General features: G+C 72.7%; 106 protein-coding genes, 1 tRNA gene and 2 riboswitches (2 of these 109 cut by a window edge). Of the genes, 61 read left to right on the plus strand and 46 right to left on the minus strand.

Translation table 11 applies throughout. The features are described from left to right. Window positions 1–1,413 carry the 3' portion of a S8 family serine peptidase gene (locus tag OG990_RS31705; RefSeq protein ID WP_406078091.1) on the plus strand. The gene continues 297 nt to the left of window position 1, outside the view, so 1,413 of the gene's 1,710 nt are visible here — the last part of the coding sequence; its start codon lies beyond the left edge, outside the window; the stop codon is at window positions 1,411–1,413. Between the two features lie 236 nt (window positions 1,414–1,649). On the opposite strand, the gene OG990_RS31710 is transcribed toward OG990_RS31705, so the two are convergent. Continuing rightward, the gene (locus OG990_RS31710) at window positions 1,650–2,612 is read right to left on the minus strand and encodes a DUF559 domain-containing protein (RefSeq protein WP_406078092.1); all 963 of its coding nucleotides are present in this window, start codon (window positions 2,610–2,612) and stop codon (window positions 1,650–1,652) included. 210 nt (window positions 2,613–2,822) lie between these two features. Further along, a complete protein-coding gene (locus tag OG990_RS31715; protein ID WP_406081958.1) occupies window positions 2,823–3,464 on the minus strand; it encodes an IclR family transcriptional regulator in 642 nt (213 codons plus the stop codon). 183 nt (window positions 3,465–3,647) lie between these two features. Between OG990_RS31715 and cysS the strand changes: the two genes are divergently transcribed. Further along, window positions 3,648–5,063, plus strand: coding sequence for a cysteine--tRNA ligase (cysS, locus tag OG990_RS31720; protein WP_328421105.1), 1,416 nt, complete (start codon window positions 3,648–3,650; stop codon window positions 5,061–5,063). Beyond that, window positions 5,063–6,196: a 23S rRNA (guanosine(2251)-2'-O)-methyltransferase RlmB gene (gene rlmB, locus OG990_RS31725; protein WP_328421103.1), complete on the plus strand. Its 1,134-nt coding sequence runs from the start codon at window positions 5,063–5,065 to the stop codon at window positions 6,194–6,196. Before cysS ends, rlmB begins: the two co-directional genes overlap by 1 nt. A 133-nt stretch (window positions 6,197–6,329) precedes the next feature. Here rlmB and OG990_RS31730 read toward each other — a convergent pair whose 3' ends face one another. Next, window positions 6,330–7,421: a sn-glycerol-3-phosphate ABC transporter ATP-binding protein UgpC gene (locus OG990_RS31730; protein WP_355601813.1), complete on the minus strand. Its 1,092-nt coding sequence runs from the start codon at window positions 7,419–7,421 to the stop codon at window positions 6,330–6,332. A 353-nt stretch (window positions 7,422–7,774) separates the two neighbouring features. Here OG990_RS31730 and OG990_RS31735 point away from each other — a divergent pair. The 5 genes from OG990_RS31735 to OG990_RS31755 all read left to right on the plus strand — a co-directional run bounded on the left by OG990_RS31735 (window position 7,775) and on the right by OG990_RS31755 (window position 10,935). Continuing rightward, a tRNA-Thr gene (locus OG990_RS31735) sits at window positions 7,775–7,851 on the plus strand. A gap of 847 nt (window positions 7,852–8,698) precedes the next feature. Then, window positions 8,699–9,097 carry an AraC family transcriptional regulator gene (locus OG990_RS31740; protein WP_328421053.1) on the plus strand — a complete coding sequence of 133 codons (399 nt, stop codon included), beginning with the start codon at window positions 8,699–8,701 and terminating at the stop codon, window positions 9,095–9,097. A gap of 35 nt (window positions 9,098–9,132) precedes the next feature. Then, window positions 9,133–9,552 (plus strand): VOC family protein, encoded by a 420-nt coding sequence (locus tag OG990_RS31745; protein WP_328421051.1) that lies wholly within the window; start codon window positions 9,133–9,135, stop codon window positions 9,550–9,552. 11 nt (window positions 9,553–9,563) lie between these two features. After that, window positions 9,564–10,229: a DUF998 domain-containing protein gene (locus OG990_RS31750; protein WP_406078093.1), complete on the plus strand. Its 666-nt coding sequence runs from the start codon at window positions 9,564–9,566 to the stop codon at window positions 10,227–10,229. Window positions 10,230–10,296: 67 nt separating this feature from the next. Continuing rightward, on the plus strand, window positions 10,297–10,935 hold the full coding sequence (locus OG990_RS31755) for a histidine phosphatase family protein (protein ID WP_406078094.1): 639 nt from the start codon (window positions 10,297–10,299) through the stop codon (window positions 10,933–10,935). An 11-nt stretch (window positions 10,936–10,946) separates the two neighbouring features. Here the strand turns inward: OG990_RS31755 and OG990_RS31760 are convergent, their stop codons facing one another. Further along, window positions 10,947–11,462, minus strand: a complete 516-nt coding sequence (locus OG990_RS31760; protein WP_406078095.1) for a hypothetical protein — start codon at window positions 11,460–11,462, stop codon at window positions 10,947–10,949. Here OG990_RS31760 and OG990_RS31765 point away from each other — a divergent pair. The 4 genes from OG990_RS31765 to OG990_RS31780 all read left to right on the plus strand — a co-directional run bounded on the left by OG990_RS31765 (window position 11,461) and on the right by OG990_RS31780 (window position 16,626). Beyond that, window positions 11,461–11,619, plus strand: a complete 159-nt coding sequence (locus tag OG990_RS31765; protein ID WP_406078096.1) for a hypothetical protein — start codon at window positions 11,461–11,463, stop codon at window positions 11,617–11,619. The genes OG990_RS31760 and OG990_RS31765 overlap by 2 nt on opposite strands. Before the next feature lie 38 nt (window positions 11,620–11,657). After that, entirely contained in the window at window positions 11,658–14,048 is a 2,391-nt protein-coding gene (locus tag OG990_RS31770; protein WP_406078097.1) for a M4 family metallopeptidase, read from the plus strand. Window positions 14,049–14,219: 171 nt separating this feature from the next. Beyond that, on the plus strand, window positions 14,220–14,993 hold the full coding sequence (locus OG990_RS31775) for an enoyl-CoA hydratase/isomerase family protein (RefSeq protein WP_406078098.1): 774 nt from the start codon (window positions 14,220–14,222) through the stop codon (window positions 14,991–14,993). 82 nt (window positions 14,994–15,075) lie between these two features. Beyond that, complete coding sequence (locus OG990_RS31780; RefSeq protein WP_406078099.1) at window positions 15,076–16,626, plus strand: serine/threonine-protein kinase; 1,551 nt, start codon at window positions 15,076–15,078, stop codon at window positions 16,624–16,626. 70 nt (window positions 16,627–16,696) lie between these two features. Here OG990_RS31780 and OG990_RS31785 read toward each other — a convergent pair whose 3' ends face one another. The 3 genes from OG990_RS31785 to OG990_RS31795 form a co-directional block, all read right to left on the minus strand. Then, window positions 16,697–17,140 (minus strand): HNH endonuclease, encoded by a 444-nt coding sequence (locus OG990_RS31785; protein ID WP_328421035.1) that lies wholly within the window; start codon window positions 17,138–17,140, stop codon window positions 16,697–16,699. 316 nt (window positions 17,141–17,456) lie between these two features. Continuing rightward, entirely contained in the window at window positions 17,457–18,995 is a 1,539-nt protein-coding gene (locus OG990_RS31790; RefSeq protein WP_406078100.1) for an FAD-dependent oxidoreductase, read from the minus strand. A gap of 48 nt (window positions 18,996–19,043) precedes the next feature. Then, window positions 19,044–19,532 carry an MSMEG_6728 family protein gene (locus OG990_RS31795; RefSeq protein ID WP_328421031.1) on the minus strand — a complete coding sequence of 163 codons (489 nt, stop codon included), beginning with the start codon at window positions 19,530–19,532 and terminating at the stop codon, window positions 19,044–19,046. A gap of 93 nt (window positions 19,533–19,625) precedes the next feature. Here OG990_RS31795 and OG990_RS31800 point away from each other — a divergent pair, with 93 nt between their 5' ends. The 4 genes from OG990_RS31800 (at window position 19,626) to OG990_RS31815 (ending at window position 26,463) form a co-directional block, all read left to right on the plus strand. Continuing rightward, window positions 19,626–21,638, plus strand: coding sequence for an NAD-binding protein (locus tag OG990_RS31800; protein WP_406078101.1), 2,013 nt, complete (start codon window positions 19,626–19,628; stop codon window positions 21,636–21,638). A gap of 65 nt (window positions 21,639–21,703) precedes the next feature. Continuing rightward, window positions 21,704–24,583 carry a BTAD domain-containing putative transcriptional regulator gene (locus OG990_RS31805; RefSeq protein ID WP_406078102.1) on the plus strand — a complete coding sequence of 960 codons (2,880 nt, stop codon included), beginning with the start codon at window positions 21,704–21,706 and terminating at the stop codon, window positions 24,581–24,583. A gap of 30 nt (window positions 24,584–24,613) precedes the next feature. Next, window positions 24,614–25,603 carry an ATP-binding cassette domain-containing protein gene (locus OG990_RS31810; RefSeq protein ID WP_406078103.1) on the plus strand — a complete coding sequence of 330 codons (990 nt, stop codon included), beginning with the start codon at window positions 24,614–24,616 and terminating at the stop codon, window positions 25,601–25,603. Window positions 25,604–25,707: 104 nt separating this feature from the next. After that, window positions 25,708–26,463, plus strand: coding sequence for an ABC transporter permease (locus OG990_RS31815; RefSeq protein ID WP_355602021.1), 756 nt, complete (start codon window positions 25,708–25,710; stop codon window positions 26,461–26,463). 27 nt (window positions 26,464–26,490) lie between these two features. Here OG990_RS31815 and OG990_RS31820 read toward each other — a convergent pair whose 3' ends face one another. Together OG990_RS31820 and OG990_RS31825 are read right to left on the minus strand one after the other, a co-directional pair. Then, window positions 26,491–27,729 carry an APC family permease gene (locus OG990_RS31820; protein WP_406078104.1) on the minus strand — a complete coding sequence of 413 codons (1,239 nt, stop codon included), beginning with the start codon at window positions 27,727–27,729 and terminating at the stop codon, window positions 26,491–26,493. A 10-nt stretch (window positions 27,730–27,739) separates the two neighbouring features. Beyond that, window positions 27,740–28,477 (minus strand): phosphatase PAP2 family protein, encoded by a 738-nt coding sequence (locus OG990_RS31825; protein ID WP_406081959.1) that lies wholly within the window; start codon window positions 28,475–28,477, stop codon window positions 27,740–27,742. Window positions 28,478–28,595: 118 nt separating this feature from the next. On the opposite strand from OG990_RS31825, the gene OG990_RS31830 reads away from it, so the two are divergent. Beyond that, window positions 28,596–29,819 carry a DUF4032 domain-containing protein gene (locus tag OG990_RS31830; protein WP_328421019.1) on the plus strand — a complete coding sequence of 408 codons (1,224 nt, stop codon included), beginning with the start codon at window positions 28,596–28,598 and terminating at the stop codon, window positions 29,817–29,819. Window positions 29,820–29,873: 54 nt separating this feature from the next. Here OG990_RS31830 and nagA read toward each other — a convergent pair whose 3' ends face one another. From nagA to OG990_RS31845, 3 genes are all read right to left on the minus strand, one after another. Then, window positions 29,874–30,983, minus strand: a complete 1,110-nt coding sequence (gene nagA, locus OG990_RS31835) for an N-acetylglucosamine-6-phosphate deacetylase (RefSeq protein ID WP_328421017.1) — start codon at window positions 30,981–30,983, stop codon at window positions 29,874–29,876. Further along, the gene (locus tag OG990_RS31840) at window positions 30,980–31,951 is read right to left on the minus strand and encodes an ROK family protein (RefSeq protein ID WP_406078105.1); all 972 of its coding nucleotides are present in this window, start codon (window positions 31,949–31,951) and stop codon (window positions 30,980–30,982) included. The genes nagA and OG990_RS31840 overlap by 4 nt, the downstream gene beginning before the upstream one ends. Before the next feature lie 76 nt (window positions 31,952–32,027). After that, window positions 32,028–32,957, minus strand: a complete 930-nt coding sequence (locus OG990_RS31845; protein WP_328421013.1) for a sugar isomerase — start codon at window positions 32,955–32,957, stop codon at window positions 32,028–32,030. Window positions 32,958–33,157: 200 nt separating this feature from the next. On the opposite strand from OG990_RS31845, the gene OG990_RS31850 reads away from it, so the two are divergent. The 6 genes from OG990_RS31850 to OG990_RS31875 all read left to right on the plus strand — a co-directional run bounded on the left by OG990_RS31850 (window position 33,158) and on the right by OG990_RS31875 (window position 38,363). Beyond that, window positions 33,158–33,943, plus strand: coding sequence for a DeoR/GlpR family DNA-binding transcription regulator (locus OG990_RS31850; protein WP_053654382.1), 786 nt, complete (start codon window positions 33,158–33,160; stop codon window positions 33,941–33,943). 120 nt (window positions 33,944–34,063) lie between these two features. Next, window positions 34,064–35,071, plus strand: a complete 1,008-nt coding sequence (locus OG990_RS31855; protein WP_328421009.1) for an ATP-binding cassette domain-containing protein — start codon at window positions 34,064–34,066, stop codon at window positions 35,069–35,071. Continuing rightward, complete coding sequence (locus tag OG990_RS31860; protein ID WP_406078106.1) at window positions 35,068–36,084, plus strand: ABC transporter permease subunit; 1,017 nt, start codon at window positions 35,068–35,070, stop codon at window positions 36,082–36,084. The genes OG990_RS31855 and OG990_RS31860 overlap by 4 nt, the downstream gene beginning before the upstream one ends. A 106-nt stretch (window positions 36,085–36,190) precedes the next feature. Further along, a complete protein-coding gene (locus OG990_RS31865) occupies window positions 36,191–36,595 on the plus strand; it encodes a DUF3263 domain-containing protein (protein ID WP_328421004.1) in 405 nt (134 codons plus the stop codon). A gap of 220 nt (window positions 36,596–36,815) precedes the next feature. Further along, window positions 36,816–37,712, plus strand: a complete 897-nt coding sequence (locus OG990_RS31870) for a hypothetical protein (protein ID WP_406078107.1) — start codon at window positions 36,816–36,818, stop codon at window positions 37,710–37,712. A gap of 141 nt (window positions 37,713–37,853) precedes the next feature. Beyond that, entirely contained in the window at window positions 37,854–38,363 is a 510-nt protein-coding gene (locus tag OG990_RS31875) for a GNAT family N-acetyltransferase (RefSeq protein WP_328420994.1), read from the plus strand. Between the two features lie 90 nt (window positions 38,364–38,453). Here OG990_RS31875 and OG990_RS31880 read toward each other — a convergent pair whose 3' ends face one another. From OG990_RS31880 to OG990_RS31915, 8 genes are all read right to left on the minus strand, one after another. After that, window positions 38,454–39,386 (minus strand): SMP-30/gluconolactonase/LRE family protein, encoded by a 933-nt coding sequence (locus tag OG990_RS31880; RefSeq protein WP_406078108.1) that lies wholly within the window; start codon window positions 39,384–39,386, stop codon window positions 38,454–38,456. Window positions 39,387–39,492: 106 nt separating this feature from the next. Continuing rightward, entirely contained in the window at window positions 39,493–41,742 is a 2,250-nt protein-coding gene (locus tag OG990_RS31885) for an AAA family ATPase (RefSeq protein WP_406078109.1), read from the minus strand. Between the two features lie 36 nt (window positions 41,743–41,778). Beyond that, window positions 41,779–42,312, minus strand: coding sequence for a hypothetical protein (locus tag OG990_RS31890; protein ID WP_406078110.1), 534 nt, complete (start codon window positions 42,310–42,312; stop codon window positions 41,779–41,781). 39 nt (window positions 42,313–42,351) lie between these two features. After that, complete coding sequence (locus tag OG990_RS31895) at window positions 42,352–43,116, minus strand: GTP-binding protein (RefSeq protein WP_406078111.1); 765 nt, start codon at window positions 43,114–43,116, stop codon at window positions 42,352–42,354. After that, window positions 43,094–43,582, minus strand: a complete 489-nt coding sequence (locus OG990_RS31900; protein WP_406078112.1) for a DUF742 domain-containing protein — start codon at window positions 43,580–43,582, stop codon at window positions 43,094–43,096. The genes OG990_RS31895 and OG990_RS31900 overlap by 23 nt, the downstream gene beginning before the upstream one ends. Further along, window positions 43,579–44,055: a roadblock/LC7 domain-containing protein gene (locus tag OG990_RS31905; protein ID WP_355601707.1), complete on the minus strand. Its 477-nt coding sequence runs from the start codon at window positions 44,053–44,055 to the stop codon at window positions 43,579–43,581. The genes OG990_RS31900 and OG990_RS31905 overlap by 4 nt, the downstream gene beginning before the upstream one ends. Then, on the minus strand, window positions 44,052–46,739 hold the full coding sequence (locus tag OG990_RS31910; RefSeq protein WP_406078113.1) for a nitrate- and nitrite sensing domain-containing protein: 2,688 nt from the start codon (window positions 46,737–46,739) through the stop codon (window positions 44,052–44,054). Before OG990_RS31910 ends, OG990_RS31905 begins: the two co-directional genes overlap by 4 nt. Continuing rightward, on the minus strand, window positions 46,726–47,919 hold the full coding sequence (locus OG990_RS31915; RefSeq protein WP_406078114.1) for a hypothetical protein: 1,194 nt from the start codon (window positions 47,917–47,919) through the stop codon (window positions 46,726–46,728). Before OG990_RS31915 ends, OG990_RS31910 begins: the two co-directional genes overlap by 14 nt. Window positions 47,920–48,283: 364 nt before the next feature. Between OG990_RS31915 and OG990_RS31920 the strand changes: the two genes are divergently transcribed. Both OG990_RS31920 and OG990_RS31925 read left to right on the plus strand, forming a co-directional pair. Further along, window positions 48,284–51,148, plus strand: a complete 2,865-nt coding sequence (locus OG990_RS31920) for an alpha/beta fold hydrolase (protein ID WP_406078115.1) — start codon at window positions 48,284–48,286, stop codon at window positions 51,146–51,148. Continuing rightward, entirely contained in the window at window positions 51,148–52,044 is an 897-nt protein-coding gene (locus tag OG990_RS31925; RefSeq protein ID WP_328420973.1) for an ABC transporter permease subunit, read from the plus strand. Before OG990_RS31920 ends, OG990_RS31925 begins: the two co-directional genes overlap by 1 nt. 10 nt (window positions 52,045–52,054) lie before the next feature. Here the strand turns inward: OG990_RS31925 and OG990_RS31930 are convergent, their stop codons facing one another. After that, window positions 52,055–52,750, minus strand: a complete 696-nt coding sequence (locus OG990_RS31930) for a DUF4232 domain-containing protein (protein WP_406078117.1) — start codon at window positions 52,748–52,750, stop codon at window positions 52,055–52,057. 826 nt (window positions 52,751–53,576) lie between these two features. Further along, complete coding sequence (locus OG990_RS31935; RefSeq protein ID WP_406078118.1) at window positions 53,577–53,981, minus strand: ArsR/SmtB family transcription factor; 405 nt, start codon at window positions 53,979–53,981, stop codon at window positions 53,577–53,579. A gap of 91 nt (window positions 53,982–54,072) precedes the next feature. Between OG990_RS31935 and OG990_RS31940 the strand changes: the two genes are divergently transcribed. The 4 genes from OG990_RS31940 (at window position 54,073) to paaN (ending at window position 59,618) form a co-directional block, all read left to right on the plus strand. Beyond that, window positions 54,073–55,041 (plus strand): DMT family transporter, encoded by a 969-nt coding sequence (locus OG990_RS31940; protein ID WP_406078119.1) that lies wholly within the window; start codon window positions 54,073–54,075, stop codon window positions 55,039–55,041. Window positions 55,042–55,108: 67 nt separating this feature from the next. Next, a riboswitch (SAM riboswitch) is annotated at window positions 55,109–55,244 on the plus strand. An 11-nt stretch (window positions 55,245–55,255) separates the two neighbouring features. Then, window positions 55,256–56,542 carry a threonine synthase gene (thrC, locus tag OG990_RS31945; protein ID WP_406078120.1) on the plus strand — a complete coding sequence of 429 codons (1,287 nt, stop codon included), beginning with the start codon at window positions 55,256–55,258 and terminating at the stop codon, window positions 56,540–56,542. Between the two features lie 332 nt (window positions 56,543–56,874). After that, on the plus strand, window positions 56,875–57,894 hold the full coding sequence (locus OG990_RS31950; RefSeq protein WP_406078121.1) for a GNAT family N-acetyltransferase: 1,020 nt from the start codon (window positions 56,875–56,877) through the stop codon (window positions 57,892–57,894). Between the two features lie 50 nt (window positions 57,895–57,944). After that, window positions 57,945–59,618, plus strand: coding sequence for a phenylacetic acid degradation protein PaaN (gene paaN / locus OG990_RS31955; RefSeq protein ID WP_328420961.1), 1,674 nt, complete (start codon window positions 57,945–57,947; stop codon window positions 59,616–59,618). A gap of 173 nt (window positions 59,619–59,791) precedes the next feature. Here paaN and OG990_RS31960 read toward each other — a convergent pair whose 3' ends face one another. Continuing rightward, entirely contained in the window at window positions 59,792–60,322 is a 531-nt protein-coding gene (locus OG990_RS31960) for a GNAT family N-acetyltransferase (protein ID WP_328420959.1), read from the minus strand. Between the two features lie 315 nt (window positions 60,323–60,637). Here OG990_RS31960 and OG990_RS31965 point away from each other — a divergent pair, with 315 nt between their 5' ends. From OG990_RS31965 to groL, 3 genes are all read left to right on the plus strand, one after another. Beyond that, window positions 60,638–60,841 (plus strand): cold-shock protein, encoded by a 204-nt coding sequence (locus tag OG990_RS31965; protein WP_007073263.1) that lies wholly within the window; start codon window positions 60,638–60,640, stop codon window positions 60,839–60,841. 348 nt (window positions 60,842–61,189) lie between these two features. Then, window positions 61,190–62,179: a hypothetical protein gene (locus OG990_RS31970; RefSeq protein WP_406078122.1), complete on the plus strand. Its 990-nt coding sequence runs from the start codon at window positions 61,190–61,192 to the stop codon at window positions 62,177–62,179. A gap of 272 nt (window positions 62,180–62,451) precedes the next feature. Then, a complete protein-coding gene (gene groL / locus OG990_RS31975; protein WP_328420948.1) occupies window positions 62,452–64,074 on the plus strand; it encodes a chaperonin GroEL in 1,623 nt (540 codons plus the stop codon). Between the two features lie 56 nt (window positions 64,075–64,130). On the opposite strand, the gene OG990_RS31980 is transcribed toward groL, so the two are convergent. From OG990_RS31980 to OG990_RS31990, 3 genes are all read right to left on the minus strand, one after another. Then, window positions 64,131–64,367, minus strand: coding sequence for a hypothetical protein (locus OG990_RS31980; protein WP_328420946.1), 237 nt, complete (start codon window positions 64,365–64,367; stop codon window positions 64,131–64,133). A gap of 86 nt (window positions 64,368–64,453) precedes the next feature. After that, window positions 64,454–65,389: a GNAT family N-acetyltransferase gene (locus OG990_RS31985; protein WP_406078123.1), complete on the minus strand. Its 936-nt coding sequence runs from the start codon at window positions 65,387–65,389 to the stop codon at window positions 64,454–64,456. A 70-nt stretch (window positions 65,390–65,459) separates the two neighbouring features. After that, window positions 65,460–68,078, minus strand: coding sequence for a S8 family serine peptidase (locus OG990_RS31990; RefSeq protein WP_406078124.1), 2,619 nt, complete (start codon window positions 68,076–68,078; stop codon window positions 65,460–65,462). A 79-nt stretch (window positions 68,079–68,157) separates the two neighbouring features. Here OG990_RS31990 and OG990_RS31995 point away from each other — a divergent pair, with 79 nt between their 5' ends. Beyond that, on the plus strand, window positions 68,158–69,975 hold the full coding sequence (locus tag OG990_RS31995) for a glycerol-3-phosphate dehydrogenase/oxidase (protein WP_328426131.1): 1,818 nt from the start codon (window positions 68,158–68,160) through the stop codon (window positions 69,973–69,975). A gap of 87 nt (window positions 69,976–70,062) precedes the next feature. Beyond that, entirely contained in the window at window positions 70,063–70,596 is a 534-nt protein-coding gene (locus OG990_RS32000; RefSeq protein WP_386988195.1) for a hypothetical protein, read from the plus strand. Window positions 70,597–70,642: 46 nt separating this feature from the next. Here OG990_RS32000 and OG990_RS32005 read toward each other — a convergent pair whose 3' ends face one another. Continuing rightward, window positions 70,643–72,043, minus strand: coding sequence for an FAD-linked oxidase C-terminal domain-containing protein (locus OG990_RS32005; protein WP_328420939.1), 1,401 nt, complete (start codon window positions 72,041–72,043; stop codon window positions 70,643–70,645). Window positions 72,044–72,111: 68 nt separating this feature from the next. On the opposite strand from OG990_RS32005, the gene OG990_RS32010 reads away from it, so the two are divergent. Beyond that, window positions 72,112–72,396 carry a DUF4031 domain-containing protein gene (locus OG990_RS32010; RefSeq protein WP_406078125.1) on the plus strand — a complete coding sequence of 95 codons (285 nt, stop codon included), beginning with the start codon at window positions 72,112–72,114 and terminating at the stop codon, window positions 72,394–72,396. Here the strand turns inward: OG990_RS32010 and OG990_RS32015 are convergent. Beyond that, a complete protein-coding gene (locus OG990_RS32015; protein ID WP_406078126.1) occupies window positions 72,368–73,024 on the minus strand; it encodes a metal-dependent phosphohydrolase in 657 nt (218 codons plus the stop codon). The genes OG990_RS32010 and OG990_RS32015 overlap by 29 nt on opposite strands. Window positions 73,025–73,130: 106 nt before the next feature. On the opposite strand from OG990_RS32015, the gene OG990_RS32020 reads away from it, so the two are divergent. After that, entirely contained in the window at window positions 73,131–74,366 is a 1,236-nt protein-coding gene (locus OG990_RS32020; protein WP_386988529.1) for an aromatic acid exporter family protein, read from the plus strand. Between the two features lie 26 nt (window positions 74,367–74,392). On the opposite strand, the gene OG990_RS32025 is transcribed toward OG990_RS32020, so the two are convergent. Further along, complete coding sequence (locus OG990_RS32025; RefSeq protein WP_406078127.1) at window positions 74,393–75,667, minus strand: aminotransferase class V-fold PLP-dependent enzyme; 1,275 nt, start codon at window positions 75,665–75,667, stop codon at window positions 74,393–74,395. 46 nt (window positions 75,668–75,713) lie between these two features. Then, a riboswitch (SAM riboswitch) is annotated at window positions 75,714–75,834 on the minus strand. A gap of 23 nt (window positions 75,835–75,857) precedes the next feature. On the opposite strand from OG990_RS32025, the gene OG990_RS32030 reads away from it, so the two are divergent. Continuing rightward, window positions 75,858–77,336, plus strand: a complete 1,479-nt coding sequence (locus OG990_RS32030; protein WP_406078128.1) for a PrsW family intramembrane metalloprotease — start codon at window positions 75,858–75,860, stop codon at window positions 77,334–77,336. Window positions 77,337–77,369: 33 nt separating this feature from the next. Here the strand turns inward: OG990_RS32030 and OG990_RS32035 are convergent, their stop codons facing one another. Both OG990_RS32035 and OG990_RS32040 read right to left on the minus strand, forming a co-directional pair. After that, the gene (locus OG990_RS32035) at window positions 77,370–77,537 is read right to left on the minus strand and encodes a hypothetical protein (protein WP_328420929.1); all 168 of its coding nucleotides are present in this window, start codon (window positions 77,535–77,537) and stop codon (window positions 77,370–77,372) included. Between the two features lie 123 nt (window positions 77,538–77,660). Beyond that, entirely contained in the window at window positions 77,661–77,999 is a 339-nt protein-coding gene (locus tag OG990_RS32040) for a co-chaperone GroES (protein ID WP_328420927.1), read from the minus strand. 105 nt (window positions 78,000–78,104) lie between these two features. Here OG990_RS32040 and OG990_RS32045 point away from each other — a divergent pair, with 105 nt between their 5' ends. Further along, the gene (locus tag OG990_RS32045) at window positions 78,105–79,457 is read left to right on the plus strand and encodes an AI-2E family transporter (protein WP_328420925.1); all 1,353 of its coding nucleotides are present in this window, start codon (window positions 78,105–78,107) and stop codon (window positions 79,455–79,457) included. Between the two features lie 132 nt (window positions 79,458–79,589). Here the strand turns inward: OG990_RS32045 and OG990_RS32050 are convergent, their stop codons facing one another. Next, window positions 79,590–81,791, minus strand: a complete 2,202-nt coding sequence (locus OG990_RS32050) for an ATP-dependent DNA helicase (protein ID WP_386988182.1) — start codon at window positions 81,789–81,791, stop codon at window positions 79,590–79,592. Window positions 81,792–81,893: 102 nt separating this feature from the next. On the opposite strand from OG990_RS32050, the gene OG990_RS32055 reads away from it, so the two are divergent. After that, window positions 81,894–82,400 carry a DUF402 domain-containing protein gene (locus OG990_RS32055; protein ID WP_328420921.1) on the plus strand — a complete coding sequence of 169 codons (507 nt, stop codon included), beginning with the start codon at window positions 81,894–81,896 and terminating at the stop codon, window positions 82,398–82,400. 6 nt (window positions 82,401–82,406) lie between these two features. Here the strand turns inward: OG990_RS32055 and sigJ are convergent, their stop codons facing one another. Further along, window positions 82,407–83,372 (minus strand): RNA polymerase sigma factor SigJ, encoded by a 966-nt coding sequence (gene sigJ / locus OG990_RS32060; RefSeq protein ID WP_406078129.1) that lies wholly within the window; start codon window positions 83,370–83,372, stop codon window positions 82,407–82,409. 143 nt (window positions 83,373–83,515) lie between these two features. Here sigJ and OG990_RS32065 point away from each other — a divergent pair, with 143 nt between their 5' ends. From OG990_RS32065 to OG990_RS32075, 3 genes are all read left to right on the plus strand, one after another. Beyond that, window positions 83,516–84,457, plus strand: coding sequence for a PPK2 family polyphosphate kinase (locus tag OG990_RS32065; protein WP_406078130.1), 942 nt, complete (start codon window positions 83,516–83,518; stop codon window positions 84,455–84,457). Window positions 84,458–84,585: 128 nt separating this feature from the next. Beyond that, window positions 84,586–85,212, plus strand: a complete 627-nt coding sequence (locus OG990_RS32070) for a DUF47 domain-containing protein (RefSeq protein ID WP_053655020.1) — start codon at window positions 84,586–84,588, stop codon at window positions 85,210–85,212. Between the two features lie 4 nt (window positions 85,213–85,216). After that, entirely contained in the window at window positions 85,217–86,224 is a 1,008-nt protein-coding gene (locus OG990_RS32075) for an anion permease (protein ID WP_328420916.1), read from the plus strand. A 60-nt stretch (window positions 86,225–86,284) separates the two neighbouring features. Here OG990_RS32075 and OG990_RS32080 read toward each other — a convergent pair whose 3' ends face one another. Next, on the minus strand, window positions 86,285–87,253 hold the full coding sequence (locus OG990_RS32080) for a Gfo/Idh/MocA family protein (RefSeq protein ID WP_386988171.1): 969 nt from the start codon (window positions 87,251–87,253) through the stop codon (window positions 86,285–86,287). A 207-nt stretch (window positions 87,254–87,460) separates the two neighbouring features. Between OG990_RS32080 and OG990_RS32085 the strand changes: the two genes are divergently transcribed. The 3 genes from OG990_RS32085 to OG990_RS32095 all read left to right on the plus strand — a co-directional run bounded on the left by OG990_RS32085 (window position 87,461) and on the right by OG990_RS32095 (window position 89,360). Further along, entirely contained in the window at window positions 87,461–88,294 is an 834-nt protein-coding gene (locus OG990_RS32085) for an NUDIX hydrolase (RefSeq protein ID WP_406078131.1), read from the plus strand. Between the two features lie 230 nt (window positions 88,295–88,524). Continuing rightward, window positions 88,525–89,202 carry a hypothetical protein gene (locus tag OG990_RS32090; protein WP_406076957.1) on the plus strand — a complete coding sequence of 226 codons (678 nt, stop codon included), beginning with the start codon at window positions 88,525–88,527 and terminating at the stop codon, window positions 89,200–89,202. After that, complete coding sequence (locus OG990_RS32095) at window positions 89,199–89,360, plus strand: hypothetical protein (RefSeq protein WP_406076958.1); 162 nt, start codon at window positions 89,199–89,201, stop codon at window positions 89,358–89,360. Before OG990_RS32090 ends, OG990_RS32095 begins: the two co-directional genes overlap by 4 nt. A gap of 253 nt (window positions 89,361–89,613) precedes the next feature. Here OG990_RS32095 and pstB read toward each other — a convergent pair whose 3' ends face one another. From pstB to OG990_RS32130, 7 genes are all read right to left on the minus strand, one after another. Beyond that, window positions 89,614–90,390: a phosphate ABC transporter ATP-binding protein PstB gene (gene pstB, locus OG990_RS32100; RefSeq protein WP_328420910.1), complete on the minus strand. Its 777-nt coding sequence runs from the start codon at window positions 90,388–90,390 to the stop codon at window positions 89,614–89,616. 17 nt (window positions 90,391–90,407) lie between these two features. After that, the gene (pstA, locus tag OG990_RS32105; RefSeq protein WP_406078132.1) at window positions 90,408–91,496 is read right to left on the minus strand and encodes a phosphate ABC transporter permease PstA; all 1,089 of its coding nucleotides are present in this window, start codon (window positions 91,494–91,496) and stop codon (window positions 90,408–90,410) included. Then, window positions 91,493–92,584 (minus strand): phosphate ABC transporter permease subunit PstC, encoded by a 1,092-nt coding sequence (pstC, locus tag OG990_RS32110; protein ID WP_406078133.1) that lies wholly within the window; start codon window positions 92,582–92,584, stop codon window positions 91,493–91,495. The genes pstA and pstC overlap by 4 nt, the downstream gene beginning before the upstream one ends. A gap of 34 nt (window positions 92,585–92,618) precedes the next feature. Beyond that, window positions 92,619–93,725, minus strand: a complete 1,107-nt coding sequence (pstS, locus tag OG990_RS32115) for a phosphate ABC transporter substrate-binding protein PstS (RefSeq protein WP_406078134.1) — start codon at window positions 93,723–93,725, stop codon at window positions 92,619–92,621. Between the two features lie 305 nt (window positions 93,726–94,030). Beyond that, window positions 94,031–94,957, minus strand: a complete 927-nt coding sequence (mshD, locus tag OG990_RS32120) for a mycothiol synthase (RefSeq protein ID WP_406078135.1) — start codon at window positions 94,955–94,957, stop codon at window positions 94,031–94,033. 51 nt (window positions 94,958–95,008) lie between these two features. Beyond that, on the minus strand, window positions 95,009–95,872 hold the full coding sequence (locus OG990_RS32125) for a polysaccharide deacetylase family protein (protein WP_386988159.1): 864 nt from the start codon (window positions 95,870–95,872) through the stop codon (window positions 95,009–95,011). A gap of 156 nt (window positions 95,873–96,028) precedes the next feature. Next, a complete protein-coding gene (locus OG990_RS32130) occupies window positions 96,029–96,748 on the minus strand; it encodes a response regulator transcription factor (RefSeq protein ID WP_328426127.1) in 720 nt (239 codons plus the stop codon). 241 nt (window positions 96,749–96,989) lie between these two features. Here OG990_RS32130 and OG990_RS32135 point away from each other — a divergent pair, with 241 nt between their 5' ends. From OG990_RS32135 to OG990_RS32165, 7 genes are all read left to right on the plus strand, one after another. Next, window positions 96,990–98,045 (plus strand): hypothetical protein, encoded by a 1,056-nt coding sequence (locus OG990_RS32135; protein ID WP_328420898.1) that lies wholly within the window; start codon window positions 96,990–96,992, stop codon window positions 98,043–98,045. Window positions 98,046–98,152: 107 nt separating this feature from the next. Further along, a complete protein-coding gene (locus OG990_RS32140; RefSeq protein WP_406078136.1) occupies window positions 98,153–98,941 on the plus strand; it encodes a DUF2993 domain-containing protein in 789 nt (262 codons plus the stop codon). Between the two features lie 107 nt (window positions 98,942–99,048). Beyond that, window positions 99,049–99,126 carry an Ms5788A family Cys-rich leader peptide gene (locus OG990_RS32145; protein ID WP_310503780.1) on the plus strand — a complete coding sequence of 26 codons (78 nt, stop codon included), beginning with the start codon at window positions 99,049–99,051 and terminating at the stop codon, window positions 99,124–99,126. Window positions 99,127–99,334: 208 nt separating this feature from the next. Further along, window positions 99,335–100,183 carry a sulfurtransferase gene (locus OG990_RS32150; RefSeq protein WP_355601643.1) on the plus strand — a complete coding sequence of 283 codons (849 nt, stop codon included), beginning with the start codon at window positions 99,335–99,337 and terminating at the stop codon, window positions 100,181–100,183. A 2-nt stretch (window positions 100,184–100,185) separates the two neighbouring features. Continuing rightward, window positions 100,186–100,506 carry a DUF1416 domain-containing protein gene (locus OG990_RS32155; protein ID WP_328420892.1) on the plus strand — a complete coding sequence of 107 codons (321 nt, stop codon included), beginning with the start codon at window positions 100,186–100,188 and terminating at the stop codon, window positions 100,504–100,506. Between the two features lie 151 nt (window positions 100,507–100,657). After that, window positions 100,658–101,203: a winged helix-turn-helix domain-containing protein gene (locus OG990_RS32160; protein WP_386988149.1), complete on the plus strand. Its 546-nt coding sequence runs from the start codon at window positions 100,658–100,660 to the stop codon at window positions 101,201–101,203. An 88-nt stretch (window positions 101,204–101,291) separates the two neighbouring features. After that, entirely contained in the window at window positions 101,292–102,152 is an 861-nt protein-coding gene (locus tag OG990_RS32165) for a hypothetical protein (RefSeq protein ID WP_406078137.1), read from the plus strand. 18 nt (window positions 102,153–102,170) lie between these two features. Here OG990_RS32165 and OG990_RS32170 read toward each other — a convergent pair whose 3' ends face one another. The 3 genes from OG990_RS32170 to OG990_RS32180 all read right to left on the minus strand — a co-directional run bounded on the left by OG990_RS32170 (window position 102,171) and on the right by OG990_RS32180 (window position 105,061). Beyond that, window positions 102,171–104,225 carry a glycogen debranching N-terminal domain-containing protein gene (locus OG990_RS32170; protein WP_406078138.1) on the minus strand — a complete coding sequence of 685 codons (2,055 nt, stop codon included), beginning with the start codon at window positions 104,223–104,225 and terminating at the stop codon, window positions 102,171–102,173. Next, complete coding sequence (locus OG990_RS32175) at window positions 104,222–104,605, minus strand: SCP2 sterol-binding domain-containing protein (protein WP_328420886.1); 384 nt, start codon at window positions 104,603–104,605, stop codon at window positions 104,222–104,224. Before OG990_RS32175 ends, OG990_RS32170 begins: the two co-directional genes overlap by 4 nt. Window positions 104,606–104,686: 81 nt before the next feature. Beyond that, window positions 104,687–105,061, minus strand: coding sequence for a DsrE family protein (locus OG990_RS32180; protein WP_328420884.1), 375 nt, complete (start codon window positions 105,059–105,061; stop codon window positions 104,687–104,689). A gap of 12 nt (window positions 105,062–105,073) precedes the next feature. Here OG990_RS32180 and mtfM point away from each other — a divergent pair, with 12 nt between their 5' ends. Then, window positions 105,074–105,178 carry a small membrane protein MtfM gene (mtfM, locus tag OG990_RS32185; RefSeq protein ID WP_030327764.1) on the plus strand — a complete coding sequence of 35 codons (105 nt, stop codon included), beginning with the start codon at window positions 105,074–105,076 and terminating at the stop codon, window positions 105,176–105,178. Window positions 105,179–105,183: 5 nt separating this feature from the next. Next, entirely contained in the window at window positions 105,184–105,774 is a 591-nt protein-coding gene (locus OG990_RS32190; protein WP_328420882.1) for an FABP family protein, read from the plus strand. Window positions 105,775–105,777: 3 nt separating this feature from the next. On the opposite strand, the gene OG990_RS32195 is transcribed toward OG990_RS32190, so the two are convergent. Beyond that, entirely contained in the window at window positions 105,778–106,653 is an 876-nt protein-coding gene (locus tag OG990_RS32195; RefSeq protein WP_406078139.1) for an aminotransferase class IV, read from the minus strand. Window positions 106,654–106,728: 75 nt separating this feature from the next. On the opposite strand from OG990_RS32195, the gene OG990_RS32200 reads away from it, so the two are divergent. The 4 genes from OG990_RS32200 (at window position 106,729) to OG990_RS32215 (ending at window position 110,171) form a co-directional block, all read left to right on the plus strand. Beyond that, on the plus strand, window positions 106,729–107,157 hold the full coding sequence (locus OG990_RS32200; RefSeq protein ID WP_328420878.1) for a Fur family transcriptional regulator: 429 nt from the start codon (window positions 106,729–106,731) through the stop codon (window positions 107,155–107,157). After that, window positions 107,154–108,266: a YgfZ/GcvT domain-containing protein gene (locus OG990_RS32205; protein WP_406078140.1), complete on the plus strand. Its 1,113-nt coding sequence runs from the start codon at window positions 107,154–107,156 to the stop codon at window positions 108,264–108,266. The genes OG990_RS32200 and OG990_RS32205 overlap by 4 nt, the downstream gene beginning before the upstream one ends. Window positions 108,267–108,289: 23 nt before the next feature. Next, window positions 108,290–109,117, plus strand: a complete 828-nt coding sequence (locus tag OG990_RS32210) for a 3-keto-5-aminohexanoate cleavage protein (RefSeq protein ID WP_406078141.1) — start codon at window positions 108,290–108,292, stop codon at window positions 109,115–109,117. 94 nt (window positions 109,118–109,211) lie between these two features. After that, window positions 109,212–110,171 (plus strand): asparaginase, encoded by a 960-nt coding sequence (locus OG990_RS32215; RefSeq protein ID WP_406078142.1) that lies wholly within the window; start codon window positions 109,212–109,214, stop codon window positions 110,169–110,171. A 135-nt stretch (window positions 110,172–110,306) separates the two neighbouring features. Here OG990_RS32215 and OG990_RS32220 read toward each other — a convergent pair whose 3' ends face one another. Further along, the gene (locus OG990_RS32220) at window positions 110,307–111,104 is read right to left on the minus strand and encodes an alpha/beta fold hydrolase (protein ID WP_386988124.1); all 798 of its coding nucleotides are present in this window, start codon (window positions 111,102–111,104) and stop codon (window positions 110,307–110,309) included. Between the two features lie 112 nt (window positions 111,105–111,216). Between OG990_RS32220 and OG990_RS32225 the strand changes: the two genes are divergently transcribed. The 3 genes from OG990_RS32225 to OG990_RS32235 all read left to right on the plus strand — a co-directional run. After that, window positions 111,217–111,846: a helix-turn-helix domain-containing protein gene (locus OG990_RS32225; protein ID WP_328420868.1), complete on the plus strand. Its 630-nt coding sequence runs from the start codon at window positions 111,217–111,219 to the stop codon at window positions 111,844–111,846. Beyond that, window positions 111,843–112,565, plus strand: coding sequence for a hypothetical protein (locus tag OG990_RS32230; protein ID WP_406078143.1), 723 nt, complete (start codon window positions 111,843–111,845; stop codon window positions 112,563–112,565). Before OG990_RS32225 ends, OG990_RS32230 begins: the two co-directional genes overlap by 4 nt. Before the next feature lie 71 nt (window positions 112,566–112,636). Continuing rightward, window positions 112,637–112,699, plus strand: partial view of a DUF2516 family protein gene (locus tag OG990_RS32235; protein ID WP_328420864.1) — the 5' end (the start) only. It continues 252 nt past the right edge of the window; the window shows 63 of its 315 coding nt (coding positions 1–63); the start codon lies at window positions 112,637–112,639; its stop codon lies beyond the right edge, outside the window.

The raw sequence follows: 112,699 nt of genomic DNA on the forward strand, positions 1-112,699 counted from the left end.
GGCCGCAAGCCGAAGCTGGACCGGGTCGAGCAGGAGCAGGTGCTGGCCAACACGGCCGCCGCCGGTGCCGCCGCCAAGAAGGGCGCCAAGCTGGACCCGCTTGACGAGAAGCTCTGGGGCCTGGAGATGATCCGGGCCGACCAGGCCCGCAAGATCGAGCCGGGTGACCGCCGGGTGACCGTCGGCGTGCTGGACACCGGCGTCGACGCCAGCCACCCCGACATCGCGCCGAACTTCAACTGGTCGCTGTCGCGCAACTTCGCGCCGGACCTGACCGACGTGGACGGCCCGTGTGAGGTGCCGAGCTGCCTCGACGCGGTGGGCACCGACGACGGTGGGCACGGCACCCACGTGGCGGGCACCATCGGCGCGGCCGCCAACGGCCTCGGCCTCTCCGGCGTCGCCCCGAACATCTCCCTGGTCGAGCTGAAGGGTGGCCAGGACTCCGGCTACTTCTTCCTCAACCCGGTGGTCAACGCTCTGGTCTACGCCGGCCGGTCCGGGATCGACGTGGTCAACATGTCGTTCTACGTCGACCCGTGGCTCTACAACTGCAACGCCAACCCGGCCGACTCCCCGGCGAGCCAGGCCGAGCAGCGGGCCATCATCAAGGCGATGAAGCGGGCACTGACCTTCGCCCACAACAAGGGCGTCACCCTGGTCGGCGCGCTCGGCAACAACAACGAGGACCTGGGCGCACCGCGCACGGACATCAGCAGCCCGGACTACGGCGCCGCTCCGTACCCCCGGCCGATCGACAACAACAGCTGCTGGGACCTGCCTGCCGAGGGCCCGCACGTGATCGGTGTGTCGGCGGTCGGCCCGTCCGGCAAGAAGGCGGACTTCTCCAACTACGGCACCGAGCAGATCTCGGTCGCCGCGCCGGGCGGCTTCGCCCGGGACGGCTTCGGGACCCCGACGTACAACAGCCCGGGCAACCGGATCCTCTCCACGTACCCGCTGAAGGTGCTCCAGGAGGAGCCGATCTCCCCGACCATCCCGGATCCCCGGGTGGACGCCAACGGCAACATCGACCCGCGGGTGGCCACGCTCGTCTTCAAGCAGTGCAAGGCCAACGGTGACTGCGGCTACTACACCTACCTGCAGGGCACCTCGATGGCGTCCCCGCACGCCGCAGGCGTGGCCGCGCTGATCGTCAGCCGGTTCGGCAAGGCGGAGCGCCGGGGTGGCTTCGGCATGTCGCCGGACCTGGTCGAGCAGCACCTCTACCGGACGGCGGCCGAGCACGCCTGCCCGGAGCCGCGGCTGCAGCAGTACCGCAATGAGGGCCGGGACGAGACCTACGACGCCTACTGCGCCGGTGGGGTCAACTTCAACGGCTTCTACGGGTACGGAATCGTCGACGCCTACGCGGCGGTGAAGACCCCGCTCAAGCCGAACGCCCGTCCGTAAGGCAACACATCGGGGCCCGGTCGACCACGGTCGACCGGGCCCCGACGCATTCCCGCGCCTCGACCGTGCGCGCCTCGGCCGTGCGGGCCTCTCCCGTGCGCGCCTCGGCCGTGCGGGCCTCTCCCGTGCGCGCCTCGGCCGTGCGCGGCGCGATCTCGCGGGTTGATCGACTCAAGGTCGCCGGCGTGGCGGTATCAGGCTCATCCGATGCCCCCAGGTCGGCGACCTGAAGTCGATCAGCTCCCAGTTGATCGGCGGCGCCAGCCGCGAGAGATCAGAGCCGACCGGACTTCGGCCAACACGGCCGGGAAGTCGTTCTGCAACCGGCGGCTGGTCACGTGCAGCACCAGCCAGCCGGCACCGACGAGCAGGTTGAGTCGTTGGCGGTCGCGATGCAGTTGCTCGGGGTCCGCGTGCCATCGGCCGTCGTACTCCACCGCCACCCGGAACTCGGGCCAGGCCAGATCGGGGTGGAGAACAAGCCCCCCGGACAGTCGGATCGGGTGCTGAGCAACCGGCCGGGGCAACCCGCCCAGCACCAGACGTACCCGTAGCTGTGACTCGGGCGGCGACTGCGCACCCGGATCGGCCAGGTCGAACACCCAGTTCGCCCGCCGGCCACCCGGTCGCTCCGCGTTGGCGGTGGCGACGGCGGCCAGCGCGGACCGGCTGGTCAGGCCAACGCCGAGCAGCGAGTCGACGATGGTGACGGCCCGCAGCGGCTCCAACCAGGCCGCCGCCTCCCAGGCCGCGGAGGCGGGGTCGGTCCGGCGGAGTGTGGGAGGGGCCCTCCTCGCAGGAGGGGCGGTGGGCGGCAACGCTGCCTCACCCAGGACCGGGAACGTAGGTGCGCTGTCGCTGAGCAGGTGCACGCGAAGGCCGCGTTGGGAGTCGACCCGGGCCGTCCTCGGCACCAGGACGTGCACGTCGTCGTCGAAGCCGGCGGCGTGCTCGATGCCGTGCAGGTAGGCCGAGGACGGACCGGCGATCAGCGCCTCCGCTGGCAGCCGCAACGCCGCGGCACGGCAGGCCAACTCGTGGTCGCGATCGAGCCGCGCGTCCGCGTACACGTCGTGCCGAAGGCGGACCCAGGACGCGCCGCGTAACTGATGTCTGGTCACCAGGCCCTGCCGGATCACGTCGGAGCCGCGGAAGACCTGCCAGGCGAGGGCGAGAGGTCGGTGGGGGCGAGGAGGCATGTGCTCAGGCTCCGACCCCAGGCTGGGCACCCGACACCCCTGTGGACAGCGCCCGGTGGTCTCGTGCCGTACGCCTGTGGACGACGGTCGGGTGCCAGTTTGGCGTGGTATACGACGAGATCATCACCGCAGCGGCGATGTGGCGGTGTAGAGCGATGGGGATACCGCAATATCGCCGATCCCGAGTCGATCAAGGTGGGGGCTAGTCAGTCAGCGGAGGGCGGCGGCGATGGCCGTGGCAGCGGCCAGCACCTGAGGGCCGACTGTGTCGACGTCCAACGGGGCGAGCGCGACCACGCCGACGCTGGCCTCCAACCCGGGTACGCCGAGCACCGGCGCGGCCACCCCGTACGCCCCGGACTGCAACTCGCCACTGCTGCTCACCGGCTCCGCCGCCCCGGACCGGCCGGCCAGGATGGCCCGACCCGCCGCGCCCCGGTCCAGCGGATGCCGCGCCCCGGTCCGGTACGCGACGTGGAACGACGTCCAACTCGGCTCGACCACGGCCAGGGCGACACCCTCGCCGCCCTCCACCACGGTCAGGTGTGCGGTCGCGCCGGCCTGCTCGGCGAGCCGGCGCAGTGCGGGCAGTGCCCCGTCGGCGAGCAGCGGCTGGGCGCGTCGGGCCAGGTGCAGCACCCCGGCGCCGAGGCGGAGCCGCCCGTCGCCGTCGCGGCGCAGCATGCCGTGCCCGGTCAGCGGGCCGACCAGCCGGTAGACGGCGGCCCGGCCGATGCCGAGCCGGTTCGCCACCTCGGTGACGGTGAGTCCGCCTGGCGTGTCGGCGACCAGGTGCAGCAGCCGCAACCCCCGGTCCAGGGTCTGCGCCGTCTCGCCGGCCCGTCCGCCCACCGGGACGGTGCGATCCGAACCGACGTCGGACGCTCCCGTAGGCGCGGCGGTGGCCGCGTCGAGCCGGGCGCCGGCACCGCGGAGGGTTGGCGGCTCACCGGGGCGTGCGGTCGCATCCACGCCTGGCAGCGTACGACCCGGCACCGGCGGACTCGAACATGCGCGGACGGCTACCCTTGTACGGTGACGCTACGCCTGTATGACACCGCCACCCGATCGGTGCGGGACTTCGTCCCGCGGGAAGCCGGCAAGGTGGGGGTCTACCTGTGTGGTCTCACCCTCCAGGCCCCGCCGCACATCGGTCACCTTCGCTCCGGTGTCAACTATGACGTGCTGCGCCGCTGGCTGCTGACCGCCGGCTACGAGGTCACCTTCATCCGCAACCTGACCGATATCGACGACAAGATTCTGGTCAAGGCGGGGGAGCGGGGCCGGCCGTTCTGGTCGATCGCCTACGCCAACGAGCTGATCCTCGCCGAGTCGTACCGGGCGCTGAACGTGCTGGCGCCCACCTACGAGCCGCGCGCCACCGGGCACATCCCCGAGATGCACGAGCTGATCACGAAGTTGATCGCCGACGGGCACGCCTACCCGGCCACCGACGGCTCCGGCGACGTCTACTTCGACGTGGCGTCCTGGCCGGCGTACGGGTCGCTGTCGGGCCAGTCGCCGGACGCGATGCAGTCGGCCGGGGACGCCCCCGACCGGGGCAAGCGGGACCCGCGCGACTTCGCGCTCTGGAAGGGCGCCAAGCCGGACGAGCCGGCGGACGCCTACTGGCCGTCGCCGTGGGGGCTGGGTCGACCGGGCTGGCACATCGAGTGCTCGGCGATGTGCTGGCGCTACCTGGGCCCGGAGTTCGACATCCACGGCGGCGGGCTGGACCTGACGTTCCCGCACCACGAGAACGAGATCGCCCAGTCCCAGGCGGCCGGGCTGCCGTTCGCCCGCTACTGGGTGCACCACGGGCTGCTCAGCATCGGTGGGGCCAAGATGGGCAAGTCCGCCGGCAACGCGCTGGACCTGAGGTACGTGGACTCGCTCGGAGTGCGGCCGGTGGAGCTGCGCTACTACTACGCCGCCGCGCACTACCGCTCGGTGATCGACTACTCGGAGGACTCGCTGCGCGACGCGGCCACCGCGTACCGCCGGATCGAGGGTTTCGTGCTGCGGGCGGCCGAGCGGGTCGGTGCCGGGCACCTCGGCGACCTGCCGACCGGCTTCGTCGCGGCGATGGACGACGACCTCAACACCTCCGCCGCGCTGGCCGTGCTGCAACAGCAGCTCCGGGACGGCAACACCGCGCTGAGCACCGGCGACGATGTGACCGTCCGCACCACGCTGGCCGCAGTACGGGCGATGCTGGATATCCTCGGGATCGACCCCCTCGACCCGGCCTGGACCGGTGGCGGCCGCTCCGATGATCTGCGTGCCGTGGTGGACTCCCTGATCGCGCTGGCCCTGGAGCAGCGCGCGCAGGCCCGGGGCCGCAAGGACTGGGCCGCCGCCGACGCGGTACGGGACCAGCTCAAGCTGGCCGGCGTGGTGGTCGAGGACACCCCCCAGGGACCCCGTTGGACTATTGGAGAGCAGGACTGATGGCCGGCAACTCGCAGCGCCGTGGCCGGCGACTGACGCCGAAGGCGGGCGCCCCCAAGGGCACCGGCGGCAAAAACAAGGACTCCCTGACCGGGCGGGGCCGCACCCTGCCCGCCGACGAGCGGCCGTGGCACAAGGGGTACTCGGGCACCGAGAAGCTGCCCCAGCGCACCGCCTGGAAGCAGGACAAGGAGCGCCGCGCGGCGGCCGAGGAGGGGCGTGCCCCCAAGATCGGTCTGCCTGGCACCAAGGACACCACCTGGGGCAAGGGTGGCGGCCGTGGCGTTCCGGCGAACCGGGGTGGCAGCACTGGCGGCCGGGGCGGCAAGCCCGGCGGCCGGTCCGGCCCCCGGGTCGCCCCGGGGCGCAAGTCCAACCCGGCCAGGGACTCGCCGGAGCTGCTGGTCGGGCGCAACCCGGTGCTGGAGGCGCTGCGCGCCCAGGTGCCGGCGACGGCGCTGTACACCGCCCAGGGCATCGACATGGACGACCGGATCAACGAGATCATCCGGACCGCCGCCGACCGGGGCATCGCCAACCTGGAGATCAGCCGGGCTGAGCTGGACCGGATGACCGGCGGGGTGCTGCACCAGGGTGTTGGGCTGCAGGTGCCGCCGTTCGCGTACCAGCCGTTCGAGGACATGGTCGCCGCAGCCCTGGAGCAGCAGGCCCCGCTGCTGGTCGCGCTGGATGGCGTCACCGACCCGCGCAACCTGGGTGCGGTGATCCGGTCGGCCGCCGCGTTCGGCGCGCAGGGTGTCTTCGTACCCGAGCGGCGGGCCGCCGGGATTACCGCGACAGCCTGGCGGACCAGTGCCGGCGCGGCCGCGCGGGTGCCGGTGGCGCAGGTCACCAACCTGACCCGATCGCTGAAGGCGTGCCGCGACGCCGGCTTCACGGTCGTCGGCCTGGACGCCGACGGTGACACCGACCTCTACAACCTGGAGGCCGCGGTCGGCCCCCTGGTGGTCGTGGTCGGGTCGGAGGGGCGCGGGCTGTCCCGGCTGGTCGGGGAGACGTGCGACCTGACCGTCAGCATCCCGATGATCTCCGAGGTCGAGTCGCTCAATGCCAGCGTGGCCGCAGCGGTCGCCCTGGCCGAGGTCTCCCGCCGCCGCGCGGCGGAACTGTAACGACGCGTCTTTGAGGCCCCGCCCCTGACAGCCGGGGGCGGGGCTTCGTCGCGTCCGAGCCGAGGGACCTGACGGGAGTACGCGACAGGGGCGGCCCGCCGAAGCGGACCGCCCCTGTTGGTACGGCGTTACGTCAGATCCGGGCGCCCGTGGTGGCGTGGAAGACGTGGTTCCGACCGGTGCGCGGCTTGACGAACACGGTGTCACCCATGTTCGGCATGGTGCGCCGGTCGGTGCGGACGACGAAGCGCTCCGAGTTGCCACCCAGCGCGGCGTGGCCGTAGACGTTGGCGTCCGAGCCAAGGTCCTCGACCAGCTCGACCACGACCGGCATGCCGCCCTCGGTCGGGCTGACCAGCTCGCAGTCCTCCGGGCGGAAGCCCACGGTGACCTTGCCGTCGCCGCCCTCGGCGCGGGCCGCCTCGACCTGCTCGCGGGTCAGCGGGATGTGCAGCTCGGCGAACTCGGCGCCCTGCTCGTTCAGCGGGACGGTCTTGATGTTCATGGCGGGGGAGCCCATGAAACCGGCGACGAAGACGTTGGCCGGGGTGTCGTAGAGCGCTCGCGGGGTGTCCACCTGCTGGAGGACACCGTCGAGCAGCACCGCGACCCGGTGACCCATGGTCATGGCCTCGACCTGGTCGTGCGTGACGTAGACCGTGGTGACGCCCAGCTTGGCCTGCAGCGACGCGATCTGGGTACGGGTCTGCACGCGCAGCTTGGCGTCGAGGTTCGACAGCGGCTCGTCCATGAGGAAGACCTGCGGCTCGCGGACGATCGCCCGGCCCATCGCCACACGCTGACGCTGACCACCGGAGAGCGCCTTCGGCTTGCGGCCGAGGTACTCCTCCAGCTGGAGCAGCCCGGCTGCCTCCTTGACCCGCCGGTCGATCTCCGACTTGGAGGTCTTGCGCAGCTTGAGGGCGAACGCCATGTTCTCGTACACCGTCATGTGCGGGTAGAGGGCGTAGTTCTGGAAGACCATGGCGATGTCGCGGGCCTTCGGGGGCAGGTGGGTGACGTCACGCTGGTCGATGTAGATCGAGCCGGCGTCGACGTCCTCCAGGCCGGCGAGCATCCGCAGGCTGGTGGACTTGCCACAACCGGAGGGGCCGACCAGGACGAGGAACTCGCCGTCGCCGATCTCGAGGTCCAGCTCGTTGACGGCGGGACGCTCGGTGCCCGGGTAGATCCGGGACGCCTTGGAATAAGTGACCGTAGCCATGGTGAAGCGCTTCCTTTCACCGGCAGGAACGTGCCGGACGATCCGAGTGAAGGAGCGACCGACACGTATCCGTGTCGGTCAACGGACGGCGGGTCGGTCGCGAGGGCGGCCGGACCTGTCGTCCGTGTCACTGCACGGTAAACGGCTTTCCTCGCGCTGCCAAGGCGCGGGAGCGCCGGACGCGGCCCATTGCCTACACAATCCGGTCAGTCGGGCACGGTCGGACATCAATCGACATACGGCTTGACCGCACGACGATGGATCAGCGTCGGGTTGTTGACGTTTCCCATGCTCGGGAGGCCTCGCGAGCGGGATATCCGGACGTCAGTCGCTATGCTGGCTTCGACGCGCGCGCCCCTGTAGCTCAGCTGGCCAGAGCACTCGCCTTGTAAGCGAGATGTCGCCGGTTCGATCCCGGCCGGGGGCTCCAATTCCACCAGGCTTTCCCGACGGGTGCTGCCGTGAGTCGACCGGTTGACCGGAACGGGACTCACGAGAGCTTGACGTGAGCTTGCCAGGCGCCTGACGCATCGCGTCGAGGTTGGCGTGAGCGTAGACCTTGAGGGTGATCTTCACGTCGGCGTGTCGGGCGCTGCCCCAGCACTAGCGGTGCGGGTCGACGGCCCGCAGAAGATCAGTGATGGCAAATCCCGGTAGTTCAAGTTCAGCCGCCGACGTGACTGGGAACGTCCCACCCAGCGCATGCGGTGTCCATCCAGCGATCAGCCCGTAACGGACAAGAGCGCGGACGTCCGCAGCTGTCGGGAATGGATACGTCTCCCCACTGTCGTGCACGTCCGTCTCGACGTGTCGATGGCCGAAGGCGACGGTGGGTGCCAAGTCGGACCGCTCGGTCAGGTCGACCTGTAGGGCGCGGCCATTTCTCCCTGCACCCCATACGCGGACTCTTATGCAGCGGTGCAGACGACCGTCAGGGCCAGAGGCGGGCCGGATGTCGGCCTTCCAGGTGAACTCGCGGCCGTCGATGTGTAGCTTGCGCAGCCTCGACCTCATCCGCCCATGCTTTCAGCTCGGCGGTCACCGCAGCGCTTTGAACCAATGATGGCCCGCACGTCGCGGCCTCAGCGGCATTCCACCGCTGGTGGCGGGCCGACTCACGGTTAGCCCAAGGGTTCGTACGCCCGGTGCATCCCGAACGATCACGTCACCTCAACCGGCAGCGACGCCGGCCGCGTCGGCGTGCGGGCGACACCGAGGGCCAGCGGTAACCTGAGCTGGGCAGCCCGGCCGGGGGAGAAAGAGCGAAACGAGGACGGATGAGTCGCGCCGTGGAGGAGTCGAACCGGGCGATGCTGCGTGCTCGGGACGCGATGGACCGCGCGTACGCCGAGCCGTTGGACATCCCGGCGCTGGCCCGGATCGCGCACGTCTCCGAGGCGCATTTCATCCGGACCTTCCGAGCCACCTTCGGCGAGACCCCGCACCGCTACCTGCAACGTCGGCGGGTGGAGCGGGCGATGTCGTTGCTGGTGGAGACCGGGCGGGACGTCACTGACATCTGCTTCGCGGTCGGCTTCAGCAGCCTGGGCACGTTCAGCCGGACGTTTCGGCAGATCGTCGGGGAGTCACCGACGGACTTCCGCCGCCGCGCCGCGCCGACCAACGTGCCGTCCTGCTTCACCAAGGCCTGGACCAGACCCAGCAGTTTTGGATAAGCAGCAGGTCACGGTCTCCGTCTAGCGTGATTGACATGACGATGAACGCGATCAGCCGCTCCCAGATCTACGTCCTCGACCAGGACGAGGCACTCGACTTCTACGTGAACAAGCTCGGCATGGAGCTCAACACCGACCAGGACCTCGGCTTCATGCGCTGGCTGACGGTCAACCTGCCCGGCGACCCGGAGCGCGAGATCCTGTTGGAGAAGCCGGGTCCGCCGGCGATGGACCCGGCCACCGCGGCGCAGGTCCGGGAACTGCTCACCAAGGGGGCGCTGGGCGGCGCCCTGTTCATGACCACCGACGACGCCCACAAGACGCACGAGGACCTGGTGGCCAAGGGGGTCGACATCACCGACGAGCCGACCGAGCGTCCGTACGGGATCGACTTCGGCATCCGGGACCCGTTCGGTAACCGGATCCGCATCGGCCAGATGTTCCCTCGGGCCTGAGGGGCGGACCGATGAGCCAGGCCGTTCCGCTTCCCGGGGTCCGACCGGTGGTCGCTGGCCTGGACCGCGCGCTGCTGGCCGGCGGTGTGCTCGCCGGCCCGATCTTCGCCGGCTCGGCGCTGCTCCAGGGGCTCATCCGGGATGGCTTCGACTTCCGGCGGCACCCGGTGAGTGTGTTGAGCACCGGTGAGCTGGGCTGGATCCAGATCGCCACGTTCCTGGTCACCGGAGCGCTCTGCGTGCTGGCCGCCGGGGCGCTCCGGCGCTCCACCGGCACCGGTTCGGTCTGGGTGCCCCGGTTGCTCGCCCTGTACGGGCTGGGCCTGGTGGGGGCGGCGATCTTCAGCGCCGACCCGGCCGACGGGTTCCCCGTCGGCACGCCCCGGGGTGCCGGCCAGATCAGCTGGCACGGTGGCCTGCACTTCCTGGTGGCGGCGGTCGCCTTCGTCTCGCTGATCGTGGCGACGGTGGTCGCCGGCCGACGGGCCGCGCGTCGTGGGCTGGTGGGTCGGGCCGGGTTCAGCCTGGCGACCGGGGCCTTCTTCGCGGTGGCCTGGGTGGCGCTGATGGTCCGGCCGGCGCCGGCCGTCATGGTGGCGTTCGGCCTGGCGGTGACGGTCGGTTGGCTGTGGGTGTCGGTCACCTTCGCGCGAGCGGCGTCCGGCCGGGTGGACTGAGCCGGTTGCCGTCACACCGGGAGGCACGGGGAGTTCCCGTGCCTCCCGGTGTGCTGAGGTGTGAGACATGATCACCCGGCTGCTGTATCTGGCCCGACACGGCGAGCAGGACCTGACCGAACCCGGCGAGCCGGATGCCGGCCTCTCGGAGCGGGGCCGGCGGCAGGCCAGGCTGCTCGGCGAGCGGCTGCGGGGCCGGCGGTTCGCCGCCGTGCACCACGGGCCACTGCGCCGGGCCGCGGAGACCGCCGAGCTGGTCGCCGCGTCGCTGCCCGGGGTTCCGGTGTACGCGACGGAGCTGGCCGGCGACCACCTCCCGCACGACACGGAGCCTGCCGGCCTCCCTCCGGCGTACGCCGAATTCCTGGCCCAGTTCCCGGCAGCCGAACGGGTCGACGGGCCGCGGGTGACGGCGGCGGCGGTATTGCGGTTCGCCGGCCCGGTCGCGGATGGCACCGACGGCGCGGATGGCGCCGGGCCGGTCCGTGAGCTGGTCGTGACGCACAACTTCCTGATCGCCTGGCTGATCCGGCACGCCCTCGACGCGCCGGAACGGCGGTGGCTGGGGCTGAATCTGCACAACGCGGGGCTGACCGTCATCCGGTACGGCCCGGCCGGGCCGCCGAACCTGGTCGCCGTCAACGACGTGGCGCACCTGCCGCCGGAGCTACGCGGCACCGGCCTGCCCCCGGACTACCTGATCTGAGCGTCGGGCGGTCAGCCGGTGACGCGTAGCAGCAGCTCTACCAGCGCCTGGGTGGCCGGCGGCGGGGCGGTGTCGGCCGGGCAGTCGACGTACCCGGTCTCGACCGTGCCGACGGTCAGCCGGTAGCTGAACGCGTCCGCGCAGAGGGTCGTGGTGGTCGGGCGGCGGGCCTCGCCGGCCAGTCGGGGATCGGCGGCCAGCCCGTGCAGCCGGCCGAGGTTGGCGGGGTCGAGTCGGCCCGTACGTTGGCTGCCGGCCCGGTCCACCATCGTCCACCGGCCGTCGGGTTCGACGGTCACGGCGTCGCCGCGGCCGGCGAAGCCGCCGGAGCGGAACAGCATCACCCGGGCAGCCGCGCTGGTGGCCCCGGTACCCGGGCTCACCGTGGGGGCGGTGGTCGCCGGTGGGGTGTCGGTGGCCGGGGCGGTCGAGGTCGGGCCGGCGGTGGCCGGGGGCCGGTCCGGGGTGCTGCCGGCCGGGTCGGCGCTGGTGCAGCCGGCCAGGGCGGCGACCAGGAGCGCGATCATGACGCCGTTCGTCGAGGCGGGTCTCATGCCGCTCGGACGCGCGGCCCCGGTCGCCGGTTCCCTTGTCAAGACCCTCATCCGAACGGCCATTGTCGATGTCTGGGAGCGGTCCAGGGCTTCTCTTTTCGTCAACACATCGTTATATCTACATGTGTGACTACCCCCGTCACAATCCTTCTCCTTTCCGGAGGGCACGTGAAACGACCCCTCGCCGCCGTCAGCGCAGCGCTGCTCACCAGCGGCCTGCTGACCTGCGTCGCCATCTCGGCGCACGCGGCACCGCCCACCGCCCCCGCGCCGGATGCCTCCGCCGCTCAGGCAGCGACCGTCCTGCGAACGAACCCCGGCGCCGTCCAGGGTTCGAGCGCCGAGTCCTACCAGGTGCACAGCACCAAGGTGGACGCCACCGGCGCCACGCACACCCGCTACACCCGGACCTATCAGGGACTGCGGGTGTACGGCGGTGACTTCGTCATCCACGCCACGCCGAGCGGCACCTACGCCGGAAGTTCGGTCGGTCTGGCCGCACCGCTGACCCTCGGTACCTCGGCCAAGGTCGCCTCCGCGGCGGCGAAGAAGACCGCCCGCGCCGGGTTCACCGGCACGGTCGAGGCCGTCGGCACCCCGGAGCTGTTCGTCGACGCCAGCTCCGGCCAGGGCCGGCTGGCCTGGGAGACCGTGGTCAGCGGCTGGCAGCCCGACGGGCAGACCCCGTCCCGGTTGCACGTGATCACCGACGCCTCCACCGGCGCGGCCGTCGGGGCGTACGACGAGATCGAGGCGGTGAACGGCACCGGCAACAGCATCTACTCGGGCACGGTCACCGTCGACACGACGCTCTCCGGCAGCACGTACCAGATGATCGACCCGTCGCACGGCAACGGCTCGACCTGCGACATGAACAACGGCACGTCGACCTGCACCACCTTCACCGACGCGGACAACACCTGGGGCACCGGGGCCAGTTCCAACCGGCAGTCCGCCGGCGTGGACGCGCACTTCGGCGCCGCGAAGACGTTCGACTACTTCAAGAACGTGCACGCCCGTAACGGCATCTTCGGCAACGGCACCGGCGTGCCGAGCCGGGTGCACTACGGCAGCAACTACGTCAACGCCTTCTGGGACGGCTCCCGGATGACCTACGGCGACGGCTCGGGCAACTCCCGTCCGCTGGTCTCGATCGACGTGGCCGCACACGAGATGAGCCACGGCGTGACCGAGAACGTGGTCCCCGGTGGCCTGACCTACTCCGGTGAGTCCGGTGGCCTCAACGAGGCCACCAGCGACATCTTCGGCAACATGGTCGAGTTCTACGCCAACACCTCGGCCGACCCGGGTGACTACCAGGTCGGCGAGAAGATCAACATCAACGGCAACGGCACGCCGCTGCGCTACATGTACAACCCGTCGCTGGACGGCTCGTCCGACAGCTGCTGGTCCACCAGCACGAAGAACAAGGACGTGCACTACTCCTCCGGCGTCGCCAACCACTTCTACTTCAACCTCGCCGAGGGCACCGGGGCCACCGCGTACGGCACCTCGCCGGTCTGCGGCTCCGCCCCCGCGGTGACCGGCATCGGCCGGGCCAAGGCGGAGAAGATCTGGTTCCGGGCGCTGGACGTCTACTTCACCTCCAACACGTCGTACGTCAACACCAGCAACCCGGCGAACACCGCACGGGCCTACAGCCTGCGGGCCGCCACCGACCTGTACGGCAGCTGCTCCACCGAGTACAAGGCCGTGCAGGCCGCCTGGACCGCGGTGAACGTGGCCGGCAACGACGCGCCCTGCTCGACCGGCAACGACTTCTCCGTGGCGCTCTCGCCGACCGCCGGCTCGGTGAACCCGGGTAGCTCGGCGTCCACCACCGTGGCCACCGCGACCACCAGTGGCACGGCACAGACCGTGACGTTCTCCGCGTCCGGCCTGCCCAGCGGTGCGAGCGCCGCGTTCAGCCCCGCCTCGGTGACCTCGGGCGGCTCGTCCACCCTCACCATCAGCACCTCGGCGGGCACCCCGCCCGGCACCTACTCGGTCACCGTCAACGGCGTGGGAGCGGTCACCCGGAGCGCGACCTACACGCTGACCGTGAACGGCACCGGCGGTGGCTGCACGGCGCCGGGCCAGAAGCTGGCCAACCCGGGCTTCGAGTCCGGTGCGACCGGCTGGACGGCCAGCTCCGGCGTGATCACCAACTCCAGCAGTCAGCCCGCCCGCACCGGGTCGTACAAGGCGTGGCTGAACGGGTACGGCAGCACCCGCACCGAGACGCTCGCCCAGTCGGTGAGCCTGCCGTCGGGCTGCTCGTCGTACACGGTCAGCTTCTGGCTGCACATCGACACCGCCGAGACCACCAGCAGCATCGCGTACGACACGCTGCGCGTGCAGGTGCTCAACAGCGGTGGGACGGTGCTGGCCACGCTGGCGACCTACTCGAACCTGAACAAGGCCGCCGGCTACAGCCAGAAGTCCTTCTCGCTGGCCGCGTACGCCGGCCAGACCGTCTCCCTGAAGTTCACCGGCACCGAGGACTCCTCGCTGCAGACGTCCTTCGTGGTCGACGACACCGCGCTCACCGTCTCCTGACCTGACGCGCTGCTCAAGCGGGCCCGACGGCCACCCCTCGCGGGTGGGCGTCGGGCCCGCGCCGCTATGGTCGCGGCACCGGAGCGGGCAGGCCGCCGCCGGTCGGCGGAATCCAGCCGGCGCGGAGTCGACGGACGTGGTGGCGACCCCAGGGGGCGCCCGTGGAGAGGGGTGGACGTGTCGGACGCGGAGCTGACCGTCGAAGTGACCGGGCCGGTGGCGACCGTGGTGATCCACAACCCGGCCCGCCGCAACGCGATGACCGCGGCCATGTGGCGCCAGCTCCCCGAGCTGCTCGACCGGCTGGAGCCCGACCCCGACGTACGGGCGCTGGTGCTCACCGGCGCGGGCGACGCCTTCTGCGCCGGCGCCGATCTCGGCGACCTGGCCGAGCTGCTGGACGCCGGTGACGCCAGCATCGCGGTGGCCGCCGAGGAGCGCCTGGCCCGCTTCGCCAAGCCGACGGTGGCGGCCATCCGGGGCGCCTGCGTCGGCGGTGGGTGTCAGCTCGCGGTCGCCTGCGACCTGCGGATCGCCGCCGACGACGCCCGGTTCGGCGTACCGCCGGCCCGGCTCGGGCTGGTCTACCCGGCGCCGACCACCCGCCGGCTGGCCCGGCTGATCGGGCCGTCCGCCGCCAAGCATCTGCTGTTCACCGCCGAGCTGATCGACGCCGCGCGGGCGCTGCGGGTCGGCCTGGTCGACGAGGTGCTGCCGGGCGACCAGCTCGCCGCGCGGGTGGACGACCTCACCGCGACGATCGCCCAGCGGTCGCCGCTGACCGTCGCCGCCGCCAAGGAGATCGTCGACGACCGGGCCGGGCCGGCCCGGGTCGCGTGGTGGCACCGGAAGGTGGCGACCAGCGGCGAGGCGCGGGAGGGGGTGGCGGCGGTCGCCGAGCGCCGTACGCCCCGCTTCGCCTGGCGGTCTCCCGCCAACGACTGACCACGTTCAGGGTCCACTCTAGCCATCAAATGATCTCGATCCAGGCTGGCGTACGGCAGGGCCGTACGGCAGGCTGTCCGTCGTGCAGCGTGATCAGTTGCTTGCGGGCCGCTACCGGCTCCTGGAACGCCTCGGCAGTGGCGGCATGTCCGAGGTGCACCGGGCGTACGACGAGGTGCTCGAACGGGACGTGGCGGTGAAGGTGCTCGTCGTCTCGGACACCAATGCCCGGCAACGGATCCGGGCCGAGGCCAAGGCGGCGGCCCGGCTGTCGCATCCGCACGTCACCAGCGTCTTCGACTACGGCCAGTCGCCGCTCGATGGTGCCGAGGTTCCGTTCGTGGTGATGGAGCTGCTCGGCGGCCACACCCTCGAACAGCAGCTGGCCACCGGGCCGTTGCCGCCCCGCGCCGGCCTGCGGATCTGCGCCGAGGTGGCGGCCGCGCTCGCGGCCGCGCACGCACGGGGGCTGGTGCACCGGGACGTCAAACCGGGCAACGTGATGCTCACCCCCACCGGCGCCAAGGTGCTCGACTTCGGCATCGCGGCGGTCGTCGGGGATCCGGAGATCGACTTCGAGGGGCGGCTGCTCGGCACGCCGGCCTACCTCGCCCCGGAGCGGTTGGAAGCCGGCGAGGTGCTGCCGGCCTGCGACGTCTACGCGCTCGGCCTGCTCCTGCACCGGGTGCTGACCGGCCGGCTGCCCTGGCGTACCGAGGCGCGGGCCGGGATGCTGCGCGCACACGCGTACGTCGAGCCGGACCCGCTGCCCGCGATCGACGGGGTGCCGCCACAGATCCACCGGCTCTACCGCTGGTGTCTGGCCCGCGACCCCGATGACCGGCCGCCGGCCGCCGAGGTGGCCCGCATCCTGCTCACCGTCGGCGAACCGGTCGCCGCCGTGGGCAGATCGACGGCGACTGGTGGTGAAGAGGTCGCCGCCGTGGGCGCATCGAGTTCCGGGCTGCCGTCCGGCGGGATGGCGGACGCCCGCGCTGAGCCAGCCGAGACGGTGGGCGGTGCGGTCGCCGGAACGACCGTTGCCGCCCGGAGGGTGTCCTGGCGTCGGCGGCGGGCGGTGTTGGCGGTCGGTGGTGCGGTGGTGGCCGTGGTGGCGATGGGCGGGTCGCTCGGCGACCCGGTCACACGACGACCGGAAGCGGGCGAGCCGCGCACCGGCATCGGATCGGGCGGCACCACGACGGTCGGGCTGCCGCGTATCGCCGACCCGGCTGACGCGGCCGTCCCCCGACCGCCCGCCGCCCCGCCGGCCAGCGCCGGACCTGACCCGTCGACCGGTCCAGGCAGTACACGGGCGGTCGCCAGCACCTCCGTACCGAGACCGCCCACCAGCACCTCCGGGCCGATCCCGACTGGAGCCGCGTCCACACCCAGCCCCGGGCCGGGCGTGCCGGTGGAGGCCCTCGGTGGGACGGTCACGGTTCGCTGCCTCGGGGCGGCGGCCGAGGTCCTGGCGGTGACGTCCGCACCCGGCTACCGGGCGGCGGCGTACGACCCGGGCCCGGCGAAGCGGATCCAGGTCGAGCTGACCTCCGCCGAGCACCGCAGCGAGATCCGGGTGCACTGCGCCAACGGCCGCCCGAAGCCGCAGGTCAAGGAGCGCGCCGGCTGACCGGGGGCCGGCGGGTGCCGCGCCGGGGGCGTACCCCCGACACGGCCCCCCGTTCCCGCCGGCCGGTCCGTCACCGCCCCGCCAGGGCTGCCCAGCCCGGGTTCACCGGCTCCCGGCGCAGCGGCATGCCCGCCTCCGCCGGCGTCCGGTCGCCCTTGCGCTGGTTGCAGCCGTAGCAGGCGGCGGTGGTGTTTCGCCAGGTGTTCCGGCCGCCGCGCGAGCGGGGCAGGATGTGGTCGATGGTCGACGCCGCGCCACCGCAGTACGCGCAGCAGCGGTCGTCGCGGCGCAGCACACCGGCCCGGGACCAGGCCGGCCCGGAGCTGAACCGCCACCGGGTGACCACGTAGCGGACGAGTCGCACCACCCGGGGCATCGGGAAGACCCCGATCACCTGGTCCGGCTCGGCCTCGTGGATCTCGGCCACCCGACGGCAGAGCATCCGGACGGCGTGCTGAACGGTGACCCGGTGCAGCGGGCCGAGGTCGGCGTTGATGACGAGGACGGCGTCCACCGGGATCTCCCTCCAGGGCAGTGACGGACGATGGCTCCGGACAGCGAAAAGCCGCCCGGTCCGGCTGTGGGACGGGCGGCTCGGCGCGTACGGGTACGCGTCAGCCGGGCCGGCCCGCCCGGGGACCTTCCGCTCGGCAACCGTCGCCGGGCAGCACGGATGGCACGCTGGTGACGTGCGACATCGTCATGATCTGCTCCCGCGGCGGTGTTGACCTTGCGCGATCACGGTAGGTCGGCACGGGTCAGACGGGCAACGTATTTCGATCGGCCGTCCGGCTCTGCCCCGGCGGGCAGTGCGGCATATGACCGCCTTGTCAGGTTGCCGTGCCTCTCCTGGTCAGCAGCCCCCGTGGCCGGATCGAGTGCACCGGCTCGGCGACGCCACCCTCGGCACGCAGGATGTGGTTCGCGGCGATGATGCCGGTGGCCGCGGAGCGTTCCATAAGGGCGCTCGGGAAGTCCGTGGCGACTCCGTCCCCGGCGAGATAGAGGCCGTTCGCATCGGTGCGTACCCCCGGTCGCCAGGCGTGGCTGCCCAGGCTGAACGCCGGCGCCTGCGCCTCCACCCGGGCTCGCAGCTCGCGGATCCGCAGGCCGGCGGCCTCCGGCCAGAGCGCCACCAGCTCGCGGCGCATCCGCTCGGCCAGCTCCTCGGCCGGCACCCCCGGCTCGCAGGCGTACGCGTGCAACTCGATGACCGACCCGCCGGTCTGCCGCGCCCAGCGTCGCGACTCGTTCTCCAGCCGGTGGTAGAGCGTCACCGAGTCCAATGTGGGCTGCCGGGACACCCCGCTGAACACCGCGCGCTCGGCGGCCACGTCCCCGTCGCACCAGTACCGCGCCACCGCGTACGGCGGGCCGGGCGTGCCGAACGCGGGCATCCGCGCCACCAGCTCCGGTGCCTGCTCGACCAGGTCGGGGGAGGCCCCGACCAGCGCGGCGAGCGCCGGCGGGTCGACGGCCAGCACGATGTGCCCCGCCGGGTGGCTGCCGCCGTCGGCGGTCGACACCCGCCAGCCGTCGGCTTCACGGTGCACCCCGGTCGCGGCGGCCCGGGTGAGCACCCGGCCGCCGTGCTTCTCCACGTGCCGGGTCAGCGGCCCCCAGATCGCCGTGCCGTAGTCCTCGTCCGGGCAGTCGAAGGCCAGCCCCTCCGGGTTGCCCAGCAGGTAGAAGTGGAACTGGGCGACCATCTCGGCGGCCGACATCTCCGACTCGTGGTTGAAGAACGAGTGCGAGAAGACCTCGAACAGCATGGCCCGGGCGCGGTCCGGCAGTCGCAGCGACGCCAGCAGCTCGTCGGCGGTGGTGTCGTCCAGCTCGGCGTAGGTGCGTACCGGGTCGTAGCTGAGCAGCGGCAGCGCGGCGTCCCGGTCCATCAGTCGCAGGTCGGCCAGGCGCAGGCTGGGGCTGCGTAGCAGCAGCGCGAGCAGGTTCGCCGGCGGTGCGGGCGGCAGCTTGCCGAACTCCTCGGTCGGCCACTGCTCACTGAGGATCGGGTAGCCCGGGATCGGCTTGAGGAAGCCCAGGTCGGGGTCGACCCTGCGGAGGATGGACCGCCAGTTGTAGTACTGCCGGAAGAACGCGTGGAAACCGTGCTCGTTCTGCTGGCTGCCGTCGGCGAGCGCCTCCGGCCAGGCGCCCAACCGGCCGCCCAGGGTGGGTGCCGCCTCCAGCACCGTCACCGTCACACCGCGCTCCGCCAGCACCACCGCCGCCGACATGCCGGCGATGCCGCCACCCACCACCACCGCCGTGACCGGTCCCGGCACGCGGTCGGCGCCACCGCCGCCCGGGTCCACCTGGTGCTGGCGTACGCCGATGAGCCGTCCCACCATTTGCGACAGCGCCATGAGCACCTTCCCGACCTGACGGAGCCTCCAGTCTGCCGCACAAAACGGTCAGTCGCGCGGTAGGCAGCGGCGGCTCCGGTCGGAGGCGGGCCAGACGTACTCCAGGTCCGCCGGCACGCCGTCGCCGAAGATCGGGCGGTAGTGCGCGGGGTCCTTGCGCAGCAGTGACGAGCGGTGACTCAGGTGGAATTCGTCGCGGCCCAGCCAGGGAGGAAGTTCAGCGGCCTCGGCCAGCTCGGTCTGGGTACGCACGACGCCGGCTCCGCAGGCGGCGGCGAGGTCGACGGTCATCGTGGTGGCGCAGGTGTCGGCCCGCCCCGGCTCGGTCCAGACCGCGCACATGTCCAGCCCGTAGCGGGTGAGTGCCTCCTCGTACCCGGCCCACATCTTCACCGCCGGGTGGTTGCGCCAGCCGTACCCGGGCCGGGTGAGCCCACGCAGCACCTGGATGGCCTCCACCCGCTGCTTGCCCAGCCGCCTCTGGTCCAGCGTGCGGGCGCTGGCCAGAAAGTCCGGGTACGGGAGGAACGTCTGCATGCCGCTGCTCTACCCGCCGCCCCGGCCGACATGCCTGGGCGGGATGATCCGGACGGGGTCGCCCACCGTGGTGGTGCTGACTACGATCCGGGCATGGCGGAGCCGTGGCGGGACCGGGCGCGACGGGCGGTCGAGTGGAACTGGCGACTGCGGTCCGCCGGGGACCCCCGACCGCACTACGTGATCTGCGGGCGCGACGCGCTCGCCTACTACGTGGCCCGGGCGATGCTCGAATCCGAGTTGCCGGCCGGCGGGGCCCGGGTGACCGTGGTGGTGCCGGAGCGTTACCGCACCAACGGGCCGGACGTGGCCGGGCTGCGCGGGGTCCGGGTGGTCCGTTCAGACCGACTGGACGTGGCGACCTTCGAGGCCGCCGGGCTGGCCGGGGCTACCGGGCTGGCCCTGCTGCACCAGGACGACGTCGGCAACCTGCACGCCGCGCTCTGCGCCCAGGCCGTCGACCAGCGGGTCCGTCAGGTGCTGCGGATGTTCAACGGCACCCTCGCCGGTGGTGTGCGCAAGCTGCTCAAGGCGCCGGTCGAGGTGCTCTCCGACGCCGAGATGGCCGCACCGGCGTTCGTGGCCGCCGCGCTCGGCGAGGTCGACCCGAGCTCGTTCCAGCACCGGGACAAGACGCTGCGGGTGGCTCGCCGTGCCGACGTCCGGCCGCAGGATGTGGTCTGCGCGTTGGCCGACATCAGCGAGGAGCAGGGGGTGGAGCTGCTGCCGGCCGAGCAGGCCGACGCCGACCTGGTGCTCGCCGAGGCGACCGGGCAGCCGCCGGGCACCGAGGTCGCCGCCCGCCGGCTGGTCCGGGCGCGCAGGCGGCGCCGTCCGATGGCGGTGCTGCTGCGCGCGGTACGCGGCTTCGCCACCCGCAAGATCGGCATCGCGGTGATGCTGGTGCTCGCGGTGATCGCGCTGCTCGGCACGTTGATCTCCCGGGCCGAGGGCGTCTCCCCGGCCGAGGCGCTCTACCTGACGCTGGTCACCACCCTCAGCGGCGCCGACCCGGACACCGAAAAGGCGGCCGACGCGCAGATCATGCAGGTGGTGCTCAACCTGGCCGGGCTCGCGCTGATTCCGTTGATCACCGCGGTCGTGGTGGACGGCATCGTCAACGCGCGGCTGGCCCTGCACACCGGCCGGCTGCAGCCCGCCCGGGTCGGTCACTTCGTGGTGGTCGGCCTCGGCAACGTCGGCACCCGGGTGATGGCCCAGCTCCGCGAGTACGACGTCGAGGTGGTGGCGATCGACAAGGACCCGGAGCCGCGTGGCGCCGCCCTGGCCCGCCAGTTGGAGGTGCCGCTGATCGTCGGGGACGCCGCACTGCCGGAGACCCTGGCCGCCGCGTCGGTGGCGGACTGTCAGGCGCTGGTGGTGGCGTCCACCGACGACGTGGCCAACCTGGAGGCAGCGTTGGCGGCCCGGGATCTCCGCGACGACCTGCGGGTGGTGCTGCGGCTCTTCGACGGTGACTTCGCCGAACGGGTGGAGGAGACCTTCGCCCTCGGGGTGTCCCGCTCGGTCTCCTACCTGGCCGCTCCGGCCTTCATCGGGGCACTCACCGAACGCGCGGTGATCACCACCATTCCGGTCGACCGGCATGCGCTGCCGGTCGCCGAGGTGCCGGTCGCCCCCGGCTCCGAGTTGGACGGCCGGCCGCTCGACGTGGTCAACCGGGACGGGCAGGTCCGGTTGATCGCCCGGACCCCAGCCGGCGGCGCCAAGACCATCTGGTGGAGGGACCTCGACCCCCGACAGGTGATCTTCGCGGGCGACCGGCTCACCGTGGTCGCCCGCCGACGCGGGCTGGACTGGCTGACCAGGCAGTGCGCCCCGCCCGCCCGCACCGGCCCGGTTCCCCGACCGGCCGGGCCCGTCCTCGGCGGGGTGCCGACCCCACTGGCGGCACCCAGGTCGGCGCCGGGGCCGGCGGATTGGGAGGTCGCCGCCTCCGCCCCCGGCGCGGCCCATCCCATGCCTACTCCGGTGTCACCCCCGGTCGGGGCGGCGCCGTCGGTCAACGGTGGACCGCCGGACGCGTCCGCCCCGGACGACGGCGGGCTGACCCGCCAACCCGATGGGGCCGGCGAGCCGAGCTGACCGGGTTCGCACGATGGCCTTGCCGGATAGCAGGGACGGGCTGGTCGTGAGTGACAATCGGGGTCATGCAATTCCGCATCCTGGGTCCGACCCAGGTGCTGTTGGCCGACGGGCGCGAGATCCCCGTGGGCGGTCCGCGGTTGCGCGCTCTGCTGGCGCTGCTTCTGCTCGACGCGGGCCGGATGGTGTCCGCCGAGCGGCTGATCGACGGCCTGTACGGCGAGCACCCGCCCCGTGGCGCGGCCAACGCACTCCAGTCCCAGGTCTCGCGGCTGCGCCAGGCCCTGCCCGCCGAGCACAACCCGGTCGAGTTCCACCCGGCTGGTTATCGCCTCGCCATTGATCCCGGCGATGTCGACGCGTACCGGTTCGAGCGGCTCGCCGAGGCGGGAAGCCGCGCGCTCGCCAGCGGCGACTGGTCCCGCGCGGTGGCCGTGTTACGCGAGGCGCTGGAGCTGTGGCGTGGTCCCGCCCTGGCCGACGTCATCGACCTGGCGGGCGCACCCGCGCAAGCGGCCCGGCTGGACGAGCTGCGGCTGGCCGCCATCGAAGATCGTATCGAGGCGGAGCTGGCGCTGGGCGCGCATGCCGCGCTGGTCGCGGAGCTGCGGGAGCTGGTCGTCGCGCATCCGTTGCGGGAGCGGTCGCGGGGCCAGCTCATGCGCGCCCTGTCCGCACTGGGCCGGCCGGCCGAGGCGCTGGCCGAGTTCGAGGACGCCCGGCGAACTCTGGCCGAGCAGCTCGGCGTCGACCCGTCGGCGGCGCTGGCCGCGATTCACCTGGCTGTGCTGCGCGGTGAGGCGCACCCGGCCGTGCGCGGGACGAGCGAACCGGCACTGCCGAGCCAGCTCACCACGTTCGTCGGGCGGGAGGATGAGCTCAAGCGCGTTGGGGAGTTGCTCGGCGAGCGAAGGCTGGTCACCGTCACCGGCCCCGGGGGAGCGGGCAAGACGCGGTTGGCGATCGAGGCGGCAGGCCGCCTCGACAGTGAGGTCCGCTTCGTTGAGCTGGCTGGGCTGGCACATGGTTCGGACGTACCGCAGGCGGTGCTGAGCGCGCTCGGCCTGCGCGACGCGGGCCTGCGCGCCCCGGTCGAACCGAACCGGCAGGCAACCGACCGGCTGGTCGAGGCGCTCGCCGAGCGGCGGCTGCTCCTCGTGCTCGACAACTGCGAGCACGTCATCGCCGACGCGGCCCGGTTGGCCGCGCGGTTGCTGAGCGCGTGCCCGACGCTGTCTGTCCTGGCCACGAGTCGCGAACCGCTCGGGCTGGCCGGTGAGGCGTTGTGCCCGTTGTCCGGGCTGACCCTGCCGCCGCCCGACGTGTCGGTGCTGGACGCCGACGACTACGCTGCGGTCATCCTGTTCGCCCAGCGGGCCGCTGACGTCGCGCCCGACTTCGCCGTCACGTCGGCCAACGTCGAGATGGTGCTGCGGATCTGCCGTACCCTCGACGGCCTGCCGCTGGCGATCGAGCTGGCCGCCGCGCGGCTGCGGGCGCTGCCCGTCGCGGAGGTGGCCGCTCGTCTCGACGATCGGTTCCGGCTGCTGTCGATGGGCAACCGGGCCGCGTCGCCGCGACACCGCACGCTCCGGGCCGTGGTCGAATGGAGTTGGGACCTGCTCGACGACGCCGAACGGAGGCTGGCCCGACGGCTGACTGTCTTCGCAGGCGGTGCCACATTGGAGGCGGCCGGGAGGGTTTCCGGCCTGCCCACCGCCGAGTTCGTCGACGCGTTGACCGGTCTGGCCGACAAGTCCTTCGTCGAGTTGACCGGTGGTCGCTACCGGATGCTCGAGACGGTGCGCGCCTTCTGCGCCGAGCGTCTCGCCGAAGCCGGCGAGGCCGACCAGCTACGCCGCGCGCACGCCACGTATTTCGTGGAGTTCGCCTGGACCGCCAGTGACCACCTGAGGCGAGCTGAACAGTTGCAGTGGCTGCGACGGCTCGACGCCGAGCGGGACAACCTGCATGCGGCGTTGCGTCGTGCCACCGCGGCCGGTGACGCGTCCGAGGCGGCCGGGCTGGTCGCGGCCCTGTCGTTCTACTGGTGGCTGCGCGGCATGCGCGGGGAAGGTGCCCGGCTGGCCGCCGGCGTCCTCGACCTGCTCGGCGCCGAGGCGCCGCCCGGGCTGGGCGAGGAGTTCGCCCTCTGCGTCTTCAACGCCTCGCTCGGTGGTTCCGGCCATCTGCCGTCCGGATCGCAGCAGTCCATGATCCGAAGCCTCGGCCGGCCGCCTCGACAACCTTTTCTGCTGTATTTGTCGGGGATCTCCACCGGGCCACCGTCCGGCGGTGCCGAGGACGTCGAAGACCTCATGCGGGAGCTGCGGCGGCTGGTCGGCCCGGACGTGTGGATCAACGCGCTCGGCGCGATGGGAACCGGCTCCGCGCAGATGTGGCGTGGTCAGTGGGACCAGGCCAGGACCGCACTGGTCACCGCGCTTGACGGCTTCCGGAGCACCGGGGACCGGTGGGGGGCCATGATCACGCTCGGCGCGCTCGGTGAACTCGCCGCCTGGCGGGATGATCCGGAGACGGCCAGCGCACACATGGACGAGGCCCTGGGGTTGGCCGAGAGCCTCGGATCGGCCGTCGATCAGGCCGACATGCTGCGTACCCGGGGCGAGCTGAGGCTGCGCGCCGGTGACCTCGCCGCGGCGTGGGACGACTTCGCCGCTGCGCTGCTCCTCGCGCAGCGCAGCGGCGCGCCGGAGTTCGTATCCAGCGCTCGGCTCGGCCTCGCCCAGGTCGCACGGCTGCGCGGAGATCTCGGCGAGGCGAGGCGGCTCTGCGAAGAGGCGTTGGTCGGCGGGCTCACCGGCTGGTACGTCGGCGAAGCCACCCGCTCCGAGATCATCCTCGTCCTCGACCAGATCGCCGAGGCGGAGAAAGCCGGGGCACCGGAGGCGCCTGGTGCGCCGCCGTCAGCCGACGGTGCGTGAGCCGTCAGCGCCCGACCGCACCGTGGGGGCATGACGACATTCGACGTGGTCGCCGAAGGGCTGGGCAAGCGGTACGGCCCGACCCACGCGCTCGACACGTTTGACCTGACCGTACCGACCGGCGCGGTGCACGGACTGCTGGGACCGAACGGCGCCGGGAAGACGACGGCCGTACGGATCCTTGCCACGCTGCTGCACTTCGACGCCGGCAGGGCCACTGTGGCCGGATTCGACGTGCGGCGTCAGCCGGACGAGGTGCGTGCCCGGATCGGGCTGACCGGGCAGTACGCCGCCGTCGACGAGACCCTCAGCGGCCGGCAGAACCTGGAGCTGTTCGGCCGGCTGTTCCGGCTCGGCCGACGGGCGGCCCGCCAACGAGCCGACGAACTGCTGGAACGGTTCGGGCTCGACGAGGCGGCGAGTCGGTCCGCCGGTGAGTATTCGGGTGGGATGCGCCGCCGGCTGGACCTCGCCGCCAGCCTGATCCGCACGCCGCGCGTTCTCTTCCTCGACGAGCCGACGACCGGCCTGGACCCGCGCAGCCGCAACCAGGTGTGGGAACTCGTCCGGACCCTGGTCGCGGACGGGACCACGGTGCTGCTCACCACGCAGTACCTGGAGGAGGCCGACCAACTCGCCAACCGGATCTCGGTGATCGACGCCGGTCGGGTGGTGGCCGAGGGCTCACCGGACGAGCTGAAGTCGATGACCGGCGGTGACCGGGTCGAGGTGGTGGTGCGCGACGTGGCCGACCTGACCCAGGCTGCCCGCATCGTGACCCGGATCTGCGGCGCGGAGCCCGAGCGCGATCCGGAGATCCGGCGACTCAGCGCGCCGGTGACCGACCGGGTCACCGGGCTGGTCGACGTGGTGCGGGCGTTGGACGACGCGGGGATCGCGGTCGAGGACATCGGCCTGCGCCGCGCGACGCTGGACGAGGCGTTCCTGCACCTGACCGGGCACCGCCCCGACGAAGCCCGCGTGCCCGTCGGCGCCGGAGGAAAGGTGGACGCGGCATGACCACTGCGATCCGATCGGTCGAAACGGCGGCCACCACGGTCCCGCCGGTGCCCGCGCGTACGCCGCTGGCGCGGTTGGGTGCCGCGATCGCCGACGGCTGGACAATGACCAGGCGCAACATGATCCACGTGATCCGTGCGCCGGAGGAGCTGATCCTCTACTTCTCGCTGCCGATCATGTTTGTGCTTGTCTTCGGCTACGTGTTCGGCAGCGGCATGCAGGTGCCGGGCGGCGGCAACTATCGCGAGTTCCTGCTGCCCGGGGTCTTCGTGATGACGATGCTGTACGGGCTTGGCGCCACCGCGACCGGCGTGGCGCTCGACCTCAGTCGGGGTGTCGTGGACCGGTTCCGGTCGATGCCGATGGCGCGTTCCGCCCTCATGACCGGCCGCAGTGCCGCCGATCTGCTCCGCGCCCTGCTGGAGATGGCCACCCTGCTGGTCTGTGGCCTGCTCGTCGGGTGGCAGTGGCGAGAGGGCGTGGGCCGGGCGTTGCTCGCCGTCGGGCTCCTCCTACTGCTGCGGGTCTCGATCACCTGGATCGGCATCTACCTGGCGTTGCTGGTCCGCAATCCGGACACGGTCGGCGTGATCGTCTTCCCGGCGGCGTTCCCGCTCACCGCGATCTCCAACGTGTTCGTGTCGCCCGAGCTCATGCCGCCGTGGATCGGCGCGATCTCGGAGTGGAACCCGCTGTCGGCCACCGTCGCGGCGATCCGCCAACTGTTCGGCAATCCGGGCCTGGGTGGCGACTCCTGGCCGGCAGAGAACGCGATGCTGTTGGCGGTGGTGTGGCCGGTGCTGCTGATCGCGACGTTCGCTCCGCTGGCAGTGCGCCGCTACCAGAGGCTGAGTCGCTGACCCCTGGTCGCCGGTGGCCTCCTCGGGTCAGCGGCGACCAGGCCGTAGCGCGTACCAGGCGGCGCCGACGGCGAGCACTCCGAAGCCGGCGAGGACGTTGCTCAGCGGCAGGTTGACCGCGAGCACCAGGCAGCCGACCAGGCCCAGGCCGGCGAGCACCTGAACCGGCAGCTTCCGCCCCGGCTCCCGGCCCAGCGTCAGCGCTGCCGCGTTGGTGATCGCGTAGTAGACGAGCACGGTGCAGCTGGAGAAGCCGATCGCGTCCCGCACGTCGCCGAGCAGCACCACCAGGATCACCACGGCGGCCACGGCCAGCTCGGCCCGGTGCGGCACCTGGCGTACGGGGTGTACGGCGGCCAGCGCGCCGGGCAGGTCGCGGCGGCGGGCCATCGCCAGTGTGGTCCGGCCGACCCCGGCGACCAGGGACAGCAGCACCCCGATGACGGCGATGGTGGCCCCGGCGCGGACCACCCAGGCCAGGCCGGGTAGCCCGGCGGCGGTCACCACGTCGACCAGGGGCGCGGCGGAGTCGGCCAGCCGGTCGGGGCCGAGCACGCCGATCGTGACCACGGCCAGCACCAGGTAGATCGCGAGCACCACGCCGAGCGCCAGCGGCACCGCCCGGGGGATGGTCCGCTGCGGATCACGGACCTCCTCGCCGAGCGTGGCGATCCGGGCGTACCCGGCGAAGGCGAAGAACAGCAGCCCGGCGGCGGTGAGCACGCCCCGGCCGGAGCCACCGGGATCGCCGAGCCGGTCCAGCGCCAGGTCGCCACCGGCGACGCCGACGACCGCGACCAGGGCCAGCACCGCGAGTACCACCGCGACCAGGGCCTTGGTCGCGGTTGCCGTCTTGCCGATGCCGCGCAGGTTCACCGTGGTGACCGCGAGGACCGCGCTGACCGCGACCAGCCGGGCCTGACCCGGCCACAGGTAGGCCCCGATGGTCAGCGCCATCGCCGCGCAGCTCGCCGTCTTGCCGACGACGAATCCCCAACCGGCCACGAAGCCGGCCAGCGGCCCGAGGCGCTCCCGTCCGTAGACGTAGGTCCCGCCGGACTCCGGATAGCGGGCCGCCAGTCGGGCCGAACTGGTCGCGTTGCAGAAGGCGATGAAGCCGGCAAGCACCAGGGCGGGCAGCAGGCCGGCGCCGCCGGCCGCCGCCGCGGCCGGGCCGAAGACCACGAAGACGCCCGCGCCGAGCATCGAGCCCAACCCGATGACCACCGCATCGGGTACGTCGAGCCGTCGCGCCAGGTGATTCACCCGCCGCACCCTAGGGGTACGAGGTGAACGGCCGGTCCCACTGGCGTAGCCGGCTGGGCAGCGGCAGGTTGTCCCACGGTGCCCGGTGCAGCAGCCGGTCCAGGATCAGCCCGAGCAGCAGCCCGGCCACTGAGTCGGTCAGCCAGTGCCAGCCCAGGTAGGTGGTGGTGGTGAGCACCACCAGGGGCGGCACCACGCGGATCACGATGACCAGCCGGGCCGGCAGTTGCCGGCCGAAGCTGCGCGCCAGCGGGACGAGCAGCAGCGCGATGACGCCGTACCAGACGATCGCGTTGGCGACGTGCCCCGACGGGTAGGACTGGGCGAACCGGACCGGCAGGTCGTCGTGGAACAGCGGCAGGGTCTGCTCGGGTGGCAGGTAGGGCTCCTTGACGCTCGCGCTCGGCGCCGCCCGGGCGGTCCACACCTTGAGCGGGCCGATGGTCAGATAGGTCAGCACGAACGCGACCACCGGCGGCAGGACCGGTCGCAGCGACCGGAGCCGGACGGCCAGCAGCACACCCAGCCCGGCGGCGATCAAGGTCAGCGGGGTGCCCTGGCCGAGCAGGTTCAGCACCCGGGCCGCCCAGTACGCGACCGCCGGCCGATGCCCGTCGGCCCAGTCGGCGACCGCCCGGTCCAGCCCGAAGAACTGGTCCGCGGCGAGCGCCACGGTCAGCCCGACCAGCCCCAGCAGCAGCAGGGCATCGAACCACCAGCCGGCCGGCCGGACCGGCCGTAGCCCCAGGTGACGTCGTACCGCTGTGGTCTCCCGCACGCGACCACGCTACCGGCACCGGGCGAGGCCGCCGTCCCGCGCTGTGTGCCCAGCCACGATGAGAGGCGGATGTGGGGGGAGACCAGTCATGCTTGTGCCCGTGCGGATCACGTCTGCCCTCGTGGACCCGGCGCTGCTCGACCTGCCCTGGTCGACACCGCTGGAGGAGTGGCCTGCCCAGCACCTGGTGGCCCTGCCGCAGGGCATCTCCCGACACATCGTCCGGTTCGTCCGGCTGGGTGAGTACGTCTACGCGTTCAAGGAGACTCGCGAGCGGATCGCCGAACGGGAGTACGACCTGCTCCGGGCCCTGGAGCGGATCGACTTCCCGTCGGTCGAGGCCGTGGCGGTGGTCGCCGACCGGCAGACCGAGGACGGGGAACCCCTCGAATCGGTGCTGATCACCCGGCACCTGCAGTTCTCACTGCCCTACCGGGCGCTCTTCTCACACACCCTGCGGCCGGAGACGATGAGCCGGCTGCTCGACGCGCTCGCCGCGTTGATCGTGCGGATGCACCTGACCGGTTTCTTCTGGGGCGACTGCTCGCTGTCCAACACGCTGTTCCGGCGGGATGCCGGCGCCTTCGCGGCGTACCTGGTGGACGCGGAGACGGGCGCGCTGCACAACTCACTCTCCAACGGCCAGCGCGGCGAGGATCTGGAGATCGCCCGGGTCAACATCTTTGGCGAGGCACTGGACCTGCAGGCCGCTGGTCTGCTGCACGAGTCCATCGACCCGGAGCTGGTCTGCGAGGAGGTCGTGCAGCGCTACGAGCGGCTCTGGCACGAGATCACCTACGAGCAGGCGGTCGAGCGGGAGGCCCGGCACGACATCGAGGGCCGGATCCGCCGCCTCAACGACCTGGGCTTCGACGTGGCCGAGGTGGCCATGTCGACCATTGACAACGGGCGTTACCTGGTCCGGCCGAAGGTGGTCGACGCCGGCTACCACACCCGGCGGCTGCTGCGACTCACCGGGTTGGACGCCGAGGAGAACCAGGCGCGCAAGCTGCTCAACGATCTGGACGCCTACCGGGCGGAGAGCGATCTGAACGACGAGCAGCAGGCGGCGCACCGCTGGCTCACCGAGGTCTTCGAGCCGGTGGTCCGGGCGGTGCCCGCGCACCTGCGCCGCAAGCTGGAGCCGCAGGAGCTGTTCGCGCAGATCATCGAGCACAAGTGGCTGCTCTCCGAGCGGGCCGGCCGGGACGTCGGGATGCGTCACGCGGTCCAGTCGTACCTGGCCGACGTGCTGGTGCATCGCCCCGACGAGCAGGCCGTGCTCGGCGTCGAGGTCTCCACCCTCGGCTGACCCGAGCCTGGGGCTTCGGATTCGCCGGTGCCGCCAGGCCGGGCAGAGCGCCCGTCACTCCACCCAGGAGCCGCCGCGCAGCACCCGGACCACGTTCAGGTCCTCGTCGAGCACCACCAGGTCGGCGCGGAGGCCGACCTGAAGGGAGCCCACCCGGTCGCCCAGGCCGATGGCGCGGGCCGGGGTGGTGGCCACCATCCGGGTCGCGTCGGCGATCGGGATCCCGGCCTCCACGGCGTGCCGCAGCGCCGCGTCCATGGTCAGGGTGCTGCCGGCGATCGCTCCGTCGCGGGCCAGCCGGGCCACCCCGTCGGCCACGGTGACGACCTGACCGCCCAGCTCGTACTCGCCGTCGGGCATACCGGCGGCGGCCATCGCGTCGGTGATCAGCGCGGCCCGGTCCGGGCCGGCGGTCGTGGTGGCGAAGGTCAGCATGCCGTCGTGCAGGTGCACCCCGTCGGCGACCAGCTCGCAGACCACGGTGGGTGCGTCGAGCAGGGCCACCACCGGGCCGGGCTCGCGGTGGTGCACCGGCCGCATGCCGTTGAACAGGTGGGTGCCGACGCTGGCGCCGGCGGCGATCGCGGCGCGGGTCTGCTCGTAGGTGGCGTCGGTGTGGCCCACCGCGGCCACCACCCGGTGGGCGGTGAGCAGCTTGATCGCCTCCAGCGCGCCGTCCCGCTCAGGGGCGAGGGTGACCATCCGGATCCCGCCCCCACCCAGCTCGATCAACTCGGCCAGCTCGTCGGTGGAGGGGTCGCGGAGGTACTCCGGGTTCTGCGCCCCACAGCGGACGGCGGAGAGGTAGGGCCCCTCGAAGTGGATGCCCGCCAGCACGCCCGCGTCGACCAGCGGTGCGAACGCCTCGGTGGCCGCGCGCATCAGCGGGAAGGGTGCGCTGACCAGGCTGGCCAGCAGAGTGGTGGTGCCGTGGCCCAGATGGAACGCCGCCGCGGACCGGGCCTGGTCGGCGTCCCCGGTGGTGAAGGTGTGCCCGCCACCGCCGTGGGTGTGCATGTCGACGAAGCCGGGCAGGATCCAGTGCCCGTCGCGGACCGACGGGTATTCGGCCACCGCGGTGATCCGGTCGCCGTCCCACTCGACGCAGCCCTGCCGGATGACACCGGTCGGGGTCACCACTCGGCCGTTCACCCGCACGGTCATCGCTTCTCCTGATGGTCACGGACGCCGGCGGCGTCCAGGGCGAGCAGAGCGGCGCCGAGGCAGCCGGCCTCGTCGCCGAGGGCTGCCGCGACCAGCCGCGGCTCCCGGTGGAAGGTCATTCGTTCGTGCAGCGCCGTCCGCAGCGGGTCGAGCAGCCGGTGCCCGGCCTGCGCCAGGCCACCGCCGAGCACGATCGTCGACACGTCGAACAGCGCCTGCCCGGAGGCCAGGCCGTCGGCCAGCGCCTCGACCGCCTCCTGCCAGACCCGGCCCGCGAGCGGCTCGCCGGCTGCGGCCCGCTCGGCCACCTCGGCCGCCGTGACCGGCTCGGCGGGCGTCCCGCCGGCCAGTTCCGCGTAGCGGCGGCCGATCGCGGAGGCGGAGGCGACCGCCTCCAGACAGCCGGGCCGACCGCAGCCGCAGCGCGGGCCGTCGGGACGTACCAGGATGTGGCCGATCTCCCCGGCAGCGCCGTGAGCGCCGACGGCGGCCGTGCCGTCGACCACGTGCGCGGCGGCGATGCCGGTGCCGATCGCCACGAAGAGCACGTGGCCGGTGCCGCGGCCGGCGCCGAGCCGGGCCTCGGCGAGGCCACCGGCCCGCACGTCGTGGCCGAGCGCCGTGGGCAGGCCGAGCCGCGCCACCGCCAGGTCCCGCAGCGGTACGTCCCGGAAGCCCACGTTCGCCGACCAGACCGCGACCCCGCGCGCCTCGTCCACCACCCCGGGCACGGCGATGCCGAGCGCGACCGGGGTGAGCCCGTCGGCGCGGGCCTTGCCGGCCAGCCCCTCGGCAACGTCCAGGATGGTGCCGACCACGGCGGCCGGGCCGCGCGCGGCGTCGGTGGAGTGCCGTTCGGTGTGTACCGCGACGCCGTCCGGTCGGACCAGGGCGCACTTCATGCCGGTGCCGCCGACGTCCAGCGCGACGACCACCCGGTCGGTGCCCACGGCGTGGCCGTCGCTCACGTCGGCACTCCGCTGCGCCCCGTGCCGACGCTCCGCGCCACGCTGCTGTGCCTGATGGTTCGCTCGCTGCGCTCGCTCACGCCAGCACCACCGATCGGGTCAGGTGACGGGGCGCGTCCGGGTCGAGACCCCGGCTGGTCGCCAGGGCCACCGCGAAGCGCTGGGCGAGGATCAGGTCGGCCATCGGGTCGACCGGGGTCCGGCCGGCGGCCCAACTGCCCAGCACCGTGCGGCACCCGTGCGTGCGACTGTGTACGAAGGCCGCGCCGGTGGCGGCCACGTCCTCGGGCAGCCCGTCGGGCAGTTCGCCGAACGCCCAGACCAGCCGGCCGGGCGCGGCGATCGAGATGGGTCCGTGCCGGTAGTCCATCGCCGGGTACGCCTCGGCCCAGAAGGTGGCCGCCTCGCGGCACTTCAGCGCGGCCTCCTGGGCCAGCCCGACCGTCCACCCCCGACCGAGGAAGGTGACCTGCCCGATGGTGGCCGGATCGATCGGCAGCGGGGCGCGCACGGCCACCTCGGCGTCGGCGGCGAGGGCGGTCACCGGGTCGCCGAGGTTGGCCCGGAGCAGGGCCAGCGCGGTGGTCGCGAAGCGGGTCTGCACCACCGATCGCTCGTCGGCGAAGGGCATGGTCACCGCGGCGTTGGCCAGGTCGACCGCCGGGGACGCCGGGTCGCCGACGATGACGGTGCTGGGCACCAGCCCGCGCAGCGCGGCCAGCAGCTCCAGCACCTCGGTGGTGGTGCCGGAACGGGTGATCGCGATCAGCCGGTCGTAGCGGCGGCCGACGGGGAACTCGGATGCCTGGAACGCGTCGGTCTCGCCCTGGCCGGCCTGCTCGCGGCGGGCCGCGTACGCCATCGCCATGAACCACGACGTGCCGCAGCCGACGACGGCGACCCGCTCGCCGGGGCGCGGCAAATCACCACGCACGACGCCGGCCAGGTCGGCCGCCTCCCGCCAGCAGTCGGGTTGGCTCGCGATCTCCGCGTCCACGTATGCCATGGGAAACTCCTCGCAGGGCCGGCCGGTGCGCAATACAGCTCGTTACACCCGTATTTCGCGCGTCATTCTGCGCGAAACTGGGTGGCCGTGGCAACCGACCAGCCGATCGCGCAGGCCGGTCTTTTGCGCAAGCCTAGTTTCGCGCACTAGTGTGCACGCAATCAATCACCGTTCGTGCAGTCAGTGGGAGGACCCCCGCGGTGGACCGGTACGCCAGATGGAACGCCCTGCTCGAGATGCTGACCGACAACGGCCGGGTCAGCGTCGAGGCGGCCGCTGAGCGGCTGGACGTCTCCCAGGCCACCATTCGCCGTGACTTCGACCAGCTTGCCCAGCAGCAGATGATCACCAGGACCCGGGGTGGTGCGGTGGCCAACGGGGTCTCATACGACCTGCCGCTGCGCTACAAGACCGCCAAGCACTCGGCGGAGAAGCAGCGGATCGGTGCCGCCGCCGCGGCGCTCGTCACGCCCGGCACCGTGGTCGGCCTGAACGGCGGCACCACCAGCACCGAGGTGGCCCGGGCACTGGCCGTCCGGCCGGATCTGAACACCAGCGCCGAGGGTGCCCAGCTCACCGTGGTGACCAACGCGCTGAACATCGCCAACGAACTGCTGGTCCGGTCGCGGATGAAGGTCGTGGTGGCCGGCGGGGTGGTGCGTCCCAAGTCGTTCGAGCTGGTCGGCCCGCTGGGCGGGGCGCTGCTGCGTGAGGTCACCCTGGACGTCGCGCTGCTCGGTGTGGACGCGATCGATCCGCAGCTCGGCGCCGCCGCCCACCACGAGGGGGAGGCGGCGATGAACAACCTGATGGTGGCCCGCGCCAAGCGGGTGGTGATCATCGCGGACTCGTCCAAGTTGGGGGGTCACGCCTTCGCCCGGATCTGCCCGGTCGAGCGGGTGGAGACGCTGGTGACCGACTCCGGTGCCGCCCCAGAGGTGGTGGACGCGTTCCGCGCCGCCGGCGTGCAGGTCGTCTGCGCCTGACCGGTCACTCTCCGTCTATCAATTACCTCCTTCGGCGCGCCGATGCATACCGCGTATTGCGCACCGCTGCATACCGCGTATGGTGTCGGCTGTCACGCCCATCATCGGGGGAGGTGCAGCTTGCCAGCTGTCCTGGAGATCGAAGGTCTACGTAAGACGTACAAGAGTCGTCGACGCGGCACCCGCAACGCGCTCGACGGTTTCGACATGCGGGTCGACGCGGGGCAGGTGCACGGCTTCCTGGGTCCCAACGGGTCCGGCAAGACCACCACGCTGCGTACGCTGCTCGGCCTGATCCGACCCGACGGCGGCCGGATGGCGCTGCTCGGGCACGAGGTGCCCGACGCGCTGCCCACCGTCGCCGGTCGTGTCGGCGCCATCGTGGAAAGCCCGCAGTTCTTCCCGCACTTCTCGGCGCGGGACACGCTGTCTCTGCTGGCCGGGGCCGGCGAGGTGCCGGTCACCCGGGTCGACGAGGTGCTGGAGCTCGTCGGGCTGCGCGACCGGGCCGGCGAGCGGGTCAAGACGTACTCGCTGGGCATGAAGCAGCGGCTCGCCGTCGCCTCCGCCCTACTGAAGAACCCGAATCTGCTCATCCTCGACGAGCCGGCCAACGGCCTCGACCCGGGCGGCATCCGGGAGATGCGCACGTTGATGCGGACGCTCGCCGAATCCGGGATGACCGTGGTGCTGTCCAGCCACATCCTCGGCGAGATCCAGCTGATCTGCGACTCGGTCACCATCATCTCGCTGGGCCGGCGGGTCGCCTTCGGCCCGGTCGACGAGGTGCTCGCCCAGCACTCGTCCGGTGCCGTCCTGGTCCGGCTGGAGGCGGTCAGCGACCTGCCGGCGGCCACCGACGCGCTCACCCGGGCCGGGATCCGGGTCACCGGCCACCCGGACCACCTGATGCTGGCCGGCGTCGACAAGCCGGCCACGGTGACCCGGCTGCTCGCCGAGCACAACCTCTACGTCAGCGAGCTGGCCCCGGTCGCCGTGGACCTGGAGAGCGTCTTCCTCGAACTGACCGCCACCGCGCCGGTACCCGGACAGAACCGGCAGGTCGACGAGTCCACGAAGGTCGGTGGGACGGGTCAGCCCGCCACCGGAGGAGGGTGGGGCGCGTGAGCCTCTATCGTACGGAGCTGCGCCGGCTGGCCAAGCGGCGTTTCACCCGCTACATGTCGCTGCTCGGCCTGCTGGTGCTGGCCGCAGTGGTGATCGGGGTGTTCTTCACGAACCAGAAGATCGGCACCGATCAGCTGGCCCAGGCCGAGCGCCAGGCCGAGCAGAGCTACCAGGAGCAGGTGCGCTGGAGCGAGCAGGAGCGCGTCAACTGCGAGCAGGCCAAGACCGCCGGCACGCCGAACGACGGCCGCTACCCCGACGACTGCTCGGTGATCACGCCGCCGCCCCGCGACCAGATCCAGGCGGACTGGTTCCTGCCCTCCACGTTCAACTTCCGTGAGACGTTCCCCGAGACGCTGATCCCGTTCGCGGCGATCCTCGCCCTGGTCGGGTTCGTGGTCGGCGCGTCCTTCGTCGGCGCCGAGTGGAGCACCGGCGGCATGATGAACCTGCTGCTCTGGCGGCCGAAGCGACTCACCGTGCTGCTCACCAAACTGGCCGCGCTGCTCACCGGCATTCTGGCGGTGACGCTGCCCGCCGCAGTGCTCTGGTTCGCCGGGTTCTGGGCGGTCGCCGCGTTCCGGGGTAGCACCGAGAAGATGACCTCCGGGGCCTGGCAGTCGTTCGCCCTCACCGGGCTGCGCGGCGTCGTGCTGGTACTGGTGCTCACCACCATCGGCTTCGCGCTGGCCTCGCTGGGCCGGCACACCGCGATGGCTCTCGGCGGCGTGGTGGCGGTGATGGTGGTCGGCCAGTTCGGCCTGGGCATCCTGCTGGAGATGGCCAATGTGCGGTGGACCGAGGCATGGCTGCTGCCCACGTACGTGCTGGCCTGGATGACGAAGACGGTCACCCTGCAGGACTGGGACTCCTGTAACGCCACCTACTACGGCGAGTGCAAGCCGGAGACCCTGGACATCACCTGGCAGCAGTCCTCGGTGCTGCTCTCCGTCGGGGTGGTGGTGATCCTCGGCGCGGCCCTCTGGGCGATCCGTCGGCGCGACATCTCCTGACCGGTGCGGCGCGGCGCGGCCGGCCCGGCCGTCGGGGTTCCCGGCGGTGCGGGGCCGGCCGCGCCGGCTGCTGCGACCCGGGTCGACCCTGGTTAGGCTGAGTGCCATGCCCGCCGACGCCACCCCCGCCGCCCCCGAGCCGTCCACCGACGCTCGTCCGGGCCACGTGGCGGCTGGTGGCGGGCCGATCGTCCCGACACCCCGGCCGGCGCCGGCCGACGAGAACACCGACGACCTCGCGCCGGATGCCAGGGACGATGCCGAACCCACCGCGTCGGCGGCGGGGTTGACCGAGCGGGAACGGGCCATCCTCGCCTTCGAGCAGCAGTGGTGGCGGCACGCTGGCGCCAAGGAGCAGTCCGTCCGGGACACCTTCGGGGTCTCCTCGACCCGGTACTACCAACTCCTCAACGCGCTGCTCGACAACCCGGCGGCACTCGTCGCCGACCCCGTGCTGATCGGCCGGCTCCGTCGACTCCGCTCGTCGCGCGCCCGCAACCGCCGCCGCTGACCGCCGACGGCGCCCGATCTCGGCGGATGGCGAAGAACCTTGCGCCAGTGGTGAATGATGCCCACTTGAGAACCGCGTCCCCGCTGCCCGGTCCGCCACGGCCGGCGAAAGCATGGCGCCAGGTGCGACGGGTAGGCGGGACGGGTACTGGGTCGCTGGCAGGGGCTCCGGGCCGACAGGGGGAGGGGCTATGGCGGGTACCAACCCCAGGGGCAGTCGCATGCGGCCGCCGACGATCTCCGGCAGCGGTGACCCGGGCGGCGGGGCGGGATCGGCGCCGGTGATGCGGGTTCGTTCCGCGTCCGCGCCGGCCCCCGGCCGTCCGGTGAACGAGGACCTGGTCTTCCGGTTCGGCCCGCTGGTCGGCGTCCTGGACGGCGCCACCGTGCCGGAGGGCTTCGACACCGGCTGTGTGCACGGGCCGGAGTGGTACGTCCGGCACCTGGCCGCCCGGCTCGGCGTGGCCGAGGCGGCGCGCCCGTCGGCCAGGCTGACCAGCAACCTGGCCGCGGCCATTCTCGCCGTTCGCGCCGACCACGGCGGGCAGTGCGATCTCGACCATCCCGGCACACCGTCCAGCACCGTCTGCCTGCTGCGTGACTGTGGCGACCAGGTGGACTACCTGGTGCTCTGCGACAGCCCGCTGGTGCTCGACGCCGGCGGCCAGGTCAGCGTGGTGACCGACGATCGGCTGGAGGCGGCGATGGCCGAGCTGCGCCGAACCGTTGCCACCGTGCCGGCCGGCGCCGCCGACCCGGTCACCCGGTTTCGCCAGGCCGTGGGCGTCCAGCGGGAGCGGATGAACCGCACACACGGCTACTGGGTGGCGGCGGCCGACCCGGACGCGGCCTTCCACGCGGTGACCGGGACGTTGCCCCGGCGAGGCCCGGCGGCGGTGCGCCGGGCGGCGCTGCTCAGCGACGGCGCGTCCAGCGCGGTCGAGCAGTTCGGGCTGACCGACTGGGCCGGGCTGCTGGACATGTTGAGCGCCGACGGCCCGGGCGCGTTGCTCGATCGGGTTCGGGACGCCGAGCGCGACCACCCCGACCGGCTGCGCCGGCACAAGCCGACCGACGACGCCTCGGTGGTGTTCTGCGAGTTCGGGCCGGCGGCCTGACCGATCTGCCGCACGACCGGGTGGCGACAGAGCGTGAGGTGGAACACCCCGGCCGCCCGACCGGCTGGTACCGGTAGCCGGACCGCCAGTGGATGCCCAATGGGGTGGACTTCGGCCGGTGAGGGCGGCAGACTGCGGCACGTGGCGGGTGCGGTCCGGTTGGAGCCGGTGGACGAGCGGAACCTGGAGCCGTTGCTCTCCGTAGCGGCTGCCGAGGCCGAGCCGGGTGACGTGATGCCTCCGGTCGAGGCTCCCGCGGGCTGGTCGCTCGCCCGCCGGGAGGCGTTCCGGGATTTCCACCGGGCGAGCTTCGGCGGCCTGGACGGCCCGACCCGCTCGCAGATGTACGCGATCCTCGTCGGTGGCGAGGTGATGGGCATGGTGCGGATGACGCGCTGTGACGAGCCCGGCACGGTGGAGACCGGGATGTGGCTGGGTCGCTCCGCACGCGGGCAGGGGATCGGTGCCACCGCCCTGCGCGAGTTGCTGAACGCCGCCGCCCGAGCGGGCATGCGCGCCGTGGTGGCCGAGACGACCCCGGACAATGTCGGCGCCGTCGCCGTGCTGAAGAAGTGCGGTGCGAAACTGCACGAGGATGGCGGCAAGGTACGCGCCGAAATCTGCCTCGATTCGACGCCGCCGGCGCTCTGAGACACCTCGCCCCGTCCGACCGGGTCGGCGGATTCCGCTGGTGCGCGCGTCGGTCGGCGGCGACCACGGGGTCGCCGCCGACCGCACGGATCAGGCCGGCACCCGGACGATGTCGTAGTCGGTGTCCGGCGTGGATTCCACGTCGAAGCGGCCGTTCACCACGTACAGCGCCGAACCGAGCAGGTCACCGGTGGCCGGCGACCGCAGCTCCGGACCGGTGATCTCCCGCTGCACCACTCCGGCCGTGTACTTGGCGTTCATCCGGACCACCGCGATGACGTTGGTCAGGTTCCGGATCACGTAGAGGGTGTGCCCGCGCAGCACCAGGCCGTCGGCCCGCTCCACCGAGTAGCCACCGAGGTCGACGAGGCGGCTGCCACCGGTGCGGGGGTCGATGCGTACCAGCCGGCCGGGCAGCATCTGCGCGACCAGCAGATCGCCGTCCGGCAGCGCCACGATCCCGTTGTGGTACGCGTCCGGCGTCGCGGCCGGACCGGTGAGCGGGAGCACCCGGAAGTTGCTGGCGGCCGGCAGGCGACCGCCCGGGCCCAGCGGCACCACGTACAGCACCTGTCGGGCCGAGTCGGTGAAGTAGACGGCTCGCTTGGTGATCACCAGGTCGTTGACGAAGCTGCCCGGCTCGTCGGTGAACTGGTAGTGGGCCAGTTGGGCGCCGGTGCCCGCGTCGTACACGGTGGCGCCGCCGCCGGAGAAGTCGGCGGTCCACAGCCGGCCCTGCTGGTCGAGCTTGAGGCCGGCCTTGTCCTTGCCCGGCACCCCCGGGATCAGCACCGAGCCGCGCCCTGTGCGTAAGTCACCCCGCCAGATCGCACCGTCCAAAATGGACCCTACATACACGGTGGTGCCCCGACCGATCGTCAGGCCCTCCGGGGTGAACCCGTCGGGTAGGGCGATCCGGGCCGGAAACGGCTTCGCCGGATGAGCGGTCGCCGGTGAGCCGACCGTGACCAGGGTCGCGGCCGCCACCAGGGGAACGACCAGAAGAGAGAACAGCTTGCGCAAGGAACACCGCCTGACGTCGTCGTGGAATTTTCCACTGAGGAATGTGACGTCCTAGGAACACCCTGGGCGGCTCGAAAGGTTGACTCGCTGATCAGTTTTGTTGGCGTCACGACCGGTCGGCGGCGTACCGGGCCAACGAGGCGACCTGGGCCGGGTTCAGCGACGGACGGACCCGGCGACGTGCCGTGGCCACGTGCGCGGCGGTGACGGTGGCGGCGGTCAACGACTCACGCATCGCGGCGAGCGCCGCCTCCCGGACCAGCGCCGCGCAGTCGGCCGCGGAAAAGTCGTCCAGTTCCCCTCCGAGCGCGGCCAGATCGACGTCCGGGGCCAGCGGCACGTTTCGGGACGAAGCTCGCAGGATCTCCGCGCGGGCCGCCCCGTCCGGCGGCGGCACGTAGACCAGCCGCTCCAACCGGCCCGGCCGCAGCAGCGCCGGGTCGACCAGGTCCGGACGGTTCGTCGCGCCGACCACCACCACGTTGCGCAGCGTCTCCACCCCGTCCAGCTCGGTGAGCAGCGCGGCGACCACCCGGTCCGTGGTGCCCCCGTCGCTGGCCTGACCGCGGATCGGCGCCAGCGCGTCCACCTCGTCCAGGAAGATCAGCGCGGGAGCCGCTTCCCGGGCCCGACGGAACAGCTCGCGAACGGCGCGTTCGCTCTCGCCCACCCACTTGGAGAGCAACTCCGCGCCCTTCACCGAGAGCACGTTCGCCCGCCCCGACCCGGCCAGAGCCGTGACCAGGTACGTCTTGCCGCAGCCGGGCGGCCCGTAGAGCAGCACGCCGCGCGGCGGCTGTACGCCGAGGCGAGCGAAGGTGTCCGGGTAGGTCAGCGGCCAGAGCACCGACTCGGTCAGCGTCTGCTTGACCTCGACCAGGTCCCCCACGTCGTCGAGGGTCACCGAGGCCAACTCCAGGGTGGAGGCGGCCATCGTGGTCGGCCGGACCACCTCCAGGGCGGCGGTGAAGTCGGCCATCGACACGGTCGGCGTCTCGGCCGCCTTCTGCCGCAGCGCCGCCCGTACCCCGGCCTCCCGGACCAGCGCCGCCAGGTCCGCCGCCACGAACCCGGGGGTACGGCCGGCCACCTCGTCCAGTCGGACGTCGTCGGCCAGCGGCACCTGCCGGGTCAGCACGGTGAGCTGCTCGCGGCGCAGCGCCGGGTCGGGTAGCGGGATGCTGATCCGCAGCGACAGCAGGTCCGGCGCGCGCAGGGCCGGGTCGACCGCCTCCGGCCGGCCGGTGGTGCAGACCACGGCGACGCCGGCCCGGACGGCCTCCGCGAGCACCTGCCGGAACACCGTGGCCACCGGGCCGGGCTCGTCCGCCGGGGCGAGCGCCTCGACGTCGGTGACCAGCAACACCGCCGGCCCGCCGGCCCGGACCGCCGTCGCCACGGCACGCAGCCGGTCGGCGGCGGCCTGGTTGGCCAGCGCGGCCACCTCGGGCGCCCAGAGCGGGTGTACGCGGGCACCGACCCGGGCCGCAACTGCCCGGACCAGCGCCGACTTCCCGGAGCCGGCGGGCCCGCTGAGCAGCACTCCCAGCGAGATGGTGGTGCCCAGCCGGCCCAGCACCTCCCGGTGGTGGAAGCCGAGGTCGAGCAGTTCGGTCAGCTCCTCGGCCTGGGCCCGCAGGCCGGGCAGCTCATCCACGTCGGGCGCGTCGTCGTTCGTCCAGTCCGCCGCCGCAGCCGCCGCAGCGGCCGGCGGGTGCCCGCCGGCATTCGCGAGGGGCCGCTCCGCCGGGGTGAGCCGGCCGGGCGCGGAGCCGTGGGTGGTCGGGCCGTGCTCCCAGCCGACCAGCGTGTCCATGGTGACCAGCGCGCCAGCGGCCGGCTCGACCGCGACAACGGTGAGCAGGGTGCTGGTCCAGGCGAACCCGACCGTGTTGGCGAGGCTGCGCCGGGCCGCCTCGATCAGGCCGCGTACCGAGGCGTCCGGCAGCACGTCCTGCGGCAACAGCGACACGTCGTCGCCGGCGGTGACCACCTTGCCCAGCAGGGCGAGCCGGAGCATCTCCGGGCTGACCGCCGCGACCACCTCCACCGGCCCGGCCAGGGTGACCCGGCTCGCCGGGGTCAGGGGTACCGGCGTCACCCGCACCTGACCGCCGTCGCGGAGGCCGAGGTTGCCCAGCGTCAGGTCGTCGGCGTACAGGAGGGCGGTGCTCGCTCCCGGCTCCGCCGCCGCCACGATCCCGGCCGTCTCCCGGCGGCCGGCCAGCCGGACCGGGTCGCCGGGGCGCAGCCCCAGCGCGGTCAGCGCCTCCGGGTGCAGCCGCACGATGCCCCGGCGGGCATCCAGTGCCGCCGGCCGCAGGCTCGCGGTCAGGGTCAGGTCGGGTTGCGCCACCGCCCGACCGTACGCGCCGGCCGCCAGCCCCGCTGGTCAGCGCCGGGGATCAAGCTCGTTCAACAGCGACGGGTCCCGCCGGATCAGCTCGGCCAGCCGGGCCGCCGGGTCGGCGGTCAGCCCGTCCGGGCCGGGTGCCCAGGCCGGCACCGTCCGGCCGGACAGTGGCCAGGCCGGCGGTGGTTCCGGCGGGGGCGCCGACAGCTCCGGGCCGACCGTGACGTCCGGCCCGTCCCAGGAGACCCGCAGCGGGTACGTCCGCCCGGCGTGCTCGACGCGGACGGTCACCGCCAGCCCCGGGTGGGCGCCGACGACCTGCCGTACCGCCTCGGCCACCTCCTCGACCGGACCCCACCCGGCCACCTCACCGGGGGTGTCCCGCCCCGCGTGTCGGGCGTCGTGCCGGCCCGGTCCGGCGTTGCGGGTGTCGGTGCGGCCGCTTCCGGGCTGAGCCGGCCCATCGACCTGATCCGGTGGTGGTGTGCTGTCGTCACGGTCGGCGGCCAGCCGGCGCAGCGCCTCCTCGCGCCGGGCCAGCCGGGCCAGCGTTTCGTCCAGGTCGCCCCTCACCAGATCACCCCTTCCCGCCCACGGCCGGAGCCGGTCGGCTCAGGCCCTCCTGTCCCGGGTGGCCCGTTCCAGCGCACAGTCCAGGACGACCAGCAGGGCGTCCCGTACCGAAAGCCGGTCCCGGGCATCGAACTGGACCAGGGGAACATGCTCCCCGATGGCCAGCGCCCACCGGATCTCGCCGAGCTCCAGGGCCAACCGCCCGTCGAAGGCGTTGACCCCGACCACGAACGGCAGCCCGGCCCGCTCGAAGAAGTCGATCGCCGGGAAGCAGTCGTCCAGCCGGGCGCTGTCAACCACCACCAGGGCGCCGAGCGCACCCCGGGCCAGGTCGTCCCACATGAAGCCGAACCGGGTCTGCCCCGGCGTACCGAACAGGTAAAGCTTGAGGCTGCGGTCGATGGTTACGCAACCGAAGTCCATCGCCACCGTGGTCGTCGTCTTGTGCGACCGGACGCCCGGGTCGTCCACGCCGATCCCGGCGATGGTCATCTCGGCCTCGGTGGTCAGCGGCGCGATCTCGGAGATCGCGCCGACCGTGGTGGTCTTACCCACCCCGAACCCGCCGGCAATCAGAATCTTGACCGGGATCGGTGGCGCGGCAGGAGGCCGGTTGGCCGGTGCCGGCGTCGACCCCGAACCGGCCAGTGGCTGGTACGGCGGCGGTGGCGCGGGCAGCGGCTGGCCGGTGCGTCCGAGCGCGGGACCGGTGGTCGGCGAGGTGCCGTAGCGGGCGGCGGCGCTGTTGCCGGCGGGCCCACCGAGCGGGGCGACCGGCCATTCAGGAGATCGCACGGAGTCCATCAATCACTCGCAGGATGAGGTTGGGGTCGAAGGCACCGTCGGCGTCCGTGACGTGCACGTCCAGGTGCCCGGCTGCCCGCAGGTCGCCGACCAGGACCCGGGTCACGCCGAAGTGCAGCCGGGTCCGGGCCGAGAGTTCGGCCACCGAGATCGGCTCGGTGCAGAGCGCGATGATCGCCTGGAGCTCCGGCGCCAGCAGGACGCCCGGCGGGCCGGTCCACCAGCCGCTGTCCGCGCGGACGGTCACCTGCGTCTCCAGGCCGATCGCCGGGTCCGCCCCGGCAACCCGTCCGGAGGTGAGCACGAACGGCCGGGGACCGCCCGGCCGGTCATCGCCGGATTCCGGCTCGGGCAGCGCCGTTGCCGCCGACGCGCCGCCCCCGGACGGGGGCGGCGTACGCAGGTAGGGGCGGATCCGGACACCGGGTTCCGGGTCCGGATCCTCGCCGGCGACGTCGAGGATCACTGCTGGACGGCGTTCTTCAGCTCGACGATCAGCCGCGGGGTGAGGGCGCCACCGGCCCGTCCGGCGAAGAGCGTCATCTCGTACGCGACGGTACCCAGGTTCGCCGACCGGTCGGCGACCACGCCGAGGACCGATCCGCTGCTGATCGCGCTGATCAGGAGGTAGCCGTCGGCCATGTCGACGATCACCCGGTTGAGGCCGCCGAGCGCGTACCAGCTGGCCGCGCCGCCGGCGAGGCTGGTCATGCCGGAGACCACGGCGGCCAGCCGCTCCGCGTTGGACCGGTCCTTGATCGCCGACATGGCCATCAGCAACCCGTCCGAGGAGACCGCGATCGCCTCCAGCACGCCGGCCGTGCTGGAGGTGAAGGAGTCCAGGAGCCAGTTGAACGTGCGCGCCTCCGGGCTGAGGTCCCCGACGGCGCCGGACGGGCTCTGGTGGTCGACATTGTCGTGCAGGAAGGGGCTGGTCACCGTGATGATCCTTCTTCGTTCCGACGGTCTGGGCTGACTTCGCGGAGAGCACGGGCGACGCCCGCCTCGAACTCGGTGAGGAGCTTGCGGATCTCGGCCGGATCGCCGAGGTGCGGGCTGGCCGCCTGGCAGGGCGGGTCGACAGTGAGGTTCGCTCCGGGTACCCGCCGACTCAGCAGGGGCCGGCCCGGGGTGGTCCCTGCCGAGCCGGCGGTGTCCGCGACCGTGGGGCCGAGACCGCCAGGTGTGGCGGGACGGTCGACCTTCACGCTCAGCTCGGCTCGGCGTACGCCGGCCTGAAACGCCTCGACCAGCGCGCGGGCGGCGGCCGGGTCGGCGTCGGTGGCGTCCACCGGGCCGACTGGCGCCGTGGCGGCGGGCAGGCTGGCCCCGGGCACCCGTTGCCGGACCCGTGGGCCGAGGGGCGTACCCGTCGGTTCCGGCCTCTCCGGCCCCGGCACAGGGCGGTCCGGGTGGCCGATGCCGGCGCCGGCGATGCCCGCCCCGCCGGCCGTGCCGCGCCCCGGTCGGCGGGGCAGGCCCGAGTCGGTCGCCGGGAGGTCCACCGGGGCGGCCGGCGTTGCGGCGGAGGCGTCGGCGGGCGCGCTGATCTGCGCTGTGGAGGCAGCGGCGCCGAACGCGTCCCAGGGCCTGCCCGACTCCAGGCTGCGGGTGGCGCGGCTGAGCAGGTCCGAGTCGAAGCCGGCGGGTGCCGCGGGGGCGGCTGCCGTGAGGGACCGGGTACCCCGGCCGGTTTCGTGTGCGGTCAGCGAGCGGCGGTCCCGGTCCGGCACCGCGGCCCGGGCCACGGTGGCCCCGGCCCGGTCGGCAGGGCGCAGCACCAGCGACACCGGCGGGATCTCCAGCCGGGCGGTCACGCCGCCGCCGGTGGTGGCGGCCAGGTTGACCGTCCAGCCGTGGCGGCGGGCCAGCCGGCCCACCACGAAGAGGCCGAGCACCTCGGTCGGCGTCAGGTCGAGCCGTTCCCGGCGGGTGAGCCGGGCGTTCTCCTCGGCCAACCGTTGCTCGGTCATGCCGATGCCCCGGTCCAGCACCGTGATCCGGGCACCGAGCCCGGACGCCTCACCGACCACCAGCACCCGGGTGTGCGGCGGGGAGAAGACGGTGGCGTTCTCCATCAGCTCGGCCAGCGCGAGGACGAGGTCGCCGACCACCGCCGGTGCGGCCGAGATGCCAGCCGGCACCTGCACGTCCACCCGGGTGTAGTCCTCGATCTCGCCGAGCGCCAGCCGGACCACGTCGGCCAGCGGCACCGGTGCGGTGTGCGCGTCGGCCCCGGCGGAGCCGGAGAGCACGACCAGGCTGCCGGCGTTACGCCGTAGCCGGCTGGAGATGTGGTCGAGCCGGTAGAGGTGCTCCAGCCGGCCCGGATCGGCCTCCTGCTGCTCCAGCCGGTCGATCAGCGCGATCTGCCGGCCCACCAGGTTCTGCGTACGCCGCCCGACGTGGCCGAACATCTGCGCCACGTTGCGCCGGCCGGCGACCTGCCGTTCGACCAGCCGGGCAGCGGTGCTCTGCACCCGGTCGAAGGCCCGAGCCAGGTCACCGATCTCGTCGCGGGCCCGGATGTCCACCGGATCCAGCCGGATCGGCTGGGCGTTCTCCGTCTCGTCGTCGGCGACCCGGACCAGCTCCGCCTCGGCGACCCGGGCGACCCGGTCCGCGGAGAGGGTGAGCCGGGTCAGCGGCCTCGCCACCGTTCGGGCGACGACCGCACTGAGCAGGACGACCATCGCCAGGATCAGCGCCGCCGCGCCGCCGACCAGGTACGCGGCGGTCAGCGCCCGCCGCTGTTCGGCGGTCACCTCGGCGAGTACGTCGGCGACCAGCTTCTTCTCCACGAACTGGCCGAGCCGGATCATCGAGCGGACGGACGGGAAGAGCGCGTCCAGCGGCACGTCACGGATCGCGTCGGCCGGGTCGCGGGCGCTGGTGACCAGGAAGTCGGGGCTGGTACGTGCGGCCACCGCCACGTCGTTGAGCCGTGCCACCTCCAGCTGCTCGGGCGTGATCAGGCTGCGGAAGCGCTGGCTGTCCACCTGGAGGGCGGCCATGCAGGCCACGTACCCGGCGCTGGCCTGCGGGCTGTCGGTCGCCTTGACCAGCACGATCAGGGTGGCGCAGGCGCCCAGCCCCTCGTCGGCGCGCAGCAGCCCGTCCAGGGCCAGCACCTGGCGGCCCGGCTGCGTGTCGGTGTCCACGCTGAACGGCAGCCGGAGCGAGTCGATCATTCCCCGGTTGACCGGGCCGAACGCGTCCATCACCTGGATCGGGCTCGCTGACCGGGCGAGCACGGCGGTCCGCAGGTCGATGAGGCTGGACACCCCGTACAGGGCGTGGTCGACCCGGTCGGTCAGCGCGTCGCTCCCCCCGGCCCGTAGGTCGGCTACCCGGTCGTCCACATCGGCGGTCTTGCGGACCAGTTCGGCGCGTTCCACCCGGCCGAGCAGGAAGCCCACCGAGAGGATGCGTTCCTGCTGGAGGTCCTGCACCAGGCTGCCGACCCGGCTGGCGAGCCGCACCCGCTCGGCGATGTCGTCGGCGCGCTGCGCCGCAGCCACCCGGTCGAGCACCACGGGCACCGCGAGGCCGACCATGCTGAGCAGGGGGATCAGCACGAGCAGCGCGAGCTTGCCGCGGATCCGGAGCCTACCGAGCAGCATCGAACGCCCCCCACTGGGCGGATTCCGGGTCGCGGGTCGCGCCGACCGGTTGCAGTGGCCGTGGGTCGCCGGGTCGGCCGGCGCTGACCGCCGGCTGCCAGAAACCGCCGGACGGAGGGGTGCCGGGGCTATCCGCGCCCGGTGCGGTCATGGCGGCCCGGCGACGGGCCCGACGGCTGGCGGCGATGAGGAGTGCGGCGAGCCAACCCAGCAGCAGCGCGGCGGCCACCCCGGCCCCGGCGGTCAGCCAGCGGTCCCGGTCCAGCCCGTCGATCCGCTCGGCCAGCAGGGCGTCCAGCTCACTGAGGATGACCGGCTGGAGCTGGAGGGCGGCGGTGTGCGCATCGAGCCGGGCGGCGGCCAGCCGACCCGGGTCCACCGTGCCGGTGCCGGCGGCCGGGGCGGAGTACGCGGCCAGCGCCTCCACCGAGCGCTGGTAGGTGTCCAGTGGGGTCAGCACGTTCGCACCCAGGTCCGTGCTCTCCGAGCTGTCCACCGCGGCGCGCAGGTTGTCGACCAGGTCGGCGGCGGGGGCCAGGGCGGCCACCCGCAGGCCGGTCAGCTCGATCAGGCTGCGGGTCTGTTCGGCGGCCGGGCGGCGAGCGGCGAGCGTGCCCAGGTCGGCGAGCCGGCCGGCGGCCACCACCGCCTCGGGCAGCTCCTGGCCGGCGCTGTCCTGGAGGGAGAAAGAGTCGGTGCCCGGGTCGCGCACCAGCCCGGAGCTTTCCCGGACCTTGCGGTGCAGGGCCAACAGCAGGTCGGTGACCTCGCCGTACGCGGTGTAGGCGGACTCGGGGTCGGTGGGGCTGCGGTCGCGCAAGGTTTCCAGTCTGGCCCGCAGCCCGGCCCAGCGTTCCTGGCTGCGCAGCTCGGCGCCGATCCGAGCGTCCACCTCGGCGGCGTCCTCGACCGTGCGGGTCAACGCCTCCCTGGAGACGGGGCGGCCGCTGACGGCGGCGGACTGGGCGTCGACCAGCGCGCCGGTGACCGGGGCGAGGGCGCGGAGATACTGCACGCCGAGCCGTTCCCGGGCGGCCAGATCCCGGTCGTCGCTGGTCTGCCGCCAGGTCTGGGTGAGGAGCAGACCCACCGGTGCCAGCAGCGCCGTGATGAGCAGCAGCGGCAGCAGTCGACCCAACATGGACGGCCTTCGACGGACCCGCGGCGCGGGGACTGTCATGTGTGTCTCCTCCGGCGGTGGGCGCGGTGTCGGGTTTCGCCGATGAGTCCCGTGCACCGGACCGGAAAACTAACCGAACCTTCCGGTGGCCAACCCGTCGTCGGTGAGTCGGGTTTGCGTCAGTTCGAGCGATGTCACTGTTCGTCCGTGTTGCCGGCACGCTGCGTCCCGTCGACGGGTGTGACATGAAGGGATCGAGGTGGATATCCGCCGAAGATCGGAATTCACGGGATGCGAACTCAACTCACTGTGCCGCGTCGCACGGTGGGCGGTCGCATCCCGTCCGGTCGCCGATCGGGGCAACCGGACGGACGTACGGCGGATCTCAGCCAACGCTCAGCCTGTGGCCCGTACCGTGTGCCGCATGAGATCGCCGTCGCCGGCCGCGTGGTTCCGGCGTGCCCTGCCCACCCGCCGCCGCGCGATCGCCGCAGCGACGGTCGTCGTGCTGTTGGCGGCCGTCGTGACCTGGGCGGTGTGGCCGCAGGGATCGGGTGTGCGCACCGAGAGCGCGATGCTCACCGTCCGCTCCGGGCCGGCCGGCGACCAGCCTGTCGACCTGGACACCACCTTCTACCTGCCGGCCGACGCGTCGTCCGGCAGGAAGGTGCCGGCGGTGTTGCTGGCGCACGGGTTCGGCGGCACCAAGGAGTCGGTACGGTCCGACGCCGAGGAGTTCGCCGGGCGCGGTTACGCGGTGCTCACCTGGACGGCGCGGGGCTTCGGCCGCAGCGGTGGCGAGATCCACCTGGACAGCCCGGACTACGAGGTACGCGACGCCGAGCGGCTGCTGGACTGGCTGGCCGCCCGGCCGGAGGTGCGCACCGACGCCGCTGGCGACCCGAAGGTCGGTGTGGTCGGCGGCTCGTACGGCGGTGGGTTGGCGCTGCTGCTGGCCGCCCAGGACCGTCGGGTCGACGCGATCGTCCCCATGATCACCTGGAACGACCTGTCCCGGGCGTTCCTGCCAGAGAGCACCGGCGGGGCGCCGACCGAGGGGGTGTTCAAGAAGGGTTGGGCCGGCCTCTTCTTCGGCGGGGGCGGCAACGTGGGCACCGGCCCGGCCGGGATCTCCGGCGGGGCCGCCGCGCAGCCGCAGGGCGCACCGGCCTCCGCCGGCCCGCCCAGCCCGGATCCGGGCGCCGGCCCGGGCACGGGTCCCGGTGGCGCCCCGGCCGGCGCTGCCGACCCGTCCTGCGGCCGGTTCGCCGCCGACGTGTGCGCCGCGTACCTTCGGATCGCCACCACCGGGCAGGCCGACCAGGCCGCCGTGGACCTGCTGCGCCGCTCCAGCCCGGCGGGCGTGCTGGACCGGATCACGGCACCCACCCTGCTGGTGCAGGGCGAGGCGGACACTCTCTTCCCGCTCGGCGAGGCGGACGCCAACGCGCGGGGCATCGCCGCCGCCGGCACCCCGGTGCGGGTCGCCTGGTTCACCGGCGGGCACGACGGCGGTGCGGGCCCACGCTCGGACTCGGACCGGGTGAAGTTCCTGACCGTCCAGTGGCTCGACCACTACGTCAAGGGCGAGGGCGATGCGCCCGGCGACGACTTCACCTGGTCGCGGATCGCCGGCTTCGACGCGCTCGACCGGGGGCTGGTCGCCACCGGCTTCCGTCGCGCCGACTATCCGGGCCTGACCGGCAGCAGCCGCCGGGAGGTCGCGGTCGCCGGCCCCGCCCAGCCGATCGCGAACCCGCCGAACGGCAACCCGGCCGCCATCTCCTCGATCCCGTTCGCCGGTGGGCTCGCGTCGCTGCTGGACGGGGTGGCCGGCGACGTTCCCGGCCAGCACGCCCGGTTCGAGTCGGCGCCGCTGACCGAGGCCGTGGATGTGGCGGGCGCGCCCACCGTCAGCCTGCGGGCCGCGTCGCCGACCGGCGAGGCGGTGCTCTTCGTCAAGCTCTACGACGTCGACCCGGACGGCGCGGCCACGCTGCAGAACGGGCTGGTCGCCCCGGTTCGGCTCACCGGCCTGCCGCAGCGGGTGCAGGACGCCCGCCCGGTCACCGTGACGCTGCCCGGGATCGTCCGCCGGGTGGAGGCCGGGCACCGGCTGCGGCTGGTGGTGGCCAGCTCCGACCAGGCGTACACCACACCGGCCCAGCCCACCGTCTACACGGTGGCGGCGGACGGCGCGGTCAGCCTGCCCACGATCAGCGGCGAACCGATCCCCACCGCGGCGATCATCTGGCGTTGGGTCCTCGCCGGCCTGCTCGCCGCCATCGCGATCGGCCTCGTCGTGGTCGTCGCCGTGGTCCGGCGCCGGCACCGTCGACAGGACCGCTCCGTGCATCCGGAGTACGCGGACACGCCGCTGGCCGTGCGGCGGCTGCGCAAGGAGTACGCGGACGGCTTCGTCGCGGTGTCGAACGTGGACTTCGAGGTGCACCCGGGTCAGGTGGTGGGCCTGCTCGGGCCGAACGGCGCGGGCAAGACCACCACGCTGCGGGTGCTGATGGGGCTGACCCAGCCGACCGCCGGGGAGATCTACGTCTTCGGCCGCCGACTGGTGCCCGGCTCGCCGGTGCTCTCCCGGATCGGCGCGCTGGTGGAGGGGCCCGGCTTCCTGCCGCACCTGTCCGGCCTGGACAACCTGAAGGCGTACTGGCGGGCCACCGGGCGACCGGCGGCGGACGCGCACTTCGACGCGGCGCTGGAGATCGCCGGGCTGGGCGACTCGGTGCACCGGAAGATCAAGAACTACAGCCACGGGATGCGCCAGCGACTGGCCATCGCCCAGGCCATGCTCGGCCTGCCGGAGCTGCTGGTGTTGGACGAGCCGACCGACGGGCTCGACCCACCGCAGATCGCCGAGATGCGCCGAGTCCTCCAGCGGTACGCCACGGACGGTCGTGCGGTGCTGGTCTCCAGCCACCTGCTGGCCGAGGTGGAGCAGACCTGTACGCACGCGGTGGTGGTGAACAAGGGCCGGATCGTCGCATCCGGGCCGGTGGAGGAGATCGTGGGCGAGTCCCCGAGCGTGCTCTTCGACGTCACCGATCCGGTGGCGGCGCGGGCGGTGCTGGACCGGCTGCACGGGGTCCGGGTGCTGCCGGAGAGCGACGGCCAGTTGGTGGTCGACACCAACGGCACGGCCCGCAGCGAGGTGGTGGCCGAGCTGGTGCGCGCCGGCATCGGGGTGGATCGGGTGGTGCCCCGGCGGCGCCTGGAGGACGCGTTCCTCGCCCTGGTGGGCGAGAACTCTCGGGGAAGCGGTGACCGGTGATGGCTGGCTCTTCCGTCGAGGCGCCGATGGGCGTCACCGATCCGGCTGGCGCGGCCCGGGGCTACCGGCCGTCGGCCACGATGCCGTTCGGCGCGGAGTTCCGCCGCCAGGCGTCCCGGCGGCGAACCCAGTTGGCGCTCGGGTTCATGGTGCTGCTGCCGCTGGTCATCCTGGTCGCCTTCCAGTTCAACTCCGGTGGCGACGACGACAACGGCAACAACGAGTTCGCCAGCCTGGTCGACCTGGCCACTGCTGGCGGGCTCAACTTCACCCTGTTCTCGATCTTCGTGTCGGCGTCGTTCCTGCTGGTGGTGGTCGTGGCGCTGTTCTGCGGCGACACGGTGGCCAGCGAGGCGAGCTGGGGCAGCCTGCGTTACCTGCTGGCGATCCCGGTGCCCCGGGCCCGGCTGCTCACCGTGAAGCTGGTGGTCGCGCTCGCGTACTCGGGGCTGGCCCTGCTGTTGCTGGCTGGTACCGCGCTGGTCGCCGGCACCCTGCGGTACGGCTGGTCGCCGCTGCGCAGCACGGTCGCCGCGGAGCTGGAGCCGGCCGAGGGGCTGCTCCGGCTGCTGGCGGTGCTCGGCTACCTGGCGGTCGTCCTGCTGGTGGTGGCCGGGCTGGCGTTCCTGCTGTCGGTGACGACGGACGCCGCGCTGGGCGCGGTGGGCGGCGCGGTGCTGCTCTGGATCCTGTCCAGCATCCTGGACCAGATCACCGCGCTCGGTGCGCTGCGCGACTTCCTGCCCACCCACTTCAGCACCGCCTGGCTGGGGCTGCTCTCCACCCCGGTGCAGACCGACGACGTGGTACGCGGCTGTATCTCGGCGATCAGCTACGCGACGCTGTTCTGGGGGCTGGCGTTCTGGCGCTTCACCCGCAAGGACATCACCTCGTAGCCGGCTGACCTCAGAGCCGGATGTCGGGCGGGCTCACCGACGACGGCACCGCGCTCGGCGCCGGCGGCTGAGCCGGCTGCGTCGGCACCGGCGCGGGCGGGTCGGCCTTCTTCCAGGCGCTGACGCCGATCCGGCCGGTGTTGCCCACGTCGATCGGGCCGTCCGGGTCGACGTCCTCGACCGGCTGCCCGGCGGCGGGCGCGACCAGCAGGTACGCCCCGTTGGTGGCCGGCACGGTCGAGTCGGTGACGAGGTTGCGCCAGAGGACGGTGGCGACGGCCCGTTCACCCTTCTGCAGCGTGAACTGCTGGGGCGGATGGTCGAACCCCGGGGTGATCTCCTTCGCCCCGGGCACCACCCGCAGGGTGATCGGCTCGCGCTGCTCGTCCAGCACGCGCAGCGCCGGGTACCCCTTCAACCGGTACGGCTGGTCGCCGCAGTTGACCAGCTCCAGCCCGAGGGCGCGCAGTCCCATGGCGGCGTCCGACCCCCTTGTCCGGACCCGGAGGCCCGACTCCGGGCACCAGAACGGCGGGCTGACGTACGCCGACGGCGTCGGGCTGGGCGTGGCCGTGACCCCGGGCAGCCGGCTCGGGCCATCCCCCGCCTGGCCTCGATGGTCGGCGGGAGCACAGGCGCCGAGCACGAGAGCCATCGCGACCGCCACGCCGGTCCTTCGCCGCGCTGCCGTGCCGTGCAAGGTCATCCGTTGATCCTCGCCCACGCGAGCTTCCGATCGCCGCCCGGCCCTCTGGATCTCATCGGCTCCCGCATCGGCTCCCGCATCGGCTCCCGCATCGGCTCCTGCATCGACTCCCGCATCGCGCCCCCGGCCTCGCGCCCCGGCCGCGCCCCGGGCTCGAGGCCCCGGCCTCGCGGCCCCGGCCTCGCACCCCGGCCGCGCCCCGGCTTCGCACCCCGGCCGCGCCCCGGCTTCGCGCCCCGGCCGCGCCCCGGCTTCGCGCCCCGGCCGCGCCCCGGGCTCGCGGCCCCGGGCTCGCGCCCCGGCCTGCCGGCCCGCCGGCCCGGCCTGCCGGTTGCTGACCCTGTCGAGCTGCCCCATATTTGGACCATCGCCGCGAGGGTTGCGCGGCGACCAGTCACCTGACCGGTTCTGCCGGGCTGGCTGCTCTGCTGGGGCGGCTGCTCTGCCGGGCTGGCTGCTCTGCTGTGCCGGGCTGGCTGCTGTGCCGGGCTGGGGCGCGAGGCGGGGCGGTTGCGGTGCTGGGCTGGCTGCTCTGCCTGGCTGCTGTGCAGGGGCGGCTGCTGTGCCGGGCCGCTGCTCTGCCGCCGCTCCCTCTCGGCACGGACCTGACGAGGGCTTCCGGGTGCCTCTGGAGCTGAATGGTTGGGGACATCGCTCGTCCGCGTGTAGCGGCCGGCGGTCATTGACCCGGCACACGGCCGGCATGCTGAGGCAAGCGCACAATCCGGCACTGAGCGGTGGTAACGCCGACGTCCAACCCCGCCCCATATCTGGGGCAGCTCGACAGGGCGTGCAGGCAGTCCGTTACTCCCGACCGCCGGGCTCGTCAGCCCGCCGTCACGTCGCGTCGCCAGCGGTGCCGGCCGCTCTCAGGCTGGCTCGGGGCGGCTCGGGGCGGCTCGGGGCGGCGCGGGGCGGCGCGGCTCGGGGCGGGCGGGGCGGGGGTGAGGACGGCGTTCAGGAGGCCGGGGTAGAGGCGCTCCAGCTCGTCTCGCCGGAGGCGGACGTAGCGGCTGGTGCCGGCGGCCCGGGTGCGGGTCAGGCCGGCCTCGCGCAGCACCTTGAGGTGGTGGCTGCGGGTCGCCTTGGAGACGCCGAACTCGAAGGTGTTGCAGGCGAACTCGCCGCCCTCGGCGAGCGCCCGGACGATCTGCAGCCGCACGTCGTCGGCGAGTGCGGCCAGCACGGTGGTGACCGGTACGGCGGTCAGGTCGGGTTCGTGCGGCTCCATGTGACCAGTATAACCGTTGTTCGACAATCGTCGAACAAGTCCCTAGGGTCGGTGTCGCTGGTTCGACGATTCTCGAACATTGGAGCTGACGATGCGTTCCCGTTCCGCCGCCTATCCGCTGCTCGCCGTGCTCAGCTGGGGAGTGATGTTCCCGGTTCTGGCCAGCGCGCTGACCCGGGTTGATCCGCTCAACCTGACCACCGCCCGCTACCTGCTGGCCGCCCTCATCCTGGTCGCCATCCTGCTGCTCCGTGAGGGTGCCGGCGCGCTGCGGCTCGGCGGTCGGGCCGTCGAGGTGGCGGTGCTCGGTGTGGTCGGCTTCGCCGGCTTCAACGTGCTCACCAACCTGGCGCTCGAGCACGCCGCCCCGCAGCAGATCGCCCTTTTCGTGGCCACCACCCCGGTGATCACCCAACTGGTCCGCTGGGCCCGCGACGGCGTACGCCCGAAGCCCCTCCTGCTGGCCCTCTCCCTGGTGGCGCTCCTCGGCGTCGGCCTGGTGATCACCCGCGGGAGCCTGACCGGGCTCGGTCAGTTCGGCCTCGGCGGGCTGATGATGATCGGCGCGGTGCTCGGCTGGGCGATCTACACCCACGGCGCCAGCCAGTTCGGCACCTGGTCGCCGCTGCGGTACACCACGCTGACCGCGCTCGCCGGCACGGCCGCCATGCTCGCCGCGAGCGTGCTCGCCGACGGCATCGGATGGCAGCACGCGCCGGCCGCCGCCGACCTCGTGGCGGTCGCCCCGCAGTTGGCGTACGCCGTGATCATGGGCGCGGTGATCGCGGTGCTGGCCTGGAACACCGGCGTGCAGCGGCTCGGAGCCGCCAATGCCGCCCTGTTCATGAACCTGGTGCCGGTGACCACCTTCACGGTGCAGATCGTCCGCGGCTACCGGCCGGAGCCGATCGAGCTGGTCGGGGCCGCGATCACCATCGCCGCCCTGGTCGCCGCGAACCTCGCCACCCGGGCCCGGACCGTGACCCCGTCGCGGCCCCAACCGACTGCGGTGACCGATCCGGTCGCGGTGGTCGACTCGGTGGCGGTGGCCAACCGCTGACCCACTCACTGGGATCTGCGGTGGAGGCGGCGCCCGGCGTTGCCTAGACTCGACGGCACAACTGAATACCTCATCCAGAGGGGCTGAGGGATACGGCCCGACGACGCCCCGGCAACCACCCCGCGCGCTCACCGCTGAGCGACCCGCGGGGCAGGTGCCAATTCCGTCCCCGCCGCACCGTGCGGTGTGGGGAAAGATGAGAGGACTCCTCGACATGACGTCGACGCTCGCCACCCCTGGCATCGACACCTCCTCCAGCCCCGCCCGAGCCCTGGTGTGCCGCGCCTGTTCGGCCCGCTACCCGCTCGCCGCCCAACACGCCTGTTACGAGTGTTTCGGCCCGCTGGAGGTCGACTACGACACCGCCGCCCTGGCCGCCGTCACCCGTGAGCAGATCGAGGCCGGCCCGAACAACATCTGGCGGTACGCCGCGCTGCTGCCCGCCGGTCAGGACCCGTCCACCCGGGTGACCCTCGACCCGGGGCTCACCCCGCTGGTGGCGGCCCCGCACCTGGCCGCCGAGCTGGGCATCGCCGCGCCGCTCTGGGTCAAGGACGACAGCGCCAACCCGACCCACTCGTTCAAGGACCGGGTCGTCTCGGTGGCGCTCACCGCCGCCCGCGCGCTCGGCTTCAGCCGGTTCGCCTGCGCCTCCACCGGCAACCTGGCCAACTCGGTGGCCGCGCACGCCGCCCGGGCCGGGGTGCCCTCGGTGGTCTTCATCCCCAGTGACCTGGAGCAGGGCAAGGTCATCACCACCGCGGTCTACGGCGGCGACCTGGTCGCCATCGACGGCTCGTACGACGACGTGAACCGCCTCTGCGGCGAGTTGGTGGAGACCGACGAGTTCGAGGACACGGCGTTCGTCAACGTCAACGTCCGGCCGTACTACGCGGAGGGCTCCAAGACCCTCGGCTACGAGGTGGCCGAGCAGCTCGGCTGGCGGATCCCGGCCCAGGTGGTCATCCCGATGGCCAGCGGCGAGCTGCTCACCAAGATTGACAAGGCGTTCTCCGAGCTGGTCGAGATCGGGCTGGTCGAGGCGCCGGCCGGCGGCTGGAAGGTCTTCGGTGCCCAGTCCGCAGGCTGCAACCCGATCGCCACCGCCCTGCACGCCGATACCGACACGATCACCCCGGTCAAGCCCACCGGCATCGCCAAGTCGCTGAACATCGGCGACCCGGCCGCCGGCCTCTACGCCCTGGAGGCAGTCCGCCGCACCGACGGTTGGATGGAGTACGCCGACGACGACGAGATCCGCGCCGGCATCCGGCAGTTGGCCCGTACCACCGGCGTCTTCGCGGAGACCGCCGGTGGGGTCACCGTGGCGGTGCTGCGCAAGCTGGTCGAGTCCGGTCGGCTCGACCCGACGGCGGAGACCGTGGTGTTCAACACCGGCGAGGGGCTGAAGACCATCGATGCGGTAGCCGGTCAGGTTGGCCCGACCCATCACATCAAGCCGTCCCTCCGCGCCGCCCGCGACGCCGGCCTCCTGGGCTGATCAGCCCCGCCCGCCCCGCCCCGCCCCGCGCCGGAGGGGTGGGCGTGCAGGGTCGGGCGGGGGATAGGGGATCGCCCGGACGGGGGATCGGGCCGATCCGCCGGGTATCTGGCTTTTCGCAGTGAGTGTGGAAAACCCACCGCTCTGGACTTGACGGCAGGAACCGGACGGCGCAAGATGCTCCCTGCGGGAGGGCATTTCGCCGGAGACTTTTGAAGTTCTTGCGACCCAGCGCCGGAGGCGTTGTGCGAGTGTCCCTCCCGACCACGTTCGATCGGGCCAGCGATTAATTCGCTGGCCCGATCGCTTTCCCGGGGTGCACGCTCGGCGGCATGAGCATCACCATCGCGTCGTTCGACGGCGCCGACCGAGCTTCGGTCGACGAGGCGTACCGGATCGGCGCGGCGGCCAACGACGCCGATCTCCCGGACTTCCCGCCCTTCTGCCGGCGTCGCTTCGACGCGTTCTTCCACACGCCGATGCCCGGCACCGAGACGCTCTGGGCGCTGGCCCGACTGGACGGCGTACCGGCCGGCTATGTCCAGCTGGACCTGCCGCAGCTCGACAACACCGAGAACGCCACGGCCGAGCTGGTGGTGAATCCCGAGCTGCGGCGGCGGGGCGTCGGTCGGGCACTGCACGAGCACGGGGTACGCCTGCTGCGCGAGCGCGGACGCAAGCGGGTGGTCGCGATGACCGTCTCGGCGCTGCCCGACGGGCCGGCTCGAACGGTGGCGGGCGATGCGTTCGCCGCCGCGACCGGAGCCCAGTCCGCGCTGGCCGAGGTGCGTCGCCGACTCGAGGTCGGCACCATCGACCGGGTCGCGCTGCGCGCGGCGTTGGCCGAGGCGCACGCCCTGGCCGAGGGCTACCGGTCGGTCTGCTGGCAGGGTGCGACCCCGCAGGAGTACGTGGCGGACGTCGCCTACCTGGACGGCCGGCTGCTCATGGACGCGCCCATGGGAGACGTGCAGTGGGAACCGGAGCAGGTGGACGCCGAGCGGATCCGCGGCACCGAACGGGCCCTGGACGCCCGGGGTCGGCGGCGCTACAACCTCGGGGTGCTGCACGAGGAGTCCGGCCGGCTGGTCGCCTGGACGCTGCTGGACGTGGGCGCCTCCGCCGACTGGCACGCGTTCCAACAGATCACCATCGTCGACCCGGCCCACCGGGGGCACCGGCTCGGCCTGCTCGCCAAGATTGAGAACCTGCATCATCTGCTCACCCACGAGCAGGCGGTACGCGTCATCGACACCTTCAACGCGGCGAGCAACAGCTACATGGTGGCGATCAACGAGCGGCTCGGGTTCCGCCCGGTGGACTCCTGGAGCAACTGGCAGCTCACTCTCTGACGGGTATCGGCGCTACTGCTCACGGGCGCTCCTCAGGCATGATGGCGGGCATGACGGAGACCCCGCATCCCCTGTACGACAGGCACGCCGACACCCTCAACCGTGCGCTGACCGCGATCACGGAGCGGGGCTACTGGTCCGCCTATCCCGAGTCCCCCAGCCCCCGGGTGTACGGCGAGACCGCCGCCGCCGACGGCAAGGCCGCCTTCGAGGCGTACCTGGGTGGCGACTTCCCCCTCGACCAGCCGGGCACCGGCGACCGGGTCGCCACCGAGGCGAGCCCGTTCGGGGTGGAGTTGGCGGTGCGCTACCCGCACGCCGGTGTGGACCAGTTGGTCGCCGCCGCCACCGCCGCGCTGCCGGCGTGGCGCGACGCCGGCCCGCAGGCCCGGGTGGGCGTCTGCCTGGAGATCCTCGACCGGCTGCACAAGAACATCTTCGAGCTGGCCAACGCGGTGCAGTTCACCAGCGGCCAGGCGTTCGTGATGGCCTTCCAGGCGGGCGGCGCGCACGCGCTGGACCGGGCGCTGGAAGCGCTGGCGTACGCGTACGCCGAGATGACCCGGCACCCGGCGACGGCCGGGTGGGAGAAGTCCGCCGGCAAGGGTGACCCGCTGCGGATGACCAAGACGTTCCACGTGGTGCCCCGCGGGGTGGCGCTGGTGATCGGCTGCAACACCTTCCCGACCTGGAACTCGTACCCGGGGCTGTTCGCCTCGCTGGTCACCGGTAACCCGGTGATCGTCAAGCCGCACCCGCGCGCGGTGCTGCCGCTGGCCATCACCGTGAAGTACGCCCGGGAAGTACTCGCCGAGGCCGGCTTCGACCCGAACCTGATCACGCTGGCCGCCGAGACGCCCGGCGAGAAGCTCGCCAGCGACCTGGCCCTGCACCGGGCCGTGAAGATCGTCGACTTCACCGGCTCCACCGAGTACGGCGACTGGCTGGAGACGCACGCCCGGCAGGCGGCGGTCTACACCGAGAAGGCCGGGCTGAACACGGTGGTGATCGACTCCACCGACGACTTCGCCGGCATGTGCCGCAACCTCGGGTTCACGCTGACCCTGTACAGCGGCCAGATGTGCACCACCTCGCAGAACTTCCTCATCCCGGCCGGTGGCATCGAGACCGACCAGGGGCACAAGAGCTTCGACGAGGTGGCCGGCGGGATCGCCGCGGCGGTCGGCAAGCTGACCGCCGACCCGGCCCGGGGTGTGGAGCTGACCGGTGCCATCGTCAACGACGGGGTGCTGGAGCGGCTGGCCGAGGTGACCAAGGTCGGCGAGCCGGTGCTGGAGTCACGGGCCGTCACGCACCCGTCGTACGCCGACGCGGTGGTGCGTACCCCGACCATCGTGAAGCTGGGCGCGGACGACGCGGAGACCTACGGCCGGGAGTGGTTCGGGCCGATCTCGTTCGCCATCGCCACCGACTCCACCGCGCACAGCCTGGAACTGCTACACCGAACGGTCGGCGAGAAGGGCGCGCTCACCGCGGGGGTCTACTCCACGGACGAGGCGGTGCTGGACGCGACCGAGGCGGTGGCGGTCGAGGTCGGGGTGCACCTGTCCTGCAACCTCACCGGCGGGGTCTTCGTGAACCAGTCGGCGGCCTTCTCCGACTTCCACGGCAGCGGTGCCAACGCGGCGGCCAACTCGGCGCTGACCGACGGCGCGTACGTGGCGAATCGGTTCCGGATCGTGCAGTCGCGGCGGCCTGTCTGATCGTTGGTTGCTGTTGGGGTTTCCGGGGGGAGCCCACCCGCTCCAGGCGGTCAGGCTTGATCCTTCCGCGGGCGGGCTCCCCCCGGAAACCCTCTCGGGGCACGCTGGTCGGGAGGTTGCCCGGCCGTGGGTGAACATCAGGCGGGGTTCTGCCTTGGGAGGGTTCTTGGGGTTCAGGCTGGTCGTCGCATTTGGAGTTCGGTCAGCGCGGGGATGGTCGGGTGCGGGACGCGTACGCCGGTGTCGGTGAAGCCGAGCCGCTGGTAGGCCCGGTAGGCGCGGTTGTTGCCGACCACCACCTCCAGCAGCAACTCCGGCCGGCCACAGGCGCGCGACCAGGCGGCCACCTCGTCGACCAGCTCGCCGAGTAGCCCCATGCCCCGCCAGGCCGGCGTGACGTAGACGGCGTAGATCACGGTCAACCCCGCCTCGTACGGCGCGGCCGTGCCCCCGGCATGCCCGACCAGCCGGCCTCCCGGGTCGGCGATGAACTGCGCGGTACCGGACCCGGCCGCGGTGGACGCGACCCGGGCGGCGTACTCGGTGTGGGAGCGGGCCGCGGCCTCGGCCACGGTCTCCAGGAAGGCCAGCGGTGCGTCGGCGAGCATCTCCAGGCGCAGCGCCCGCATCCGGGCGGCGTCCTCCGGCCGGACCCGACGGACCTTCGCCTGCCGGAGGGCGACTCCGCCCGGATCGGTGGTCATGCCCGCATGCCTATCACAGGGGTGGACGACGGTTTCGGCGTGCTCGATCGCCGCCGGACGGCCGGCGGGCAGCCGGCACCGTGGTAGTCATGAGCGTGGATCGGGTTGATCGAAAGCGAGGCCGACTTCGTGCTGTCGGAAACGGCGCCGATGCGCCCGATTTGTGGTCGTGCGCGGCCGTCACTCCTCGTGTAGCGTGCCATTTCGGTCACCTGTTTCAGCGGTAGTCATCGATCGCCGAGGCGGTGGCCGACGGCGCCGGCCCGTGCCGCGCGCCAGGGGCATGGCACGCCGCGCAGAGTGAGGAAGTGCACCGTGGCACAGGGCACCGTGAAGTGGTTCAACGCCGAAAAGGGTTACGGCTTCATCGCCGTCGACGGCGGTCAGGACGTGTTCGTCCACTTCTCCGCGATCGAGATGGACGGCTACAAGGCGCTGGACGACGGTCAGCGGGTGGAGTTCGAGATCGCCCAGGGCCAGAAGGGTCCGCAGGCGGAGCGGGTGCGCGTCGTCGCCTGAGCGGGCACCGCCAGTAAGGCCGCCGGCCCGGGGCTGCGCCGCGCGGCTGGACCCTGGAGGATCGTGAACCGTTCCAGCCGTTGCTGAGGAGGGTTCATGTCCGACCAGCCGCCCCCGGCCGTCCCACCACCGGGTCAGCCCGACCCGTCCGGTCCGCCGCCCGGTGGTGACCCGACCGCGCCCGGTGCCGCTGGGCTCCCGCCCGGGGGCACCCCGCCCGGCGGGGATCCAACCGCGCCGTCCCCCTGGGGCCCGCAGCCGGGGACCCCGCCCGGCTGGGATCCGACCGCACCGCCCGCTTCGGCTGGAGGCCCGCCGCCGGGCAGTCCGCCCGGCTGGGATCCGACCGTGCCTGCTTGGGGGCCGCCACCGGGCGCGCCGCCGCAGGGCTGGGTGTTCCCGCCCACCGGCGGCTACCCGATCGGTTCCGGGCCGTACGGCGGGCAGCACTGGTATCCCGGGCCACCGGCCGCCGGGTGGTATCCGCCCGGCATCGACCCGTCCGACCGGCTGGTCACGCCGCCCGGCGCCGGGCTGAGCGGTTGGTTCAACCGGTGCCTGGGTGCGCTCCAGCGCGGTTGGCGGTTGCTGCTGCCCATCCTGCTGCTCACCCAGGTGCTGCCGGCGGCGGTGCTGTCGGTGCTCTCGCTCGGGCTGGATCCGACCGCGGAGTGGGACACGAACGCCGTCGACGAGTCGACCTCGCTGCCCGACAACTTCTTCACCGACCTGGCGTCCTTGTTCCTGGTGATCATCGTCGGCAGCGTGCTGATCGGGTTGGTGCAGTCCGTGGGCTGGGCCGCCGGCAGTTGGGTGATCACCCGTCAGGCGGCCGGTGGGCCGGTGAGCTTGGGTGAGGCGCTGCGCTACGGCGTGCGCCGGGCGCTCGGGCTCTGGGGCTGGACGCTGGCGATCAGCCTGATCGTCGGCCTGGGCATCTGCTTCTGCATCCTGCCCGGCATCTACCTCACCTTCGCGCTCAGCATGGCTGGGCCGGTCTATCTCTTCGAGCGGCACAACCCGATCGGCCGGTCGTTCAGGATGTTCCACGACCGGTTGGGGCTGCTGCTGGGGCGGGTGGCGCTGGTGGGGGCGGTGGTGCTTGTCGGCACCTTCGTCGCGAGCGTGCTGGAGGGGGTCGGCACCGCCCCGTTTGGAGTCGATCCGCTCGCCGCTCCAGGTTCCGCGATCGGCGTGGTGCTGGTTCTCGCCCTCGGAGCGGTGCTGGCCCTCCCCGCCTATCTGGCGCAGATGGTGGGGCTGCTGGTGACGTACGCCGAGCAGCGGGCTCATGAGGGGCCGGTGAACAGCGCCGGGCTGGCCGCGGAACTCGGCTGACAGCGGCAGTCGTGCTTGCACTCGGCAGGGGAGAGTGCTAAACAAGGTATTGGCACTCGCATACCGCGAGTGCCAATGGTCGGGACGGTGGGGCCAGGTTGCACCGGCGTGGAGACGCCGGGGCGGCACATGGCCGGTCGTCGCGGGCTATCCGGCCCGGCCGAAGGACGTCGTCGTCGCCAGGTGGCGACGTCCCAAGGTGCGTACACCAGGCGGCCCATTCGAGGCACACATCTCGGGTGGCCCGTGAGTGTCCAGGAGGACAACGCCGTATGGCCAAGATGATCGCGTTCGACGAAGAGGCGCGCCGCGGCCTCGAGCGAGGCATGAACCAGCTCGCTGACGCCGTAAAGGTGACCCTCGGCCCCAAGGGCCGCAACGTCGTGCTCGAGAAGAAGTGGGGTGCCCCCACCATCACCAACGATGGTGTGAGCATCGCCAAGGAGATCGAGCTCGAGGACCCGTACGAGAAGATCGGCGCTGAGCTGGTCAAGGAGGTCGCCAAGAAGACCGACGACGTTGCCGGTGACGGCACGACGACGGCGACCGTCCTGGCCCAGGCCCTGGTTCGTGAGGGCCTGCGCAACGTGGCCGCTGGCGCCAACCCGATGGCCCTGAAGCGGGGCATCGAGGCCGCGGTCGCGAGCGTCTCGGAGGAGCTGTCCAAGCTCGCCAAGGACGTCGAGACCAAGGAGCAGATCGCCTCCACCGCCTCCATCTCTGCTGGCGACAGCACCGTCGGCGAGATCATCGCCGAGGCGATGGACAAGGTCGGCAAGGAAGGCGTCATCACCGTCGAGGAGAGCAACACCTTCGGCCTGGAGCTTGAGCTCACCGAGGGTATGCGCTTCGACAAGGGCTACATCTCGGCCTACTTCATGACCGACCCGGAGCGCATGGAGGCCGTCTTCGACGACCCCTACCTCCTGATCGTCAACAGCAAGATCTCGTCGGTCAAGGACCTGCTCCCGATCCTGGAGAAGGTCATGCAGTCGGGCAAGCCGCTGCTGATCATCTCCGAGGACATCGAGGGCGAGGCCCTGGCCACCCTGGTCGTCAACAAGGTCCGGGGCACCTTCAAGTCCGTCGCCGTCAAGGCGCCGGGCTTCGGTGACCGCCGCAAGGCCATGCTCGCCGACATCGCCATCCTCACCGGTGGCCAGGTCATCAGCGAGGAGGTCGGCCTCAAGCTGGACGCCGTCGCCCTCGACATGCTGGGCCGCGCCCGCAAGGTCGTGGTGACCAAGGACGAGACCACCATCGTCGATGGTGCCGGCGACGCCGAGCAGATCCAGGGCCGGGTCAACCAGATCCGGGCCGAGATCGACAAGAGCGACTCCGACTACGACCGGGAGAAGCTGCAGGAGCGGCTGGCCAAGCTGGCCGGCGGCGTTGCGGTGATCAAGGTCGGCGCGGCCACCGAGGTCGAGCTCAAGGAGCGCAAGCACCGCATCGAGGACGCCGTTCGCAACGCGAAGGCCGCCGTCGAAGAGGGCATCGTCCCGGGTGGTGGCGTCGCGCTGGTGCAGGCCGGCAAGACCGCCTTTGACAAGCTGGACCTGGTCGGCGACGAGGCGACCGGTGCCAACATCGTCAAGGTCGCGCTGGACGCCCCGCTGCGGCAGATCGCCGTCAACGCCGGCCTCGAGGGCGGCGTTGTGGTGGAGAAGGTCCGTAACCTCGAAGCGGGTCACGGCCTCAACGCCGCCAACGGCGAGTACGTGGACCTGCTGGCCGCGGGCATCATCGACCCGGCCAAGGTGACTCGTTCGGCGCTGCAGAACGCCGCCTCCATCGCGGCGCTCTTCCTCACCACCGAGGCTGTTGTCGCGGACAAGCCGGAGAAGACCCCGGCTGCCCCGGCTGGCCCGGGTGGCGGGGACATGGACTTCTGAGTCCAGTTCCGACACCGAACGGGGCGGGCCGCTGACGCGGTCCGCCCCGTTCGTCGTCAGGTGGGCAGGGGGCGCTGGTTGCGCCGCTTCTGCGCCCGGTCGTACGGCGGAGGCAGTTGGATGGGTGCGTCCACCATCTCCTGCGGCTCCTCGATCACCGGTTCTGCCATCTCGGCCAACTGCTCGGCGTCGCCGTAGTCGAGCCGGTCGAACGGCAGTTGGCCGGGGAGTTCGCCGACCGGTTTCCAGGTGACGGGCGGGCCGTCCTCGGTCTGGTCGTCATCCGTGGTCATGGCTGCCTCCTCTACCGAAACGGTAGGGGGCGTCGATGCCCGACGCGGGCGAATGGGACTATCTGGGTCTATATCCTATTCGCCCGTTATTCGCCGTTGAGCGTCCGTCGATACAGGAAGAAGACCCGCTCGATCCGGGCGCCCGCGCTGCCCGAATAGAACGGCACCGGCCCGACCCAGCCGATCTGCGCCCGGTCCAGCCCCGCCGTCCGCTGGTCGCGTAGGCAGCGCCGCAGCAGCACCCCGCCGATGCCCGAACCCTCGGCGGCCGGCGCGGTGCCCATCGGCCCGAACCAGCTCGGTCGGGACGAACCGTAGGCGGCGAAGCCGAGCAGCTCGCCAGCCCGCTCCGCCAGGTGGCAACCGGCGCCCTCGCGACCCACCGACCCGGCCAGCTCCCCGTCCCACGCGCCGCCGAAGGTGGACCGGGCGAACGCGGCCAGCGCCGGTAGGTCCGCCGGCTCCGCCCGACGTACCGTGATGCCCTGCCCGGCCAGCCGCCGCTCCGCCGCCTCGGTGGACCGCAGCGCCGGCGACTCGTCGTACGACAGGTCGGCGGTCATGTTCCAGGCGGTCCGATCCTGCCGGTAACCCAGTGCCAGGGCGGTGCAGACCGCCGGCGTGTAGCGCACGTCGATGCCCGGCCAGGCGTAGTACGGCGGGTTCCCGGCCAGCAGCACCTCGGTCGCCCCGCGCTCGGCGAGCACCTGCTCGGCCCGCTCCAGCAGCGCCCGGCCGACACCCCGGCGACGCTGGTCCGGAAGCACCGCGACCAGGTCCACGTGCCCGAGACCCGGGTCGGCCGACGACACCGAGCAGAGCAGCACCCCGACCAGGTCCCCACCCCGGTACGCGCCCAGCCCGACCACCAAACGGTCGGCGGCGGCCCGGGGCCAGAGCGCGTCCACCACAGGCCCCGCCTCGGTGGCGTCCTCCGGCAGGTCGAGCGCCTGCTCGCAGAGCCGCACCACGGCGGGGGTCAGGTCGACGGTCAGCTCGGTGATGGTGATCTCGGCGTCCATGGTCGCGACCCTAGATCACCGAGTACCGGTTTTGACTCCCGCCATCGTCTCGATGACGACAACCGCAGGCTCAGGGCCGGGCGGCTCGGACGGCGGCGTAGGCGTCGACCTGGCCGGCCCCGGTGACGTTCGCCGGGCCGCCGCAGGCGTCCGCCGTGTTGCGGGAGCGGTAGGTCGGCACGGCCGGCGTGGCGGTGTCCCGCAGGATCTGCCGGGTCCGGGCCAGGTCGCCGACCAGCGCCGGGTTCGCCGACCACATCAGCGCCACCACCCCGGCCACCTGCGGGGTAGCCATCGAGGTGCCGTCGAGCGCGGCGTACCCGCCGCCCGGCATGGCCGACACCACGCCCACCCCCGGCGCCAGCACGTCCGGCTTGCGGAGGCCGCCCGGCACCGGCCCGCGTGAGGAGAACTCGGCAACCCGTCGCTGCGCGTCCACCGCGCCCACGGTCAACACGTCCGGGTACGGCGCGGGCGGGTCGGCGATCGACTCGCACCATGGGCCGGTGTTGCCGGCCGCCGCGACGACGAAGATCCCGGCGGCGTCCAGCGCGGCGGTGGCCGGTCGCAGCACACCCGGGTCGCAGCCCTCGATCGGTGGGCAGCCCCACGAGTTGGTCAGCACCTGCGGGGCGCGCTCCGGCCGGCCGTCGGTGAACGGGTCACCGCCGGCCGGGAAGGGCGCCAGCATGAACTGAAGGCATTCCAGGTAGTGCCCCGGGCTGCCCAGGTTGCGGTCCAGGTTGACGCAGCCCACCCACTGCGCGTCCGGCGCCACCCCGATGCCGCCCCGCCCGACCGCGCTGCCCACCGTGTGGGTGCCGTGCCCGCCCTGGTCGGTCGGGGTCCGGGTGCCGTCCCACGGGTCGAACCAGGAGTCGTCCCCGCCCCGGAACCCGGCCCGCAGCGCCGGATGGGTGCCGTCCACCCCGGAGTCCGAGCTGCCCACCACGATGCCCGCGCCGGTCACCCCGAGCTGCGACCAGACCCGGTCGGCGCCGAGTTGGCGGATGTTCCATTCCGGACCGGTCGGCGCGGGGGCGGTGCCCCGGCTCTGCCCGGCCGGGGCCGGCAGTGGCCGCAGTCGCTGGCTGACCAGCACCCGGGCCACCCCCGGTCGGCGCTCGAGCCAGGCCCGCACCGCCGGACCGCCGTCCACCTCGACCGCGTTCACCAGGTAGTACGACACCGGGTTGAGCCGCAGCCGGGTCAGCTCCCGACGGAGGTCGGCCTGGCTCCGGTCGGCGGTGGTCACCAGTCGCCGGTACACCTCCGCCGCCCGGGCGTCCCGCCCGGCCCGGCCCGGCACACCGGCCGGCACGCCGGTCAGGTCGGCCTGCTCGCGCAGCACCACCAGCAGCCGTTCGCCGTACAGGCCGGGCTGCCCGGGCCCGACGTCGACGACGACGGCCGTGACCAGCAGCACCACTGCGGTCAGCGCGGCCATCCGCCGGCTCGGCGTGCGGGCCGCCGGCCGGGCCAGCAGCAGCGCGTACCCGATGGCGACCAGGACCGCGACGGCGAGCCCGACACCGGCGGCGGCCGCTACCCAGAACGGCACGTCGCGGGTGCCGGCCAACAGCACGCTGATCTCTTCCGGGTCGGTGAAGGCCAGCGGGCCGAGCGCGGTCAGGCCCACCAGCCAGCCGGTCGCCGCCCGACCAGCGCGCCCGGCGTCCGCCGTCGGTTCCCCGGCGTCTGCCGTCCCGTCGGCGGCCGGACGCCAGGTCGCGGCCCACAGGGCGGCCAGCGCGAAGCCCACCGGCGGCAGGGTCAGCAGCGCGGGTAGCTGCGCGCCGGACTGGCCGGTGCCGGCCGCGAGCAGCAGCAGCGTCACCCCGGCGACCAGGCCGCCGACCAGGACCAACCGGGTCGGCCGGGGAGGCCGGCCGATCGCGAACCGGGACCAGAAGGTTGCGTCCAGCAGCGTCGCGGCCAGCGCACCGAGTGCGGCCGCCGCCAGCAGGGCGAGCGCGGTCTCCAGCAGGCCGCCGAGCGCGCCCAGCCACGCCCACGGCAGCAGCAGCGCCAGCCCGGCGGCGACCGCGAGCAGCGGCACCGGACCGGGCCGGGCCGGCCTCCGCCCGGGTCCGGCCGAGCCGCCGATGATGTCCGCCAGCGCGGCGCTTCCAGTCGGCTCGGGGGCACTGGCGATGTCGCCGGGCGCGGCGCTTCCGATCGGGGGTGCGGCGGCGTCCCTGCCGGGCGTCGCGCCGATCGACCCGCCGGACGTTGAGCGACGCGCCGAGCGGCGTGCCGTCCAGCGCAGGACGAGCGCGGTGAGCGCCGCCGTGGCGGCCAGCGCGGCGAGGTACGCCTCGTGGTGCACCGGCGGCACGATTCGCAGCAGCGTGAGCACACCGAGCGCGAGCGCCCCGCCCAGCCAGGCCCGGCCGGTGGCGCGGACCGCGGCCGACCGGGGCAGCAGGGCCAGCAGCAGCGCGGGCGTGCCCACCAGCACGACGGTGGCCAGGCCCAGCAGCGGCCAGAGCGAGCCGATCCGGTCCCGTCCGAAGCCCAGCAGCACCTGGTCGGTGAGCCAGCCACCCGCCTGGGTGGCCACGGTGACCCCCACCGTCCAGCAACCGGCCAGCACGGCCGCGACCACCGGCCACGGACTGGCTCGGCCCGGGTACGACGGCTGGTGGTGCGACGGTGGACCAGCGGGTGACGGAGAGCCGACCTGCATGACGTGAACAGTACGGGGCGGCGGCGCATGTCGGCACGATGGCATCGGCGGTTACGGTGGACAGGTGCGCGACCCCAATATCTCCCGATCCGTAGCCGGTCAGCTCTCGCCGGTCCGCCGCGCTGCCGACCTGCGCCGACTCCGCGGCGAGCGCTTCGACGTGCTGGTCATTGGGGGTGGGGTGACCGGTGCCGGCGCCGCCCTGGACGCGGCCTCCCGGGGCCTGAAGGTGGCCCTGGTCGAGGCACGCGATCTTGCCGCGGGCACCTCCAGCCGGTCCAGCAAGCTCATCCACGGTGGTTTGCGCTACCTGGAGCAGTTGGAGTTCCACCTGGTCCACGAGGCGCTGACCGAGCGCGGCCTGCTGGCCACCCGGCTCGCGCCACACCTGGTCCGCCCGGTGCCGTTCCTGGTGCCGCTGCCGGCCGGTCGGGGCCTGCGGGACCTGCCCGCCCGGATCTTCCGCCGCTCGTACTACGGCGCTGGCGTCGCCGCCTACGACGCCTTCGCAGGGGTCTTCGGCGGTGGCCGGGGCATGCCTCTGCACCGGCACCTGACCCGCGAGGGTGCCCGGCGGATCTTCCCGAGCCTGCGGGCCGACGCGCTGGCCGGGGCGATCCGGTACTACGACGGGCAGGTCGACGACGCCCGGCTGGTGGTCACGCTGGCCCGCACCGCGGCCAGCCTCGGCGCCACGGTGGTGAGCAGCGCCCGCGCCGTCGGGCTGATCCGGCAGGCGCGTGAGGTGACCGGCGTCCGGGTCCGTGACCTGGAGGCGCCGGCCGGCTCACCGGACGCGGAGTTCGAGGTGCACGCCCGCACCGTCATCGCCGCCACCGGGGTGTGGAGCGACGACATGTCCCGGATGCTCAACGACGTGGGCCTGCGGCCCGGCGTCCGGGTGCGCGCCTCCAAGGGGGTGCACCTGGTGGTGCCCCGCTCGGCGATCACCGGCGAGACCGGGCTCATCCTGCGTACGGCGAGCTCGGTGCTCTTCGTCATCCCGTGGGGCGGGCACTGGATCATCGGCACCACCGACACCGACTGGCGGCTGGACAGGTCCCACCCGGCTGCCTCGGCCCGCGACATCGACTACCTCCTGCAGCAGGTCAACGTCGTACTGGACCGGCCGCTGACGACCGCCGACATCGAGGGCGTCTACGCCGGGCTGCGTCCGCTGCTGGCCGGCGAGGCCGACTCCACCTCGAAGTTGTCCCGGGAGCACGCGGTCTTCGAGCCGATGCTCGGGCTGCTGCTGGTCGCCGGCGGCAAGTACACGACGTACCGGGTGATGGCCTCCGATGTGGTCGACCGGGCCGCCAGGCGGTTGGGCGGGGCGCGCGCCTCGCGTACCGCCGACCTGCCGCTGCTCGGCGCCGACGGGTACCCGGCCATGTGGCGGGACCGGGCCGACCTGGCCCGCCGGCACGGCGTACCGGTGGGCGTGGTGGAGCACCTGCTGGAGCGGTACGGCACCCTCACGCTGGACCTGCTGGCGCTGGCCGACGCCGATCCCCTGCTCGCCTCCCCGCTGGCCGGTGCCCCGGAGTACCTGGCCGCGGAGGTCACCTACGCGGCGCGGGCCGAGGGCGCCCTGCACCTGGAGGACGTGCTGACCCGGCGGACCCGGATCTCCTTCGAGACCAGCCATCGAGGGCTTGAGTCGGCGGAACACGCCGCCGAGTTGATGGGTGCCGTGCTCGGCTGGGACGCGGCCACTCAGGCACGTGAGGTCGAGCACTACCGGGCACGGGTGGAGGCGGAGCGGCAGTCCCAACTGATGCCGGACGACGCCGCTGCGGACGCGGCCCGGCTCGGCGCTCCGGACGTCCGGGGCTTCGCGGCCGACCGGGGTGGCGACGACGATCAGGCTGAGTTGCGCCCGTCCACTCGGTGACGAAAAGAAACGTTACCGAAGGGTAACCGTCGATACCGGCCCGGATGGTGGTTTCGGTCGAACCTACGGTGGGGTAGGTTTCCGCGCGTGCTGTACCGCGCGCCCTCCCGCCTGCTCATTCCCCTTCTCGCTGCGGCGCTGGCCAGCGCCCTGACCGGGTGCTCGCTGTTCGACCGGAACGGCGGCGACACACCGGGGGTGCAGTCGGCCGGAGTCGCGGCCGGCGGGCCGGCGCTCGAGGTTCCCACGACGGTCGCCGCGGGGCAGGTCAGCCTGCTCCAGAGGCTCGGCGCCGACGGCCCGCTGCGCACGCTGAGCGTCGAGCGGGACGGGGCGTGGCAGTGCCTCGACTGTGCCGGTGACGGGGTCACCTCCCGGGGCACCCTCGCCCCGGAGCAGACCGAACGGCTCCAGGTGCTGCTCGCCGACCCGACGCTGGCCAAGGAGACCGATCAGGTCCGGCAGTACCGGCCGACCTGCATCGACGCGCTGACCTCCAGCCTGCTCACCTCCGCCGGGCTGGTCACCTCGCAGGACTGCCCCGGCGAGGAGCGCACGAAGGTCGCCGGGGAGATCCTGCTGCTGCTCACCCAGGCGACCCCGGCCGAGGTCGAGGGCTGATCCTGCACCGAGGCGTCGGCCGGGCCTCGCCGGGTCCAGGTCCAGGTCAGAGCACCTTGCCGGGGTTGAGTAGGCCGTCCGGGTCCAGCGCCGACTTGATGGCGTGGTGCACCCGGACCCCGACCGGGCCGATCTCCCGGGCCAACCAGTCCCGCTTGAGCAGCCCCACGCCGTGCTCGCCCGTGCAGGTGCCGCCCAGGTCCAGGCCGAGCTGCATGATCTCGTCGAACGCCCGCCGACCCCGTTCCAGGCTCGCCGGGTCGGCCCGGTCGACCACGATGTTCGGGTGCATGTTGCCGTCTCCGGCGTGCCCCACCACGCCGATCGGCACGTCGCAGTCCACCGCGATCCGGGCCACGCCGTCCAGCAGGGCGGCGAGCGAGCCGCGCGGCACCGCCACGTCGTCGATCACCAGGCCGCCGTTGCCGCCCGGGTAGGCGTCGGCCGCGAACTTCTCCATCGCTGGGTGAGCCAGGCGCCGGGCCTGCAGCAGCGCTGCCGCCTCCACCGCGTCGGTGGCCGCGTAGACCTCGTCGGCGCCGGCCGCCTCGCACACCTCGGCCAGGCCGGCCAGGTCGTCCGCGGCCCGGCTGCCGGTGTCCGCGGCTGCCAGCAGCAGAGCCTGGGCGTCGGTCCGCAGCCCCATCGGCTGGTACGCCTCGATCGCCCGCAGGTGGGTCTGGTCCAGCAGTTCCAGCAGGCTGGGGGTGAGCCCTCGGGCGGCGATCTCGGCCACCGCCGCGCCGGCCGCCGCAGTGGAGGGGAAGACCGCCACCAGGGTCAGCGATTCGGCCGGGGCGGGGCGCAGCGCGACGGTCACCTCGGTGATCACCCCGAGGGTGCCCTCCGAGCCGACGAAGAGCCGGGTCAGGTCGTAGCCGGCCACCCCCTTGGCGGTACGCCGGCCGGTGCGTAGCACCTCGCCGGAGGCGAGCACCACCTCCAGGCCGAGCACGTACTCGGTGGTCACGCCGTACTTGACGCAGCACATGCCGCCGGCGTTGGTGGCCACGTTGCCGCCGATGGTGGACGACTCCCAGGAGCCGGGGTCCGGCGGGTACCAGAGCCCCTGCTTGGCCACCGCCGCGGCCAGCGCCGCGTTGACCACCCCCGGCTGGACCACCGCGATCCGGCTCACCGGGTCGATCTCCCGGATCTCGTCCATGGCGACGGTGCTCAGCACCACCGCGCCGTCCACGGCGTTGGCCGCGCCGGCCAGCCCGGTCCGCGCGCCCTGCGGCACCACGGGTACGCCGTGCCGCGCCGCCGCCCGGATCACCGCGACCACCTGCTCGGTGGTGCGCGGGCGGGTCACCACCAGCGGGGTGCCGGCGGCGCAGAGGTCGGCCTCGTCCCGCTGGTGCATGCGCAGCAGGTCCGGGTCGGTGAGCACGGCGGTCTCGCCCAGCGCCGCGCGCAGGTCGTCGAGGAGTGGGGTGGGGGCCATGTAGCTGAGGCTAGGTTGCCGACCGCCGATCATCAACGTGATCAACTGCGCGGGCTAACTTGGGCACCATGCTCTACCTGGACCGGCCTGCCTGGCCGTGGCGCGGTCGGCTCTGGTCGCACCTGATCAGCGACGTCTCCTACGCCGAACTACACGCCTTCGCCGAGGCGCTGGGTGCGCCCCGGCGCGGCTTCGACCGGGACCACTACGACATTCCGGCCGAGCGGTTCGCGGCGGCGGTGTGGCTCGGTGCCCAGGTGGTGCCGAGCCGGGAGCTGGTCCGGCTGCTCCGGGACGCCGGCCTGCGCCGCCCGAAGCATCTGGTCAGTCCGCCGGAGGCCCGGCTGCGGTGAGCGTGGCCAGTTCGCGGCGCAGGTTGTTCCGGGCCGGCTGTTCCCACCGGCCGGCCAGCGGTGGCAGCCGGAATAGCGCCGGCAGCGCCAGCAGGCCGGTGAGCACCATGGCCCGGCCCACCCGAAAGGCCGGCTCCGGCACGTGCGCGTACTCCCGCCGAATGGCCGCCGCATAGCGGTCGTAGGTGGCCGGCGGGGCGGCCAGCACAGCGAGGTCCGCGTCGCAGAGCAGCTCGCCGTCCCGGTCGCCCGGGGCCACCACGTGCCCGGCCGTGAGCAGCACCAGCCGGCGCACCTCGGCCACCGCGGGCGTCGGCACCCCGAGCTCGGTGAGCACGGTCCCCGCCAGCGTGGCGCTGTCCCGTTCGTTGGCGTCGCCGGCGGCCCGCGGGTCGTAGACCGCGTCGTGGCACCAGGCCGCCAGCCGGACCAGGTCGGCCCGGTCGGCCAGCCCCGCGTGCCGGTCCACCACGTCCAGCACGGCGGTCAGGTGCACCGCCGTGTGGTAATGCCGGTGCGGCTCCCGCCACCGGGAGAGCAGTTGCTCCCCGGCGGGGGTCGTGTCCGCGCCGGGCTTCGCCCCGGCGCCCCGGGCTGCCGCCCGCCACCGGTCCAACAGATCGGCCACCGCCCGAGTCTGCCGCATCCGACGGGAGCGCGCGGAGCGGGAGGATTCAGCGCGCGTGCCACGGGTAGTCGCGCCCATGGCCGTGCCCCGGGACAAGCGACCTCCGATGGTGCGGCGTACGGCGCTGCGCGAAGGGTTGGTGGACATCGACGGCGCGCGGATCGCCGAGGCCACCGAGGAGCTGCGCCATCGCAGTCGGGCCACGCTGCACGACCGGCTGCACCGGGTGCGAATGGCCGGCGGGCTGGCCGTGCAGGCCGGGCTGGCCGCCGGGCTGGCGTACTACGTCTCGCACCGGCTGCTCGGCAACCCGCAGCCGGTGTTCGCGCCGATCTCCGCGGTCGGCACCCTGGCCGCGTCGGTCGGTCAGCGGTTCCGCCGGACCGTGGAACTGATCGTCGGGGTGGGGATCGGGGTGGCCATCGGCGACTTCCTGATCTACCTGCTGGGCACCGGGGCGTGGCAGCTCGGCCTGGTGGTCACGGTCGCGATCCTGCTCACCATCTTCGCCGGGGCCAGCGTGGCCATCGTCATCCAGGCGGCGGCCACGGCGGTGCTGATCGTCACGCTGAGTCCGCAGACCGAGAATCTGGAGATCCCGCGCTTCGTCGACGCGTTCCTCGGTGGTGGGATCGCGCTGCTGGTGACGGCGGTGCTGCTGCCGCTGAACCCGCTCCGGGTGCTCAATCGCGCTGCCCGACCGGCGCTGGACCTGCTCGCCGCCCAGCTCGACGCCACGGCCGACGGGCTGCGCAACCGGGACCGCGCCGGCATCCAGCAGGCGCTCGAACGATTGCGCAACAACAAGGAGGAGCTGGCCACGTTGGCCGAGGCGATCGAGGGGGCTAAGGAGACCGCCACCCTCTCCCCGGCCCGCTGGCACCGGCGCGACGAGCTGACCCACTACGCGGAGGCGGCCGACCCGATCGACCGGGCGATGCGCAACACCGGCACGCTGATCCGCCGGGCCGTGACGCTGATCGAGGACGAGGAGCCGGTGCCGGATCCGATGCCGGACGGCATCGGCCACCTCGCCGAGTCGGTCCGGCTGCTCAAGCACGAGTTCGCGGTGGGCGAGGAACCGGAGAAGGCCCGGGAGCGGTCGCTGCGGGCGGTCAGCGAGGCCGGTCGGGCGTACGGAGCCGGGGTCGGCTTCTCGGGCAGCGTGGTGATCGCCCAGATCCGTACCACCGCGAGCGACCTGCTGGTGGCCTCCGGGATCGACCAGGAGGAGGCGAACCGGTGGATCCGTACCGCCTTCGGGGAGCAGGAGCGGCCGATCGGTGAACCGGCCGAGCCGGGCGAGACGCCGAAGCCGCCCACCGCCCCACCGGTCGGCTGACCGGGGCCGCGGCGCTCCGCCCGCCCTCAGCCCAACGCGGCGAGTGCGGCGAGAAGCCGGTCCACCTGCGCGGCCGTGCTGCCCAGGCCGATGCTGGCGCGCAGGGCGGTGGGCGGCAGGTCCCGCCGGCCGGTACGCCCCGCCGCCTCGGCGAGCAGCCGCCGGGCCAGCGGATGGGCGCAGAACAGCCCGTCCCGTACGCCGATCCGGTGCTCGGCGGCCAGCCGGGCGGCCACGTCGGCGGAGTCCCACCCGGCGACCACGAACGACACGATGCCGACCCGGGGCGCGTCCGGGCCGAAGGTGCGCAGCTCCACCACGTGCGGCAGGGCGGCGATGCCGGTCCGCAGCCGGGCCAGCAGTGCCTGCTCGCGGGCCGCCAGCGCGACCCGGTCCGCGTCGGCCAGCGCCGCGCACACCGCGGCCAGCGCCACCGCGCCGACCAGGTTCGGGGTACCGCCCTCGTGTCGGGCCGGGCCGGTCGTCCAGGTCACGTCGTGGGTGGCCGGCCCGACGTGGCTGGTGGCGCCACCACCGGCCAGGTACGGCGGAGCGACGTCCAGCCAGTCCGCCCGGCCGATCAGCACGCCCGCGCCGAACGGCGCGTACAGCTTGTGGCCCGAGACGGCCAGGTAGTCCACGTCGAGCGCGAGCAGGTCGACCGGGGCGTGCGGGGCGAGCTGCGCGGCGTCCAGGGCGATCCGGGCCCCGTGCCGGTGGGCCACCCGGGCCAGTTCGGCGACCGGCCATCGCTCGCCGGTCACGTTGCTCGCCCCGGTCACCGCGACCAGTACGGGCAGCGCCGGGTTGCTGTCCCGCCGCAGCTCGGTGAGGGCGGCGGCGAGGGCGCGTACCGCCCCGGCGGGGTCGGTGGGCACCGGCAGCCGGACCGAGCCGCGCGGCCAGGGCAGCAGGTTGGCGTGGTGCTCGCCGGCGAAGGTGACCACCGTCGTGCCGGCGGGCAGCGCCCGGGCCAGCAGGTTGAGCGCGTCGGTGGTGTTGCGGGTGAAGATCACGTGGTCTTCGGCGCGGGCGCCGAAGAAGTCACCGACCGTCTGCCGGGCCCGCTCGTAGGCCAGCGTGCAGTGCCGGGACAGCGCCCCGGCACCGCGATGCACGCTGGCGTACCAGGGCAGCAGCTCGGCCACCGCGTCGGCGGCGGCCCGCGCGCACGGCGCGCTGGCCGCGTAGTCCAGGTTGATCTCGCCCGGTACGCCGAGTACGTCGAGCGGCGCCGACGCGGCCGGCGCGGGCGCCACGGCGGACCGGGTGGGGAGCGAGGGTACGAGGGTGACGGACACGCCGGAACCTCCGGGGTCAGGGACCCCGGGTCTGGTGTCGGGACGGGGTCCGCGCTTGCCCAGCACGCCGATCGGGCTGGGCCCGGTCATCACCCGGGGCACCCCACCGCGAACTCGACGAGGGTTGCCGGCCAGCAAGCCGGGGCTTGACGCTGGCGCTCGTGACCTGCCGGCAGCATAGCGACTGCCGATGCGACCAAACCAGCCGGCGGGGGATGGCTACGCTGACCGCATGGCCGACACCCCGCCCGGTGCACCCCTGCCGTCGCCGCCCGCGCCCGCAGCCCCGTCCGCCGGCGAGGCGCCCCGGATGCCGCTGCGCCGACTGGACCGGCGGCGGTTCCTGGTGCTGGCCGGGGTGGTGTTGTTCATCGCCGCCTGCGCGGGCTTCATGGTCTTCACGCTCGGCCAGTCGCTCGGCGTCGAGGCGTTGCTGATCGGGCTGGTCGCCGCCGTCCTACCGGTGCCGGTGCTGGTCGCCTGCTTCCTCTGGCTGGACCGCTACGAGCCGGAGCCGTTGAAGTACCTGATCTTCTGCTTCGCCTGGGGTGCGTTCGTCTCCACGGCCGCCTCGCTCACCGTGAACGAGTTCGCCGCCGCCCGGTTCAATGACTGGGGACTGCCGGCCGCGCTCACCGGCGTGCTGGTGGCGCCGTTCATCGAGGAGCTGACCAAGGCCCTCGGCCCGATCCTGCTGCTGGTGTTCCGTCGCCGGGAGTGGTCCGGGATCACCGACGGCCTGGTCTACTGCGGGCTCTCCGCGGTCGGCTTCGCCATGGTGGAGAACATCCTCTACCTGGGCGGGTACGGCTACGCGGCAGGCGCCGACCGGTACGGCCCGGCGACCGGCACCCAGCAGGTCATCGCGATCTTCATCGTGCGGATCCTGCTGTTCGGCTTCGCCCATCCGCTTTTCACCTCGATGACCGGTGTGGGGCTGGGTGTCGCCGCCCGGACGGCCGACCGCCGGGTCCGGGTGCTCGCACCGGTCGCCGGCCTGCTGCTGGCCATGATGTTGCACGGCACCTGGAACCTGCTGCCCACGCTGACCCAGGCCACCGGCGAGACGGTGATCATGCTGTACGGCTTCCTGGGCCTCATGGTGCCGGTCTTCTTCGGCATGGTGGGGCTGGCGGTGTGGCTGCGTGCGTGGGAGGGGCGGCTCACCGAGCGGACGCTGCCGGACTATGTGCGCGCCGGCTGGCTGAGTCCGCCCGAGGTGGCCGCGTTGAGCAGCCTCGGTCGCCGGCACGCGGCCCGTAGCTGGGCGCGTCGGGTGGCCGGGGACGCCGGGGTGCGGGCGATGCGGGGGTACCAGTTCGCCGCCACCCGGTTGGCCCTGCTGCGCGACGGGACGCTGCGCGGCCTGGACCGCAAGCCGGCTGATCGGGAGCGGACGGCTCGTGAGGAGCGGGAGCTGCTGGAGTCGATCACCTCGTACCGGTCGTTCTTCGTGGGTCGGGACCCGCAGGCCCCGGTCGGGGTCTGGGACGGCAGCCGCTACCACCTGCGCTTCCCGGACGGTTCGCAGCGTCCGGTGGCCGCGCCGGACGAGCCGGTGGTGCCGATTCCGGTGCTGCTGGCCGCGCCGCCACCGCCGGTGGGGTACGCCCCGCCCGGCTGGTACGGCGTGCGGCCGGCGGCGCCCTGGCCGCCCGGTCAACACTGATGTGAGGCCGGCGGATCAGGTCATCAGGGCGGCTCAGGTCATCAGGGTGGTGAGGAAGTCACCGAGGCCCTGGGCCATCGCGACCAGCATCGCCCCGATCGCCTTGAACATCTGCGCGGCACCGTCCGGCCGGAACGCCATGAAGTAGATCAGGAACGCGAGGCTGCCCCAGGCCAACAGCTTCTTCACGAATACCGGCATCGTCCCTCCCCAGGGCCACGGTCGCCGGATGGCTTCCCGTCGTGCGGCCCGGCAAACGGAGCGACGCCGCGCGCCGGTGCCCGGCCGCCCACGCCGGTGTGCGGCGCGGGGTTGGGGGAGGTCTCAGAGGTAGAGGCCGGTGGAGTCGTTGTCGACGCGCTCGGCGGCCACGGCGTGCACGTCCCGCTCCCGCAGCAGCACGTACCCACGACCGTGCAGCTCGACCTCGGAGCGGTCGTCCGGGTCGAAGAGCACCCGGTCGCCGGAGACGATGGCGCGGACGTTCGGCCCCACTCCGACGGCGGTGGCCCAGGCGAGGCGCTTGCCGACCGTGGCGGTCGCCGGGATGACGATGCCGGCGGTGGAGCGGCGCTCGCCTTCGCTGCCCTCCATCCGTACCAGCACCCGGTCGTGCAGCAGGCGGATCGGCAGGCCGGCGTCGAGATCCTGGTCGGCGGTCACGCCGCAGACGCTACCGTGTCGGCGACGGCCGGCAGCCGGTGGTTGCGCCCGAGGTGACCGGGGCAATGTGTGGCGGAACTGCCCTACGGTGTCGGGAACGGACGTATGCTGTCCGACCTGTCGTCGTGGGCGGGCCGGTTTCTCTGCCAGGAGGTGCGCTTGAGCCGCTTCGAGCGGGTACGCGGGCGGCTCCGCCGCGCCTACCAGTCAGGACGGGACTCGGTACGCGCCGATCGGAGCGCGTCGAGCGACGTCCCGGAGCCCGTCGGGGTGGCCTCGCCCGCCGTGCCGGGGCCCGCCGCGCCGCCGACGGCCACGGTCGTCGGCGCGGAACCTCCGGTGGACGTGCACAGCTCGACCTCCAGCCGGGACGACGCCGACGTCCCGCACGGGCTGCGGATCGCCGCCGCCTGGTGCTGGCGGCTGATCGTGATCGGCGTGGTGGCCTGGGCGCTGCTCCGGATCGTCGGCACGGTCAAGATCGTGATCATTCCGCTGGCCATCGCGCTACTGCTCTCGGCGCTGCTCGCGCCGGCGGTGGGCTGGCTGTTGCGGGCCCGGCTGCCCCGGTCGCTGGCGACGGCGGTGGTGCTGGTCGGTGGCCTGGCGGCGGTGATCGGCACGCTCACCCTGGTGGTCAACGAGTTCATCCGGGGAGTGCCGGAGCTGAGCGAGAAGTCCTCGGAGGGCGTCCGGCAGATCCAGAACTGGCTGAAGACGGGCCCGCTGCACGTCTCTGACAACCAGCTCGACCGCTACATCGACGAGGCGCAGGGCTGGATCAACGACAACACCTCGAAGTTCACCAGCGGCGCGCTGAGCACCGCCGCCACGCTGGCCGAGGTGTTGACCGGCACGCTGCTGGTGCTCTTCGCCACGTTCTTCTTCCTACGCGACGGCAGCCGGATCTGGCGTTTCCTGGTCCGGCTGCTGCCGGTGGCCGCCCGGTGGAAGGTCGACGACGCCGGCCGGGCCTCCTGGCAGACGCTGGTCGCCTACGTCCGGGCGACGGTGCTGGTCGCCTTCATCGACGCGGTCGGCATCGGCATCTTCCTGGTCATCTTCGACATTCCGTTCGCCTTCCCGCTGGCCGCGCTGGTCTTCCTCGGCGCGTTCATCCCGATCGTCGGTGCGGCGCTCTCCGGCGGCGTGGCGGTCCTGGTGGCGCTGGTCGACAGCGGCCCGGTCACCGCGTTGATCATCCTGGGCGTGGTGATCGGCGTGCAGCAGTTGGAGGGGCACGTGCTCCAGCCGCTGATCATGGGACGGGCGGTGGCCCTCCACCCGCTTGCGGTGATCATCGGCATCGCCGCAGGGGTGGTGCTCGCCGGGATCACCGGCGCGCTGGTCTCCGTGCCGCTGATCGCGGTGCTGAACACCGCGGTCCGCAGGCTGGCCGCCCGGACGGTCCCGGACACCCCGCCGGACGCCGTGGTCGTCGCCGCACAGGCTCCCTGACCCGCCGGCCCACTTCAAGATCCACACAGTTTCCTGGAAAGAGTGGTCTCCCCGCTGTCGGAGGCCACTCTTTCGCTCATGTTGTGCGGATCTTGAGCTGCGGCGGGGTGTGCGCGGGGGCGTGGCGGGCGGTCAGGCGGTGGCGAGGCGTTGCAGCGCACCGCGGGCCACCTCGGGGCGGGTGGTGTACCAGAACGGCGGCAGCGAACGACGCAGGAACGGCCCGTAGCCGCGGGCGGTCTCCAGCCGGGAGTCGAGCACCGCGACCACCCCCCGGTCGCCGGTGGCCCGGATCAGCCGGCCCACCCCCTGGGCCAGCCGGACCGCCGCGATCGGCACGCTGACCGCGGCGAAGCCGGAGCCGCCGCCCGCGTCCACGGCCGCGGCGCGGGCCGCCGCCAGCGGCTCGTCCGGCCGCGGGAAGGGCAGCCGGTCGATGACCACGAGCTGGCAGGCGTCGCCCGGCACGTCCACCCCCTGCCAGAGCGACATCACCCCGAACAGGCAGCTGGCGCGCTCCTCGCGGAACCGGCGGACCAGCAGCGGCAGCGCCTCCTCACCCTGCAGCAGCACCGGCAGGTCGGTCCGCGCGCGCAGCAGCTCCGCCGCCTGCTGCGCGGCCCGTCGGGAGGAGAAGAGCCCGAGAGTACGCCCACCGGCCGCCTCGACCAGCGCGATCAGCTCCTCCCCGGCCGCCTCGGGCAGCCCGGAGACGCTGGGCCGGGGCAGGTGCGCCGCGACGTACAGGATGCCCTGCCGGGCGTAGTCGAACGGCGACCCCACGTCCAGCGACCGCCAGCCCGGACCTTCGGTCGCCGGGATGGTGGCACCCGGGATGGCGTCGTCGGCCAGCCGGCGGCCCGGCGTCTCGGCGGCCGGTCGGCCCGGGCCGGTGCGGGCGGCCAGCGCGGCGGCGGCCGGGGACGCCGGGACCGGCGGCGCGTCCAGCCCGAGGGCGCGGGCCACCGTGTCGAACCGGCCACCGAGTGCCAGGGTGGCCGAGGTGGCGACCACGGTGCGCTCGTCGTACAGGTGGGTGGCGAGGGTGCCGGCCACCGACAGCGGCGCGACCACCAGTGCGCGCCGGCTGCCGCTGTCGTTCTTCTCCACCCAGGCCACGTCGTGCTCGGCCTCCTCCAGCAGCCGCTGCGCGGTCGTGGAGAGCTCGTCCAACGCCGCCTTGGCCTGCTGCTTGCGGACCGGGTCGGGATCGTCGGATTTGACCTCGCCGATCGCGTCCAGCGCGGCGCGGGTCGCCGCGTCGAGCAGCGTGCACGCCTCGCGAAGCGGCGCCGGCAGCCCGGCGGTGATCCGCCCAGCCGGTGCCTCGGCCAGCCCGACCGCGAGGGCGTCGCCGGCCGCGGTGAGCGACTCGGCGGTCTCCGGCCGCAGCAGCGGGCGGGCCCTCCGGGTGGACCGGTCGATCAGATCTGGCACCAGCTCCGCCTGGGCCGCCGAGGAGACCCGGTCGGCCAGCTCGTGCGCCTCGTCCACGATGAGCAGCTTGTGCGGCGGCACGATGTGCCGGTCGGCCAGCATGTCGACCGCGAGCAGGCTGTGGTTGGTCACCACGATGTCGGCCTCGCGGGCCCGTGCCCGCGACGCCTCGGCGAAGCACTCCGCCCCGAACGGGCAGCGGGTCGCCCCGACACACTCCCGGGCCGGCATCGAGACCAGCCGCCAGGCCTGGTCGTCGACGCCCGGGTCCAGCTCGTCCCGGTCGCCGGTGGCGGTCTTCTCCGCCCAGCCGCGCAGCCGCTCGATCTGCTTGCCCATTCGGCCCGCCTCGCCGAGCCACTTCGTGCCGCCGCCGGGGCGGGCGGCCGGGGTGTCGAAGAGGGTGTCCTCCGGCTCCTCCTCTGTGGAGTTGTCCAGTCGCGCGAGGCAGAGGTAGTGGTGGCGGCCCTTGAGCACCGCGAAGGTGGGCCGCCGGCCGAGCAGCGGCTCGACCGCGTCGGCCAGCCGGGGCAGGTCGTGGTCGACCAACTGGGACTGCAACGCCAGGGTGGCGGTGGAGACCACCACCGGGCCGTCCACGGTGAGGGCCGGCGCGAGGTAGGCCAGCGACTTGCCGGTGCCGGTGCCCGCCTGGACGAGCAGGTGCTCGCCGCTGGTCACGCACTCCTCGATCGCGGTGGTCATCTGCTGCTGGCCGGGGCGCGCAGCGCCGCCAGGCACCGCGCCGACCGCCGCCGCGAGCAGCTCGGTGCCGCTGGGCCGGGCACCCCGCCGCCGGCTCCCGGCACGGGCCGACGGGGTGGCGGAACCGGTGGCGGTGCGGGGCGGAGTCACCGTGCGACGGTACCCGTCGTGCCCGACACGGGCCGCGCCCATCCGCCCGCGTGGCGCGGTACCGGTTGGTGGGCCGGCCCGTCCGGCGCCGTCCGGTTACAGCTGTGCTACGACGCGTGGGCAGTATCGGTTAGGGTGCGAATCATGCCGAGCGACGTGGTCCGAGTGATCTACCGCAAGTACGACGGCAGCGCCCACCGTGACTATCCCGCCCGCCGGCTCGCCGAGGACGACCTCGGCGTCTGGCTCGGCGTCCCCGCGGGCACCGAGTCGGTCTACCACGGCCGTCCGTCGGTGGAGAAGATCCCGTTCGTCCTGCTGGTGCCGCGCCACGCCTGGTGGACGGGCATGTTCAACCCGCCGCCGCGGACCAGCGAGGTCTACTGCGACATCGCCACCCCGGCCCGCTGGGAATCCGACGACACGGTCCATCTGATCGACCTGGACCTGGACGTTGTCCGGCGCCGGGCCACCGGCCTGGTGGAGCTGCTCGACGAGGACGAGTTCGCCGAGCACCGGGCCCGGTACGGCTACCCGGAGGACGTGGTGGTCGAGGCCGAGGCGGCGGCCCGGTGGCTGTTCGGCGCGCTCGGCGACGGCACCGAGCCGTTCGCCACCTCGTACCGCAAGTGGCTGGCCCTGGTGGTCTGAGCCGGCTCACCAGCGCGGCGGCCAGTGGTCGTCGTCGTTCAGTGGCGGCAGATCGGTCAGCTTCTCCGGGTTGAGCTGGTTGTAGATGGCGGTGATCCGGCCCTGGTCCACGGCGAACGCGGTCACCAGGCGGATCGGCCGGCCGTCGGTGTGCACCGTCTCCAGTTGAAGGCCGAGTACGCCGTCGACCAGCACCGGCCGGGACAGCACCCGGCTGGCGTACCGGCCGGCCCGGCCGAAGAGGCCGAGTGCGAAGCGCCCGACCTTGTCCGCGCCGACCACCGGTCGGCGGGCGGCCGGGAAATGCCCGCCCGAGTCGCCGATGAGGACCACATCCGGCGCGAGCACCCGGAGCAGCGGATCCAGCTCACCGGACTCGGTGGCGGCGACGAACGCGGCCAGCACCCGGCGCTGTTCGGCCGGCTCGGCGGTGTGTCGGGGCAGGTCCGGCGCGGTGACCGCCCGCCGGGCCCGGGAGGCGAGCTGCCGGGCGGCGGCCTCGGTGGTGCCGAGCACGTCGGCGACCCGGGCGAACGGCACCGCGAACACGTCGTGCAGCACGAGGGCGACCCGTTGCTCCGGCGCGAGCCGCTCCAGCACCACCAGCAGCGCGGTGCCGACCTGGTCGATGCGCACCGCCCGCTCCGCCGGGTCGGGGGCGTACCCGTCGGTGGGCGGGGTGGCGCCGACCGGGCTCACCACCGGCTCCGGCAGCCACTCCCCGTGGTACGCCTCACGCCGGACCCGGGCCGAGCGGAGCACGTCCAGGCAGATCCGGGCGCAGGCGGTGGTCAGCCAGGCGGACAGGTCGCGGATCTCGGCGCGGGCCGCCGGGTCGGCGAGCGCGCCGGCGTAGCGCAGCCAGGTCTCCTGCACCGCGTCCTCGGCCTCGCTGCGGCTGCCCAGCATGCGGTGGGCCACCGCGAGCAGCCGGCCCCGCTTGGCCTCGAACTCCGTCGCCAGGTCCTGCACGACCCACCACCCTCCCCGGCCGGCTCGTCCCGGCGTACATCCTCCCGCCAACTGGACGCGCCGGCAGCCCCGAACGTGACAGCCGGCCCGGGCAGGGCTGCGCTCGGCGGGCGGATGGCCGGCGGGTGGGCGATGATCCGAGGATGAGCGCACCCCAGCAAGCGCAGATCGTGGCGCCCGTCGGCGGCTCCGTGCGGGAGTTGCTGCGGGTCTCCGCACCGGTGGATCTCGGCGCGATCGACCCCCGGTCCACGCCCGGTCTGCCGGCCACGGAGGTGACCGGGGAGCGCCGCAAGGCCTGGGCCCGCGAGCAGGTGGAGTTGGTCGGCGGCGAGTTGGGCCGCCAGCAGGAGATGCTCTTCGCGATGGCCAAGGCCGGGTCGGACGGGCCGGCGCGTCGGGTGCTGCTGGTGCTCCAGGCGATGGACTGCGGCGGTAAGGACGGCACGATCAAGCGGGTGGCGGGCGCGATGAACCCGCTGGGCCTGCACATCCGCTCGTTCGGTCCGCCGACCCCGCAGGAGCTGCGGCACGACTTCCTGTGGCGGATCCGGCGGGCGCTGCCGCCACCGGGGTACGTCGGGATGTTCAACCGGTCCCACTACGAGGACGTGCTGATCGCCCGGGTCGGCTCGCTGGTGCCGGAGGCCACCTGGCGGGCCCGGTATGACGACATCAACTCCTTCGAGCGGGAGCTCACCGATGGCGGGGTGACCCTGGTCAAGGTGATGCTGCACATCTCCTACGCGGAGCAGGGCGGGCGGCTGCTGGAGCGGCTCACCGACCCGCGCAAGCACTGGAAGTACAACCCGTCGGACGTCGATTCCCGGGCTCTCTGGGACGACTACCAGGCCGCGTACGCCGAGGCGCTGAGCCGGTGCGGCACGGACGCCGCGCCGTGGTTCGTGGTGCCGGCGGACCGCAAGTGGTACCGGGACTGGGCGGTGGCCCACCTGTTGCGGGAGACGTTCGACACGCTTGATCTGGGGTATCCGGCTGCCGATTTCGACGTGGCGCACGAGCGGGAGCGGCTCTGTGCTGGGGACGCGGGGGCGGGTGGGACGCCCGAGATGAACAGCAGGTGAACGACCGGTGAATGCGGCCTGGCCAGGGGTGGGCCGACGAATTCGCCGTTCCGCCGTTTCCTAGCATTCACCGGGCGGGTACCCGACGGGCACCGCCACCCTTCCACCGACGCGACGAGGTCTGTGCTGTGAAGTTTTCCTTCCGCCCCACCGAGGGCGCCTTCTACGAGCTCTTCACCAGGGCCGCGCAGAACCTGGTCCGGGGCACCGCGTTGCTGAACGAACTGGCCCTGCCCGGCGTCGATGTGCAGTCGGTCAGCGAGCGGTTGACCGAGGTCGAGCACGACAGCGACCAGATCACCCACGACCTGTACAAGAAGATCAACTCGACGTTCATCACGCCGTTCGACCGGGAGGACATCTACCGGCTCGGCTCGCTGCTGGACGACGTGATGGACCACCTGGAGGCGGTCGGCGACCTGCTCTACCTGTACGGGCTGACCGAGCTCCCGGCGCTTCCCCGCGAGCTGCACGAGATGGTGAACGTGCTCGACCAGCAGGCCAAGCTGACCGCCGACGCGATGCCGCGGCTGAAGTCGATGAAGGACCTCGAGGACTACTGGATCGAGTGCAACCGGCTGGAGAACGAGGGCGACCGGATCAACCGGCAGTTGCTCGTCCGTCTCTTCTCCGGCGAGTACGACGCGTTGACGGTGCTGAAGATGAAGGAGGTCGCCGACGAGCTGGAGGCCGCCTGCGACGCCTTCGAGCACGTGGCCAACACCGTCGAGACCATCGCCGTCAAGGAGTCCTGAGCCTGTGACCCCCGAACTCATCGCCGTGCTGGCGGTGATCGCGGTGGCCCTGGCGTTCGACTACACCAACGGCTTCCACGACGCCGCCAACGCGATCGCGACCAGCGTCTCCACCCGGGCGCTGACACCCAGGATCGCCCTGCTGCTCGCCGCGGTCGGCAACTTCGTCGGTGCCCACTTCGGCGCCGGGGTGGCCAAGACCGTCGGCGACGGCCTGGTCACCCTGCCCACCGGGGTCGCCAGCCTCGGGGTGGTCTTCGCCGGAGTGCTCGGCGCCATCGCCTGGAACCTGATCACCTGGTACTTCGGTCTGCCCTCGTCGTCGTCACACGCGCTCTTCGGCGGCCTGGTCGGCGCGACCCTGCTGTCCACCGGCGGCATCGTGCAGTGGGCCACCATCGGCGAGAAGGTCATCCTGCCGATGGTGCTCTCGCCGATCGTCGGTCTCACCCTCGGCTACCTGCTGATGCTGGCCATCCTCTGGCTGTTCCGGAAGGGGCAGCCGGGCAAGCTCAACCGGGGCTTCCGGTGGGCGCAGACCGCCTCGGCGGCCGCCATGTCGGTCGGCCACGGCATGCAGGACGCCGCGAAGACCATGGGCATCGTGGTTCTCGCCCTGTACACGGGCGGCTTCCAGGACGACAAGTCCCACATCCCAGGCTGGGTGTTCTGGACCTCGGCGACGATGCTGGCGCTGGGCACGTACGCCGGCGGTTGGCGGATCATCCGCACCCTCGGCCGCAAGATCATCGACCTGGGCCCGCCGGAGGGCTTCGCCGCCGAGACGGTGGCCAGCGCGGTGCTCTACTTCAACGCCCTGGTGCTGAAGGCGCCGATCTCCACCACCCACACGATCACCTCGGCGATCATGGGCGTGGGCGCCACCAAGCGGCTCTCCGCGGTCCGCTGGAACGTCGCCGGCAACATCGTGATCGCCTGGATCGTCACGTTCCCGGCCGCCGCGCTGATCGCCTGCCTCACCTACCTGCTGGTCCGGCCGCTCTTCGGCTGACCGCACCCCGACGCACCACGACGGAAGGGCCCCTTGTCAGCCGACAAGGGGCCCTTTCCTTCACGCGTACCGCACGCCGATCTGCTCGCGTACGGCGTCCAGCAGGGCCATCACCTCAAGCGTGGTGGCGTGCGGCACCAGCGGGCTCTCGGTCAGCCCGGCGGCCAGGCAGCGCTGCACCTCGATCGCCTCGTACTGGTAGCCGTTACCGACCGTGTCGGCGGTGATCGTCTCCGGCTCGGCGCCGTCGCGGTGCAGGACCAGCGAACCCGGCCGGAAGAACGGCTCCGGCAGGTCGATCCGACCCGCGGTGCCCGTGATCGAGGCGGTCTGCCCGCTCGACCCGACCATGCCGCAGCTCAGGGTGGCCAGCGCGCCGGTGTCGTAGCCGAACAGGATGCCGGTGTTCTCGTCCGTCCCCTCCGGGCCGAGCTGCGCCCAGGACCGGATCTGCTGTGGCACACCGAGCAGCAGGTGGGCCAGGCTGATCGGGTAGACCCCCAGGTCGAGCAGGGCGCCCCCGCCCAGCGCCGCGGCCCGCATGCGGTGCTCCGCCGGGAACGGCCCGGACACCCCGAAGTCGGCCCGGACGCTGCTCACCGTGCCGATCGCGCCCTCCGCGATCAGCTGCACCACCCGCAGGATCATCGGGTTGGTCCGCATCCACATGGCCTCCATGAGGAAGGTCCCGGCGGCACGGGCGGTGTCCACCAGCTCGGCGCTGGTGGCCAGGTCGAGGGTGAACGGCTTCTCCAGCAGCACCGGGCGCCCGGCGGTCAGGCAGGTCATGGCCGCCTCGTAGTGCGCGGCGTGCGGGGTGGCCACGTAGATCACGTCCACCTCGGGGTCGGCGGCCAGCTCCACCCAGGAGGCGTAGGCGCGCTTCACGTCGTGCTTCTCGGCGAAGCGCTGCGCGCTGTCGGCGGCGCGGGAGCCGACCGCGACCAGTTCGGCGTCCGGCACCAACCGGAGGTCTTCGGCGAAACGGCTGGCGATGTGGCCGGTGGCCAGGATGCCCCAACGAGTCATGTCGGCACGCTAGCCCAGCCAGGTGAACCGCCGGCTCGCCGGCCATGCCTGCCTGGGGTGCGCGCCTGATCGTGATCGACTCCGTGTCGGCGATATCGCGCTATCCCGCGACCAGGACACCCCGACATCGCCGATACGGCGCCGAACCCGCTTTGTAGGCTGGGCGCGCTCCCGGTAGCCGCGTCGCGGGGAACTAGGCTCGCGGGCATGACGATCGACAGCGACGGCTTCGCCGCCCCGGCCGCCCTGGTCGAGCACGCCCGCCGGTTCCAGGCCGAGGGCGGCACCCCGGCGGTGCCCCGGGTCGCGGCCACCGTCCTGCTGCTCCGCCCGACCGGCGCCGACTTCGAGGTGTACGTCATCCGCCGGGTCGCCGCGATGACCTTCGGCGGGATGTACGCCTTCCCCGGCGGCGGGGTGGACCGCTCCGACTCCGAGGCCCACCTGGACTGGGCCGGCCCGGCGCCGAGCGAGTGGGCGGGGCGGCTCGGGGTGGCTCCGGACGCCGCCCAGGCGGTGGTCTGCGCCGCCGCCCGGGAGGTCTTCGAGGAGGCGGGCGTGCTGCTCGCCGGCCCGGACCCGGCGACCGTGGTGGGCGACGTCAGCGGCGACGACTGGGAAGCTGCCCGGCAGGACCTGGAGGGGCGTCGCCTGGGCTTCGCGGCGCTGCTCGCCGACCGGGGCCTGACGTTGCGGTCGGACCTGCTGCTGCCGTGGAGCCGGTGGATCACGCCGGAGTTCGAGCCGCGCCGCTTCGACACGTACTTCTTCGTCGCCCTGCTGCCTGAGGGGCAGCGGACCCGGGACGTCTCCGGCGAGGCCGACCACACCCTGTGGGTTCGCCCGGCGGACGCGTTGGCCCGGGCCGAGGCGGGCGAGCTGACCATGCTGCCGCCGACGCTGGTCACGCTGGCCCAGGTGGCGGCGGCCGGCGATCTGGCCGGAGTGGCGCGAGCGGCGGCCAGCCGGGACGCCGCCACCCCGGTCACTCCCCGCCTGGACCTGCCGCCCGACGGCGAGCCCCGCTTCGTGCTCGGCTGAGCACCCCGCCCCACCCCAGCCGCGCTCGCCCGCCAAGATCGCGCTCGATCCAGGAGCTTGTCTCATCCTGTTTGGGCTGGTGGGGTGGTGTTGACAGGACGAGTCGTGGGGTCGCGGCGCTGGTCAGGGTGTGGTGATCTTCGCTGATGATCGACTGCCCTCGGGAAGGTTCGATCTGTTCCGGTGTTGCGCGTGGCTCATAGCAGGGCCCTCGGTGAGGGTTGCAGGTCGTGACACACGACAACACGCCCACCGAGGGCCATGCTCTGGTCTACCAGGTCCATCTGCCCTTGTCGACGAAGTCGCTGACCATGATCACTCAAGCGATCCGCCGGTATCGCCGTGGTGTGCGCTCGCGGTGGCGCAAGCTGCCCGATGAGCAGGTCGCCCTCATCGTGCTGGCCGTGCTCCGCCATGATCAGCGTCCCGCCGACCTCGCCGCCGCCTACGGGGTGTCGCATCACAGCGTGCGCCGCTGGGTTCGGCAAACCATCACCACTCTCGCCGCGATGGCGCCCCGCCTGGACCGAGTCCTCACCCACACCGCCCGCACCAGCAGTGAGGACCCGCTGCTGTTCGACGGCACCTGCCTGCCCGTGCACCGCCCGAGCGGCCGCGCCGAACGACGCCTGTGGTGCGGCAAACACAAGGCTCACCACCTACGCGTACTCACCCTCACCGACCACCACGGCCGGCTGCTCTGGATCTCCGCCGCCGCCGGCGCCCGCACCCACGAAGCCACCCAAGCCAAACGCCTACGCCTACCCACCCGGCTACGCCGTCATGACCTCGCCGTCATCTGCGACCGCATCCACACCCGCCTCGACGACCAACCCGAGAACCCCACCGTCATCACCGGACGACGCGGCAACCGCCACCACCCCTCACCCCCGCCCAACACAGCGTGAACACCCTGCTCAGCCGCGAACGCGCGGCCAATGAACACGCCCACGCTCACCTCAAGAACTGGCGCATCCTCACCCGACTACGCCACGGCTGGCGCCCACACGCCACCACCCTGCTACGCGCCCTACTCGTGCTGACCAACACCGAAATCAACCGCTAGACAGATGATCAACACCGAAGATCCACACCCGCACACCAGCACCCCAACCACACCACCACGACCTGTCAACCATCCCTGAGCAGCCCAAACAGGATGAGACAAGCTCCAGGAAGTAGTGGGGTCGTCGTGCGACGGAGGCCACTACTTCCATGTTCGAGCACGATCTTGGAGGTGGCGGCGCACGGGCGACGTTGGATACGACACCGGCGCCCACGCCGGGTGGGCGGGGCGCCGGTGACCGGTTGCGGACGGCTCAGCCGAAGCGGCCGGTGATGTAGTCCTCGGTCTTCTTCACGCTCGGGTTGCTGAAGATCTTCTGGGTGTTGTCGTACTCGATCAGCCGGCCCGGGTCGCCGGTCTTCTCGATCGAGAAGAAGGCGGTCCGGTCCGACACCCGCGCGGCCTGCTGCATGTTGTGCGTCACGATGATGATCGTGAACTTGTCCTTGAGCTGGAACATCAGGTCCTCGATGGCCAGCGTGGAGATCGGGTCCAGGGCCGAGCAGGGCTCGTCCATCAGCACGACCTGCGGCTCGACCGCGATGGTCCGGGCGATGCAGAGCCGCTGCTGCTGACCGCCGGAGAGGCCCGCGCCGGGCTTGCCCAGCCGGTCCTTGACCTCGTCCCACAGGTTCGCCGAGCGCAGTGCCTTCTCGGCCGCGTCCTCCAGGATCGACTTCTTCCGGACGCCGTTGAGCTTCAGCCCGGCCACCACGTTCTCGAAGATGCTCATGGTGGGGAACGGGTTCGGCCGCTGGAAGACCATGCCGATCATGCGCCGAACCGCGGTGACGTCCACGTCCCGGTCGTAGATGTCCTGGTCGTCGATGGTCAGGCTGCCCTCGACCCGGGCCCCCGGCAGCACCTCGTGCATCCGGTTGATCGACCGCAGGAAGGTGGACTTGCCGCAACCGGACGGGCCGATCAGGGCGGTGACCGTCTTCGGCTCGACGGTCAGGTTGATGTTCTCGATCGCCTTGAAGCCGCCGTAGTAGGCGGTGACGTTCGAGGCTGCGACGCGCTTGGCCATGGTGGAACCTCCGGGGTTCATCGGCTGAGCCTGTTACGACGGGCCAGCAGCTTCGCCCCGATCGTCAGGATGAGCACGAGGGCGACCAGGGTGAGTGCCGCGGTCCATGCCCGTGCCGGCGCGTACCTCGACGCGTCGCCGGCCTGCTGGTAGACGAAGAGGGACAGTGACGACTGGTTGTTCTCGAAGGGGTTGGTGTTGATCGCGGCACCGCCGCCGGCGACCAGCAGCACCGGCGCGGTCTCGCCGGCCGCACGGGCGATGGCGAGCATCACGCCGGTGACGATGCCGGGCAGCGCCGTCGGCAGCACCACCCGCAGGATGGTCTTCCACTTGGGTACGCCGAGCGCGTAGGCGCCCTCGCGCAGTGGCGCCGGGACGAGGCGGAGCATCTCCTCGGTGGACCGGACGATGGTGGGCAGCATGAGCACGCTCAGCGCGAGCGCGGCGGCGAAGCCGGAGAAGCTCGGCCGACCGTCGTTGAACCACGGCGACACGACCAGCACCCAAAAAGCCAGCACGAAGAGGCCGGAGACGATCGACGGGATGCCGGTCATCACGTCCACGAAGAACCGGATCGCGAAGGCGAACTTGCCCCGGCCGTACTCGACGACGTAGATGGCGCAGAGGATGCCGAGCGGCACGGTGATCAGGGTGGCGACGCCGACCTGCTCCAGCGTGCCGATGATCGCGTGGTACGCGCCGCCGTTGGTGTCTCGGGCCCCGATGTTGTTCATCGAGGTCTGGAAGAAGTTGACGTCCAGCCGCTCGGCGCCCTTGCTGACCAGCGTCCAGACCACCGACACGAGCGGCAGCACCGCCAGCACGAACGCGGAGTGGATCAACGCGCTCCAGGTGCGGTTGCGGGCCGACCGGCGCCCCTCGACCGCGTTCGCCGCGGCGAAGAGCCCGACCAGGTAGAGCACCGCGCCGAGGGCGACCACGAGGACCGGGCCGCCGGTGCCGGTGCCGTAGACGATCACGGCGGAGAGCGCCAGGGCCGCCACGGCGATGGCCGGTGCGGCGTACCAGGGCAGCCGCCGAGCCCGCAGCGAGGGAGGCTGGGCCGGCGGACGAGTGCGGTGGGAGGTGACGGTTGTGGTCATGCGGCCGACTCCGTGAACTCCCGGCGGCGGTAGATGATCGCCCGCGCCGTGATGTTGACGATCAGCGTGATGGCGAACAGCACCAGGCCGGAGGCGATGAGTGCGCCCCGGCCGGTCTCGTTCGCCTCGCCGAACGCGTTGGCGATGTTGGCGGCGATGGTGTTGCCGCCGTTCTGGATCAGGTTGAACGAGACGCCGAAGGTGATGCCGAGGGTCATCGCCAGGGCGATGGTCTCACCGAGGGCGCGGCCCAGCCCGAGCATCACCGCGGCGATGATGCCGGGGCGTCCGTAGGGCAGCACTGCGGTGCGGAGCATCTCCCAGCGGGTGGCACCCAGGGCGAGGGCGGCCTCCTCGTTCGCGGTCGGCGTCTGGAGGAACACCTCGCGGGAGAGCGAGGTGATGATCGGCAACACCATGATCGCGAGTACCAGGGCACCCAGCATGATCGACTTACCGAACGGGCCGTCGCCGCCGAAGATCGGGAGCCAGCCGAAGTATTTGTTCAGCCAGACCGAGAAATCCCGGACCGGGTTGATGAAGATGTCCCGCCCCCAGAGGCCGAAAACCACGCTCGGCACGGCGGCGAGCAGGTCGACCAGGAAGCCGAGCGCGGTGCCCAGCCGGCGGGGCGCGTAGTGCGAGAGGTAGAGCGCGATTCCGAGTGCGACCGGTACCGCCATGAGCAGCGCCAGCGCCGAGCTGAGCACGGTGCCGAAGGCGAGCGCACCGATGCCGAACTTTGGCTGCGCCTCGTTGGGGGACCAGCCCTCGTAGGACCAGAAGTTCTCGGTGTTGGCGCGCAGGGCCGGCACCGCCTTGGCGACCAGGAAGATCGCGATGGCGGCGATGATGACCAGAACGGCGGTGCCGGCGGCCAGGGTGAGACCGCGGAAGGCCCGCTCGGCGCCGAACTTACGGCTGCGCGGCAGCGCGCCGCCGCCGCCCAGCCCGGTGCCGCCCGGGGAACGGGTGCTGACTGGTGCCTCGGCCACACGCGCCGAGGCACCGGCGGGCCACTCGTGACTCTGGGTCACGCGCGTCCCGCCGGTGCCGGCGTCGGCCGAGCGGGGTGGGGTGTCACCCATCTGCTCGCTCGATTCGGTTGCGGAGTGGTGTCGGTCAGGAGATGTTCTTGACTGCGGCCTCGACCTTGGTGCGGACGCTCTCCGGCAGCGGGGCGTAGCCCAACTCGGTCATGGCAGCCTGGCCCTCGGTGCTGGCGGCGTAGCCCAGCAGACCCTTGACCAGCGGCAGCTTGTCGGCCGGGAGGCCCTTGCTGCAGACGATCTCGTACGTCGCCAGGACGATCGGGTAGGCCCCGGCCTCCTTGGTGTTGTAGTCGATCGACAGCTTGAGGTCGTCGCCCTGGCCCTCGACCTTGGCGCCGGCGATGGTCTTGCCGGCCGCCTCGGCGGTCAGCGCGGCGAACTCGCCGTTGCCGTTGCCGATCTTGGCCATCTTCAGAGCGGCGTTCTCGGCGAACGACCACTCCATGTAGCCGATGGAGCCGTCGGCGCCCTTGACCGAGCTGGCCACACCGTCCGAGCCCTTGGCGCCGGTGCCGCCCGGGCCCTTCCACTGCTTGGCCTTACCGAGGGTCCAGTCGGCCTCGGCGGTCTTCGAGAGGTAGTTGGTGAAGTTGTCGGTGGTGCCCGACTCGTCCGAACGGTGGACGGTCTGGATGGTGGTCGCCGGGAGGGTGGCGCTCGGGTTGTCGGCCTTGATCGCCGCGTCGTCCCACTTGGTGACCTTGCCGGCGAAGATCTTCGCCAGGGTGGCCGGCTTGAGCTGGAGGTTGTCCACGCCGCTGACGTTGTAGGCGACGGCAACCGGGCCGATCACCATCGGCAGGTGGATGGCCTTGCCACCGACGCACTTCGCGTCAGCCTGCGGCTGCTCCTCCGGCTTGAGCGCGGAGTCGGAGCCGGCGAAGTCGGCAGTCCCGGCGATGAACGCCTGGATGCCGGCGCCCGAGCCGGTCGGCTCGTAGTTGATCGTGGTGCCCTGGCACTTCTGCTGGTACGCCTTGATCCACTCGGCCATGGCGTTCTTCTGCGCCGACGAGCCCTGGGCGTTCAGCGTGCCGGTGGCGCAGTCGACCGCGGCGGCCGAGCCCGAAGCGCTGGCGCTGGAGGTGGGCTCGTTGTTGTCCGAGCCGCATGCACTGAGACCGAGCGTCGCGGCGAGAGCGAGGCAGGCAAGAGTGCCGTACCGCTGGAGCTTCACCTGAGGGGTTTCCCTTCGCGTCTGACTTGGCGCCCCGATCCCGGGGCCCGAGGACCGGCACTGACCGGCTGACACGAAAGTTAGAAGTGCCAGGTAGCCGGTTCGCCGGTCGCAAGTGAACGCGAGGTGAACACGTACGCCCCTCGAGGTGACCGCTTGCTGAGGGTGGGTTGTCCGTTAAGTGAACTCGGGTACACCTGTCGGAAGTATGGTCATATATCCGGTTGGGCGTTATCCCGCCGACGCGTGGCCGTTACCCCCTGGTGACCCGGCCGCAGCGGCTGCCCGGAGGTCAACTCCGCTGGTCAGCCCAGGTGGTAGTTGATGTGCGCGGACCAGCGGGCGAAGCCCAGCCGTTCGTAGAGCGCCACCGCGCCGGTGTTCGAGTCGTCCACGTAGAGCATCACCCGGTCCAGCCCTCGCCGGTCCCGCAGGTACGCCAACCCGGCGGTGGTCAGCGCCCGGCCGAGCCCGCCGCCGTGCGCGGTCGGTTCCACGCCGAGCACGTACACCTCGCCGATCCGGGCCGACCCCGGGCGCTCGTGCACCTTGGTCCAGTGGAAGCCGAGCAGTCGGCCCGTGGCGGTCTCCTCGGCGAGCAGGAAGCCGCCCGGGTCGAACCACGGCTCGGCGAGGCGGACCCGCAGGTCGTCCGAGGTCCACCGACCCTGCTCGGGGTGCTCGGCGAAGGCCCGCGCGTTGAGGGCCAGCCAGGCCGCGTCGTCCGCGCCCGGCCGGAACGCGCGCAGCACCACCCCATCGGCCAGCCGCGGCTCGGGCAGCGGGGCGGCCAGTGGCCGGCGTAGCTGCCAGAGCACCCGCACCCGGGTGAACCCGAGGTCGACCGCGAGCGCGGCGGCCGACGGGTGGTCGCCGTGCGCCCACGCCCGCAGCGGCCCGGTGGCCGAGGCGAGCACGCCCCGAACCAGCGCCCGCCCGGTGCCCCTCCGGCGGTACGCGGGGTGCACCACCAGCTCCACCCCGATCCCGCCGACCGGGTCGGTGGTGTCCAGGTGCGCGTACCCGGTGAGGGTGCCGTCGTCGGCGCGGGCGATCAGGTGCACGGCCGGCGCACTGGGATCACGAAGCCGGAGCAGGACGTGCTCGTCGAGCGGGTCCGCGCCGTCGGTGTCGCCTGCGGAGCGGGCCAGGGCCAGCACGTCGGCGATCTCCGCCGGGGCCAGTCGGTCGGTCCGGGTCACCTGGTCGCTGGTCGGCTCCGCGCTGCTCATCCCGTCACCGTAGTCGCCGGGGACGACGGTCGGCCGGGATCCCCGACCGGCTCACGTCGGGTCGGTGGGCAGCGCCTCCAGCTCGAACCGTCCGGTGAGGTCGGCCAGGATCCGGTGCAGCGCGTCCACCGTGCCCTGCCGGTCCCCACCCGCGTCGTGCAGCAGCACCACCGATCCTGGCTCGGCCTGGGTGAGCACTGACGCGGCGATCTTGGAGGCGCCGGGGGCCTCCCAGTCCGCCGGGTCCACCGACCAGTGCAGCGGGGTCATGCCGAGCTGCTGCGCCATCGACACCACAGGGTAGGTCCAGGCGCCGCCGGGCTGGCGATACCAGACGATCGGCGCGTCCGGCACCGCTGCCCGGATCGCCTCGTTGGTCCGCAACAGGTCGGCGCGAATCGTGTCCGCCGAACGATTGCCCAGGGTGACGTCGTGGTGCCAGGAGTGGTTGCACAGGGTGTGCCCATCGGCCACGATCGCCCGAATCAGATCGGGGTGGGCCTGGGCGTTCTCGCCCACCACGCAGAACGTGGCCTTGACGTCGAACTCGCGCAGCGTGGCGAGGACCTGCGGGGTGTATCGCGGGTCCGGTCCGTCGTCGAAGGTCAGCGCGAGTCGTGGAGTGCCGGTGGTGGAGTGCGCGCCGAACAGCTTCTCGCCCTCGGCGTCCCGCCCCGACCCGTCCTGACCGGCCTGGGCGGGGCCGCTGCTGGTGGTCGGGGCCGCGCTGGACGCGTCGTCGGTGGGCTGGTCGGCGTAGTACGGCCCGTCGGCGTTCGTGTTGACCCCGGTCCCCTGCCGCTGAGGCTGGTCGGGGATGAGACTGCGGCCCAGCACGTACGCCGAGCCGAGCAGCGCCGTCACCACCAACACCACGATTCCCGCCGCCCGGACGGTCGGGTTGCTCCACTTCACGGCTTCCGCCTGGCTGACCGGTCACGCCGGCCCGTGGTCCCCGTGGTCACTGCGCGCACCGTCGCCCCTTTCTCCGACAAACCCGGCAGTCAGAATAGAACCGACGAGCTGCGCCAAAAGGGCATACGGGGAATCGTTCCCCCGCCTGGGTGCGGATCAGACGGGCAGCGGCGCGTGCTCCGCCTCGGGCAGCGACCGCGAGGGCGGTACGACGAACTTGTAACCCACCTGGCGGACGGTGCCGATCATCGACTCGTACTCCGAGCCGAGCTTGGCGCGCAGCCGTCGGACGTGCACGTCCACCGTGCGGGTGCCGCCGAAGTAGTCGTAGCCCCAGACCTCGCGCAGCAGCTGATCCCGGGTGAACACCCGGCCCGGGTGCTGGGCCAGGAACTTCAGCAGCTCGAACTCCTTGTACGTGAGGTCGAGCGGGCGCCCCTTCAGCTTGGCCGCGTAGGTGTCCGGGTCGATGGTCAGCTCGCCGGCCCGGATCGAGCCGCCGGCGCCAGCGGTCGCGTTGCTCAGCCGGCCCACCGCCAGCCGCAGTCGCGCCTCCACCTCGGCGGGGCCGGCCGCGGCGAGGATGACGTCGTCGACGCCCCAGTCCGCGTTCAACGCGATCAGGCCGGCTTCGGTCACCACCGCGACCAGCGGCACCCCGAGCCCGGTGGCGTGCAGCATCCGGCAGGTCGCCCGGGCCTCGCTCAGCTCCGACCGCGCGTCCACCAGCACCGCGTCGGGGCTGGGGCCCGCGACCAGGGTGCGGACGTCGCGCGGTGCGGTGCGGACCGAGTGCGGCAGCAGGTCGAGTGCCGGCAGAACAGCGGACGGTTCCCCTGCGCGTGCGGTCACCAGCAGCAGGATCTCCACGATCACCTCCGTCCCGGCGGCGCTCGGCCGCGCGCGACCAGACACACTCACGGGGGAGTGCGCTGAGAAATTGCGTGGTCCCGGCGTCGCTGACGGGCGGGTAACGCGTTGAGCCTAACCGATCGCCTTGGCTGTGCCGTCAGGCAATTTCCCGTTTGTCCAGCTTGCCCCTGATCGTGGCACAGGTTTTAACGTTGCTGAAACCCGTGACCACCGCGTCGGGCGGTCGGTCTGGCACGATCGGGGCGTGTTTCCCTCCACCTCGCCCGACGCCGGCCGCGAATCGTGGCCCGACGGGCCCCGCCCGGGCCCGGCCGCACCGACCCGTGGTCACCCGCCTGCGCCGCGTACCGGCCCGCCTGTCATCGACGGCAACCGCCGCGAGCGGGGTGGGCCCCGCCGGGCACGCCGCGCCGGCGAGCCGGCCCGCCGCTCCGAAGACGAGATCGACGAGCCGGAGGAGGAGGTCGTACCCCCGGTCGAGGTGCGCCGTTCGTTGGCGCTGACCATCGCCGGCTTCGCCGCACTGCTCGGTGTCGGCCTGGTGCTCGGCGCGCAGACCTCGGGCCCCGGTCACCGGCTGCCGTTCGCCTTCATCATCTTCGGCGTCCAACTGCTGTTCGTGCTCGCCTGGACGATGGCCATGCGTCCACCGGCGCTGCTGCTGGTCGCCGGGGTCAGCGCCGCGGTCGCCGCAGTCGTCGACATCGCCGCGGTGCAGACCGACGTCGCCGGCCTGGCGCCCCTGGGTTACCTGGCGGCCGGCGGGTTCCTCGCCGCGGTGCTCGGTCAGCTGGTCCGACGGGTCGACCGGGTCCGGGTCACCGACTCGCTCGGCGCCACGCTGCTCATCGTGGTCGGAGTGGTGGCCTTCGGCACCCTGATCGTGCTCAGCAGGATCCCGGCCGGCACCCAGGCGATCACGGTCTGCCTGACCGCGAGCGGGGTCGCGCTGACCGTCGCCCGGCTCACCGACGCGGTGCTGCCCTGGCCCCGGCTGGCCCCGCAGGTCCCCCGGGGCGCCGCCGGCGTGGTTGCCGGCGCGATGGTCGGCACGCTGGTCAGCGCGATGCTCGGCAGCTACCTGGTGGCACCCTTCACGCCGACACGGGCTGCGGTGATCGGCCTGGTCGCGGCGGTCACCGCCGTCCTCTCCGACCTCGCCGTCGGGTACGCGGAGGCGGGCCGGCTGATGGCCGGCGAGCCACCCACCATGTGGGTCGCCCGGCACATGCAGGGTCCGCTCGGCGGCTTCGCCCTGGCCGCGCCGGCCGCGTACGCCATGTGCATGCTCTTTCTCTGAGTCACGGTTGAGCCCGGGACCGGTCGGGTACCTACGGGTGGTGCGCCGCGCTGCGGCAACCGGTACCGACGATCCGCCGCAAGCGGCGGGCGGAGACAGGAGGCGGCGTGGCGCAGGAGTATCCGGCGGACGGGGTCCGGCCCCGACGGCGCGGTCGCAAGCTGCTCATCGGCCTGGTCGTCCTGCTCCTGCTGGTGGCAGGGCTGCTGGTGATCGCGGACCGGGTGGCGGTCGGGGTGGCCGAGCGGGCCATCGCCGACCGGGTCAGCCAGGAGGTCACCAAGCAGGGCGCGCAGGCCGCCGCGCCCGATGTGGAGGTCGGAGGAACTCCGTTCCTGACCCAGGTGCTCGACGGCCGCTACCAGCGGATCTCCATCAAGCTGCGGGACGTGCAGGCCTCGGTTGAGGGCGACGCCGTGCGGCTGCTGGTGCTGGACGTGGACGCCCGCAACGTGCGGGCCTCGTTGGACACTCTGCGCACCGGGCAGGGCGACGTTGTCGCCGACACGGTCAACGGCACCGGCACGATCAGCTACGAGAGTCTCGCCGCGCTGCTGGACCGGCCCGGGCTCACCCTCGGTGAGCAGGGCGGCAAGCTCGCCGTCACCGCCCCGGTCGACATCCTCGGCCAGACGCTCACCGTCAGCGGCACCGCCGACGTCACGGTCGCCAAGAGTGGCGCCGTCGCGCTGCGTTTCAACGACCTGGACGCCGAGGGCCTGCCGAACCTGCCGTTGGCCCGCGCGCTGCTGAACAACTACGCCAAGGGCATCTCCATCGACGTGCCCCTGCCCGACCTTCCCTTCCAGCTCGCCGTTCGGGAGGTCCGGCCGCTGCCCGAAGGGCTGGCGGTCACCGCCGACGCGAAGAACGTGCCGATCAACTCCGCGAGCTGATCGGCCAGCCGGCCGCCGGGCGGAGGGACGCCGGCGGTCGGCCCTGGATTCCCGGATGCTGGTCGACCCAGTGGCAGCACGGTCACTGGCTGGTAGGCTCCGTGGCCATGGGGACCCACCTCACCAAACGGCGCGCGGTCGACCTGTGCCGCGTGGCCACCTGCCTGTGTCGCCCCGTCATCTGACGGCGGGGCTGTTTTCGGCCGCCTGACGGCGGCCACCGGCACGCAGGGTTCTCGTACCCTCCGGTGATCCCACCGAACGCCCGGCAGCGGCGCCGTCGCACGAACCCGTGATCCCGTCCTTCCGCTGGGTCCCGCGCGCGGTGCGACAGTCAAACCCATCGATATTCGCGCGTTGGCTCACCATCCATCCTCACCAGGGAGTGATTCGATGAGTCGCGACACCGCACTCGTTTCGGCCGAGTGGGCCGAGAAGAACCTCGACGCCCCGGGCGTCGTCTTCGTCGAGGTCGACGAGGACACCTCGGCCTACGACACCGGCCACATCGCCGGCGCAATCAAGATCGACTGGAAGACCGACCTGCAGGACCAGGTCCGCCGGGACTTCGTCAACAAGACCCAGTTCGAGGCGCTGCTCTCCGAGCGCGGCATCAGCAACGACGACACCGTCATCCTGTACGGCGGCAACAACAACTGGTTCGCCGCGTACGCCTACTGGTACTTCAAGCTCTACGGCCACCGCGACGTGAAGCTGCTCGACGGCGGTCGCAAGAAGTGGGAGCTGGACGCCCGCCCGCTGGTCACCGACGCGGTGACCCGTCCGGCGACCCAGTACGTCGCGCAGGAGCCGGACACCTCCATCCGGGCCTTCCGCGACGAGGTCGTCGCGGCGATCGGCACCAAGAACCTGGTCGACGTGCGTAGCCCCGACGAGTTCGCCGGCCGGCTGCTCGCCCCCGCCCACCTGCCGCAGGAGCAGGCGCAGCGCGGCGGGCACATCCCCACCGCGATCAGCGTCCCGTGGTCCAAGGCGGCCAATGAGGACGGCACCTTCCGGTCCGACGACGAGCTGCGCAGGATCTACGGGGACGCGGGGCTCGACGACGGCAAGGAGACCATCGCCTACTGCCGGATCGGTGAGCGCTCCTCGCACACCTGGTTCGTGCTCCAGGAGCTGCTGGGTCACCGCAACGTGAAGAACTACGACGGATCCTGGACCGAGTACGGCTCGCTGGTCGGCGTGCCGGTCGCGCTCGGCGACGAGCCCGGGGAGGCCTGACCATGACTGCTCCCACCACCGCGGGTTGCGCCGCCCCGGACCAGGCCGCGCCGCTGCCGGCCAGCCTGGACCTGGAGAAGGAAACCGTGATCACCGGCATCGTCCGCTCCGAGGCGGACGAGGTCGTGGCGGGCGCGTACGTCCGGCTGCTCGACTCGACCGGTGAGTTCACCGCCGAGGTCGTCACCTCGGCCGCCGGCCAGTTCCGGTTCTTCGCCGCGCCGGGCTCCTGGACGCTGCGCGCGCTGTCCCGACACGGCAACGGCGACACCGCCGTCACCGCCGGCCGGGGCATCAACGAGGTCAGCGTCACCGTCGCCTGACAGCCCACCCTCTGATCGACCGGGGCCGGTCACCCTCGCGGGTGACCGGCCCCGGTCGTTTCCCGGTCGAGATGGTCGGAGTCAGTTACGTAGCGTGACCTCGACCATGGGTCGCCCCCCGAAATCCATCGGCGTACGTCACTATCGTCGAGTGGAATTCACGGTCAGTGCGGGTGAAGGCGCCAGGCCCGGTGCAGGGGTCCCGATCGTCGTCTGCGTCACCGCGGACGTCTCGGTGCGGGAGCGGGTGGTGCGCCAGCTCGACGGGGTCGGCCCGGTGGTGAGCTGCGTCGACCTGGCCGAACTGCGGGCCATGCTGTTCCCGTCGCCGCCAGGCGGCGCGGCCACGGCCGTCGCGCCGGTCAGCCCGCCGGCGGTGCCGCAGGGGCCGGTCACGTGGGGCGAGCTGGTCGTCGACCGGGCCGGGCGCCTGGTCACCTGGTGCGGTGATCCGCTCCCGCTCACCCGCACCGAGCGGGAGCTGCTCGCCCGGCTGATCGGTCCGCCGCCGGTGGTGTGGAGCTACCAGCAGCTCTTCGCGGCCGTCTGGAACGGCGCGTACCTGGGCGACAGCGCAGTCGTGCACTCCGCGATCAAGCGGCTCCGGCACAAGCTGCGCAGCCTGCCGGGCGGCCCGCGGGTGCACACCGTGCGGGGCGTCGGCTACCGGCTCGACCCGCCATCCCGGCCCGCCTGACCACCGCCCGACGACCCGGGCTGCCCACCCGCCGCGGCGGGCGCCGGTCGCCGCCGGGCCGGCGGATCGCCCGTGACACCATGGCCGGGTGAGCGGTGCTGTCCGGACGGGGTGGGCCCCGTCGACCGGTCCCGCCGCGCCGGCACCCCGGCGACGGCGGCGCTGGCTGCTGGTCGCGAGCGTGGTCTGGGCCGTGCTGCTGGCCCTGCTCGCCTGGACGTCGGTCCGCGACGATCCACCGACCGTGCGAGAGCAGCGCTCCCTCGACCAGGCCGGCCCGGTGGTCGACCGGGCGGTCGGCGAGTTGGCCCGGGCGGCCGGCGCGGCCGGGCTGCTGGAGCTGAGCCCGGCGCGGATCGGGTCGGGCTGCCGGGTCACCCCGCTCGCTGACGGTGCCACGCTTCGCCGGGAGGTCGGTGTGCTCGCGCCGGCCGGCACCGAGCGCACCGTCCTGGCCGGGATCGCCGAGCGACTTCCCGCGAACTGGCGGGCCTGGGTCGGGTCCGGGCGGGACGGCCCGGTGCTGCGCGCCGACGCTGGTGAGTTCGTCGCCGTCCAGGGACGGCCGACCGGGGACGGTCGGATCCGGTTGACCGTCGACACCGGCTGTCGGCCGACTGGCTCCGGCTACACCCCGCCCTCGACCACCGACGGCGGCCCGGAGGTCGCCGCCCTGACGGCCGCGCTGCGGGCGCTCGGCCGGCCGGCCGACGCCGCGCCGGAGCTGGTCACCGCGCCCTGTCCGGGCGGCGCGTCGGCCCGTACCGCGCGGTCCGCCGCCGGTCCCAACCCGGCCGCGTCGCCGGGCGGGCTCGCGCCGCTGGCCGGCGGCAACCCGCTGCTGGACAACCCCCCGGTGTACGCGTACCGCGCCGGCCCGGTCACCGTGCTGGCCGACCTCACCCCGGACGCCGCCCGGCTGGCCGCCACCGTCGGCTGCCCGGGCTGAGCCGAGCATCCCGCCGGGTCAGACGCCCGGCTGCTGCTCCTCCGGGCCGCGGCTGCGGCCCAGTGCGTCGACCCGACCCCACCGCCCGGGGATGTCCAGCAGCTCGATCCGGCCCATGCCCGGTGGCACGGCCGGATCGATGATCAGGTGCTCGCCCTGCGGCTCCAGCCCCAGCATCACCCGCAGCAGCAGCAACGGTGTGCCGGTCGACCACGCCTGCGGGCTGCACGCGGTCGGGTACTCCACCGGGTAGTCGGTGAGGTCCCGGGCGTAGCCGGCGAACGCCTCGGGCAGCCGCCCATCGAAGTAGCGGGATGCGGCCAGCATCGCGTCGCAGATCAGCCCGGCCTCGTTCCGGAAGCCGTACCGCCACAACCCCCAGGCGATGATCGAGTTGTCGAACGGCCAGACGGTGCCCACGTGGTAGCCGATCGGGTTGTACCGGCCCTGGTCCTCGGCGAGGGTCCGCACCCCCCAACCGGAGAACAGCCGCGGCCCGAGCAGGTGCTCGACCACCTTGCCGGCCCGGGACTCGTCGACGATTCCGCTCCACAGCAGGTGCCCGATGTTCGAGGACAGCGCGTCGACCTGCTTCCCGTCGGCGTCCAGGGCGAGCGCGTAGTACCCGCGGTCGGCGATCCAGAAGTCGTGGTTGAACCGCTGCTTGAGCGCGGCGGCCTCCCGCTCCAGCCGGTCTGCGTAGGCCGGGTCGTTCCAGAACGTCCGGGCCAGCCGGGCGGCCCGGATCTTGGCGTCGTACGCGTAGCCCTGCAGCTCACAGGTGGCCCGGGGAAAGCCGGGCAACCGGCCGTCGGCGTACGAGATGGCATCCCAGGAGTCCTTCCAGCACTGGTTCTGCAGGCCGGTCTCCGGGTTGCGGGTCTGGTACCAGAGGTAGCCGGTGCCGAGCAGGTCGCCGTAGGTGTCGATCCACTCCAGCGCCGCGCGCACCTGCGGTTCCAGCCGCCGGATCAACTCGGAGTCGCCGGTCCAGCGCTCGTACTCGTCGATCAGGATGATGAACAGCGGCGTCGAGTCGGCCGACCCGTAGTACGGCGAGTGCGGCTGCTCCTCGAAACCGGCGGTCTCCCCGTACCGCAGCTCGTGCAGGATCTTGCCCGGCTCCTCGTCCCGGAAGTCGTCCACCCGGTGCCCCTGCAGGCCGGCCAGCATCACGATGGTCGGCGGGATCAGCTCCGGCAGGAACGGCAGCACCTGCAACGAGGTGATGATGCTGTCCCGGCCGAACAGGGTCATGAACCAGGGCAGCCCGGCGGCGAGCAGCCGCACGCCCAGGGCGATCGACTCATAGCGCAGCGCGGCCAGGTCGTTGAGGCTGCGCCGGTACGCCCCGGCCAGCGGCTCGCAGTCGCAGCCGAGCTTCGGCGCCCGGTCGATCAGCTCCTGCTGCTCGGCGCGGATGGCGTCCGCGCTGCGGCTGCCGCCGTAGGGCAGGGTGGCCCGGATGTCCTCCCCCCGCGCGCCGTAGACGACGGTGGACACGTGCAGCCGGGTGCTCCACTCGCTGTTCCGGGCGATCCGGATCTGGAAGGTCATCCCGGAGGAGTCGACCATGGCCGGTGCGCTGGAGGTGATCAGCGTCTCCCGGTGGAACGCCTCCCGCCGGTAGATCAGGCGCAACTCGTTGTCGGCCACCGAAATCGTCGTCTGACCGCGCTTCCGCCGGGCGTTCTTGATCTCGAAGAGGTCGGCGAAGTCCGACGCCATCTCTATTCGGACGGTGAACTCGACCTCCTCGCCGGTGTGGTTCAGCACGGTCAGCTCCTCCTCGAAGCTGCCCACGATCGCCCGGCTGCGGATCACCGACGCCTTGGCGTCCAGGTAGTGCGTCGGTTCGCCGGGGGCCAGGAAGAACTTGGTCCGGTACGACTCGGAATCGTCCATCGACAGGGCGTGCAGCCGCTCGCCGTCCAGGGTGAGCAACCAGTTGGACAGGAAGCGGGTGTCGAAGGAGAACAGCCCGGTCGGGAAGTCGTAGGACGGCTCGATGTCCCCCGTCCGGTCGCTGACCAGGAAGGTGTTGCCGTCCAGGATGCTGACGAGATCGTTCACGCCATCCGCCCGGCCTGCTTCCGAGCCACCTCGCGCGGATCGCGGGTGCCCGGCGGGTTCGGGAAGAACCGCCGGAAGGCCAGGAAGAGCACCACGTTCCCGCTGAACGTGCTCTCGTTGCGCAGCACCGCCGCGACCCCCTGGGCCTCGCCGGTCACCAGCCGGTCGAACAGGGCCGCGCTGCTGTACCAGATGGCGTCGGCCGGCCCGCGGTTGCGGCTGACCTGCACCGACCCCGGCCGCATCCGGACCAGCCAGTGCTCGGTCGTCTGGTCGTCGGTGCCGAGGTCAATCTGAAGGGTTCCGGCGACCAGGCCGCCGAGGACCTCCGGGGCACGCGCCGGCAGTGATTCGAAGAACCTCTCCGTCGCCTCGGTCACATCCGAATCGTAGGCAGCCGTCCGAGATGTCGGGTCGGTATCCGCACTCCGCCCCTACCGTCCGGGTCGTCCCGCCGCTGGTCAGTAGACCAGGGCCTGCGCGCCCTCGGCCAGCGCCTCCTCGACGAAGGCCGCGGCGCCCGCGATCCGGACGCCGGGCAGTACGTCGTCCGGGCCGATCTCCCGCCGGGCCGCGCACTGGGTGCAGGCGGTCACCCTGCCACTGGTCAGGATGACGTGCAGCAGCTCGGCCAGCGGGGCGGAATGCGGCAGCTCGAACTCCTGGGCACGGCCGGGCAGCGCGAACCACGTCGCCTCGCCGGTCAGCCAGAGCGATACGTCCACCCCGGCCGCGACCGCCGTGGCGGCGACCGTGAACGCCTGCGCACACCGCTCCGGGGCGTCCGCCCCCGCGGTGGCCTTGACGACGAGAGTGCGGGCCATGAGGCCCAGCATAGGATGGCCGGGATGGTTACCGAGATCGGGTTCGTCAGCCTGCTGGTCGCCGGCCTGGGCGGGCTCGCCGGTGGCCTGGTCTACCTCGCCGTACGCATATCGAGAGGACGTTGGTGACGCTGGTGAGCGACGAGAACCCGCTGCAGCCCCCGTGGCTGAACGCGCCGCCGGTCGACCCGTACCCGTTCGAGGAGAGTCACGACCTGCGGGTCGGGCCGAAGCTGCACCCGGCGTTGGACGGCCTGCTGCCCTACATCGGCCTGTGGCGCGGCCGGGGCAAGGGTGGTTTCCCCACCGTCGAGGACTTCGACTACGCCCAGGAGATCCGGATCAGCCACGACGGCCGTCCGTTCCTGCACTACGAGTCCCGCGCCTGGATCCTCGACGAGCAGAGCAAGCCGGTCCGCCCCGCCGGGCGTGAGGTCGGCTGGTGGCGGCCGGTGCTGGTGGACGGCCGGGCCACCGACGAGCTGGAGGCTCTGCTGACCACCCCGAGCGGGGTGATGGAGCTCCACCTCGGTAAGCGCAACGGCACCCAGGTCGAGTTCGCCACCGACGCGGTGGTCCGGACGGCGACCGCCAAGGAGGTCACCGGCGGGCACCGGCTCTTCGGCATCGTCGAGGGCGCGCTGCTCTACGCCCAGGACATGGCCGCGATGGGGCACGGGCTCAGCCCGCACCTCTCCGCCCGGCTCGTCCGGGTCGGCGGCTGACCGTCACGGGACGGGGAAACCCAGCACGGCGTGCAGGGCGGGGGTACGCGGGCAGCGCGCCCGGCGCACCCCGTCCAGCGTGTGGATCTCGGTGAGCCCGCGGACCGACGAGGTGAACCAGACGCCGTCCGCCGCGTGCAGCTCGGCTGGGGTGACCATCCGCTCGGCGGCGGTCAGGCCCAGCTCGCCAGCGTGGCCCAGCAGCCAGGCGACGGTCGTGCCGGGCAGGATGCCGGTGGTGGCGGCGGGCACGGTGCAGAGCGTGCCGCCGGTGAGCCACACCACGTTGGCGGTGGGGCCCTCCAGCGCGTACCCGTCGGAGGAGATCCAGAGCACGTCGTCCACCCCGGCCCGGTCGGCCCAGCGGCGGGCGGCGGTGTTGACCGCGTACGAGGTGGATTTGATCCCGGCGGGCAGCCAGTCCAGTCCGGTGCGTGCCCCCGCTGGCACCCCCAGCGGCAGGGTTGCCACGCTGATCCCGTCCCGACGGGCAACCCGGGACGACGCGGGCACCTCGGTCAGCGTGGCGTAGACGCTCGGCGGGCCGCCGGCCTCCGGGCCCCGGGTGCAGACCAGTCGCAGCGCCCCCTCCACCCGCGCCGGCCAGCCCGCGCGCACGGTGTCGAGCAGGTCGATCAGCGCGGCGATGGGTGGCAGGGCCAGCTCGACGGCGGCAGCCGAGGCGGCCAGCCGGGCCAGGTGCTCGTCGCGCAGCCACGGCCGGCCCTGGCGCAGGTGCATGGTCTCGAAGAGGCCGTCGCCGCGCAGCACACCGAGGTCGTCACCGCGGAGCACGGGCTCGCCGGCCGGCACCGGGCCGCGGCCGAGGACGACGATCCGCGCGGTCGGGTCGGCCGCGACCTTTCCGACGGACGACATCACCATGACCGTCGAGCCTAGCGGCGGTCCATCGCGATGCGGAGATCGGCATGGTTGCCGAACTATGATCGGACGGTGTCCGAATCCTCCCTCGCGGAAATGCTGCGGGCCCGTGGGCTGCGGCTGACGGCCCAGCGGCAGCTTGTCCTCCAAGCGGTGCTCGATCTGGGCCACGCCAGCCCCGAGCAGGTGCACAACGCGGTGCGGGAGGTCGCTGCCGGCGTCAACATCACCACCATCTACCGCACGCTGGAGCTGCTGGAACGGCTCGGCCTGGTGACCCACACGCACCTCTCGCACGGCTCGCCGACCTACCACGCGGCCGGTGAGCACCAGCACGTCCACCTGGTCTGCCGGGAGTGTGGCGCGATCGACGAGATCGATCCGGAGTTGCTCCGCCCGCTCGCCGACCAGTTGGTCGCGCAGCGCGGGTTCCGGGTGGACATCGGGCACGTGTCACTCTTCGGTGTCTGCGGACGCTGCGAGAACGGGGACCAGAAATGATCGACATAGCGGGTGCGGTGGCCGTCGAGAGCATCGACGAGGCCAGCCGCGACCAGCCGGAGCCGGCACACGCGGCGGCCGGGGTGCGAGGGGTGGCCGCGCACTACGGCGACCCGCTGCGCGAGCAGCGCATCCTGGACACCGAGGTCGGCCTGGTCGACCGGTCGCACCGGGGGATCATCGCGGTGCCGGGGGAGGAGCGGGCCAGTTGGCTGCACACGATCACCTCGCAGCACCTGGCGACATTGGCCGCCAACGACGGCACCGAGCTGCTGGTGCTGTCCCCGCATGGGCACGTCGAGCAACATGCCATGGTCGCCGAGGATGGCGAGACCACCTGGCTGGACACTGAGCCGGGGGCGACCGCCGGCCTGCTGGCGTACCTGGAGAAGATGCGGTTCTTCAGCAAGGTCGAGCCGCGCGACGCCACCGCCGAGCGGGCGCTGCTGTCGCTGGTCGGGCCGGCGGCGACGGACGTGCTGGGCGTGCTCGGCGTGACCGGGCTGGCCGCACCGGACCTGATCGCCGTGCCGGGTCCGAAGTTCGCCGCCGGTGCCGTGCCGCCCCGAGCGAGCGTCCGGTACGACGTTCGCCCGCTGCCCACCGGCGGGTGGGCCCGACGCGGCCCGCTCGGGGTGGACCTGCTGGTGCCCCGGGCCGCGATGGAGCAGGTGGTGGCGGAGCTGCGCGGCGCTGGCGTACCGGTCGCCGGGCTCTGGGCGTACGAGGCGATCCGGGTGGCCGCCCGGCGGCCCCGGGTCGGGGTGGACACCGACCACCGGACGATCCCGGCCGAGGTGGACCTGATCGGCCCGGCCGTGCACCTGGACAAGGGCTGCTACCGGGGGCAGGAGACGGTGGCCCGGGTGCACAACATGGGCCGTCCGCCGCGTCGGCTGGTGCTGCTGCACCTGGACGGGATCACCACCGACCAGCCGCCGACCGCCGGTACGCCGGTGACCCTCGACGGCCGGACGGTGGGCTTCGTCGGCACCGCCGTGCTGCACCACGAGCTGGGCCAGATCGCCCTGGCGGTGCTGAAGCGGAACGTCCCGGAGGACGCCGCGCTGCGGATCGGCGAGACCGCGGCGGCGATCGACCCGGCCTGACCGGGCCGTCTAGGATCGCCGGCATGACGACAGGGACGTTGATCACGGTAGCCCCGACCGGCGCGGAGTCGGCCAAGGCGGAGGTGCCGGCGCTGCCGGTGACGCTCGACGAGCTGGTGCTCACCGCCAAGGAGTGCGAGGCCCTCGGCGCTGCCGTGATCCACGTTCACATCCGCGACGACGCGGCGCGGCCGACCCTCGACCCGGTGCGCCTGCGGGAGACGGTGGCGGCGCTCCGCGAGAACACCGACCTGATCGTGCAGCTCTCCTCCGGCGGCGCGGTGACCGACCCGGAGGCATCCCGGCTGGCCGTGCTCGACGCCCGCCCGGACATGGCCTCGTGCACCATGGGCACGGTCAACTTCGGTGACGACGTCTTCCTCAACCGCTGGGAGTTCATCGTCGACCTGCACAGCCGGATGCAGGAGCGCGGGATCGTGCCGGAGTACGAGATCTTCGACCTCGGCCACCTGTCCGCGTTGCAGCGGCTGCTGGGTAAGTACGGCCTGCCGGCCGGGGGGCACGTGCACGTCGACTTCGTGATGGGTGTGCCGGGCGGTATGCCGGGCACCACCGAGACGTTGGTCGCGGCGCACCGGATGCTGCGGGACCTGCCGGAGGGCACCACCTTCGCGGCCACCGGCATCGGTCGCAGCACGATCCCGGTCATGTTGGCCTCGCTGTCGACCGGTGGGCACCTGCGGGTCGGCATGGAGGACACCGTGACGTACGCCAAGGGCCGGCCGGTGGAGTCCAACATGCAACTGGTCGCCCGCGCGGTCGGTTTCGCCCAGCTCGCCCAGCGGCCGCCGCTGACCACCGCGGAGGCCCGCGAGCTGCTCGGCCTGTAAGGCCGGCTCTGTCGGGCACCCCTGTCACCCGGGCGGTGGACGACCTGGTCACCCCGCCGCCGAGACCCCCGGGACCGTCGGTACCGTCCAGCACGTGGGAAAGACGTACGAGGGCGGCGCGCCGCTCGCAGAGGTGGTCCGGTCCGGGTTCGTGGAGGGCGCGCACCGCGGCTCGCTGGTGGTGCTGGACGCCGCCGGTGTGCCGGTGGCAGCCGTCGGGGATGTGACCGCACCGATCTTTCCCCGCTCGGCCAGCAAGCCGATGCAGGCGATCGGGATGCTCCGCTCCGGCCTGCCGCTGACCGACCCGGCCGACCTGGCGCTGGTCTCGGCCAGTCACGCGGGTGAGGAATTCCACCTGGCCCGGGTCGGTGCGCTGCTGGATCGGGCCGGGTTGGACGCCTCGGCTCTGCACTGCCCGCCCGACCTGCCGGTGGGCGCGGCGGCCCGGGAGGCCGTGCTGCGCGCCGGGGGCGGCCCGACCCGGGTGCAGATGAACTGCTCCGGCAAGCACAGCGGGATGCTGCTGACCTGCCAGGCTGCCGGGTGGCCGCTGGACGGCTACTGGCTGCCGGAGCACCCGTTGCAGCAGCGGTTGCGGGCAGCCATCGAGGAGTTCACCGGTGAGCAGGCGGCGGCGGTGGGGGTGGACGGCTGCGGCGCCCCGGTGCTCGCCGTGTCGCTGACCGGTCTGGCCGGGGCGTACCTCCGGCTGGTCGACGCCGAGCCCGGTTCGGTGCCGCGCGCGGTGGCCGACGCCATGCGCGCCCACCCGGAGATCGTGGGTGGCACCCGGGCCGACGACACCCGGCTGATGCGCGGCGTTCCGGGCCTGCTGGCGAAGGTTGGCGCCGAGGGCGTGATCGCCGTGGGCCTGCCGGGCGTCGGCGCGGTGGCGCTCAAGATCGACGATGGCGCCGACCGGGCCCGGATGCCGGTGCTGGTCTCCGCGCTGCGCCGGCTCGGCGTGGACGCCCCGGTGCTTGCCGAGTACGCCGAGGTGCCGCTCTTCGGCGGCGGCGTCCCGGTCGGCGCGGTCCGTCCGCTCTGGTGAGCGGCGACTGGTCCCGACCGTCGGGGACGGCCACTCGCGGATGAGCGCGATACCTCAGAGGCATATTCATGCCTCTGAGGTATCAGCCTCATTCGCCCGACACCCTCGGTGCGGGCTCTGCGGAGTCGGGCGGGCTCAGCTCAGGAAGTCGAGCAGGGCGGCGTTGACCGGCTCGGGGCGCTCCAGCGGCAGCAGGTGTGCGGCGTCCGGCACGTCGGGCAGCCGTACCGCGTCGGGTGCCTCGGCGGCGATCCGGTCGGCGAGCCGGCGGATGTCCGGCACGTCCGCCGCGCCGGCGGTGACCAGGACGGGCAGCCGCAGCTCGCCGAGGCGTTCGATCGCCGGCGGCGTCAGCTCGCCCACCTCCACCGCGCCGAGGGCCAGTTCGGCGGCGAGCGCGCGCTGATCCATCTCCTGCGCGAACGCGATCAGCCCGGGGTCGACGTCGGCCGGCTGACGGCCCGGGCCGACCACCCAGAACCGCACCTCACCGGCCGCTCCGGCGGCGAAGTCGTCGGGATCGACCTCGCCGACCAGGCTGTCCCAGAGGTCGTTGGCCTCCTCGGACCACTCATTGCCGGAGACCGCCGTGCCGAACAGCGCGAGCGCGCTCACCCGGTCCGGATACGCCAGCGCGGTGTCGATGGCCACCGACCCGCCGAAGGAGCAGCCGACCAGGGCGGCCCGGGGCAGGTCGAGCGCGTCCAGCAGGCCGGCCACGTCGTCGTGGTGCGCGAACGGGATCGGGGGTAACTCGGAGTCGCCGTAGCCGCGCAGGTCCGGGACGATCACCCGGTGCCGGGCGGCGAGCGCGGACAACTGCCCCCGCCACATCCGGCGGTCGGCGATGCCGGCGTGCAGCAGCACGACGGGCGAGCCGCTGCCAGCCTCGTCGTACGCGATGACTGCTCCATTGACTGTGGTCTTGTGCACGGACGGACGGTACGGATCGGACGAGCGGCGCGCAAACAAGATGCTGAGACCTTGCTAACTCTTGCTAGCGTTTTGCTTGCAGGAGCTAGCGGGGCCGGTTAGCGTCGGTGTCATGGCCACACCGAAGGACCTCCCCGACGTCGGCGGGTTCATCCGCGATCTGCGGCGCAACGCGAAGATCTCGCTGCGGCAGCTCGCCGAGCAGGCGGGGGTCAGCAACCCGTACCTCAGCCAGATCGAGCGCGGTCTGCGCAAGCCCAGCGCGGAGGTGCTCCAGCAGTTGGCCAGCGCCCTGCGGGTATCCACCCCGGCGATGTACCTGCGGGCCGGGCTGCTCGACGACAAGGAAGGCCACGGTGTGCTCGCCGCCATCGCGGTGGACGCCGACCTGACGATGGCCCAGAAGCAGTCGCTCAGCCAGATCTACGAGACCTTCCGCCGGGAGAACGCCCGGCTGACCGAGGCCGAGGCCAAGGCCGAGGGCGCCGGCACGAACACCGGCGGCGCGGCCGGGGTGACCACCCCGACCGACATCGCCGACCAGCCGGCCGACGTGGCCAACCTGGCCGCGACCGGCCCCACCACCGCGGGCGGCACCCCGACCGAGGCCGTGCTCGAGTCGGTCGCCGTCACCGAGGCGGGGTCCGCCCCCGCCCCGCCCAGCACCAGCACCCCCGAGAAGAAGGCCGCCGGTCCGGCGGTCCGGAAGGCCGCCGACGCGGCCGAAGAGGAGACCTCATGACCGAGCCGAAGACCAACCGCATCCCCGCCCCGATCTACGCCGCCGCCGGTGCCGGAGAGTTGGCCCTCCAGCAGCTGCGCAAGCTGCCGGCCGTGGTCGGCGTCCTCGGCACCCGGGTCGTCGCCGACCTGGGCGGCCGAGCCGTGCTGACCGGCTTCGAGCTGCGCCAGAAGGCCACCGAGACGCTGCGTACCGCCAACGAGACCGCCGAGACCCTGCGCGGCCGGGCTCAGGCAGAGCTGGACCTGGCCAAGCTCCGTGAGTCCGCCGACCTGGCCAAGCTCCGCGAGGTCACCGACCTCGACAAGCTGCGCGCCGCCGCGACCCGTAACGCCGCTGTGGTGGTCGCCGGTGCCCAGGCCGCGCAGGAGCGCGCGTTCGCCGCGTACGGCGCACTGGTCGCCCGTGGTGAGCGGGTCGTCGGCGCCGGCGTGCTGGAGGCCGCCGAGACGGTCAACGCCGACATCGAGGCGACCCAGGCCGTGTCGCCGGCGACCGCCGACGCGGTAGCCACCGCCCCGGTGAGCCCGGCCCAGGTGTCCAGCCCGGCCGACGTGCCGAGCCCGGCCGAGGTGGCCGAGATCGCCGAGGCCAAGCCGGCCGCCGTCAAGAAGGCCGCCCGGGCGCGGACGGCCGCCAAGCCGGCCGCCAAGCCGGCCGCGACCCCGTCGGCGAAGCTGCCCCGGGCCACCAAGCGGACCCGTCCGGCGGCCGAGTAGTTCGTGGTGTCGACGACCCCGGCGGCGTCCTTGTCGGACGTAGTCGGGGTCGTCGACATAAGCTTGCCGGCATGGCCAACGCCGCGCCGATCTTCGCGTTCGAAGTCCGCTACGTGATCGAGCTGATCCTGCTC

This window comes from Micromonospora sp. NBC_00858, from assembly GCF_045207365.1.
Taxonomy (GTDB): Bacteria; Actinomycetota; Actinomycetes; order Mycobacteriales; family Micromonosporaceae; genus Micromonospora.

Bases quoted from the DNA above. Each gene is read 5' to 3' on its own strand.
- OG990_RS32225 (WP_328420868.1), top strand. From the start codon at position 111,217: ATGGCCACACCGAAGGACCTCCCCGACGTCGGCGGGTTCATCCGCGAT.
- OG990_RS31920 (WP_406078115.1), top strand. From the start codon at position 48,284: ATGAGATCGCCGTCGCCGGCCGCGTGGTTCCGGCGTGCCCTGCCCACC.
- OG990_RS31870 (WP_406078107.1), top strand. From the start codon at position 36,816: ATGCGGCCGCCGACGATCTCCGGCAGCGGTGACCCGGGCGGCGGGGCG.
- OG990_RS31730 (WP_355601813.1), bottom strand. From the start codon at position 7,421: ATGGCTACGGTCACTTATTCCAAGGCGTCCCGGATCTACCCGGGCACC.
- OG990_RS31750 (WP_406078093.1), top strand. From the start codon at position 9,564: ATGAGCCAGGCCGTTCCGCTTCCCGGGGTCCGACCGGTGGTCGCTGGC.
- OG990_RS31745 (WP_328421051.1), top strand. From the start codon at position 9,133: ATGACGATGAACGCGATCAGCCGCTCCCAGATCTACGTCCTCGACCAG.
- nagA (WP_328421017.1), bottom strand. From the start codon at position 30,983: ATGACCGTGCGGGTGAACGGCCGAGTGGTGACCCCGACCGGTGTCATC.
- OG990_RS32010 (WP_406078125.1), top strand. From the start codon at position 72,112: ATGCTCTACCTGGACCGGCCTGCCTGGCCGTGGCGCGGTCGGCTCTGG.
- pstA (WP_406078132.1), bottom strand. From the start codon at position 91,496: ATGACCACAACCGTCACCTCCCACCGCACTCGTCCGCCGGCCCAGCCT.
- OG990_RS31960 (WP_328420959.1), bottom strand. From the start codon at position 60,322: ATGACCACCGATCCGGGCGGAGTCGCCCTCCGGCAGGCGAAGGTCCGT.
- OG990_RS31935 (WP_406078118.1), bottom strand. From the start codon at position 53,981: ATGGAGCCGCACGAACCCGACCTGACCGCCGTACCGGTCACCACCGTG.
- OG990_RS32055 (WP_328420921.1), top strand. From the start codon at position 81,894: ATGCCGAGCGACGTGGTCCGAGTGATCTACCGCAAGTACGACGGCAGC.
- OG990_RS32085 (WP_406078131.1), top strand. From the start codon at position 87,461: ATGACGATCGACAGCGACGGCTTCGCCGCCCCGGCCGCCCTGGTCGAG.
- OG990_RS31985 (WP_406078123.1), bottom strand. From the start codon at position 65,389: ATGGACGCCGAGATCACCATCACCGAGCTGACCGTCGACCTGACCCCC.
- OG990_RS31910 (WP_406078113.1), bottom strand. From the start codon at position 46,739: ATGCTGCTCGGTAGGCTCCGGATCCGCGGCAAGCTCGCGCTGCTCGTG.
- OG990_RS31805 (WP_406078102.1), top strand. From the start codon at position 21,704: ATGCAATTCCGCATCCTGGGTCCGACCCAGGTGCTGTTGGCCGACGGG.
- OG990_RS32230 (WP_406078143.1), top strand. From the start codon at position 111,843: ATGACCGAGCCGAAGACCAACCGCATCCCCGCCCCGATCTACGCCGCC.
- OG990_RS32150 (WP_355601643.1), top strand. From the start codon at position 99,335: ATGAGTCGCGACACCGCACTCGTTTCGGCCGAGTGGGCCGAGAAGAAC.
- mtfM (WP_030327764.1), top strand. From the start codon at position 105,074: ATGGTTACCGAGATCGGGTTCGTCAGCCTGCTGGTCGCCGGCCTGGGC.
- OG990_RS31810 (WP_406078103.1), top strand. From the start codon at position 24,614: ATGACGACATTCGACGTGGTCGCCGAAGGGCTGGGCAAGCGGTACGGC.
- OG990_RS31815 (WP_355602021.1), top strand. From the start codon at position 25,708: ATGACCAGGCGCAACATGATCCACGTGATCCGTGCGCCGGAGGAGCTG.
- paaN (WP_328420961.1), top strand. From the start codon at position 57,945: ATGACGGAGACCCCGCATCCCCTGTACGACAGGCACGCCGACACCCTC.
- OG990_RS31950 (WP_406078121.1), top strand. From the start codon at position 56,875: ATGAGCATCACCATCGCGTCGTTCGACGGCGCCGACCGAGCTTCGGTC.
- OG990_RS31845 (WP_328421013.1), bottom strand. From the start codon at position 32,957: ATGGCATACGTGGACGCGGAGATCGCGAGCCAACCCGACTGCTGGCGG.
- OG990_RS31980 (WP_328420946.1), bottom strand. From the start codon at position 64,367: ATGACCACGGATGACGACCAGACCGAGGACGGCCCGCCCGTCACCTGG.
- OG990_RS32080 (WP_386988171.1), bottom strand. From the start codon at position 87,253: ATGACTCGTTGGGGCATCCTGGCCACCGGCCACATCGCCAGCCGTTTC.
- OG990_RS31895 (WP_406078111.1), bottom strand. From the start codon at position 43,116: ATGGACTCCGTGCGATCTCCTGAATGGCCGGTCGCCCCGCTCGGTGGG.
- OG990_RS32195 (WP_406078139.1), bottom strand. From the start codon at position 106,653: ATGTCGTCCGTCGGAAAGGTCGCGGCCGACCCGACCGCGCGGATCGTC.
- OG990_RS31940 (WP_406078119.1), top strand. From the start codon at position 54,073: ATGCGTTCCCGTTCCGCCGCCTATCCGCTGCTCGCCGTGCTCAGCTGG.
- OG990_RS31915 (WP_406078114.1), bottom strand. From the start codon at position 47,919: ATGACAGTCCCCGCGCCGCGGGTCCGTCGAAGGCCGTCCATGTTGGGT.
- OG990_RS32065 (WP_406078130.1), top strand. From the start codon at position 83,516: ATGAGCGCACCCCAGCAAGCGCAGATCGTGGCGCCCGTCGGCGGCTCC.
- pstB (WP_328420910.1), bottom strand. From the start codon at position 90,390: ATGGCCAAGCGCGTCGCAGCCTCGAACGTCACCGCCTACTACGGCGGC.
- OG990_RS31760 (WP_406078095.1), bottom strand. From the start codon at position 11,462: ATGATCGCGCTCCTGGTCGCCGCCCTGGCCGGCTGCACCAGCGCCGAC.
- OG990_RS31790 (WP_406078100.1), bottom strand. From the start codon at position 18,995: ATGGCGCTGTCGCAAATGGTGGGACGGCTCATCGGCGTACGCCAGCAC.
- OG990_RS31800 (WP_406078101.1), top strand. From the start codon at position 19,626: ATGGCGGAGCCGTGGCGGGACCGGGCGCGACGGGCGGTCGAGTGGAAC.
- OG990_RS32020 (WP_386988529.1), top strand. From the start codon at position 73,131: ATGGTGCGGCGTACGGCGCTGCGCGAAGGGTTGGTGGACATCGACGGC.
- groL (WP_328420948.1), top strand. From the start codon at position 62,452: ATGGCCAAGATGATCGCGTTCGACGAAGAGGCGCGCCGCGGCCTCGAG.
- OG990_RS31795 (WP_328421031.1), bottom strand. From the start codon at position 19,532: ATGCAGACGTTCCTCCCGTACCCGGACTTTCTGGCCAGCGCCCGCACG.
- OG990_RS31925 (WP_328420973.1), top strand. From the start codon at position 51,148: ATGGCTGGCTCTTCCGTCGAGGCGCCGATGGGCGTCACCGATCCGGCT.
- OG990_RS32030 (WP_406078128.1), top strand. From the start codon at position 75,858: ATGCGACCAAACCAGCCGGCGGGGGATGGCTACGCTGACCGCATGGCC.
- OG990_RS31710 (WP_406078092.1), bottom strand. From the start codon at position 2,612: ATGCCTCCTCGCCCCCACCGACCTCTCGCCCTCGCCTGGCAGGTCTTC.
- OG990_RS31740 (WP_328421053.1), top strand. From the start codon at position 8,699: ATGAGTCGCGCCGTGGAGGAGTCGAACCGGGCGATGCTGCGTGCTCGG.
- OG990_RS32050 (WP_386988182.1), bottom strand. From the start codon at position 81,791: ATGGGCGCGGCCCGTGTCGGGCACGACGGGTACCGTCGCACGGTGACT.
- OG990_RS32155 (WP_328420892.1), top strand. From the start codon at position 100,186: ATGACTGCTCCCACCACCGCGGGTTGCGCCGCCCCGGACCAGGCCGCG.
- OG990_RS32210 (WP_406078141.1), top strand. From the start codon at position 108,290: ATGACGACAGGGACGTTGATCACGGTAGCCCCGACCGGCGCGGAGTCG.
- rlmB (WP_328421103.1), top strand. From the start codon at position 5,063: ATGGCCGGCAACTCGCAGCGCCGTGGCCGGCGACTGACGCCGAAGGCG.
- pstC (WP_406078133.1), bottom strand. From the start codon at position 92,584: ATGGGTGACACCCCACCCCGCTCGGCCGACGCCGGCACCGGCGGGACG.
- OG990_RS31930 (WP_406078117.1), bottom strand. From the start codon at position 52,750: ATGACCTTGCACGGCACGGCAGCGCGGCGAAGGACCGGCGTGGCGGTC.
- OG990_RS32035 (WP_328420929.1), bottom strand. From the start codon at position 77,537: ATGCCGGTATTCGTGAAGAAGCTGTTGGCCTGGGGCAGCCTCGCGTTC.
- OG990_RS31755 (WP_406078094.1), top strand. From the start codon at position 10,297: ATGATCACCCGGCTGCTGTATCTGGCCCGACACGGCGAGCAGGACCTG.
- OG990_RS31865 (WP_328421004.1), top strand. From the start codon at position 36,191: ATGCCCGCCGACGCCACCCCCGCCGCCCCCGAGCCGTCCACCGACGCT.
- mshD (WP_406078135.1), bottom strand. From the start codon at position 94,957: ATGAGCAGCGCGGAGCCGACCAGCGACCAGGTGACCCGGACCGACCGA.
- OG990_RS32145 (WP_310503780.1), top strand. From the start codon at position 99,049: ATGGGGACCCACCTCACCAAACGGCGCGCGGTCGACCTGTGCCGCGTG.
- OG990_RS32005 (WP_328420939.1), bottom strand. From the start codon at position 72,043: ATGGCCCCCACCCCACTCCTCGACGACCTGCGCGCGGCGCTGGGCGAG.
- OG990_RS31990 (WP_406078124.1), bottom strand. From the start codon at position 68,078: ATGCAGGTCGGCTCTCCGTCACCCGCTGGTCCACCGTCGCACCACCAG.
- OG990_RS31765 (WP_406078096.1), top strand. From the start codon at position 11,461: ATGACGCCGTTCGTCGAGGCGGGTCTCATGCCGCTCGGACGCGCGGCC.
- OG990_RS31830 (WP_328421019.1), top strand. From the start codon at position 28,596: ATGCTTGTGCCCGTGCGGATCACGTCTGCCCTCGTGGACCCGGCGCTG.
- OG990_RS32045 (WP_328420925.1), top strand. From the start codon at position 78,105: ATGCTGTCCGACCTGTCGTCGTGGGCGGGCCGGTTTCTCTGCCAGGAG.
- thrC (WP_406078120.1), top strand. From the start codon at position 55,256: ATGACGTCGACGCTCGCCACCCCTGGCATCGACACCTCCTCCAGCCCC.
- OG990_RS32180 (WP_328420884.1), bottom strand. From the start codon at position 105,061: ATGCTGGGCCTCATGGCCCGCACTCTCGTCGTCAAGGCCACCGCGGGG.
- OG990_RS32205 (WP_406078140.1), top strand. From the start codon at position 107,154: ATGATCGACATAGCGGGTGCGGTGGCCGTCGAGAGCATCGACGAGGCC.